83 protein-coding genes and 3 tRNA genes (1 of these 86 running past the window's edge) are annotated in these 115,343 nt (G+C 36.5%); 44 read left to right on the top strand and 42 right to left on the bottom strand.

Annotated features, from left to right (window positions below):
* Positions 1–603 carry the 5' portion of a hypothetical protein gene (locus QM491_RS03375; RefSeq protein WP_283325831.1) on the bottom strand. The gene continues 102 nt to the left of window position 1, outside the view, so the window shows 603 of its 705 coding nt (coding positions 1–603); its start codon is at positions 601–603; the stop codon falls past the left edge of the window.
* Positions 604–757: 154 nt separating this feature from the next.
* Here QM491_RS03375 and QM491_RS03370 point away from each other — a divergent pair, with 154 nt between their 5' ends.
* From QM491_RS03370 to QM491_RS03330, 9 genes are all read left to right on the top strand, one after another.
* Complete coding sequence (locus tag QM491_RS03370; RefSeq protein WP_283325830.1) at positions 758–2,251, top strand: glycine--tRNA ligase; 1,494 nt, start codon at positions 758–760, stop codon at positions 2,249–2,251.
* A 194-nt stretch (positions 2,252–2,445) separates the two neighbouring features.
* On the top strand, positions 2,446–2,616 hold the full coding sequence (locus tag QM491_RS03365) for a hypothetical protein (RefSeq protein WP_283325829.1): 171 nt from the start codon (positions 2,446–2,448) through the stop codon (positions 2,614–2,616).
* A gap of 32 nt (positions 2,617–2,648) precedes the next feature.
* Positions 2,649–3,773 carry a DmpA family aminopeptidase gene (locus tag QM491_RS03360; RefSeq protein ID WP_283325828.1) on the top strand — a complete coding sequence of 375 codons (1,125 nt, stop codon included), beginning with the start codon at positions 2,649–2,651 and terminating at the stop codon, positions 3,771–3,773.
* Positions 3,774–3,875: 102 nt separating this feature from the next.
* A complete protein-coding gene (locus QM491_RS03355; RefSeq protein ID WP_283325827.1) occupies positions 3,876–4,487 on the top strand; it encodes a M949_RS01915 family surface polysaccharide biosynthesis protein in 612 nt (203 codons plus the stop codon).
* Positions 4,488–4,708: 221 nt separating this feature from the next.
* Entirely contained in the window at positions 4,709–6,106 is a 1,398-nt protein-coding gene (locus QM491_RS03350; protein ID WP_283325826.1) for a glycoside hydrolase family 30 protein, read from the top strand.
* A 205-nt stretch (positions 6,107–6,311) separates the two neighbouring features.
* Positions 6,312–6,857 carry a C40 family peptidase gene (locus QM491_RS03345; RefSeq protein WP_283325825.1) on the top strand — a complete coding sequence of 182 codons (546 nt, stop codon included), beginning with the start codon at positions 6,312–6,314 and terminating at the stop codon, positions 6,855–6,857.
* A gap of 135 nt (positions 6,858–6,992) precedes the next feature.
* Complete coding sequence (locus QM491_RS03340; protein ID WP_283325824.1) at positions 6,993–7,547, top strand: hypothetical protein; 555 nt, start codon at positions 6,993–6,995, stop codon at positions 7,545–7,547.
* Positions 7,490–8,752, top strand: coding sequence for a kynureninase (kynU, locus tag QM491_RS03335; protein WP_283325823.1), 1,263 nt, complete (start codon positions 7,490–7,492; stop codon positions 8,750–8,752). The genes QM491_RS03340 and kynU overlap by 58 nt, the downstream gene beginning before the upstream one ends.
* Positions 8,753–8,787: 35 nt before the next feature.
* Positions 8,788–10,821 (top strand): kojibiose hydrolase, encoded by a 2,034-nt coding sequence (locus QM491_RS03330; protein WP_510186157.1) that lies wholly within the window; start codon positions 8,788–8,790, stop codon positions 10,819–10,821.
* A 229-nt stretch (positions 10,822–11,050) separates the two neighbouring features.
* On the opposite strand, the gene QM491_RS03325 is transcribed toward QM491_RS03330, so the two are convergent.
* The 4 genes from QM491_RS03325 to QM491_RS03310 all read right to left on the bottom strand — a co-directional run bounded on the left by QM491_RS03325 (position 11,051) and on the right by QM491_RS03310 (position 17,370).
* Positions 11,051–12,019: an Rpn family recombination-promoting nuclease/putative transposase gene (locus QM491_RS03325; RefSeq protein ID WP_283325821.1), complete on the bottom strand. Its 969-nt coding sequence runs from the start codon at positions 12,017–12,019 to the stop codon at positions 11,051–11,053.
* 202 nt (positions 12,020–12,221) lie between these two features.
* Positions 12,222–14,369, bottom strand: a complete 2,148-nt coding sequence (locus QM491_RS03320; RefSeq protein WP_283325820.1) for a S9 family peptidase — start codon at positions 14,367–14,369, stop codon at positions 12,222–12,224.
* Between the two features lie 126 nt (positions 14,370–14,495).
* Entirely contained in the window at positions 14,496–15,479 is a 984-nt protein-coding gene (locus QM491_RS03315) for a septal ring lytic transglycosylase RlpA family protein (RefSeq protein WP_283325819.1), read from the bottom strand.
* 619 nt (positions 15,480–16,098) lie between these two features.
* On the bottom strand, positions 16,099–17,370 hold the full coding sequence (locus tag QM491_RS03310) for a citrate synthase (protein WP_283325818.1): 1,272 nt from the start codon (positions 17,368–17,370) through the stop codon (positions 16,099–16,101).
* Between the two features lie 372 nt (positions 17,371–17,742).
* Between QM491_RS03310 and pepT the strand changes: the two genes are divergently transcribed.
* Positions 17,743–18,990: a peptidase T gene (gene pepT, locus QM491_RS03305; RefSeq protein WP_283325817.1), complete on the top strand. Its 1,248-nt coding sequence runs from the start codon at positions 17,743–17,745 to the stop codon at positions 18,988–18,990.
* Between the two features lie 33 nt (positions 18,991–19,023).
* Here pepT and QM491_RS03300 read toward each other — a convergent pair whose 3' ends face one another.
* The gene (locus QM491_RS03300) at positions 19,024–19,524 is read right to left on the bottom strand and encodes a hypothetical protein (RefSeq protein ID WP_283325816.1); all 501 of its coding nucleotides are present in this window, start codon (positions 19,522–19,524) and stop codon (positions 19,024–19,026) included.
* Positions 19,525–19,561: 37 nt separating this feature from the next.
* Positions 19,562–20,764 carry an AAA family ATPase gene (locus QM491_RS03295; RefSeq protein ID WP_283325815.1) on the bottom strand — a complete coding sequence of 401 codons (1,203 nt, stop codon included), beginning with the start codon at positions 20,762–20,764 and terminating at the stop codon, positions 19,562–19,564.
* Positions 20,765–20,906: 142 nt separating this feature from the next.
* Here QM491_RS03295 and polA point away from each other — a divergent pair, with 142 nt between their 5' ends.
* The 3 genes from polA (at position 20,907) to QM491_RS03280 (ending at position 25,354) form a co-directional block, all read left to right on the top strand.
* Entirely contained in the window at positions 20,907–23,732 is a 2,826-nt protein-coding gene (gene polA, locus QM491_RS03290) for a DNA polymerase I (RefSeq protein ID WP_283325814.1), read from the top strand.
* A 123-nt stretch (positions 23,733–23,855) separates the two neighbouring features.
* Entirely contained in the window at positions 23,856–24,407 is a 552-nt protein-coding gene (locus QM491_RS03285; RefSeq protein ID WP_283325813.1) for an REP-associated tyrosine transposase, read from the top strand.
* Between the two features lie 326 nt (positions 24,408–24,733).
* Positions 24,734–25,354 (top strand): hypothetical protein, encoded by a 621-nt coding sequence (locus tag QM491_RS03280; protein ID WP_283325812.1) that lies wholly within the window; start codon positions 24,734–24,736, stop codon positions 25,352–25,354.
* Positions 25,355–25,391: 37 nt separating this feature from the next.
* Here QM491_RS03280 and QM491_RS03275 read toward each other — a convergent pair whose 3' ends face one another.
* Positions 25,392–26,765: a M20/M25/M40 family metallo-hydrolase gene (locus tag QM491_RS03275; protein ID WP_283325811.1), complete on the bottom strand. Its 1,374-nt coding sequence runs from the start codon at positions 26,763–26,765 to the stop codon at positions 25,392–25,394.
* 58 nt (positions 26,766–26,823) lie between these two features.
* Positions 26,824–27,651, bottom strand: a complete 828-nt coding sequence (locus QM491_RS03270; protein ID WP_283325810.1) for a polysaccharide deacetylase family protein — start codon at positions 27,649–27,651, stop codon at positions 26,824–26,826.
* Positions 27,652–27,723: 72 nt separating this feature from the next.
* On the opposite strand from QM491_RS03270, the gene pgeF reads away from it, so the two are divergent.
* Entirely contained in the window at positions 27,724–28,467 is a 744-nt protein-coding gene (gene pgeF / locus QM491_RS03265; protein WP_283325809.1) for a peptidoglycan editing factor PgeF, read from the top strand.
* 424 nt (positions 28,468–28,891) lie between these two features.
* Complete coding sequence (locus QM491_RS03260; RefSeq protein WP_283325808.1) at positions 28,892–29,068, top strand: hypothetical protein; 177 nt, start codon at positions 28,892–28,894, stop codon at positions 29,066–29,068.
* Between the two features lie 160 nt (positions 29,069–29,228).
* On the opposite strand, the gene QM491_RS03255 is transcribed toward QM491_RS03260, so the two are convergent.
* The 5 genes from QM491_RS03255 to QM491_RS03235 form a co-directional block, all read right to left on the bottom strand.
* On the bottom strand, positions 29,229–31,682 hold the full coding sequence (locus QM491_RS03255; RefSeq protein WP_283325807.1) for a TonB-dependent receptor: 2,454 nt from the start codon (positions 31,680–31,682) through the stop codon (positions 29,229–29,231).
* Between the two features lie 424 nt (positions 31,683–32,106).
* On the bottom strand, positions 32,107–32,865 hold the full coding sequence (locus QM491_RS03250; protein ID WP_283325806.1) for a type III pantothenate kinase: 759 nt from the start codon (positions 32,863–32,865) through the stop codon (positions 32,107–32,109).
* 161 nt (positions 32,866–33,026) lie between these two features.
* Positions 33,027–35,042, bottom strand: a complete 2,016-nt coding sequence (gene nadE / locus QM491_RS03245; RefSeq protein WP_283325805.1) for an NAD(+) synthase — start codon at positions 35,040–35,042, stop codon at positions 33,027–33,029.
* Between the two features lie 138 nt (positions 35,043–35,180).
* Positions 35,181–35,483: a hypothetical protein gene (locus QM491_RS03240; protein WP_283325804.1), complete on the bottom strand. Its 303-nt coding sequence runs from the start codon at positions 35,481–35,483 to the stop codon at positions 35,181–35,183.
* A gap of 201 nt (positions 35,484–35,684) precedes the next feature.
* Positions 35,685–36,656, bottom strand: a complete 972-nt coding sequence (locus tag QM491_RS03235) for a VOC family protein (protein ID WP_283325803.1) — start codon at positions 36,654–36,656, stop codon at positions 35,685–35,687.
* A gap of 975 nt (positions 36,657–37,631) precedes the next feature.
* Between QM491_RS03235 and QM491_RS03230 the strand changes: the two genes are divergently transcribed.
* Entirely contained in the window at positions 37,632–41,750 is a 4,119-nt protein-coding gene (locus QM491_RS03230) for a hybrid sensor histidine kinase/response regulator (RefSeq protein ID WP_283325802.1), read from the top strand.
* A gap of 55 nt (positions 41,751–41,805) precedes the next feature.
* Here QM491_RS03230 and QM491_RS03225 read toward each other — a convergent pair.
* Positions 41,806–41,878, bottom strand: a tRNA-Thr gene (locus tag QM491_RS03225).
* A gap of 555 nt (positions 41,879–42,433) precedes the next feature.
* Here QM491_RS03225 and QM491_RS03220 point away from each other — a divergent pair.
* Positions 42,434–44,125, top strand: coding sequence for an ATP-binding protein (locus tag QM491_RS03220; protein ID WP_283325801.1), 1,692 nt, complete (start codon positions 42,434–42,436; stop codon positions 44,123–44,125).
* Between the two features lie 76 nt (positions 44,126–44,201).
* On the opposite strand, the gene QM491_RS03215 is transcribed toward QM491_RS03220, so the two are convergent.
* Entirely contained in the window at positions 44,202–45,812 is a 1,611-nt protein-coding gene (locus tag QM491_RS03215; protein WP_283325800.1) for a beta-N-acetylhexosaminidase, read from the bottom strand.
* A gap of 151 nt (positions 45,813–45,963) precedes the next feature.
* On the opposite strand from QM491_RS03215, the gene QM491_RS03210 reads away from it, so the two are divergent.
* On the top strand, positions 45,964–46,326 hold the full coding sequence (locus QM491_RS03210) for a VanZ family protein (RefSeq protein ID WP_283325799.1): 363 nt from the start codon (positions 45,964–45,966) through the stop codon (positions 46,324–46,326).
* Positions 46,327–46,567: 241 nt separating this feature from the next.
* Here QM491_RS03210 and QM491_RS03205 read toward each other — a convergent pair whose 3' ends face one another.
* From QM491_RS03205 to thrA, 4 genes are all read right to left on the bottom strand, one after another.
* Complete coding sequence (locus QM491_RS03205; protein ID WP_283325798.1) at positions 46,568–47,503, bottom strand: homoserine kinase; 936 nt, start codon at positions 47,501–47,503, stop codon at positions 46,568–46,570.
* 50 nt (positions 47,504–47,553) lie between these two features.
* Positions 47,554–48,228 (bottom strand): DUF4276 family protein, encoded by a 675-nt coding sequence (locus QM491_RS03200; protein WP_283325797.1) that lies wholly within the window; start codon positions 48,226–48,228, stop codon positions 47,554–47,556.
* 3 nt (positions 48,229–48,231) lie between these two features.
* Positions 48,232–49,635 carry an AAA family ATPase gene (locus tag QM491_RS03195; protein ID WP_283325796.1) on the bottom strand — a complete coding sequence of 468 codons (1,404 nt, stop codon included), beginning with the start codon at positions 49,633–49,635 and terminating at the stop codon, positions 48,232–48,234.
* Positions 49,636–49,894: 259 nt separating this feature from the next.
* Positions 49,895–52,351, bottom strand: coding sequence for a bifunctional aspartate kinase/homoserine dehydrogenase I (gene thrA / locus QM491_RS03190; RefSeq protein WP_283325795.1), 2,457 nt, complete (start codon positions 52,349–52,351; stop codon positions 49,895–49,897).
* Positions 52,352–52,748: 397 nt separating this feature from the next.
* Between thrA and QM491_RS03185 the strand changes: the two genes are divergently transcribed.
* Entirely contained in the window at positions 52,749–53,867 is a 1,119-nt protein-coding gene (locus QM491_RS03185; protein WP_283325794.1) for a vWA domain-containing protein, read from the top strand.
* A gap of 231 nt (positions 53,868–54,098) precedes the next feature.
* Positions 54,099–55,622 (top strand): P-loop NTPase family protein, encoded by a 1,524-nt coding sequence (locus QM491_RS03180; protein WP_283325793.1) that lies wholly within the window; start codon positions 54,099–54,101, stop codon positions 55,620–55,622.
* A gap of 139 nt (positions 55,623–55,761) precedes the next feature.
* On the opposite strand, the gene QM491_RS03175 is transcribed toward QM491_RS03180, so the two are convergent.
* Entirely contained in the window at positions 55,762–56,649 is an 888-nt protein-coding gene (locus tag QM491_RS03175) for a tyrosine-type recombinase/integrase (protein ID WP_166551783.1), read from the bottom strand.
* A gap of 94 nt (positions 56,650–56,743) precedes the next feature.
* Positions 56,744–56,938, bottom strand: a complete 195-nt coding sequence (rpsU, locus tag QM491_RS03170; protein ID WP_095160389.1) for a 30S ribosomal protein S21 — start codon at positions 56,936–56,938, stop codon at positions 56,744–56,746.
* Positions 56,939–57,217: 279 nt separating this feature from the next.
* Here rpsU and QM491_RS03165 point away from each other — a divergent pair, with 279 nt between their 5' ends.
* The 3 genes from QM491_RS03165 to kduI all read left to right on the top strand — a co-directional run bounded on the left by QM491_RS03165 (position 57,218) and on the right by kduI (position 62,455).
* The gene (locus tag QM491_RS03165) at positions 57,218–58,855 is read left to right on the top strand and encodes an ABC-F family ATP-binding cassette domain-containing protein (protein WP_283325792.1); all 1,638 of its coding nucleotides are present in this window, start codon (positions 57,218–57,220) and stop codon (positions 58,853–58,855) included.
* A 222-nt stretch (positions 58,856–59,077) separates the two neighbouring features.
* The gene (metG, locus tag QM491_RS03160; protein ID WP_283325791.1) at positions 59,078–61,111 is read left to right on the top strand and encodes a methionine--tRNA ligase; all 2,034 of its coding nucleotides are present in this window, start codon (positions 59,078–59,080) and stop codon (positions 61,109–61,111) included.
* A gap of 513 nt (positions 61,112–61,624) precedes the next feature.
* Positions 61,625–62,455: a 5-dehydro-4-deoxy-D-glucuronate isomerase gene (gene kduI / locus QM491_RS03155; protein ID WP_283325790.1), complete on the top strand. Its 831-nt coding sequence runs from the start codon at positions 61,625–61,627 to the stop codon at positions 62,453–62,455.
* A gap of 1,264 nt (positions 62,456–63,719) precedes the next feature.
* On the opposite strand, the gene pth is transcribed toward kduI, so the two are convergent.
* The gene (pth, locus tag QM491_RS03150; protein ID WP_283325789.1) at positions 63,720–64,280 is read right to left on the bottom strand and encodes an aminoacyl-tRNA hydrolase; all 561 of its coding nucleotides are present in this window, start codon (positions 64,278–64,280) and stop codon (positions 63,720–63,722) included.
* Between the two features lie 408 nt (positions 64,281–64,688).
* On the opposite strand from pth, the gene QM491_RS03145 reads away from it, so the two are divergent.
* Complete coding sequence (locus QM491_RS03145; protein ID WP_283325788.1) at positions 64,689–68,924, top strand: OmpA family protein; 4,236 nt, start codon at positions 64,689–64,691, stop codon at positions 68,922–68,924.
* A gap of 30 nt (positions 68,925–68,954) precedes the next feature.
* Here the strand turns inward: QM491_RS03145 and QM491_RS03140 are convergent, their stop codons facing one another.
* A complete protein-coding gene (locus QM491_RS03140) occupies positions 68,955–69,722 on the bottom strand; it encodes an Abi family protein (protein ID WP_283325787.1) in 768 nt (255 codons plus the stop codon).
* A gap of 373 nt (positions 69,723–70,095) precedes the next feature.
* Between QM491_RS03140 and QM491_RS03135 the strand changes: the two genes are divergently transcribed.
* On the top strand, positions 70,096–70,851 hold the full coding sequence (locus QM491_RS03135) for an NIPSNAP family protein (protein ID WP_283325786.1): 756 nt from the start codon (positions 70,096–70,098) through the stop codon (positions 70,849–70,851).
* A 183-nt stretch (positions 70,852–71,034) separates the two neighbouring features.
* Positions 71,035–71,787, top strand: coding sequence for an SDR family NAD(P)-dependent oxidoreductase (locus QM491_RS03130; protein WP_283325785.1), 753 nt, complete (start codon positions 71,035–71,037; stop codon positions 71,785–71,787).
* Positions 71,788–72,277: 490 nt separating this feature from the next.
* Here the strand turns inward: QM491_RS03130 and rlmB are convergent, their stop codons facing one another.
* Positions 72,278–73,075 carry a 23S rRNA (guanosine(2251)-2'-O)-methyltransferase RlmB gene (gene rlmB / locus QM491_RS03125; protein ID WP_283325784.1) on the bottom strand — a complete coding sequence of 266 codons (798 nt, stop codon included), beginning with the start codon at positions 73,073–73,075 and terminating at the stop codon, positions 72,278–72,280.
* 360 nt (positions 73,076–73,435) lie between these two features.
* A complete protein-coding gene (locus QM491_RS03120; RefSeq protein ID WP_283325783.1) occupies positions 73,436–74,686 on the bottom strand; it encodes a GWxTD domain-containing protein in 1,251 nt (416 codons plus the stop codon).
* A gap of 290 nt (positions 74,687–74,976) precedes the next feature.
* On the opposite strand from QM491_RS03120, the gene QM491_RS03115 reads away from it, so the two are divergent.
* Entirely contained in the window at positions 74,977–75,747 is a 771-nt protein-coding gene (locus QM491_RS03115) for a class I SAM-dependent methyltransferase (RefSeq protein WP_283325782.1), read from the top strand.
* Between the two features lie 251 nt (positions 75,748–75,998).
* Positions 75,999–76,646, top strand: a complete 648-nt coding sequence (locus QM491_RS03110; RefSeq protein WP_283325781.1) for an O-methyltransferase — start codon at positions 75,999–76,001, stop codon at positions 76,644–76,646.
* A 340-nt stretch (positions 76,647–76,986) separates the two neighbouring features.
* Here QM491_RS03110 and QM491_RS03105 read toward each other — a convergent pair whose 3' ends face one another.
* Positions 76,987–79,338 carry a LysM peptidoglycan-binding domain-containing protein gene (locus QM491_RS03105; RefSeq protein WP_283325780.1) on the bottom strand — a complete coding sequence of 784 codons (2,352 nt, stop codon included), beginning with the start codon at positions 79,336–79,338 and terminating at the stop codon, positions 76,987–76,989.
* Between the two features lie 473 nt (positions 79,339–79,811).
* Between QM491_RS03105 and QM491_RS03100 the strand changes: the two genes are divergently transcribed.
* Positions 79,812–80,384 carry a DUF3109 family protein gene (locus QM491_RS03100; RefSeq protein WP_283325779.1) on the top strand — a complete coding sequence of 191 codons (573 nt, stop codon included), beginning with the start codon at positions 79,812–79,814 and terminating at the stop codon, positions 80,382–80,384.
* Positions 80,384–80,716, top strand: a complete 333-nt coding sequence (locus tag QM491_RS03095) for an MGMT family protein (protein WP_283325778.1) — start codon at positions 80,384–80,386, stop codon at positions 80,714–80,716. Before QM491_RS03100 ends, QM491_RS03095 begins: the two co-directional genes overlap by 1 nt.
* A 57-nt stretch (positions 80,717–80,773) precedes the next feature.
* Here the strand turns inward: QM491_RS03095 and QM491_RS03090 are convergent, their stop codons facing one another.
* The 3 genes from QM491_RS03090 to hemW all read right to left on the bottom strand — a co-directional run bounded on the left by QM491_RS03090 (position 80,774) and on the right by hemW (position 84,052).
* On the bottom strand, positions 80,774–81,364 hold the full coding sequence (locus tag QM491_RS03090) for a hypothetical protein (protein ID WP_283325777.1): 591 nt from the start codon (positions 81,362–81,364) through the stop codon (positions 80,774–80,776).
* A gap of 519 nt (positions 81,365–81,883) precedes the next feature.
* Positions 81,884–82,681, bottom strand: coding sequence for a monofunctional biosynthetic peptidoglycan transglycosylase (mtgA, locus tag QM491_RS03085; RefSeq protein WP_283325776.1), 798 nt, complete (start codon positions 82,679–82,681; stop codon positions 81,884–81,886).
* Positions 82,682–82,924: 243 nt separating this feature from the next.
* On the bottom strand, positions 82,925–84,052 hold the full coding sequence (hemW, locus tag QM491_RS03080; RefSeq protein WP_283325775.1) for a radical SAM family heme chaperone HemW: 1,128 nt from the start codon (positions 84,050–84,052) through the stop codon (positions 82,925–82,927).
* A gap of 235 nt (positions 84,053–84,287) precedes the next feature.
* On the opposite strand from hemW, the gene rfbC reads away from it, so the two are divergent.
* Complete coding sequence (gene rfbC / locus QM491_RS03075; RefSeq protein WP_283325774.1) at positions 84,288–84,818, top strand: dTDP-4-dehydrorhamnose 3,5-epimerase; 531 nt, start codon at positions 84,288–84,290, stop codon at positions 84,816–84,818.
* Positions 84,819–85,010: 192 nt separating this feature from the next.
* Here rfbC and QM491_RS03070 read toward each other — a convergent pair whose 3' ends face one another.
* The gene (locus tag QM491_RS03070) at positions 85,011–87,218 is read right to left on the bottom strand and encodes a carbohydrate binding family 9 domain-containing protein (protein ID WP_283325773.1); all 2,208 of its coding nucleotides are present in this window, start codon (positions 87,216–87,218) and stop codon (positions 85,011–85,013) included.
* A 173-nt stretch (positions 87,219–87,391) separates the two neighbouring features.
* Positions 87,392–88,261 (bottom strand): sugar phosphate isomerase/epimerase family protein, encoded by an 870-nt coding sequence (locus QM491_RS03065; RefSeq protein WP_283325772.1) that lies wholly within the window; start codon positions 88,259–88,261, stop codon positions 87,392–87,394.
* Between the two features lie 299 nt (positions 88,262–88,560).
* Here QM491_RS03065 and pyrR point away from each other — a divergent pair, with 299 nt between their 5' ends.
* Both pyrR and QM491_RS03055 read left to right on the top strand, forming a co-directional pair.
* Complete coding sequence (gene pyrR / locus QM491_RS03060) at positions 88,561–89,097, top strand: bifunctional pyr operon transcriptional regulator/uracil phosphoribosyltransferase PyrR (protein ID WP_095160414.1); 537 nt, start codon at positions 88,561–88,563, stop codon at positions 89,095–89,097.
* Between the two features lie 80 nt (positions 89,098–89,177).
* A complete protein-coding gene (locus tag QM491_RS03055) occupies positions 89,178–90,101 on the top strand; it encodes an aspartate carbamoyltransferase catalytic subunit (protein WP_095160614.1) in 924 nt (307 codons plus the stop codon).
* 181 nt (positions 90,102–90,282) lie between these two features.
* Here the strand turns inward: QM491_RS03055 and QM491_RS03050 are convergent, their stop codons facing one another.
* Positions 90,283–91,440: a glucosaminidase domain-containing protein gene (locus QM491_RS03050; protein WP_283325771.1), complete on the bottom strand. Its 1,158-nt coding sequence runs from the start codon at positions 91,438–91,440 to the stop codon at positions 90,283–90,285.
* A gap of 219 nt (positions 91,441–91,659) precedes the next feature.
* Positions 91,660–92,760 carry a glycosyltransferase family 4 protein gene (locus QM491_RS03045; protein ID WP_283325770.1) on the bottom strand — a complete coding sequence of 367 codons (1,101 nt, stop codon included), beginning with the start codon at positions 92,758–92,760 and terminating at the stop codon, positions 91,660–91,662.
* Between the two features lie 240 nt (positions 92,761–93,000).
* Here QM491_RS03045 and QM491_RS03040 point away from each other — a divergent pair, with 240 nt between their 5' ends.
* From QM491_RS03040 to QM491_RS03030, 3 genes are all read left to right on the top strand, one after another.
* Positions 93,001–94,236, top strand: coding sequence for a M16 family metallopeptidase (locus tag QM491_RS03040; RefSeq protein ID WP_283325769.1), 1,236 nt, complete (start codon positions 93,001–93,003; stop codon positions 94,234–94,236).
* A 320-nt stretch (positions 94,237–94,556) separates the two neighbouring features.
* Entirely contained in the window at positions 94,557–95,387 is an 831-nt protein-coding gene (pyrF, locus tag QM491_RS03035; RefSeq protein ID WP_283325768.1) for an orotidine-5'-phosphate decarboxylase, read from the top strand.
* Positions 95,388–95,607: 220 nt separating this feature from the next.
* Positions 95,608–96,240 (top strand): DUF1275 family protein, encoded by a 633-nt coding sequence (locus QM491_RS03030; RefSeq protein WP_283325767.1) that lies wholly within the window; start codon positions 95,608–95,610, stop codon positions 96,238–96,240.
* Between the two features lie 374 nt (positions 96,241–96,614).
* On the opposite strand, the gene QM491_RS03025 is transcribed toward QM491_RS03030, so the two are convergent.
* Together QM491_RS03025 and QM491_RS03020 are read right to left on the bottom strand one after the other, a co-directional pair.
* On the bottom strand, positions 96,615–96,848 hold the full coding sequence (locus QM491_RS03025; RefSeq protein ID WP_283325766.1) for a hypothetical protein: 234 nt from the start codon (positions 96,846–96,848) through the stop codon (positions 96,615–96,617).
* 9 nt (positions 96,849–96,857) lie between these two features.
* Positions 96,858–97,076 carry a hypothetical protein gene (locus QM491_RS03020; RefSeq protein ID WP_283325765.1) on the bottom strand — a complete coding sequence of 73 codons (219 nt, stop codon included), beginning with the start codon at positions 97,074–97,076 and terminating at the stop codon, positions 96,858–96,860.
* A gap of 1,026 nt (positions 97,077–98,102) precedes the next feature.
* Between QM491_RS03020 and QM491_RS03015 the strand changes: the two genes are divergently transcribed.
* Positions 98,103–99,713, top strand: coding sequence for an amidohydrolase (locus tag QM491_RS03015; protein ID WP_374761244.1), 1,611 nt, complete (start codon positions 98,103–98,105; stop codon positions 99,711–99,713).
* Positions 99,714–100,261: 548 nt separating this feature from the next.
* On the opposite strand, the gene glgB is transcribed toward QM491_RS03015, so the two are convergent.
* From glgB to QM491_RS03000, 3 genes are all read right to left on the bottom strand, one after another.
* On the bottom strand, positions 100,262–102,322 hold the full coding sequence (gene glgB, locus QM491_RS03010; protein WP_283325764.1) for a 1,4-alpha-glucan branching protein GlgB: 2,061 nt from the start codon (positions 102,320–102,322) through the stop codon (positions 100,262–100,264).
* A gap of 310 nt (positions 102,323–102,632) precedes the next feature.
* Positions 102,633–103,250: a trimeric intracellular cation channel family protein gene (locus tag QM491_RS03005; RefSeq protein WP_283325763.1), complete on the bottom strand. Its 618-nt coding sequence runs from the start codon at positions 103,248–103,250 to the stop codon at positions 102,633–102,635.
* Between the two features lie 112 nt (positions 103,251–103,362).
* Positions 103,363–103,824, bottom strand: coding sequence for an Lrp/AsnC family transcriptional regulator (locus QM491_RS03000; RefSeq protein WP_095160424.1), 462 nt, complete (start codon positions 103,822–103,824; stop codon positions 103,363–103,365).
* A gap of 203 nt (positions 103,825–104,027) precedes the next feature.
* On the opposite strand from QM491_RS03000, the gene QM491_RS02995 reads away from it, so the two are divergent.
* Complete coding sequence (locus QM491_RS02995) at positions 104,028–104,993, top strand: NAD-dependent epimerase/dehydratase family protein (protein ID WP_283325762.1); 966 nt, start codon at positions 104,028–104,030, stop codon at positions 104,991–104,993.
* A gap of 16 nt (positions 104,994–105,009) precedes the next feature.
* Positions 105,010–106,203 (top strand): glycine C-acetyltransferase, encoded by a 1,194-nt coding sequence (kbl, locus tag QM491_RS02990; protein WP_283325761.1) that lies wholly within the window; start codon positions 105,010–105,012, stop codon positions 106,201–106,203.
* 187 nt (positions 106,204–106,390) lie between these two features.
* Here the strand turns inward: kbl and QM491_RS02985 are convergent, their stop codons facing one another.
* The gene (locus QM491_RS02985; protein ID WP_283325760.1) at positions 106,391–107,974 is read right to left on the bottom strand and encodes a putative maltokinase; all 1,584 of its coding nucleotides are present in this window, start codon (positions 107,972–107,974) and stop codon (positions 106,391–106,393) included.
* 394 nt (positions 107,975–108,368) lie between these two features.
* On the opposite strand from QM491_RS02985, the gene QM491_RS02980 reads away from it, so the two are divergent.
* The 3 genes from QM491_RS02980 to QM491_RS02970 all read left to right on the top strand — a co-directional run bounded on the left by QM491_RS02980 (position 108,369) and on the right by QM491_RS02970 (position 110,103).
* Positions 108,369–108,440, top strand: a tRNA-Glu gene (locus QM491_RS02980).
* A gap of 61 nt (positions 108,441–108,501) precedes the next feature.
* Positions 108,502–108,573 (top strand) — tRNA-Glu (locus QM491_RS02975).
* Positions 108,574–108,882: 309 nt separating this feature from the next.
* Positions 108,883–110,103, top strand: coding sequence for a phage integrase SAM-like domain-containing protein (locus QM491_RS02970; RefSeq protein ID WP_283325759.1), 1,221 nt, complete (start codon positions 108,883–108,885; stop codon positions 110,101–110,103).
* A 717-nt stretch (positions 110,104–110,820) separates the two neighbouring features.
* Here QM491_RS02970 and QM491_RS02965 read toward each other — a convergent pair.
* Both QM491_RS02965 and QM491_RS02960 read right to left on the bottom strand, forming a co-directional pair.
* A complete protein-coding gene (locus QM491_RS02965; RefSeq protein WP_283325758.1) occupies positions 110,821–111,585 on the bottom strand; it encodes a hypothetical protein in 765 nt (254 codons plus the stop codon).
* Positions 111,582–112,409 (bottom strand): hypothetical protein, encoded by an 828-nt coding sequence (locus QM491_RS02960; protein WP_283325757.1) that lies wholly within the window; start codon positions 112,407–112,409, stop codon positions 111,582–111,584. Before QM491_RS02960 ends, QM491_RS02965 begins: the two co-directional genes overlap by 4 nt.
* Positions 112,410–113,312: 903 nt before the next feature.
* Here QM491_RS02960 and QM491_RS02955 point away from each other — a divergent pair.
* Positions 113,313–114,035, top strand: a complete 723-nt coding sequence (locus tag QM491_RS02955; RefSeq protein WP_283325756.1) for a LytR/AlgR family response regulator transcription factor — start codon at positions 113,313–113,315, stop codon at positions 114,033–114,035.
* A gap of 459 nt (positions 114,036–114,494) precedes the next feature.
* Positions 114,495–115,214, top strand: a complete 720-nt coding sequence (locus tag QM491_RS02950; RefSeq protein ID WP_283325755.1) for a LytR/AlgR family response regulator transcription factor — start codon at positions 114,495–114,497, stop codon at positions 115,212–115,214.
* Positions 115,215–115,343 lie beyond the last annotated feature (129 nt).

The raw sequence follows: 115,343 nt of genomic DNA, 5'->3' as shown, positions 1-115,343 counted from the left end.
AGAGTCGTCTTTAAACTCATATATATAAGACTGACCAGTCATAGTATCTTTTACTTTGTTGAGAACAATGAGGTCGAATGGTAGGATTTTTTCAATAAAATCACATTTCGGGAAAAAGTATTTGATATTAGGTAGTCCTGTTACAGTGCCATTAGCATTAAACTTTACAGGTTTGCCATTGAGCTGATAATTACCTTCAAATAACACTTCTTCGAGGCATATCATAGGGTCGGTCGATTTGATTTTTACAAATGACTCTTTTCCAACTTTAATTTTTTTGTCTTGTTCAATTACAGTTATTGCGCCAATTTTTTCTTTTGGCTCAGTACGCCATAATTCATAACCGTTGCCTACAGGTTTTAAGACTGTTTCTTCGCCTTCATGAAAGTTCCAGCCCAGCAACTGCCCGCCTTTAAGTTGTTTTGTAAACACAATATTACTTTGAAAGTAATTAGCAAATGCTTTCATGGGTGATTTGGTTTTCATGAGTGCATTGTAGTACTTTTCATTAATCCACTGTCCAGCAAAAGGGTTGGTTTGAGCAAAAAGGTTGGGCGTTAATCCTAGTAGAAAAACGAAGATTTTGAAATAACGAAAGGTCATTTTGAGAAAAAATTTAGGGTTCAGCGGAAGCAAGTTAATGAATTATTACAAAAGTCAGCAAGAAAAGGGATAACTTTACAGACCGAACGTAAACCTCTCAATTTATAAGGCTGAGGTTGGACGTCGATGATTGATTTTTGAAACCGAAAAAACAATGGCTGAACAGAAACAAGATACGGCATCTGCATTAAAAGACATTATTTCACATGCCAAAGAATATGGCTTTGTGTTTCCTTCTTCTGAGATTTATGACGGTCTACAAGCCGTATATGACTACGGTCAAAATGGTGTTGAGTTAAAAAACAACCTTAAAGCTTTGTGGTGGAAGGCAATGACTATGTTGAACGACAACGTAGTTGGTATTGATGCTTCCATCTTTATGCACCCTCTCACTTGGAAAGCTTCTGGGCACGTTGATTCTTTCAATGACCCAATGATTGATAACAAAGATTCTAAAAAACGCTACCGTGCCGACCAATTGTTGGAAGGTCGCGCTGAAGAATACGAAAAAGCAGGTACTCCAGAAAAAGGTAAAGCTTTATTAGAAGCTATGGCAAAAGCCATGACCGATGACGATATGTCGGGCTTACGTCAGTTGATTTTGGATGAAGAAATTAAATGCCCTATTTCAGGTACAGGCAACTGGACCGAAGTTCGTCAGTTCAACTTGATGTTTTCTACTCAAGTAGGTGCAGTTTCTGAAGATGCTTCATTGATTTACCTTCGTCCAGAAACGGCTCAGGGTATCTTTGTAAACTTCTTGAACGTACAAAAATCAGGTCGTATGAAAGTGCCATTTGGTATTGCCCAAATTGGTAAAGCTTTCCGTAACGAGATAGTAGCTCGTAACTTCATTTTCCGTATGCGTGAATTTGAACAAATGGAAATGCAATTTTTCTGTCGCCCTGGTACCGAAATGCAATGGTACAATGCTTGGAAAGAAACTCGCTTGAAATTCCACAAAGCAATTGGTTTACCAGCAGAAAAATTACGTTACCACGACCACGAGAAATTGGCTCACTATGCCAATGCCGCTGTGGATATCGAGTATGAATTCCCATTCGGTTTCAAAGAAATGGAAGGTATTCACTCTCGTACAGATTTTGACTTAAAATCGCACCAAGGACTTTCGAAGAAAAAACAACAATACTTCGATGCAGACTTGGACGAAAACGGTAAACCTTACGGAAACTATATTCCATACGTGGTAGAAACGTCAGTAGGAGCCGACCGTTTATTCTTAGCAGTACTTTGTAATGCTTATACTAACGAGGTAGTAGGCGAAGGCGAAGCTGCTAAAGAAAGAACATATTTGAAGTTTCACCCATCAGTTGCGCCAATCAAGGCAGCCGTGTTGCCTTTGGTGAAGAAAGATGGTTTAGCAGAAAAAGCACAAGATATTTATCATTCATTGAAGCGCTCGTTTAACGTAACGTATGATGATGGTGGTGCAATTGGTAAGCGTTATACTCGTCAAGACTTGGTAGGAACACCTTTCTGTATTGCTGTGGATTACCAAACAATGGAAGATAATACCGTTACGATTCGTCACCGTGACAGTATGGAGCAGGAGCGTGTAGCGATTGCTGACCTTCGTGAAAAAATCGGCTTTGCTGTTTCGATGGAGAGAGTTTTTGAACAATTGTAAAAGATTCTTTTTCAAAATATAAAAACGCCTAGTAAGTTCGCTTGCTAGGCGTTTTTGCTGAAATACCTTAGGAAACAATTCTGGTTTATGTTTTTAAAACCGACCCCCTTTTTTCCAGAGTTTTTCAAGGTAAAATATAACTCACAAAAAAATCTCAGTAACTTTATTTTATCAAACAATAAAACATTTGTAACATGATTACTATCAACAACGAAGGCGAATACGAAAAAGCTTCAGACCGTGCAGACGAAATTTATGGTGCAAAACCTGGCACACCCGAACACAAAGAATTACAAGAGCTATTGAAAGCTTTGAAAAAGTATGAAGATGATTTTGTGAAAATGTTAAAAGGTTTTAATTCCTAAATCTCTGTTGCGTTCGAATCACTTTTTCACAAATGAAACAAACTTATTTCTTTTTGATTTTTGTGTCGATGGCATTGAATATATCGGCACAAAAAAGACTACGTGATTATGGTGTCAAAATCGGTGTCATGAAAACAGGAACGCTCAATGCCATTACCGATGTCAAGGGTGTGAAGGTGGGTCATACCACTATTCAGCAGGGAGATACCATTAATACAGGAGTAACAGCCATTATTCCTGCCGAAGGGAATCTTTTTCAAAGTAAAGTACCAGCTGCAATATACATAGGCAATGGCTTTGGAAAACTCATGGGAATATCTCAGGTAAAAGAATTAGGCAATATAGAAACACCTATCGTATTGACCAATACCTTGTCGATTGCCACAGCAGCCGATGCCATCATTGACTATTCAGTATCCCAAAAAGAAAACCAAAATCTACGTTCTGTCAATGCAATTGTTGGAGAAACCAACGATAGTTATCTTAATGATATAGTGGGTCGTCATGTCAAAAAGCAACATGTACTAAAGGCAATTGAGAATGCCAAAAATGGTGTGGTGGCTGAAGGAAATGTAGGTGCTGGAACAGGAACAGTTTGTTTTGGTTTTAAGGGTGGTATTGGCACAGCCTCAAGAGTATTGCCCAAAGCGTCGGGAGGATATACTGTTGGTGTGCTTGTACAAACCAATTTTGGAGGCGTATTGCAAATCGATGGAGTGCCCGTAGGCGTGGCGTTGAACCAATATTTCTTAAATAACCAGCTCAATGACCCTGCCGATGGCTCGTGCATGATTGTCGTAATTACTGATGCACCAGTTACGTCCAGAAACCTCGAACGAATCGCTAAAAGAGCCATGATGGGATTAGCCAAAACGGGTGGTATTGCTTCCAATGGAAGTGGTGATTATGTCATTGCTATATCCAATGCAGAAGGTCTACGTGTTGCTCACGATTCTAAAGAAAAACTACAAACCGTACAAGAACTACGAAATGACGAAGTTTCGCCTTTATTTTTAGCAACCATTGAAGCCACAGAGGAGGCTATTCTCAATTCACTTTTTGCTGCCAAAACCCTTAAAGGTAAAAACGGAACTATTCAAGCGTTACCTATTGATAAAACAATAGGGTTGCTGAGAGAGTATAAGAAAATCAATTGAGTGAACAGTGGCAAAGGCACAAAGTAATCCAGTGTTTAAAATTGAATAATCACTTTGTCCCTATGTGCCTCTGTTCCTGTTCCCTTCATTTAATAATTTCTCATGAAAAAACTAACCCTTCTTCTTTGCTTGGCAGTTGGCGCCAAAGCACAAGTCAAAACACTTCCTTTTGACAAAAAAGTCCCTACAGGTGTATCTGTAAAAGGCAAGGTCTCAGATGCTATCAAGTGGCAAGATCAGACGGGCGAAAATATTGTTTTTCTAAGTGTTGAAAGAAAACAGGTTACTGGGGTAGATACACCCTCTGGAGATGCCCAAACTGCCAAAGTGCACGCATATCAGTACAATAAGCAAGGAGATAAATACCAACTTGTTTGGGAATTGAAAGATGGCGTAGACGAATGCCCATTAGATGTTGCTGCTACATTTATTCCTAAGTCGCTACAGGTCTGTGACATTGATGCAAATCAAAAAGGTGAAGTGTCTTTTTTGTACAAAACAGCTTGCCGTGGCGATGTGAGTCCAGCAGCATTGAAATTATTGGTCTATGAACAAAAAAACAAATATATTCTCCGTGGCGAAACCTATGTCAAAATGGTGAAAGAGGGCGGTAAGTTTACTGTCGACAAAAGTTTTACCACAGCGCCAAAGGGCTTTTTAGATTTTGCTAAAAAACAATGGAATAAATTCAAAGTGGAAGAAAGTTTTGAATAGAAATAGTGAGTGACAATTTCGGATATCGGATTGCAGATGATTAGCATATTTACTGCCTTTGTTGGATTTTTCTCCAACAAAGGCAGTAAGCAATAAAGGAACCTCCTTGTTACTTAACTTTAGCTAGCTGCTGACGCTCTTCTCGAAATTTACATTCACAATTCATCATTCAAAACTCATCATTCATAACTAATACATCTCCCTTCATTTAAAATTATTTTATGAAAAAAACAATCTCAACAATGTTACTGGCCACGCTAGTAAGCTGGCAAGTAACTCATGCCCAAGGACCACGAACTGCCGAGGTATGGCTGACTCATGCAGATCAATCAAAACTGTTTGAGAAGCAGTCAGAAACCTTTACGTTCAGTCCTCAATCAAGTACACTTCCTACGATTTTTGTAGATGAAAAACAAAAGTTTCAATCTATGGATGGCTTTGGATTTACCTTGACAGGAGGAAGTGCAACTTTGTTATGGCAAATGGATGCCAATAAGCGTAAGGCGCTTTTGAAAGAACTGTTTGCTTTCGATGGTAAAAACATTGGTATTAGCTATTTACGTGTTAGTATTGGCGCTTCTGATTTGAGCGATCACGTATTTACCTACAATGATTTACCGACAGGTCAAACTGATGAAAAGATTCAAAAGTTTGATTTATCTGAAGAAAAAAAGGCACTGATTCCTGTTTTGAAGGAGATTTTGACAATTAATCCAGCAATCAAAATACTTGGGTCGCCTTGGACACCGCCCGTGTGGATGAAGACCAATGGTAACTCGAAAGGAGGAAGTCTTTTGCCAAAATATTACGATGCTTACGCTTTATACTTTGTCAAATATATCCAAAGTATGAAAAAAGAAGGTATCAATATTGATGCTATCACCATTCAGAACGAGCCACTTCATCCAGGCAATAACCCTAGCTTGTTGATGCAACCCGAAGAACAGGGAGCCTTTATCAAACAAAGTTTAGGGAAGGCGTTCAAATCTGCAAAAATCACAACAAAAATCTGGCTTTATGACCACAATGCTGACAGACCAGATTATCCAATTGCTATACTTAATGACCCAGAAGTCCGACAATATGTCGATGGCTCGGCGTTTCATTTGTATGGAGGAAGCGTAGAAAGCATTGGACAAGTCCATGAAGCACATCCAGACAAACATGTATATTTTACGGAACAATGGATAGGCTCCCCAGGTAATTTTGCTGGTGATTTGGCATGGCATACAAAAACGCTCATTATTGGTGCAGTACGCAACTGGTGCAAAACTGTACTGGAATGGAACCTTGCCGCAGACCCTCAGCAAAATCCACATACGGAAGGAGGTTGTACAGAATGTTTGGGAGCATTGACGATTGATAAAAATGAAATTAAACGTAATCCAGCTTATTATATCGTAGCACATGCTTCGAAATTTGTACGTCCTAACGCCCAAAGAATTGCCTCAAATACAACTATAGGATTACAAAATATTGCATTCAAAACAGCAGAAGGACGTATAGTTCTGATTGTTTTAAACGAAAGCAACAAACCTTCTACTTTTATGATTAGTCATCAAAACAAGAAAATCCAACAGACTTTATCTGCTGGAACGGTGGCTACTTATGTTTGGTAAATGACAATATCTATCATGAAAAAAGGCAATAAATTACCAATGATTTATTGTTGTACGGATTAGTGATAAACGACTAAAAAATATTTTTTCTGAAAAAAAGTATAATTAAAAGACGAAAAAATACGTTGCAATTAGTACAGAATCTTTTAATTATGAAGATTTTGTACTAATTTGCATAGAGTTATCTTTAAGAAGCCTTAATATTATGCTAAAAAAAATATTTCTAACCTGCATTCTCATTACTTCTGGTATAGCCTCCAAAGCTCAACATATTCGGAAAGATAGTACCGAAACTAGGTCTAGCTATCACCCCTTGTCGATTGTTAATAATCTTCTTGGTTTTGCTCATGATCACTTACATTTTAGGTATCGTTCTGGAGGAAGTTCAACAAGTGGATTTGATTGTTCGGGCTTTGTGCGTTATTGTTTCCGAAACTTTGGCATGATGCTACCTCATGGTAGTGCTGCTCAATCTTTAATCGGAGATGAAATAGCAAAAGCTGAGGCTCTTCCTGGAGATCTAATTTTTTTCAAAGGGCATAATTCTGGTAGTAGCCGTATAGGTCATGTGGGCATTATTACCGAAGTTGGAGATACCTATATTAAGTTTATACACTCAGCTTGGAACGGTGGTGTACGTTATGATTATCTAGAGTCAGACTATTATCGTAGAAGATTTATCAGTATCAAACGTGTAGTAGGATTGCTCGATATGGTGCCTCAGCGCAAGGCAAATTCGTCTAAGAAATAAAATATTTTGTATAAAACGCTATTGTAATTAAATCAATTCTCGTTCTTTCGCTTGTTTGTAGGGAAGAACCCTATTACTTGTCTACCACGTTTTGACCTGATTTTAATCGTTTAGACACCAGAAATCTATACCACAATGAATACCGTCATTCATTTACTAATCATCCTACTTAATATTTATACAATTGTTTTTTTGTTTTTACTGATACAGAAAATATTTCCAACAAAAAAAACTACCCTACACTTACTATTCACCCTAACGACTATTTTTATATGTTTTACTATCTCTTCGATTAATACCACCACCCTAAATATCCCTAATCTTTCGGCTAAATCCGCAAATCGTAACTATTCAATTGACCCACTTTGTGAAGTGGAGCTTTCTTTTACGACCAGTTTGCAAGCTCGTGATACTAGTGTTTATGTAGCTTCGAAGCTAAAAGGACTTTTGGCAGGATTGCAGTGGCAGCAAGACTCCGTCGTAAAAACAACCAAGCTTTCGTATATTCATTATCAGGTTATGGGTAGGATAAAGTATTTGATTTTAGGATTCCCCGTACTTAGTAGCAACCAAGTTTTCTCAGGAATGATTAAATTTGATGAACTAAGACATCATCAGGAATCATCAATCAAATGGAATACTTCAATCAACAACAATTTGCCCAACAGCTGGATACAGAAGATGTATTAAAAAACTTTCGCTCACAATTTCATATTCCTGCTCATAAAGGTCAGGAGCAGATTTATTTTTGTGGAAATTCATTGGGGCTTCAACCCAAAAATACTTCAGTTTATTTAGATCAAGAACTCGAGAAGTGGCGTAATCTTGCCGTAGAAGGCTGGTTTACGGGCGACGATAATTGGATTAATTATCTGCAATATCTTAAAACACCTTTGTCTAAAATAGTAGGAGCAAAACCTTCTGAAGTTACAGTGATGAATAACCTTACCGTTAATCTTCATTTGATGCTGACGACTTTTTATCAGCCAACTGCTACTCGATTCAAAATCTTAACTGAAGCTGGAGCTTTTCCTTCAGATCAATATGCTTTGGAGACACATCTCAAAACTAGAGGTATCAATCCCGAAACCGCTATTATTGAAGTTACTACAAGAGAAAATGAGCATATATTTTACACAGAAGATATCCTTCAATTGATTCATGAAAATCAAGATAGCTTAGCTATGGTAATGCTCGGCGGAATCAATTATTATAATGGACAAGTCCTAGATATGTCTCTAATTACCCAGACTGCCCAAGCTTATGGAATCATTGTGGGTTTTGATTTGGCTCATTGTGTAGGTAATATTCCGCTCGAATTACATAACTGGCAGGTAGATTTTGCCGTTTGGTGCTCTTACAAATACCTCAATTCAGGTATGGGAGGTGTTTCGGGTGTATTTATACATGAAAAACATCATGTGTCTAACCTGCCAAGGTTAGCAGGTTGGTGGGGATACGACCAAGCTACACGTTTTAAGATGGAAAAAGGCTTTGTTCCTATGCAAGGTGCAGATGGCTGGCAACTAAGTACCCCAACAATTTTGGCAATGGCCTGTCATCGTGCTGCTTTAGAAATAACCGATGCCGCAGGAATAAATGCCCTACGAGCCAAAAGTATTAAATTAACAGGTTTTTTACGTTTCATTATTGAAAAGTTTAATGAACAAAATAATCATATCCTAAGAATTATAACCCCTGTAGATACTCAACAAAATGGCTGTCAGATTTCTATTTTAGCAGAAAAAAATGGGAAAGAGCTTTTCAATCGATTAGTAGAAAACCAAATTATTGGTGATTGGCGTGAACCTAACGTAATCAGATTGTCGCCTGTCCCTTTGTATAATACTTTTACAGAGGTTTATAAAGTAGGTGTAGCTTTAGGAGTATCGTAGGGTATTGCCCATTTTATAAACAATCTATTAAAATTATGAAGAAACTCACTTTTATATTGAGCCTTTGTCTAGTAAGCATAAAGCTTATGGCACAAGATCCTTGGGTAGTAAAAGCCGATAAAATTGACTCAAAAGGATATTATGGTGTTACTGTTGCCAACGGAATGATTGGTATTGTGTCATCGCCCGAGCCACTTCGGGTAAAAGACGTTGTACTCAATGGAGCCTTTGATACCTATGGGCGAGGACGTGTTTCTAATATTCTCAAAACTTTTGATTTTGCGAATATGGATCTAGAAGTAGATGGAAAAAAAATTACTAAAAATGATATTTCTGACTATCAGCAATCCCTCGACATGCGTAATGCTATTCTTATGACTAGTTTTGACTACCAAGGAAAAGTACTAGTTAAATCATCTATGATGGCATTACGGCATTTGCCTCACTCTATGATGATTGATATTGAAATAACAGCTCAAAAAGCATGTGAGATAACGCCTTATAGTTTGATGTCAGCACCAGATATTTTACGAGATGTCAAAAATACGTTTCATTTGATAGACCGTCCTCATGCGCAAATTCCATTGTTGACGTCGGTAGCCAAATCGCCAACAGGAAAACATACTTTAGCGGCATCTAATTCATTTATTTTTGAAGAGCCAAGGGGTACTGAGCCGAAGGTAATTCACGAAGAATGGGACTATGGTTTGCACCGATTGAAATTTACTAAAAAAATTGAAGCAGGTCAAACCTACCGTTTTAGTGTTGTAGGTTCTACCATTTCAACAGAGCAAAATATTGACCCACTCAATGAGGCCGAACGCCTTACTATTTATGCAGCCCTCGAAAAGCATGATCGATTATTAGCTCGGCACAAAGCTGCTTGGGATGAGCTCTGGCAATCAGATATTTTGATAGAAGGAGATGACGAAGTCCAACGAGCAGCACATTTTTCCCTGTATCATTTGTATTCTTTTTGTCGAGAAGGGCAAGCGTATAGTCTATCGCCAATGGGATTGTCGGGCTTGGGGTATAATGGGCATGTATTTTGGGATACAGAAATATGGATGTTCCCCCCAATATTGTTACTACATCCCGAAATAGCAAAATCCTTACTAGAGTATCGATTTCAACGGATGGAGGCTGCTCGCAACAATGCTAAAGTGCATGGCTATAAAGGCGTGATGTTTCCGTGGGAGTCGGACGATAAAGGTCAAGAATCTACACCTGTATGGGCATTGACAGGTCCTTTTCAGCATCATATCACGGCAGATATCGGTTGGGCATTTTGGAAATATTATCAAGTAACTAAAGATAAAGAGTGGCTCAAAACTCGTGGTTATCCAATGCTAAAAGAAGTTGCTGATTTTTGGGTGAGCCGTGCCGAAAAAGGATCTGATGGTAAATATCATATCATAAATGTAGTTTGTGCTGATGAATGGGCAGAAAATGTGGATGATAATGCTTATACCAACGGAATAACTAAAGAAGTACTTGAGTTTGCGATAGATGCTGCAGACGAGTTACATCTCGATGCTAATCCTATGTGGGAAGAGGTGATGAAAAATCTAGTAATTCTGAAAGATGCCAATGGTGTTACAATGGAACACGCTACTTATAAGGGTGAAATAATCAAACAAGCTGATGTAAATCTGCTGTCGTATCCTATGCACCAAGTAAATACCTCAGAGGATATTAAGCGTGATTTAAACTACTATGAAGCAAAAATGTCTCCTGATGGACCTGCTATGTCTTGGGCTATATTATCGATTCTATACTCACGCTTGGGAGAAGCTGAGAAGGCTTATGAGCTAATGGCAAAAAGTTATCAACCCAATGAAGTGCCTCCATTTAAGGTATTAGCAGAAATGGCTGGAGGAGATAATCCCTATTTTGCTACAGGTGCTGGAGGTTTTTTACAAACGCTAATCAATGGCTTTGGTGGACTAGAAATTGAAGAGAATGGGGTAGAACAATTAAAGTCTACTAAGTTACCAAAGCAATGGAAATCACTGACGATAAAAGGTGTTGGTGTTCATAAAAAGACATATACTGTAAATAACAAGTAAGGGTAAAAAACAAGCATTAGTCACCTCTAATTTAGAGATTGAATGAAGGAGTAATTATGTTAAAATTTGTATTCTTGCAGTAGAGGTGCAATGATTTCGTCTAGAGCCGAGTCATATCTAGCATGGTAGTATCAAAAAAGCGGTCGGAAAATATTTTCCGACCGCTTTTTTGATGAAAAATTGGAGACTAACCCTAATACTAAAATTGGAAATGCCTCATGTCTAAATTTTATAAGTTTTCAATTTCCTCTAAAGAAAGCCCTGTTAATCGTTGAATACTAGAAGTATCAAGTCCCATCATCTTAGCTTGTCGAGCAATATTTCGTTGCACTTCTTTTTTTCCTTCTAATTTTCCTTCTAGTTTCCCTTCTTGTTTTCCTTGTAGTCTACCTTCCTGCCTGCCTTCTTCTCTACCTTCTTCTCTGCCTGCTTGTTTGCCTACCATCATACCCTCTAGGAGTCCTTCTTCTCGGGCAGTTTCCACGGCATAGTCGTATGTGGCTTTGTTATCTCTGAATACTTTGAGACTGTATTCGTACCTTTCCCAATCCTCCCTATCCATTTTGGCTAGTTCGGCTATCTGAAAAGCATGGGTAAACACTTCGTCTTTGAACAACTCTGGAATGTTCTGAAAGTCTTCCAGGTTTTTGATAAAATACAACCACTTATCTAGTCTGGTAGCCAATTCATGTTCTTCTTTTTTGAAATTAGGCATTTCAAGATAAATGTAGGTTAGCTTATCATAAAATACCTTTCCATGCTGATTTTTGAGATTGATAGTATGCACAACCTCTGATTTTTCAGGTTCAGATTCGTAATCATCGAAGGTAAAATCTAGTACTCCAATGCAGTACACAGCTTTGAGATTGTAATTCCAGATACCTTTTTCGGCTTGTTCCCGAATCGGAAAAGTCGAGTAGTAAATAGTCCTTTCTCTGAAATAATTCTGTTTGGCTTTTTGTAATTCTACGATAAACTTTTCACCATTTTGATTTTCGCAATAGATGTCATAGATGGCCTTACGATCGTATGGCGTAAAGCCTAATTGTTCATTGTTTTTGAAGGTGAGTTCTACGATTTGGTCTCTTTCGGGCAAAAGGGAGTTTAGGAAGTCAATAAGTTGTGGCTTACTGGCTTCTTCACCAAAGATTTTCTTGAACCCGAAGTCCGTAAATGGATTAAGATATTTTGCTTTCATGCTTATAAAGGAGTAGTTCTAAAATCCAAAGTTAGGCAATTTTTACGACTTACTTCTATACTGTCTAAATGTTTGATTTATAGTTTCTTGTAAAAGGAAAAGTTGACTATTTTCTATTTATAGGTAAATAATAAAAAGTAGATTAAAGTAAAAGCCAGCCTGAAAATGTCAAGCTGGCTTTTGCTATCGAAATGTATTGCTGTTATTTTTTTCCAACATATCTCTCAAAAAACTCGTAGATACGCAACATGCGGTCTATGCGCTGGCGAATATTTCCACTTCTTGATAACTCATGAGTGCCACCTGGCATACGCACATATTCTACTTCTTTACCCATGATTTTCATAGATTTGAACATCATTTCGCTTTGAATTACCCCTGTTCTTAAATCATTTTCACCATGTTTGATCAACAATGGCGTTTTGATTTTGTCGATGTAAGTATATGGGGATTCTCTTTCTAAAATTGGTTTGATCTTCTCTTCCCATGGATATCCTCCAAAGTAGTTTGGTACCAATCTCCAAGCATTTCCTTCACCCATAAAGGTTGTGAGGTCGTAGACGCCACGTTGTGCAAAGGCAGCTTTAAAACGATGGTCGTGTCCTACAATCCATGCAGTAAGGTAACCTGCATAAGAACCTCCTGTCAGTACTTGCTTCGAGGTATCAACCCATGCTTCTTTGGCAGCATCCGAAGCTGCTGCGAGTACATCTTCTGCGGGTCCTGTACCCCAATCTTGATAGTTGGCAAATTGAAAATCTTTTCCATATCCACCCGAACCTCTAGGGTTGGCATATACAACGCCATAACCTTGCGAGCAAAAATATTGGAACTCATGCCACATCGAACTTTCGCCAGGTCCCCACATCGCAGTTGGCCCTCCGTGCATATTGAGTAGGAGAGGATATTTTTTACCATTTTCCATATTGGCAGGCTTCATAATCCAATATTCTACGATTAAGCCTTTTGAGTTTTTATAAGTGCGTTTTTCTGGAAAACTAACGGCTTTTGTACTAAGCCATTCATCATTCAATGAAGTGATTTTTACTGGATTTTTTACCAATAAGTCCGTAACGTATAGCTCTGATGGATTTTTAACTTCAGTTTTAGCAAAGGCAATTTTATCTTTAGCAATATCGAATGCCGTAATACCTGTATTAAAATCTGTTAGTTTTTCAATTTTTTTGCTCGCAATATCTAATTTATAAATTGGAGTTCCACCATTTGAAGGAGCTGTCAGATATAAAGCTTTTGAATCATCTGTCCATTCCAAATTTCCTGATGCTCTATCAAATACGATAGGCGTAATATTACTTCCATCGGCATTTGCAATTAATAGCTGATTGAAGCCTAACCAACTCACTTCCGATTGAGTAAAGGCAATCAATTTACCATCTGGTGATGGAGTAGGATTGCTGTAACTAACCCCTTTTTTGGCAACAATATATTTCAAATCACTACCATCTGCATTCATGCTTACGATAGCAGAATTTTGTTCTCTGTCTGGGTGCAAAGTCGTATCTCTACCGCAAGAAGCAAAGATTTTTTTGCCATCTGCCGACCATGATGCTCCGTTGTACGACCAGTAGCCATGCGTAATTTGTTTGGCTTTTGCTCCTTCTTTTACCTCTATAACAAAAAGTAGATTGAACCGTATTTCTGGATCGGTATTGGCCTCTCCTTGGAAATTTAAACGGCTGAAAACTTTAGCTTTTTTATCTTCAACATCTTTGTCTAAATAAGCTCTAATTTCTGCTAATGAGCCATCTGGATTTGGTTTTACTTTTTTGTCAGCTTTAAGAAAGGTATTGTCCTTGAAGCCAGCTTTTTCAAATGACCAAGAAGGTAATGCTTTTGAAGGATTCAATAAGGTATCTCTCAACATTTCGTTTACTGTTGTACCTACAGAGAAAAGGATTTTAGTTCCATCTGGAGACCATGATGGATTGGAAGCACCTTGTTTGAGGTCGGTCAACTGAAAAGCCTCACCGCCATCCAATGGCATAATAAAGATTTGGGATTTACCTTTTACACCACGAGCAAAAGCAATCTGCTTTCCATCGGGCGACCAAATAGCACTGCCTACGCTTTCTAAACCACGAGTAAGCTGTTTGTTAGTCTGAAGATCTGACACCCAAATATGCGAACGATAATCAAACTCAAGTTTGTTTTCTTCGCTAGGTTCATTGGAACGAACAGAATAGATAACTTTTTTGCCATCGGGAGATAAATTGACTGAACCAACTGATTTGATTTTGTTCATGTCTGTAACCAAAACTTTGTCTTTGCCATTTTGCGCAAACAAGCTATTGGATACCACTAGCAGGATAATGGATAAGCGTTTTATCATGTTAATGAAGTAAGATTTGTGAAAAGTAAATTGTGCTTTAACAAATCTAATAAAAAAGCTAGTCTCTCGGAAGAAACTAGCTTTTTTATCGCTCTAACACGGATAGTCAACTCTAAACAACTAACCTTAGTTGTTAGAACTTCTAGTTTCTACTCTAACACGCCCATCAGCATCTTTTACTACTTGCAAATAGGAATGTTTGGATGAGTTATCTTTTGACACTTCCTTCGGTTTTTCAACTGGCTTGTTCTCGGATGCAACAACCTGAGTAGGAGCGTCAGATTTTTTCAATTCTTTTGCATTAGCACTTGCTTTTCCAATCGATTCATTTTTCGTGTTTCTAACACGAATACGACCTTCCTCATCTGTGTACACATTCAGGTAATCATGACCAGAAGTGTTGGTGGGATTGGATGAAGCATTGACAACAGCTGTACTTACTTCTAGAGGTTGCTGTTTGGGAGGAGCAATAAGAGCCGTTTCGGTAGTACCAGAAGAGTCTAGTTTGTAGTTGCCGTTGCCATCTTTGACAACTCTAATGTATTTATGAGTAGCATTGGCCGACTGATTGCTTGTAATAACATTAGGTGCGGCTACGGTACTAACAGGAGCTTTGTAGGCAGTGTCTAATACCATTCTGCCATCTTTCATCTCAAATTTGATGGGTAAGTGTTGTCGGAACTCTTTGTTAAAATCCCCCCTCTCACCAGGCTCAAAACTTGGTAAGATATAAGCAGGATTGTCCATAGAAAGGATTTTCATTTGGATTTCGGCTTCGCCATTTGCAAGAAGTTCTAGTTCTTTAGCAGCGGCAAAAGAAAGGTCTAACACACGGCTGTAAGCAAAAGGACCTCGGTCGTTTACTTTTACAATCACCTTTTTGTTATTGATGGTGTTGGTTACCTCTAAGATGGTATTGAAAGGAAGATTGCGATGGGCGCAAGTGTATTCGTCTCGGCTGTAGTACTCTCCACTAGAAGTCATTCGTCCGTGGAATTTGTCGGCATAATAGGACGCTCGTCCGTAATATTTTTCGCCAACTTGTGCTTTTGTTAAAAACTGTTGCCAGAAGAAAACGCAAAAAAGTACTATATGCTTGATAATCCTCATAGAATTAGGTTTTAAATTTATTTAGTAAAAGAGGCTAAAAATTGGCTTTTTAACGACCAAAAACCCTTAAACCAAAGATAAATGAAGTACCACTTTGGGTAGGAAATCTGTACATGAATAGTATGCTCTATGTCTGGAGAACATCCTACAAAGGTAGTGAAAAAAAATATATATCTGACTATCAAAAAATTAGCTTTTGGATTTTTTTTTATTTCAGAAGAAACTTTCGAGAAATAACGCAAAAAGCAAATTTTTATTGGATACGCTTTCTAAGTTTGATTCCTTGGTTTGGAAGTTATAAGACAAGTTTTGTGAAAAGAATAACGTATATAGCGGTTCTTAGAAAAGTGAAAAATGATTTTTCTCAATCCTTTTAAAGTAGATAGAACTTCTGAAAATTAAGAAGTTAAATACACATAAACTAGCAGCCTTATTAAGCAAGGAAAGTAAAGGTAAAGAGCTATTCGAGTCTTGGATTTTTTAGTAATTTATTCCTAATAAAGTAGGAATAATGGAGGATTGTACCTCTTTCAATATCTTCTAAAAAGTTGTTGGTAGGACAAAAAAAAGAGACTCCTCTTTCGAGGAATCTCTACAAGTTAAATAGTCTGGTAAGAAATTATCTTTGTTCCATTGCTACATACTCACGTGGAGTAGCGCCAACATATACTTGACGTGGACGACCGATAGGTTCTTTATTAGCCTTCATTTCTTTCCATTGTGCGATCCAACCTGGAAGACGACCAATAGCAAACATTACAGTAAACATATCAGTAGGGATACCTAATGCACGGTAAATAATTCCTGAGTAGAAGTCAACGTTTGGATATAATTTGCGAGCTACAAAGTATTCATCACTCAATGCAGCAGCTTCTAATTCAGAAGCGATTTTCAACACTGGATCGTTAATACCCAAAGCTGCTAATACATCGTCTGCTGCTTTTTTGATGATTCTTGCACGAGGGTCAAAGTTTTTGTAAACACGGTGTCCAAAGCCCATTAAGCGGAAACCAGAATTTTTATCTTTGGCCATTGCGATATACTTAGCAGTATCACCACCATCAGCTTTGATTGCTTCCAACATTTCAATTACTTCTTGGTTTGCACCACCATGTAATGGACCAGAAAGAGCATTGATACCTGCTGAGATAGAAGCATATAAACTTGCATGAGAAGAACCAACCAAACGAACTGTCGAAGTAGAGCAGTTTTGCTCGTGGTCTGCATGAAGAATCAATAATTTATTTAAAGCCGCCGAAACTACTGGATCAACTTGGTAAGGAGCTACTGGCAAAGCAAACATCATATTCAAGAAGTTTGAGCAGTAATCCAATGAGTTGTTAGGGTAGTTTACAGGATGACCTTGAGATTTTTTGTATGACCAAGTTGCCATTGATGGCATTTTTGCCATTAAACGAATAATATTTAACTCGTCAGATCCAGATTTATCGCCTGTATAGAAAGCAGACATAGCACAAACCATCGCCGATAAAACGCCCATAGGGTGAGCATTTACTGGGAAGCCTTCAAAAATCTTACGCATATCTTCGTTCACGATAGTATGCATTTTGATTGCGTTTTCGAATGCTGCGTATTGTTCTGCAGTAGGCAACTCACCGTAGATCAACAAGTAAGCTACTTCTAAGAATGAAGCTTTTTCAGCTAACTCTTCGATTGAATATCCTCTGTAACGGAGAATTCCTAACTCACCATCGAGGAATGTAATCGCACTTTTCGTAGCACCTGTGTTTTTGTAACCCGAGTCAATTGTAATATAACCTGTCTCATCACGGAGCTTGGCAATATCAATTGCTTTTTCATCTTCAGTTCCAGTAATAACAGGTAACTGAATGCGTTTGTCACCTAATGATAGTTCTGCAAAATCTGACATAACCTATATATTATTTGGCTTAACCTTTTGAAATTTTGTTTTTATTTTGACGAAGCGAATTTACTGAAAATTGCCTTTTGCAAGGCAATCATTGTCGGATTCTTTGGTAAATTTAGATACATATAGAAATTGTACAATTCTATGGCTGTTCATAATATTTCCCTCAAGAATGTTTCTGCAAGATAATCACGAAATTTGAAACCTTCATTACCTTTGTTGAAACTTGTTTAATAAATAATTTTAACCATAAAAATTCTTTAAATAATTAAATAAATCAATCTGATACAATAAATATATTAGAATTTTATTAGACCATTTTGATTGGTTTTATTATAGTTTTTGTTCAAAATACCATACTCATTACTCAAAATTATGCTTAAATCATATAAAAATACCGTAACCGAGCGATTTTTACGCTATGTTCAGATTGATACTCAATCAGATCCAGATTCATCGGCACAGCCTTCTACCGAAAAGCAAAAAGATTTGAGTCGTGTATTGGTCGACGAACTTTTTGCAATGGGTATCTCAGACGCCGAGCTAGACGAGTACGGTTATGTATGTGCCACAATACCAGCTACTTCTGAGAAAATAGTACCTGTGATATGCTTCTGTTCGCACGTAGACACATCTCCAGATTGTTCAGGGAAAGAGGTAAAACCAATTATTCATAATAACTATCAAGGACAGGATTTGGTTTTGCCAGATGATCATTCTCAGGTAATTCGTTGTGCCGAACACCCTGATTTGCCTGCTCAAATCGGTAACGATATAATTACCGCAAGTGGCAAAACTTTATTGGGTGCCGACAACAAAGCAGGTGTTGCCGAAATTATGGATGCTGCCTATTACTTAATGACTCATCCTGAGATTAAACATGGGAAGGTTAGAATCTTGTTTACGCCAGATGAAGAAATCGGTAGAGGAACAACTAAGGTAGATCTTGAAAAACTAGGTGCTGATTTTGGATATACAATCGATGGCGAAACATTAGGTTCGTTGGAAGATGAAACATTCTCGGCTGATGGTGTTGTAATTAAAATTACAGGTGTGAGTCAACATCCTGGTTTTGCCAAGGGTAAAATGGAAAGTGCCTTAAAAATTGCCGCCGAAATTGTGGCAAATCTGCCCAAAGAGACTCTTTCTCCAGAGACTACCGAGGGTAAAGAAGGCTTTATTCATCCTGTTGGCATTTCAGGTGCGGTAGAAGAGGCATCTGTTAGTTTTATCATTCGTGATTTTACAGAGGAAAAACTCCATGAGCATGAGACGTTTTTGAAAAGCATAATGGAAAAAGTGTTGGAAAACTATCCCAATTCGAAGGCGATTTTTGAGGTGCATGAGCAATATCGCAATATGAAAGAGATTCTGGATCAATATCCTCATGTAACGGCTTATGCGCTAGAAGCTATTGAGCGTGCAGGTATTCCTGCCAAGCAAATGAGTATCCGTGGTGGTACAGATGGTTCTAGACTTTCATTTATGGGCTTGCCATGCCCAAATATATTTGCAGGCGAACACGCTTTTCACGGGAAGCACGAATGGGTGTCAGTTCAGGATATGGAAAAAGCAGTGGAGACCATTGTGAATTTATGTTGTATTTGGGAGGAAAAAGCGTAAATATCGGAGTTCTAACCCTGATACAAAACAGGGTTAGAATTCTATAGTATTATTTTCGTAAAGCGTTACATTAAATTCATCTTCAAACTCTTTTGCGTCATTTTGTCTATTAGAGTTTTGTCGTGGGTAGATTTTTTTTGCTCTTAAACTTACTTGCGCTTCAACCTGAAAACCCGTAAAATTGACTTTTTTCTGGAAAAGTTGAATTGTTGATTTTAGCTGTTTAATAGCATCTTTTCTTTCTTTTGACCTTTGCCCCAAGGTAGATTTTTTACTTTCAACAAAGCAAAAACGGGTATCATCAAATACCGCAAAGTCGCATCTTGCGGGATGTTCTTTTAAATCAAGAAATAAACCTTTGTCAATTGCTAAGAAATTGACTTCTTTGTGGTTAGGGTTAAAAATTTTGAATGGCTGGTCTTCTATTAATACGTCGAATTCTGTAATTACATACGACTTCCCTCTCGGTTTTTGAGGGTTTATGTCTTCAAGGTACTCGTCTACCCAAAAAGTATGATTAGTGTAGATTTCCATACATATCCCTGTGAAACAAGGAAATACGGCATTGATTTTATCTCTCACGGTTACGCATTTTATAAATTTGCATGATTGAGTCAAAGTCATCTCCAAGGCTATCAGAGATTTCATCTAATTCATTTTCACTAATCAAGCCTGTTTTTTCATTAAAGATGGATTTTACGCCACCCTTATTCCCTTCATTATCTTCACCCACATAGTAAGCTGAAAAGTCTTTTGGATTAATCCACTGTGATTTTGGAATGATGCTTGCTAACTCCTCTTCTTTATCGGGTATAGCTTGTGCTGTCTGGTAGGCAAACAACAAGTTATTGATTGTACTTAGTACGTAAGGACTATGTGTTGTAATGACTAAGCGATTATTGTCTCCACATTTTTCAATTAAGAATTGAATTAAATTTTTCTGAGTTATTGGGAATAAATTCAATTCAGGTTCTTCCACAATAAATAGATTATCGCCTTCCTTTGAAAAATGTTCTATGGTTACGTGGAGTGGAATTGAAGATTGATGCCCGCTAGCACTTGCTGAAAGAGGTACAGAGTCTTGTTCGTTGTAATAAATAAGATTTCGACCATTCTCATATTTATATGCAATGTTGAGATATTTAATGGGTAGATTAGAAACATGAGTTCTAGCTATCTCAAAATAGTTACCAAACTCAATGGTACTTTTTTGAAGAGCAATATTTGCTGTGAGTAGACCAAGTATTGAGTCTGATATGGATGAAATAAAAATCCTATCAGTTGGAAGATACTTTGTTTGATGTGTTAGAGTAGTAATATTTTTTAGTAGGCTTGGTAATACAACTGAAGTTAAAATAGTATTCTTATTTGTTGTGCCTCGTTGTACTCGTTCGTTATATCTAACCCATTCATTTTTTAAGGATTCAAAAGATGAGAAATACGGTGTAACTGAAGTTTCCAGAAGCTCAGCTTCGTTAGCTACTTGAAGCGAAAAATCATTATCCTTGAATTTTGCCTGAAAATTATTTGAACTGTACTCGAAAGAACTAGATGATTTTAAAAAATACTGAATTTGAAATCGAGAAAAATAATCTTCTATCTTTTTCCCGATGTAAGCATCTACTAAGAAATTGGGGTTATTGAAAATAGCCAACAATTTTGCTAAAGTAGATTTTCCACTACCTTGTGGCCCGATAAAAACGGTTATTTTTTTTATATCTAAAGTTGCTGAACTAATAGGTCCAAAATCTTTAACTATCAGTTTTTCTCCCATAATATTTTACATCATTTTTACAAAATAACTATCTTTTCCTTCATCTTAAAAGAGAAGCGAGTCTTTTTTGGTATTTTTGAATAATCAATAAAATCTCATTCTGAAGTGTGCTTGACCGATTGGAAGGCTACAGACTAAAATAATGAAAAAATTATTCCTACTCGACGCAATGGCATTGATTTATCGTGCTCACTTTGCGTTTCAAAAAACACCTCGTATTAGTTCAAAAGGACTAAATACTAGTGCTGTTTTTGGTTTTGCTAATACCTTACTTGAAATTTTAGCCAAAGAAAAACCTACCCATTTGGGTGTAGCCTTTGATACGCCAACGCCTACGTTTCGCCATGTGCAGTTTGAGGCATATAAGGCACAACGTCAAGAGCAACCTGAAGATATTACTGTTGCAATCCCTTATGTAAAGCGCTTGTTAGAAGCCATGAACATTCCTATTTTATTGATGGAAGGCTATGAGGCTGATGACGTCATTGGTACATTGGTCAAGAAGGCTGTTCGTGAACATGAGGATATGGAAATTTATATGATGACTCCCGACAAAGACTACGGTCAGTTGGTAGAGGAGCGCATCAAAATGTACAAACCTGCCTTTATGGGTAAGGGTGTCGAAATTCTAGGGCCACAAGAGGTTTGTGACAAATGGGGAATCGAAAGTGTATCTCAGGTCATCGATATATTAGGTTTGATGGGTGATGCTGTAGATAATATCCCTGGCATTCCTGGTATTGGTGAAAAAACAGCGCAAAAGCTTATTGCCGAGTTTGGAAGTGTAGAAAACTTGATTGCCAATGCAGATAAATTAAAAGGCAAGCAGAAGGAAAATGTGGTCAATTTTGCGCAACAAGGCTTATTGTCAAAAGAGTTAGCCACGATTCTGTGTGAAGTACCTATCGAGTTTCATGAGGAGTCACTGAGGCTTTCAGAAGTAAATAAAGAAGCTCTTTCTCCACTTTTGGATGAATTAGAGTTTAGAACTTTACGCAAACGCTTGTTAGGCGAGGAATCTGAATCTGTAGCGAAAGAAGAAACTATTTCTGCAAAAGCTTCTAAAGCTGCTGCCGCAGGTCAGATGGATTTATTTGGAGGGTTGGTTTCCGAAAAACCTCTTGCTGTCACCGAAACAACGCTTGAATCTAAACAAAATATCTTCTCTACCATTCACCAATATCATGCGGTAGATACCCCAGAGCTTCGTCAAAATTTAGTACACTTCTTGAGTTTACAAGAGGCTATTTGTTTTGATACAGAAACAACAAGCGTCGATGCCGTCGAGGCAGAATTGGTGGGATTGGCGTTTGCCTATCGTAAAGGGGAAGCATTTTATGTGCCTGTACCAGCCGATCAAGCACAGGCGCAAGCGATTGTCGATGAATTTCGTCCTGTTTTGGAAAATGAAAACATCGAAAAAATTGCCCAAAATATCAAATATGACTTGATGGTTTTGCAAAGATATGGTTTGACTGTAAAAGGTAAATTGTACGATACCATGTTAGCGCATTATCTAATCGAGCCAGAAAAACGTCACAACATGGATATTTTGGCGGAAGATTATTTGAACTACACCCCTGTTTCGATTGAGGAATTGATTGGGAAAAAAGGAGCGAAGCAGGGCAATATGCGTGATGTAGAACTGGAAAAAATCAAAGAATATGCAGCAGAAGATGCCGATATTACTTTGCAACTCAAGTATAGACTACATCCGATTTTGGCTGAAAATTCAGGAGCGGTCAAATTGTTTGAAGAGGTAGAAATGCCTTTAACACAAGTTTTGGCTGATATCGAAATGGAAGGCGTGCGCATCGATACCGAGTTTTTGGGCAATATGTCCAAGGAACTAGAAACTGATATGCGCATTGTGCAAGACAGAGTTTTCGAATTGGCAGGGGTAGAATTTAATATTGGTTCACCGAAACAATTAGGAGAAATTCTTTTCGAAAAACTCAAGCTTGACCCTAAGGCTAAAAAGACCAAAACAGGTCAATATATGACAGGGGAGGAGATTTTGTCTAAACTAGAATCTGAACATGAGATTGCGAAAAAAATTCTGGATTTTAGAGAGTTACAAAAACTAAAGTCCACTTATGTCGATGCTTTACCACAGCTAGTTTCTCCAAGTACTGGTCGTATTCATACGTCATTTAATCAGGCCGTGGCGGTTACGGGTCGTTTATCAAGTACTAATCCAAACTTGCAGAATATTCCAATTCGTACGCCTCGTGGTCGTGAGATTCGAAAAGCATTTATTCCTAGAAATGAAGAGTTTTTGATTTTATCTGCCGATTATTCTCAGATAGAGTTACGCATTATGGCTGCTTTTGCACAAGATGAATCTATGATTGAAGCCTTTAATCAAGGCAGAGATATTCACGCAACAACAGCGGCTAAGGTATTTAATGTAAGCTTGGATGAGGTAACTTCAGATATGCGTCGAAAGGCAAAAACTGTCAACTTTGGTATTATCTATGGTGTATCTGCATTTGGTTTATCACAACAAATTGCGATTTCGAGAACTGAAGCTAAAGAAATTATTGATAGTTACTGGAGAGAGTTTCCTGCCATAAAACAATACATGGACTCAGCTGTAATCAAGGCTAGGGATACAGGTTATTGTGAGACGATTCTTGGACGTAGAAGATATTTGAGAGATATCAATGCTCAGAATATGGTCGAAAGAGGTTTCGCAGAACGAAACGCCATCAATGCGCCAATCCAAGGATCGGCAGCAGATATGATTAAGGTGGCAATGATTAAGGTCAATGATTTTATCAAGAAAGAAAAACTTCGTTCTCGTATGATTTTGACAGTGCATGACGAATTAGTATTCGATGCTCATCGCGATGAGTTAGATTTACTAAAAGAGCGAGTAAATGACTTGATGATTCATGCCATAGATTTTCCTGTAAAAATGGAAACAGGCATGGGCGTTGGTCAAAACTGGCTAGAGGCGCATTAATGAATATGTTTTCCAACTAAATAAAACAGGTGCTGGTGCTGGATTCCTATCCAGCACCTACTTTTTCTTAGGATTCTAATCCTAAAACCATAAAATAGTTTTACAACAAAATTAAAAAGTTCTATGTCCAGAAAATACAAGTTTATAGACCAATCGAGTCTATATTTTATCAGCACTGCAACAGTTTATTGGGTAGATGTATTTACAAGAGAGGAGTATAATAATATCCTCATAGAAAACCTATCTTTCTGTGTTAAGGAAAAAGACCTTGATATTTATGCCTATTGCTTGATGACCAATCATTTTCATGCCATCATCGGAACGAGAGGAAGACCGATGGATAAAATTTTACGTGAACTAAAACAGTTTACCGCAAAACGTATTATAGCCGCGATTGAAACCAATCCGTTTGAATCAAGAAAAAAATGGATGTTAAGGCTTTTTGAGTGGTCTGGTAGACGAACAGCAGGGAATGAGAAATACCAGTTTTGGCAACATGATAATCATCCAATATGGCTAAATTCTTATGATGTGATAATGCAGAAATTGGACTATATTCATCAAAATCCTGTGAAAGCTGGTTTGGTAGATAAGCCCGAAGATTGGCGATATAGCTCGGCAAAGAACTATTATACCAAAGAGCAAACAGCATTAGAGGTAATTTTATTAGAGTAATGAAGGATTGGAATCCTTTGAAAGATTGGGTGCTGGATAGGAATCCAGCACCAGCGTAGGTAGATAAGCCCGAAGATTGGCGATATAGTTTGGCAAAGAATTATTATACTAAAGAGCAAACAGCGTTAGAGGTAATTTTATTGGAGTAATAAAGGATTGGAATCCTTAGAAAGATTGGGTGCTTGATATGAATCCAGCACCAGCGTATAATCCAGTACCAGTACATGAAATGCCAGTTTTGTAATAATCTTATCTTCAAACATTTTCCTCTCTTCTTTTTAATATCTTCGTAAGAACATATTAAGGATTTCTTTCCATTAAAACACATGAAAAAATTGCTACTCTATGCTCTACTGAGCATACTCTCTTGCTATGAGATATATTCTCAAACGACGACAAGTCCGTCACAAGCACCAGCAGAAGATTCTTTGAAGTTAGGACTCAAATGGAAAAATGCTCCTATATATGTTCGAAGTATGCCTTTTGCTATCTATACTGGCGCTGGTAAGTTGTCTGATCGTGTGGCTCAGAATATAGAAATAGGAAAGTCTTTTAATATCGTAGATTTAGGAATTGCTTACGGAAGAAACTCTTTGCGCCCAGATACTACTTCTTTTTTGGAAGCAAGAGTAACAATGGATGTTTGTAATATGGGAATATTTGCCAATGAAATGACAATAGGAGCGGGAAAACTCTTTGATTCCCAAGGAAGTTTGATGTTAGAACTGACCTATAGCATTTTTGCACAAATATCTTCCAAATGGGGAATTGGCTTGGTAACAGGATATTATGATTTTAGTAATGAATATTATGACTCATCGAAATCTTTTTATGGATTTTTGATAAGATATGGACTGCAACGGACAGACAGCGGCGGACTTTTTGGCTTAGGAAGAGGGCATGGACGCCCTGGAAGACCAGGCAGAAGCCATGGACATGGAAGATAAAAAGAGGTGCTAGTGACTTTCACTAGCACCTCTTTTCTTACAAACCGTATTTATCTAACAAATAAACTAATGAAGCCATAGAAGCTGCACCGAGTTCTAATTCACGTTGATTTACGGTATCAAATTTGTCATTCGAAGCATGATGATATTCAAAATAACGTTGAGAATCTGGTTTGAAGCCAATCAACACTGTTCCTTGTGGACCCAATGGACCGATGTCGACACCGCCGCCACCACGCTCGATTTCGTGTAAACCGTATGGAGCAAACAACGATTTATATCCTTGGATTTTTTCAAAAACAGAGGCAGCAGCACCCTGAATACCAAATCCTTTTGGGGTAAAACCACCACTATCTGATTCTAAAGCGAAGATATGTTTTTCGTTATTCTGCTTCGCTAACTCTGCATATTTGATACCACCACGGTTACCATTTTCTTCATTCATGAAAAGAACAATACGGATTGTGCGCTTAGGTCTGATACCTAGTTCTTTGAACAATCGTAGCACTTCCATCGACTGAGCAATACCTGTACCATCGTCATGTGCGCCTTGAGCAACATCCCAAGAATCCAAGTGACCACCCACTACAATATATTCATCTGGTTTTTCCGAACCTTTAATTTCAGCCACTACATTGTGTGAAGGAGCGTCATCTAAGGTCTCACAGTTTTGTTTGAAGAAGAACTGCGTTTTAGGATTTTCTTTAAGTGTTTTACTTAAAAGTTCTGCGGCATTGGTTGAAATAGCTCCAGCAGGAATCAAAGGAACACCTGTGGCATATTGCATCGAGCCTGTGTGAGGATAATCGTTGAGCGTATTACTCAATGAACGTATAATCACACCGATAGCGCCTACTTTACTGGCCTCGTTCGCACCGCTACGACGTTGGTCGCCTGCACCACCATAAGCTTCAAACGTGTTGATTTTAGTCGGATCCATCGGACGGTTGAAGAAAATGATTTTTCCTTCACACTTTTCTTTTCCTAGGGCACGTAATTCTTGGAAGTTTTGAACCTCGATTACTTCTGCTTGAATACCTTTTTTAGGAGTTGCAATTGAGCCACCTAATGCTAATAAAGGGACAGTGATTTTTTGTTTGCCAACAACAATATAGGCTTCTTCTTTTGCGCCACGTTCCCAGTGAGGAACCATCACATCTTGTAGGAATACTCGGTCAGCACCAGCTTGCTCAAGTACATTTTTTCCCCATTGTACAGCTTTAGCAGCATTGGCTGAACCTGCCAAACGACCACCGATTTGGGTAGTTAGTTGACGAAGCCATTCATAAGACTGTCCGTGCGAAAGAGTAGCATCATATAATTTTTTAACGACCACCGAGTCGGCAGTTTGCGCTTGACTGAGCGTTGCCGACAGCAATAGTGTTGTGATGAAGGAGTATTTTTTTTTCATGAATAAAGGTAATGTTTGCGTGTAAGACGAAGCCAAACACTTGTGAATTAAATGAAAATTATGGTTTGTTGAATTGGCTTAATTCAGCCATTGTATAGGTTATCAGACCTAATTTAGCACTTTCTGATAAAATATACGTTAAAAATTCGACTTCAAATCCATATTCCTGTCCTGTTTTTGCAGATTGAAACAAAGGTTTATGTCCAAAAAGCATAACAGCACTTTGAGTATTTCTAGCCTTTATTAGCACTTTTGTTATCTCTTTTTCTGATAATTCATTACCAATATCAATCATTAAGGCACTAACGCTTTTTGATTGATTTGGTCTAAAATAGATTTCGTTAATTTCATTAATATTTCGCTCAAATACCCAATTCCCTAGCTTTCTTTTCTTGAGAGAAACATCTCTTAATAGGTCAAAGTATTGATAAAGCTTTTGATCAAGCCACCAAAATTGAGAACCACCAGGATGTGCAAAAGTATGGGGAATATACCCATGTGATTGCATTGTTTTGAGAGCTTGATGTATTTCTATGTCAAGGTACTCTTGTATTGAATTTCGCCATACAAAAGGAATTGATTGTGTATGGATTGCACCATGACAACCAATCTCATGCCCATCTTGGGCTAATATCCTCAACATATTCCATTCTTCTGTGCTAAGGCTGTCAGGTTGAGTGAGATAGAACGTTACATGAGCATTATATTTCTTAAATAAGGGACGAAGTTGGTACCATTCTTTGATATATCGGTCATCAAAGGAAAGTGCGATTCCTGCTTTAGGCATATTTTCTAGAAATATATAGCCTCTAAAAACATATAAACTGCTTAGTATTAGCGCCACTAATATTGCAATTATCCCTCTTTTTTGTCTTATAAATATCATTTATTGAAAGGTTGAAATGTACACTCGATATTCTTATAACTTTGTAGCGGGAAAAATTTAAACTTATAAAACATGTTCAGACGACCTGAAATTTTTGGGCAATTTACAAATTTAGTTGCTGCCGAAACCACCCGGCATGGTGGTGTAAGCGAAAAACCTTATACATCGCTCAATTTGGGCTTGTATAGCGGTGATAAAAAAGAAACTATCATACAAAACCGTAGAATCTTGTATGATGCCTTAGGAATAGGCGAACGTAGAGTAGCTCATTCTCGGCAAACCCATAGCGATGAGGTAGTTGTGGTGACAAGAGGCAAAACATTTCAAGGGCATGATGCCTTGGTTTCAAATCGCAAAGGTGTTTTTTTGAGTGTGACAGTGGCAGACTGTACCCCCATTTTGATTTATGATCCTGTTAAGCAAGCTGTTGGTGCTGTGCATGCAGGTTGGCGAGGGACAGTCAAACAAATCACAGCAAAGGCGCTTCAGAAAATGCAAGAAGAGTTTGGTACAAGACCTGAAAATTGTTTTGCTTATGTAGGTACTTGTATCGACGAAAAAAACTTTGAAGTAGGAATTGAAGTTGCTGATGAGTTTAAGCCTGATTTTAAAAGGTTTGATGAAGAACGACAGAAGTACCTTATCGACCTAAAAAAGGCTAATTTCGCACAACTTTTAGACTGTGGTGTTCCTTTCGAACATATTCAAGTCTCGAAGTATTCTACCATTTTAAATAACGATGATTATTATTCTTTTCGAAAGGAAAAAGGTAATACTGGTCGGTTTACTACAATTATAGGCATTCAGCCTGAATAATTAATCTCTTGATAAATACCTAACGAATTTGAAGCCCAAGGCTAACTATTATTGATTAAACTGCTTTATAGACATTCTATTTCTGAAATTTATACAGATGGCTATCGAATCTTATTTCGATAGCCATTTTTGATATTGTGGAAATAAAGGATTTTATTGACTTATTTGAAGGGTGTTTTCTTGATAAAATTCAATAAAATTGTAGTAATTAAAGAACTTGTATTTGAAAAGTTATATATTTTAGGTTCTTTGAAACTTAATGACTTAACTTTGCGTCATAATACAAAATGAGGTAACACTGGTTTAGTTTTAGAGTGTTAAATGTTGCGTAATTTTTTGATTAATAGAAAATTACATTCGTGTTATCTCTCGCAACCTTCCGATTTTGTAAGCGGAGGACACTCTTCACTCAAATACACTTCAAATGAAATACAATTTGTTATTAGCAGACTTAATTGTGAAGGAATCACAAGCTGCAAGTAAAGCCAAAACTACTCAGAGTAGTGCAAAATCAGAAAAAAGTAATCGTAAATCATTCTGGAAAGCAATTTTAGCTTTCATGCTTAGCAACCAGAGTATAACGATGTACCGTGTAAGCTAGTAGTGTAATGTATCTATGAAAAAATCAAATCAGCTTGGCAACCTCTTGATAAGCAAAAGACTTGAGAACGGAAAGTAACCTCTCCAATCTCAAGTCTTTTTTGTTTATTGACTAATTTATAGTTTCACTCGAAACACCTTATCCAAAATTCCGCACTTTATTAGTTTCCGCCATTCTTCACACGACTTTTTTCTTCATCCAAGCCTGTTGAGCGGTTACGAGCAGCAGATACTTTTGAGTTACCAAAACGATAACTAAATGTCAAACGTACCTGACGACTATCCCACGTATTGCTTGAAATAATATCAACTGAGCCATATTGTGTTGTTGCCGTAGCTTTGTTGGTAAAGAAAATATCTTGAACGTTTAATTTCAAAGTCGCTTTCTTGTCAAGTAAAGTTTTCTGGATACCGAAGTTTACGGCACCTTGTGAATTGATTTTGAAAATACTCCACAAACCACCAGAAACATACCAACCACCCAATTCAAGTTTGTAATCTTTGCCTAAGCTAAACGTATTATTCGAGTTGAAATAATAGTTGGTTGCTGACGGAACTACATTAATATTTTGAATTGCGCCTTGTACTTTGGTATAATTCAAATTAAACTCGTTTACACTCATCCACCATTTTGTAATTGGTACTGGAGCCGAAATTGTCACGCCAAAGTTATCTTGTTGAGCTAAGTTGTCTACCGTTTGGTAAGTAGCTCTTGTTGCATCATTTTGTTTCAAGATTTCAGACATAAAATCAGACGTGTGACTGTAGTTAACCGTTGTAGAAATGATGCCTTTGTACGAGTGCGTTAATTCAAATGAATTGGTCAATTGTGGTCGTAAATATGGATTACCAACTTGATAAGTATATGGGTCTAAGAAAAAGACAAATGGATTTAATTGGTCATAACCTGGGCGGTCGATACGACGACTGTAAGTTACGCCTAATGTATGATTCTTATTGGCTTCGTATTGAACAAATGCACTTGGGAACAATTTCAAGTAGTCACGTGTAAAAGTTGAATCTTTTAGTGTTTCATAGCTTGTCGACTTACCATCTGCAATAGTCCATTCGGCACGTAACCCAACTTGCGCACTGAATTTTTTCCATTTAGTTTGATAGTTTAAATAAGCAGCGTTGATGTTTTCTTTATAAACAAACTGGTTACTGTTCCTTTTTAATAAATTCAAACCGTTGCCCTCTTGTTTTTCGAAGAATTTCAAATCGTTGTCAGTAACAACATAACTTGCTTTTACACCCATTCCCCATTTGGTAACTTTTGAAACAGGTAAGGTATAATCTACTTTTAACGAATATTGATTGATGCCAGAAAGACTTTTGTTTACCAAAGTAGAATCCGAACGAAATTTGCTCGTTAAATCATTCCCATTGAAATATTGAGTAATATAGTCATTGCTCGAACGGTTGTCATAATAAGCATAATCCAAATCGACTGTCAACTCACGACCCGTTGAATCGTATGTATGCTTTAAATTCAAGTTAGTCGAGATGTTTTTCCAAGGTTGCGATACATTATTTGCCGTTGGAATAGTCTGGGTAAGTTTGTTGTTCACATATTTGGTTGTTACTGTCAAAGCTGAGTCTGCGCCCCAACTTCCTGATGAACCATTGACCAAGACACCAATTGTTGTTTTATCAGAAATGAAATAATCTACACCCGCTTTTACAGAGTGATTGTAGTTAAAACTCATACGTCTACCATCGGCATGATACATTTCGTTTTGTGCTCTGAAGTAACGGTAAATATCATTGGTATTTTCCTGACGACGTTCATTCCAGCTATAATTACCATACGCATTTACTTTGCCATTGCGATAGTTGAGGTTTATCCCAGCATTTTCACGCAAATATTTACCATGTCCAATACCTACGTTAGCAGAACCGTTCAAACCCATATTAACGTTTTTCTTCAACTTGATATTGATTATTCCTGCTGTACCTGCTGCGTCGTATTTAGAGGAAGGATTGGTCATAATCTCAATTTGAGATAACTGTTCTGCCGAAAGATTACGCAAAAAGTTTGCTAAATCCTGACCCGACAAATATGAAATTTTACCATCAATCATGACACGTACGCCCTGTTTGCCTTTCAAGCTGATGTTTCCATCTTTGTCAATCATCACATTTGGTGAGCGTTCTAATACCTCTAATGCAGTAGAACCTGCCGCCATAATGCTGTTTTCGACATTGACAACAGTTTTATCAACCTGACGTTCGATGAATGGCTTTTGTGCAGATACTGTAACCTCGCTAAGCTGTTTACTTTCTTCTACTAATACAATGCTTGCTAAGTTGACATTTGTATTTCCCTCTGCAATGATGATTTTTGGCGTAAAGTACTTTTTATATCCCATTTGAGTTACACTCACAAGGTATTCACCAGCATTTATTGATTCAAATTCAAAGTGACCGTTGGCATCGCCCAAAGCACCTTTTACCAAGGTACTATCTTTTGCTTTGAGAAGTGTTGCAGTTGGGAATTCTACAATTTTATGTTGGTTGTCGCTAACCGAGCCTGAAATTTTTCCTTTTACTTGTGCCATTCCCGCATAGCTCAATCCACAAGTAATGATTGTCGAAAGTATAAATCGTTTCATCTTTTTGAAGTGTTTTATCATTGTATCGTGTCTCAAATAGGTTTAGAGGCACTTGAGGTAATGTGAATGTTATATCTCCCTTTGAGATTTGATTCAAAGTTACTTGCGAAACAAGCTACTTTGCAATGCAAACTACCTGATTGGTTTCTCCAAATGATAAATGGTAAATTGAGCCAAGAAAGCATTTGGAATGAAAAATGACTTGTGAGAGAATTTGTAGATAGGATGCAGAAGTCCAATGAAAGGTTGCAGATGATGTTGTAAAAATTGTAAAAAAAGTTTACCTGTACAGATGAATTATGATAAGTGGTTGATTATGAGGAGTAAGTGAGAGGTGTTTTTGAAGAAAAAAAGTATGTCGACTTGTAAATTGTAGAAAATTTTGCTTCAGGATGCGATTAGGGGTGCATCCTGAAGCAATGTATTATAGAGAAGCAATAATCTTTAAACCTTTTAGTGTAAGGGTTTTATCTACTTCATCAAACTCTGAACGAAGAGGAGTAAGGATAGACGAAAGTCCACCAGTAGCCAGCACTTTACATTCTTTTCCAACTTCTAGTTTGATTTGATGAATCATTTCTTTTACCATACCTACGTATCCCCACAAGATTCCTGCTTGAATCGCATGGACAGTATTTTTTCCAATTGCTGATTCAGGCATAGATAAGGGTACTTCAGGTAATTGTGCAGTATTAGAAAACAAGGATTTTACGGCTGTTTTAAGCCCAGGGGCAATCGAAACACCCAAGATTTTGCCTTCTCCCGATACTACAGTAAAGGTAAGGGCTGTGCCAAAATCTACAATCAAACAAGTTTGGTGATAGGTATAATAGGCATACGTCGCATTACAAACCAAATCGGTACCAATTTCGTAAGGGCTCAAAATTTCCATGTTGAGTTTATCGTACATTTCTGGTCCTACCATGATGGGCTGAATACCAAACATGGTAATCGACATATCTTTGATTACGGCTCGTAAATCAGGTACTACACAGCTAATAATGATATGATGAATATCGCTAAGCTTGAGCGAGTTTTCTAAAAAAAGCAAACGAAGTTGCGCCTCATAATCTTGAGAACGTTGCGAAAAAGAGGAGCTTATGCGAAACTGTTGAATCCATTGCTGGTCATCGTTTACACCAAAAACAATATCTGTATTGCCTATATCAATTGCTAAAAGCATAAAATATATGACAGAAACTTTCTGCCAAAAAGCTTAATGAATAATTTGAAAAGGGTTAAAATCTTTTTCAAAAGTACATATTATTTTAAGGATTTTATGTATCTCAAAAAGATACAATCCGTGGAGGGTTTCTTGAAAAGGTCTCCACGGATTAAAAATCACTAGAAACCTATACGACCTTTTCTTTGTTTGCCCTTCGAATCGTTGGCATAGTCGTGCATATCGGCTAATTCTTTGTCAAAGCCACCCGACAAAATAGGGAATCTCAACCAACTGCGTGGGTCGAGGTTGTGGTCATCTACGTGAAAACTTGGTGCATAACGCTCACGTTTCCATTGGTTTCGACTCCACAAGCGGAAGAATCGCTCGATACTTATAACTAATTTTTCTCTACTATAAATATCTTCAAACTCTAATTCCATTAATTCAAGGCAATCTTTGGGTGATTTCTTATCACGAAAAGCAGCGGTCTCTATCGCATTCAGAAGATCATAAGGCATCAAATCTTCTTCGTCAATTTGTTTTGCTTCCAATGGGCGAAGTTCTGCGGTTGGTTGCAAATTGTTCATTGCCTTCAAACCTGAAAGTCTTAGTTGTCCATCTAGCCCTGTATTTTCCAACCAGCGTAGCCAGTGACGTAAGAAATGCTTGTCAATACCTGCAATTGGTGAAATAGAACCAGAAGTATCGCCATCCATAGTTGCATACCCAACGGCAGCTTCCGAGCGGTTTGAGGTAGCCAGCAACAAGGCATTATTAATATTAGCCAATAGCCACGCACTTGGGGCACGAACCCTCGCTTGTATGTTTTGAAGAGCCAAATCATCGGTTTCCCAAGAAAGGTTTCTTCCAATAGCTCCCTGAATTAAATCTTTGTAGGTTTCTACCAAACCATTGATATTAATATGGTAAAAGGTCGTATTGAGAGATTCTGCCAGTGAGCTTGCCGAATAGCGTGTATCATCCGAGCTATTTTCAGTTCCTTGATAGATATTGGTAATCAAGGCCTTCGATAATTCTTGAACACTTTGGCAGTCTTGGATTTTCTTGATATATCCCAATTTTTGTTTGAAACCCTCTAGTCCTAGTTCTGCAACTCCAAGCTCAATCGCCAAATAACACAGACCTGTAATAGCCGAAGAGTCAGCTCCACCCGAAAGCGATATTACCCAACCCGACGAACGAGATTTTCGGAGATAATCAAATAGGGCAAGGGCAATTGCTCGTGCAAATTCTTCTTCTTTTTGAAAACCTTTTGCCTCCCAATGTTCTAATTCAAAACGTTGCTTGATGGGCTTGATAGGAGGGAAGTCGTATAGGAAAGGTACTTTCTGAGAAGTACCTGAAAAAGTTAAGCGATTTTGAACTTGTTCCAAACGTACTTTATCAATATCTATCACGGCAGGTGTCAAATAAAAATCACGATAGCTAAAGCGTGTGCCCGAAACCAACATTTCGCCTGCTTGCGCTATCATTGCATCGCCATCGAATATTGCACGACCCGCTTCGTTTCCTAATAAATTTGCATAGATATAAGCTACACCAAAGGCTCTAGAGCCATCCTGAACAAGGCGCTCGCGTGTTTGAGTTTTGAAAAATGCAAAATGCGAAGCCGTTGGATTCAAGATAATATCGACGCCTTGCAGATACAGAGAACGACCCGGACGATTTGCAATCCATGCGTCTTCGCATATCTCAAAACCTATTTTGATACCTCCTGCGTCAAAGATTAAATCACCAACGGGGTAACTAAACTCACCTATTGTTAGCTCAGTTCGCTGATTGTCTGGCCAAGGTTGAAACCAGCGAGTTTCATAATGAAGACCATTATTAGCTAAATTCTTTTTACATGCAAAACCACGAATTTGTTTATTAGCAATCAAACATGCTACATTATAAACACGGTTATTAATTCGGATTGGCAAGCCTACCGAAACAATAATGCCTGAGGTAACTTCAACGATGTCTTGGAGTATTTCTAGAGCAGTCTCGCATGTGCTAGTAGCATAAAACATATCTTCACAGCCATAGCCAGTAATACACAATTCGGGCAGACATAAGATAGATATTTCTTGATTTTTAGCTTCTTCGATACAGTCAATAATATTTCTTTTATTACCTTCCCATGCCAGGGGTGTTTGATTGACCACACCGGCAGCAACTTTTATTAAATTCATAGAATTTTCGGATAATTAATAGTGTAAGCACTGAGCCAATAAGACCATGCTTGGCATTGGTTATAAGAGGATATGCTTTTTGACAAAACAAAAAACTTGCTAAATCGAGTTCCTTGACTTGGTGGTCAGTGATATGCACTAATTTTTTTTGTCAAAATCAACCCTTTCACCTGGCAATAGATACTTGAATTTCTTTTTTCCTGTCTTTTTATCCTTTTTACCATTATATTTTTTTCCCTCGCCTAATCTACTCCATGGCCAATGTTTTTTGGTAGTCACCCAAGAAAATGCAGCACGTGGACGAAAATTACCACCCTCATGACGGTGTTCTGTATTGACTCTACAAGTTTTTTCAGGACATCTTCTTGCCCAAATACAGCCTGTTAGCAATTGACAAGCTCCAGCGAGTAACAAAAACAAAATGTATGCTCTTAGTTTCATATAGTTGACACAAGATGATTTAATTAAAGTTTACAAAATTAGTATTCTCTGTTGAATCTAAACTTTACCTGCACAAAATAGCAAATAAAAAGGTAGCCCTCGATGGAAGACTACCTTAAATTTTAACGATTACAAAATAGATATATTTAAAAATAAGTAAGGAATATAATGTTGTATATAATAAATTTCGAGAGACGAATATTATTGTCTTGAGTATCTGCTAACGGTCATATCGCCTAAATCAATCACTAAGCCATCAGGGCTTAAAATTTGACCATTTGAAAAATGACTGTGTTTGTTGTCACGATATTGTGGTTGTGGGGAATTCTTAAAATAGTATCCTTTGCCGTTAATAGCATATATGCCTTGCTCAAAGTCATTGAATAAAAACCCAAAATGTTCTTTAATTACACTAGCCTCGTTGGTTGTACCATTGTTAAACTGAGATGGTTCTAACAATAAACCTTCTGGCTCGGCAAGGATAAAATTTTGTCCACCAATTTGAACTTTAGCACATACGTCACTTACATACTCTATGTCAGAAGCACCCATTGTATCAGAATAAAAACCAATTGATTTTTTTAAATTCTCAACAACTAAATGGATGTTTTCGATTTTGCAAGTTGAAGTACTAACGTTTTCACGTTGAACAAACAAAAACAATTGATTATTGAAAGGGGAAGTAATTAAGACCTCTGTTGTTGGCTCGTCAGGAAGCATTGATTTGCTGTATTTGACTGGATACCCAGCAGCTTTCAATTCTTTGGCTGTTCTTTTCAAATCTGAAGTAGCAACAACAATCCATGCCAAACCATAGTTGTTGATACATGAGCCCCAGTTTTCAACACTTTTGTTGTAGTTACAAGTAGCGTTTGGTTCTGGTTTTTCTTTTTTGAATACTCTGATTACTGGCGAGTTAGGTAATTCAAATTCATAAATGTTTTGATCATTGTTTGTCAATAGATTTGCCCCCAAAACTTCTTGAAAGAAGAACATCGCTTTAGGTTTTTCGTCTTGGTTAGCGAGAGCTAAACTAAAATAATCAAGTTTTACACTTTCAGACTGGGCAGAAACACTATTTGACAAAAGAGCAAGTGCTCCAAAAGCCATCAATACGTTGCTAACCAACATTTTAGCAACAGATTTTTTTAACAAAGTAAGGAAATTGTTCATAATTATAATCTTTTAATGTGTTGCGATAAATATAGTGTGGAAATAATATTAATAATGATTGCGGTATTTTGCTTATCGATTAACTAGAAAATACGTGTTTGTCATTGATTATTTGATCACTAGGCAAATAATAACCTTCATCGATATCTGATTGGGATATATACGACTATGAGTTGGAAAAAGATTAATTTTTCGTAAAAAAAGGGAATTTGGAAAAGACGAGATAATTAAAGGTAGTACTCTATGTTGCTCATTTTAAAGTATTACTTAATTATGCTTTAATGATGCATTTTCCAAATATCATAGAACACTGTAATACTTAACTAAAAAGACGGTTTATCTAGTGACTAGGTATTACAAGTTTACTTGTTTTATAAAATTGTGACTACTTGAAGCTGGCTTGAACAAATATAGTAGCAATAAATGAACAATGCAAGAAAAAAATAAAAGAAATTTCCTGAAATAAGGGGAAAATTTATGATATACGTAGAATATCCTGTTGCTAAAATAATTTATTAATAAATCTGTATAACTAAATATTTCTGTTTTTGTACAATTTATTTTATCGTAATATGTTGAAATTCAATATTTTAAATAAATGCTATTATATGTTGTGTTATATATTTGTTATAGTTTGATAAGTGTCGTACATTTTTGATAAAAGTAGAAAGTGTTGTTTTAAAATTTTATATTTATCTCTGTAACTCAAAAAAAATAGAGTATGTTTTAAGAATCCCTATTTTTTTTTAACTTTGAATTAGAAAATTATATATATTTAATTATCCTGCCTAAGAAGTCTTACAAAAAGAAAATTATTTTGAATTGTATTTAATATAATTGAATCTCTAAAGCCTTATTCATTAATATAGAATTCATGTTAGAAAATCATAAAAGGCTGTAAATGAACATGCCAAAATAAACCGTCAATCTAATTTTGAGGTTAGCTTTGCTATAGCTTTCCTGTCCTATTCAACTATGATTCGTGTAATTTGTTTGTTGGTCTTGTGGCTGCAATTGTGCAATGATTCATTTGCACAAGCACTCAAACCTTTCTTTATTCATTATGGTACCAATCAAGGGCTTTCTCAAAGTCAGGTTGGGGCTATTTTGAAAGACAAACAAGGCTTTATGTGGTTTGCCACACAAGAAGGTCTCAACAAATTTGATGGATATACTTTTACCATTTACAAACATTACCCAAACGATGTTAATTCGCTTTCTGACAACAATATTTTTGATATTGTAGAGGATTTAAAAGGAGATATCTGGATTGCCACAGGCAGAGGCCTTGACAAATTTGATAAGACTACAGACGTTTTTACCCATTATACTACACAGCTTCCTGATATAAAAATTAGAGACCTTTTTATCGACTCCCGACAACGCCTCTGGCTTGGAACTGCCAATGGACTTTATTTATTTAATGGACTCAAAAATAGTTTTAGTGTTTTTAAACATCTTGACAATAACGCCAATTCGTTAGCAGATAGTTACATATATCGAATGAGCGAAGATGCCAAAGGGAATATATGGATTGGGTGTAAAAATGGATTGTCTGTTTTTAATCCTAATACCAAGCGTTTTCGTAACTATTTTCACGATAATAGTAATCAATCCTCATTGTCTAACAATTGGGTTACAAGTGTTTTGAAGGATAGCCATAATCGTATGTGGATTGGAACCAGAGGAGGAGGGTTAAATCTCTATAATGAGTCGTCGGATAGCTTTCAGATATTTCAACACAAAATCAACGACCCTAATAGTTTGGCACACAATGATCTTCTTTGCCTTCAAGAAGATGAAAAAAATAATATTTGGATTGGAACAGAAAATGGTGGGTTAAGTGTGCTAAATCTCCAAAGTTTCAAATTTATTACTTATAAGTTTGATGCTAATGACCCAAATAGCCTTAGCAATAACTCTGTATATAGTATCTATCGTGATGATATTGGTAATATTTGGGTAGGGACATGGTCGGGAGGTGTAAACTTCTTACCAAAATTTGGACGGAAATTTAAAAGTTATAAAAATCAAATTGGAAGTAATAGCTTGAACAACAATTTTGTTTTGTCTATTACTGGAGATGGAAAAAATCAAATATGGATTGGCACAGACGGAGGAGGTATCAACTATTTCAATCGCAAAACTCAGATTTTTGATTTTATCAAAAATAATCCTACTAACCCCAATAGTCCTAAAACAGATTTTGTGATTGCAGTTGATTATTTTAATCCAGCTATGTTGGCATTGGGATATCACCGAGGAGGTTTTGGCTTGTATAATATCCTGACCAAAACTTTTGAAAATTATTCTTTAGATACACCAGACCCCAAGGCTCGCATTAGCTCTTGGAGTGTAAATTCCGTTGTTAGAGACCATCAACAGAATTTTTGGATTGGGACTTGGAATGGAGGCTTATGCTTTATGAATGCACAGACTCATGACGTTACGACTTTCAAATACGATTCTCATGATCCTAATTCCATTCCCAATAATAATGTAAATACAGTTTTTGCGGATAACGCTGGACGAATATGGGTAGGAACCGAAACAGGTGTAGCTAGGTATATTCCTAGCACAAAGTCATTTGTGCGTTATATTCATCAAGTTACCGACCCGCAAAGTATTTCAAATGACTATATCACTTGTTTTGCAGATGGACCTCAAGGGTACCTTTGGATTGGTACGAGTGGAGGCTTGAATTTACTGAATATAAAAACTGGAAAGTTTAAAAGATTCTCAGAAATTGATGGCCTTGCCAATAATGCGATTAAAAGTATAGTGATTGATAAAAAGCAAAACCTTTGGATTAGCTCCAATAAAGGTTTGACAAAGTTTAACTTCAACAGGAATTACATTAGAAACTATTCATTAGCTGATGGTCTACAAAGTAATGAATTTAAAGCTCGTGCTTCCTTTATGACCGAAGATGGAGAAATTTATTTTGGTGGCCCCAACGGATTCAATAGTTTTTACCCCGATAGTATTAAAGATAATACATTTGTACCTCCTATATATATAACTAATCTTTCGATTTTTAATACCCCTATCAAAACAGGATTTTCAAACCCTAATTTTCCAACTCATATAAATGCTTCTAAAAAAATTGTACTCAATTATGACCAATCGGTATTTACTTTAGAGTTTGCTGCTTTAAATTTTACCCTTTCCGAAAAAAATCAATATGCTTATAAACTTGAAGGTTTTGATAAGCAATGGAATCATGTTGGGAGTAATCGAAGTGCAACCTATACCAATTTAAACCCAGGTACATATTGGTTTAAAGTAAAGGCATCTAATAATGATGGGATTTGGAACTCTGATGGTATAATGCTCGAAATCGTGATATTACCACCGTTTTGGATGACGTGGTGGTTCAAAGTATTCGTGCTTATGTTGGGATTAGGTGTAATTTTATTGGCATATTGGTTGCGAGTACGTACGATTCATAAACAAAATGAACGCCTAGAAAAGGAAGTTATAGAAAGAACGATTCAGTTACAAAAAGCCACCGATGAAGAGCATAAGGCTCGTTTGGAAGCTGAAAAAGCCAATAAAGCCAAAAGTATTTTCTTGGCAACGATGAGTCATGAAATTCGTACTCCAATGAATGGAGTAATCGGAATGACAGGATTACTCAACGAAACAGATCTTTCCGAAGAACAGGTGAGCTATGTAAGAACAATTAAGCAGTGTGGTGAAGATTTGCTGGCAGTAATAAATGATATCTTAGATTTTTCTAAAATTGAATCGGGTAATGTTGAACTAGAAGAGCGAATTTTTGATGTGCGTGCTTGTGTAGAAGAAATGCTTGATGTGTTTGCTTCCAAAGCCTCCGAAGCCCGTTTGGACTTAATGTACGAAATTGGCTATAATGTACCTCAACAAATTGTAGGCGACGAGCAACGACTGCGTCAAGTACTACTCAACTTGGTTGGAAATGCCATTAAATTTACTACAAAGGGCGAAATATTGGTAAGAGTACAGCTTCAAAATCAACATGAAGAACATGTAGATTTATTGTTTGAGGTAATAGATACAGGTATCGGTATCCCAAATGATAAACTTTCACGCTTGTTCCGTGCTTTTTCGCAAGTAGACTCATCAACAACACGTAAATATGGTGGAACAGGCTTGGGACTTGTCATTAGCGAAAAGCTTATCCGACTAATGGGTGGTGCTATTGGGGTAGAAAGTAAAGAAGGGGAAGGAAGTAATTTTTATTTTACAATTCACTCAAAAATTAGTAAAGAACCTATTCAGTCGTATCGCTTGCTTAATGAAGTAAGTTTTGACAATAAACGAATATTGGTCATAGATGATAATCAAACAAATCTGAAAATTCTCAAGCAACAATTGAGCTCATGGGGATTAGAGGTAGTTTTGGTTGAAAGAGCTGACCAAGCATTGGCTTTATTGACAGATGAATCCTTACTTTTTGATGCTATTATAACTGACCGCCAGATGCCTGGAATGGATGGCATTGCGCTTGCCAAAAATATTCGTGAACAAAGAAAAAACCTGCCTATTATCTTGTTGACCTCAGTGACGGATGATTCGCATAAAAACCATAAGGAGCTGTTTGCTGCGGTACTCACCAAACCTGTAAAGCAACATTTGTTGAGTAAAACCCTTTTGATGATATTAAAAAAGACGGAGAAAACAAATGAAGGGGTCAATATAACTCATCAGAGAAAGCTCTTTTTGGATTTTGCTCAGCAGTATCCATTAGAAATACTCGTAGCTGAAGACAATCCTATGAATCAGTACCTAATTGGTAAAGTCTTGAATAAATTAGGGTATCAACCTCTAATGGTCAATAATGGACTTGAGGCTTTATTAGTTACTCAAGAAAGAAGCTTCGATTTAATTTTTATGGATGTACAAATGCCAGAAATGGATGGGTACGAAGCATCTGTAGAAATTAGAAAGTTACATTCAAAACAGCCTATTATTATTGCCATGACAGCTAATACGATAGATGAATGTCAAAAAGAAATTGAAGGAGCAGGTATGAACGACTATTTGAGCAAACCTTTTAGTTTAGATACGATTGTTAATACTCTGCAAAAATGGGCTATAGAACGTTCCTAAATAAAAAGGTAAACAGAATATAAAACAAAAAAGCTCGACATTTGTCGAGCTTTTGAGCCTTCTATCGGGATCGAACCAATGACCTACTGATTACAAGTCAGTTGCTCTACCAGCTGAGCTAAGAAGGCTTTTTTCAACGTTATTGATTTGTTTGTCGTTTAACGTGGTGCAAAATTAGTATTTTCATCTATATCATGCAACTATTTTACAAAATATTTTTCAAAAAATATTTTGTAAAATAGTTAAGTTTTTCATTTTTAATAGTTTAGCTATAAATAAAAATAGGATTTGAATGCTTCAATCAAAAGAAATTTTATTTTTAGGACAGACTCTGTATAAACTCTAATTTATACTAAAAGGTACAAGCATCTAGTTATTTGAAATAAATCGTAACCTACAGTTTTTCACTTTGGCGCTTTTTTGCTTACTATATGTAGATTTATTTGGTTAAATAGTCAATATCTTTTTACGTATTTTGAAATGATATACTAAAATAGCACTCGTTTTGTTGTATATTTATTAAAAAAACTCTCTTAAGCTAATTTGTTATATTTAATTAAACTCATTGTTTTAGGCTTCATGTGCTCCTAAGTATCCACGATTTTATAAACCATTTGTAGTTTCGACAGTTCTATTCATCCTATCATTTATATAAACCTTACTTAATCTGGTTGGTTAAAGTTATGATTGTTCCAGCAATACTAGAAAACGAAAAAGAAAGACTAAATACCGTAAAGGCGTATAGAATATTAGATACCCTTCCTGAAAAGGATTTTGACGATATTGTTCAAATTGCTTCTCAAATTTGCCAAACTCCCATTTCTACTATTACCATTATCGATGAAAATCGACAGTGGTTTAAAGCTAAAAATGGGCTAGATGGAAATGGAGGTCCGCGTGAGCTATCTTTTTGTGCTCATGCGATTGTACAACCAGATCGTCCTTTTATTATAGAAGATGCACGACAAGACAAACGCTTTTCGGATAATCCGCTGACCGTAGGTTCGCCTTATGTGGTTTTTTATGCAGGAATTCCACTAATAGCCGAAAATGGTCACGCTCTAGGAACTTTATGTGTTATTGATAGTAGCCCAAAAGTCTTAGAAGAAGAGCAGATTGTTGCATTGAAGGCTTTGGCATCTCAAGCTATGGGGCAGTTGGAACTTCGTAAAAAAACCTTTGAACTGACTGAAACGAAGGACAGACTTGAGCAAAAAAATTATGCTTTAACAGAAGCCAAAGAAAATCTGGAAATAGCATTAAAGGCAAAATCTACCTTTTTGTCTATGATGAGCCATGAAATACGCTCACCATTGCATGCAATTTTAGGTAATATCGACCTCCTTTTAGAAGAGTCTCCTCGACCCGACCAAGAGGACTCTCTCAATGTTTTAAGGTTTACTGGAGAAACTCTACTATCGATTATCAATGATATCTTAGACTTTAGTAAGCTAGAAGCAGGAAAAGTTCAGCTCGAAAATATTAGCTTCAATGTTCGAGATTTGGTAAAAAACATTGCTAGTATAAACTTGCATCGAGCCCAAGAACAAGGTAATAAAATACTGATTGAGATTGCTGAAAATGTCCCGAATTATGTAGGAGGAGACCCCATAAGACTAGTACAGGTCATTAATAACCTTGTATCTAATGCAGTAAAATTTACTAAGAATGGTACCATTACAATAAAAATTAATCTAAAAGAACAACTTAAAACAGATAATATTCTTACAATAGAGGTCATAGACACAGGTATTGGTATTCCGCAAGAATCTATTAGTCAGATTTTTGAAGAGTTTGTCCAAGCCTCTAGTCGTACCACACGGCAGTTTGGAGGGACTGGTTTGGGATTGGCTATTATTCGTAAAATTCTAGAATTGTTCGGCACTCGCATATTGGTAACAAGCGAGGTTGGTAAAGGATCTAATTTCTTTTTTGATTTAAAAGTTGCTCAAGTACAGCAAGAAGTAGTTAAAAAAGATGCTGTTGCTAATTTTAATTTTGAGGGCTTTAATGTTATGGCGATTGATGACAATGAAATAAATTTAATCATCATTAATAGAAGCTTACAGAAGAAAGGAATTTCAGTCAAAACTTTCAACAATGCGATAGATGCACTAGCATCCTTGAATGCTGGAATACATTACGATTTAATTATTGTCGATTTACAAATGCCAGAAATGAGTGGATTTGAGTTTGCGGAAGAGGTACGGAAGTTTTCAGATATTCCTATTATTGCCAGTTCAGCTGATAATAATACCGAAACCATCGAACTAGCTTTGAGTACAGGAATGAATGATTATTTATTGAAACCTCACACGCCACAAGATTTGTATATATTGCTTGCTCAGCATTTAAGATATGTAACTGAAGAATAAAAAATAGGTCAGCGAGGAATATCCTGCTGACCTTTATTATTTATAAGAAAATTGGGAGTTACTGGTTTGTTTAGGCTTATTTCAAAAAGCCTTTGAAAAAGTTTACATGCAATTTCTCTAAGCGATCTGCATGAACTTTCATGCGCTCAGAGAATTTACTATAATCTTTCAATTCCTTTTTCGTCCATGCTACTTCAGATAATGCCGATGCACGTGGAAAAACCATGTATTCAACGTAATCGCTTGTTTGCATATATTCAGTCCAAACGTTTGCTTGTACACCAATAATATGCTTTTGTTGTTCAGGCGAAAGTTCAGTTGGAGTAGGCTCATAAGAATAGATTTTTTCTAAAGTTGTAAATCCACCAATTGCCAAAGGCTCAGTTTTAGGGTCAGCTTGGTAATGATCCAAATACACATAACCACCAGGTGTCATAATGGCATCATGGTTTTCTTTGGCTGCCGCAATACCACCTTCTGTTCCTCTCCAAGACATTACAATTGCATTTGGTGAAAGTCCACCTTCCAATATTTCATCCCAACCAATCATTTTACGACCTTTTGAAGTAATAAATTTATCAATACGACGGATAAAATAACTTTGCAAGCCATGCTCATCACCTAGGTTTTCACGTTTGATGATTTCTTGACAAAAACGGCTTTCTTTCCATTGTTTCTTAGGGCATTCGTCCCCACCGATATGAATATATTCACTTGGGAAAAGCTCCATTACTTCCGTCAAAACATTCTCTAAAAACTGAAACGTTTCTTCTCTTGGGCAAAGAACATCTTCATATACACCCCAGTCAGTAGCAGTTTGATAGATTTTATCAGGATTACAACCAAATTCTGGATATGCTGCCAAAACTGCTTGTGAGTGCCCTGGCATTTCAATCTCTGGAATTACATTTACAAACTTCGCTTTAGCATACGCAACTACTTCTTTTACTTCGTCTTGTGTATAATATCCACCATAAGGTTTGCCATCAAATTTCTTAGAGTAAGCTCTACCCACTACAGTTTGTGCACGTTTTGATGCGATTTCTGCCAATTTAGGATAGCGCTTAATTTCAATTCTCCAGCCTTGGTCTTCTGTCAAGTGCCAGTGAAAATTGTTCAATTTGTGTAAAGCAATCAAATCAATATATTTTTTGATAAAGCTCACAGGGAAGAAATGACGACCCACATCCAAGTGCAAACCTCTGTACGAATAGCGAGGAGCATCTGCAATAGAACAATTAGGTACTGACCATGTTACACCAGTAGATTTTTCTTTACTGAAAATTTGATTTGGAAGTAATTGTAACAAACTTTGTAGAGCATAAAAAGCTCCTTTTCCTGTACTAGCTGCAATACTCACTTGTTTGCTACTAACATTGAGCGTATATCCTTCTTCTGCTAGTTGGTCATTTTTTACAAACTGAATACTATTGCTTACAGCCTTGCTATTTGAGATTACTACCTTTGGGGTAGTCCCTGTTGCGGCGCCCAATTGGTCGGCCAACATAGAAGCTACTTGCTTGAAAGTTGGGTCGTTGGTACTCACAACAATACTCGTATTTCCTTTTACCACGAATTGTCCTTTTTGAGGAGTCACCATTTGAGGTAAAGGGACGATATTATATTGATTTTGTGCAGAACTCATAAAGACTACACAAGCACAAATAAGAGTTAATAGTTTTTTCATAAAAAATTGGTTTGATAAAGACGATTCAAAGTTAGGTAAAAAAACTCCAAAGTGTATAAGTAAAAATGAATATTTTTAAATTATTTTAATAAATAGGTAATATATTTCTTATTTATTTTAATATAATATATGAAACCTTAATTTTTACAATATGATACTGATTGATAAACTGTTAAAGCAAAAAATTTGGTCTTGGTTATGTGGAGGACTAATCATTGTACTTTGTGCTATTCCTTCAAAGGAAATACCTCATTCTCTTAACTTTTATGATAAAACACAACATTTTATAGCATTTGGCGCATGGGCATTTTTAACAATGTATGCTTATTCGTCGTTTATTGGAGTTGCAGTGGGAGGAGCCTTGTTTGGCTATGGTATTGAAATAATGCAATACTTATTGCCAGCATCTTTTCATCGAGCCTACGATTTAGCAGATGTTCTTGCAGATTTTATTGGGGTATTACTCGGAATATCGTTAGCCATTCTATTTTCCAAGATATTCAAACAAGGATAAAAGGGTTTTGTCGGAAATATATTACTGTTTATAGCCGAATAAAAATGAACTATTCTGATTTTGGAAATTAATATAACTTGATAACGATTCATCAAAAAAAGCGGTCGAAAAACAATTTCCGACCGCTTTTTTGATACTATAGTGCTCGTTATAAGATGCAAATCATTGCGCCTCTACAGCAAGAATGCAAATTTTTATATAATCACTCATGCACTCAATCACAATTCACTCAATTATTAATCTAGCCTATCACAACTGGTCCCGCTTGGTTGATTCCAGAAACATAACAATCCGAATCGATACCTACTTTTGCAAAACCTTCTTGCATAGCTCTGCCAACTTTTTGAGCCGTGTCAAAATCTTTTGACAAAGCAAACATCGAAGGGCCAGAGCCAGAGATAGAGCAGCCAAGTGCTCCATTTTCAAGTGCAGCATTTTTGACAACGTCAAACTGAGGTATCAAAATCGCACGAACAGGCTCAATGATTACGTCAACTAGCGAGCGAGAAATCAAATCATAATCAGGAAGCATCAAACCCGCTACCAAGCCAGCCACATTGCCCATTTGTGTAATCGTCTTTTTCAATGATATTTCACGCTTCAAGATATTACGTGCATCCTTGGTATTTACCTCTATATGTGGGTGTACAATGGTGGCATACAATTCTTTGGGCGTACGAAGTTGAATAATATCCAGTGGGTCATAACTACGAATTACCGTAAATCCGCCCATCAAACTTGGTCCGACATTGTCGGCGTGTGCCGAGCCACAAGCAATAAATTCACCTTCCATCGCAAAAGGTAATAAGTCTTTTTGTGCCAAAGGACGACCCAATAACTCATTTGCTGCAAATACCCCAGCCACTGAAGAAGCTGCCGAGGAGCCTAATCCAGAACCTAGTGGCATCAATTTTTTCAAGTCCATTTCAAAACCCTGCGATTCAGCACCGATGGCTTCTAAGAACTTGATGATGGCAATACCAGCCGTATTCTTGCTTGCTTCCAAAGGCAAACGACCTTCGTCACCCTCAATTTTATTGATTTTTACGCCTTTTGCATTGGTTTTGCGCAGCACTAGCTCATCGCCAGGATTGTCTACTGCAAAGCCAAATATATCAAAACCACAAGCCACATTGGCAACCGTAGCTGGGGCGAATACTTTTATTGAATTTGTCATTAACTCGTTTTTTCCACAGAAAATTAAATTATCAACACTGCGTATATCAACTAGTGCAAAAAGCCTAATTCTCTGAATGCACTTTTTAAGTTTTCTTTAAATTGACGGAAAGAATCTAGGTTTTCTAATTTGCTCAAATCTATCTTCTGACCTATAATTTGATACAATTCAGAAATATCTAATCCTCTATTCCTTTTTCTTCTCGTTAAATCACTTTGAGCAATCCGAATAGCATTATTTATAGTTCCTTTAGGATCAGCAATACTTTCTGGCGCTGAATGAATTCCTAAATCAACGTTAGTTTTTTGCGTACCAATTTCACTTTTCAATAACTCTTTATCTGCTAACATCCATGCTTCTGTCATGTGGACAGGGATAACAGATACTAGTATTTTACAAAATTCTGCTTCATTTGTTTCATTTAAACTAGTAATAGCTGGACGAATTTTAGCTTCCATTACATTTGAGTCATCGGAATCATCAGCATCAGTATGTACACAAAGGAGCATTATCCCAAAATCGTTAAGTCCTTTTTGAGAAGCTTCTAGTACTTGGTCAACAAAGCCAAGACCTGTTTTATTTATCTCAATAGCTTTTACTTCTGTTTCAATTTGTCCTTGGCATTCAAACGCTACGTCCTCTAAAGTTTTTATAACTACACTCTCCAAAAAACGAATATCAGTTGAACCTTCAGCAAAGAGTCCAGCAACAATTAGGTTAGACATAAATTAGAGCGTATTAATTGTGTTTTCAAAATCAGCAGTTTGTAGATAATCTTTAACTGTAGATAAGGTCAACTTTCTCTCTTTTTCTGCAAATTCTAAAGTAGTTTGACCATTTTCAAGCCTAATGACACGGTTTATTTTAGTAATATTCATTTTGAGTCTTTCTCCGTTGACATCTGAAATACTGGTTCTCATTTGAGCATACCATATACTGACGTTAGGGTTATTTTCCCACTCGAACATATTTCCTACTAAAACAGGAGAGTGAGTGTTTACTATTACTTGTCGTAATGGTAAATCAATATCATTAAAATCAATACTTAAATCTTTCAAAAGATTAGTCATTGCCTTAATACGAAAGGGATGAATTCCATTTTCAGGTTCTTCAAAACAAAGTAGTCCTGTGTGCCTATCATCAAATTCTAAAATGCATAAAGCTAATATCCTTAAGGTTCCCTCTGAAAGTACCCTTGAAGAAAACTCTTTTTTATCGACATCCTTTAATTTAATTAAATATTGCTTGTTTTCATTATCATCAATAACATCAACCTCTGTAAAATTAGGTAGAAATGTATTAAGTTTTCTTGAAATTTCTTTGAGTGAATACTCATCTATTTGTTTAATTCTGAACAGAGCCGCAGCTAAATTTTTACCACTTGTTGTTATACTGTCCCCTCCTCTGTTTTTACTCGTCGCTTGTCTTAAATCTTCAGGGTTGAGCTGTAGAAACTTCCAACTTCTCATTTCTTCTTTTGCTGCTAGAACATGAGGGAAATCAATAGTATCAAAACTACTTAAAACAGTTCTTGTAGCATTTTTTAAAGGAAACCGTCTTTTATTTCCTCCTTGTGACCCATCTTGAGGAACCAGAACTGTAGGAATAGCGTCTTCATACACAGTATCTATATATGGAATGCCTCTTTTCCCTGTTCCAACTTTAGGTCTCCAGTATTCCAATTTTACTCTTGGGATAAGTTTAATCCAATCATCTTCTTGGTGATTGAGTTTTAATAGTTTTTCATAATTAACCTCTAATTCTTCAATACCAGTTTGGCTTTTAAATCTTCTGATATTTAACTCATATCTAAGTCGCGTATATTTTAACTCTGTTTCATTACCCCAAGCGTCTTTGACATTTCTATTTACTAACATTTCAGCTACGAACTGAATTTCAGAAGCATACTTGTCATCTCCATATTGAGTAAACATTTCAATAAATTCACCTCTTTGCTCACTAAAAGCACGCTTTAAATTATCTGTTTCGGCTAATCGAGATAACAATGTTAAAGCATCAAAGAGATTACTTTTTCCAGAAGCATTCGCTCCTGCAATCACAGTAAAGGGTGTAAATTCCATTTCAAAGTTTTGAAAGGATTTAAAGCCATCTATCTTTATATATGTTATCATTGCTCTTTTAAGTACAATTGCTGTGAATATTGAAAATCGAAACTAGCAGAAGATAAAGAAATAATTGAACGTAAGGTCTTTAGTTATATTCAATATATTCAACGGCTAATTTATCTGCTAACTTACTTTTATAAAATTAGAAAGAATAAAATTATTTAGTCTTATACTGAGGAATTTTTAGAAGACTCACTTTTGTTAACTCTTTCGATTTTTAATAGTTTCAATATCATGTTACAAGCATTTAGGGTTAAAGGAAACTTTACGCCAAATAGCTTCCTATTGCAACAATATCGGCAAATACCCCCGAAGCGGTTACTTCTGCACCTGCGCCTGGTCCTTTGATGACCAATGGGCGGTCGTGGTAACGTTTGGTGGTAAATGAAATTACGTTGTCGGCGCCATCCATCATATAGAATGGATGCGTTTTGCCGATGCTTTTTACCCCAATCGTAATTTTATTGTCTTCGAGTGTTGCGATAAAACGAAGTACTTCGCCTTTGGCTTCGGCTTCGTCAACCATTGTTTCAAAATAACTATTGGATACTTCCAGTTCGTTGAAAAAGTCTTCTACAGTTGGGGCTTTTTCACAGTTTTCTGGTAATAATTTTAAAATGGTTACGTCTTCTGGTTCTAATCTTAGTCCGATTTCACGACCTAAAATCAAAATCTTACGAGCTACATCCATACCACTCAAATCTTCGCGTGGATCTGGCTCGGTGTAACCTTTTACTTTGGCTTCACGAACGATGTCAGCAAATTTGACACCTTTTTTGAAGTTATTAAAGATATATGAAAGCGTACCCGAAAGTACTCCTTCGATTTTCTCGAATCTATCGCCCGAAGCAATCAAACCTTGCAAAGTGTTGATGACTGGCAAACCTGCACCTACGTTGGTTTCGTATAAAAATTTAACACCTTTTTTCAACACGGTTCTGTGTAATAAGGCGTAGTCTTCATATCGTCCAGAGTTGGCTACTTTGTTTGGTGTAACTACCGAAATATTTGATTCAAACAAACCAAGGTAATAATTATGGATATTCTTATCGGCTGTACAATCTGCAAATACGGAGTTTGGTAAATTCAGGCGTTTAGCTTCTTCTACAAAAGCCCAAAGTTCTGCGGGCTTACCCATAGCGTCCAAGGTCTCTTGCCACGAATCCATCGAAATGCCATCGCTTGTTACGAGCATCTTTCTGGAATTCATTACACCGACTAAATTTACTTTCAAACCACGGTATTTTGATAGGTAATTAGCTTGTCCTTTCAATTGGTTTAAAAGCGCTTTTCCTATCAGACCTGTACCAACCAAGAATAAGTTGAGTGTTTTGACTTGCGAGAAGAAGAAAGTGTCATGGATAACATTGAGTGCTTTGGAAATATCTTTTTTCTCAATAACTACCGATATATTCAGCTCAGAAGAACCTTGTGCTGTAGCTACGATGTTGATACCATTTTTACCCAATACCGAGAAAAGTTTACCACTCACCCCTGTATGATGACGCATACCTTCACCGACAACAGCGATTACCGAAAGGCTTTCTTGGATGTCTACTCCTTCAATATCTCCAATGGCAATTTCACTCGCAAATTCTGTTTCCAGAATTTGACGTACTTGTTGCGAATATTGTGGGTCGATGGCAAAACAAATTGAGTGCTCAGATGAAGCCTGAGAAATCAATACCACTGATATTTTATGTTTTGCTAGAATCGTAAACAGCTTTCCAGAAACCCCTGCAACACCAATCATCCCTGAACCTTGAAGATTTACCAAAGCAAGGTTATCAATCGAACTAATACCTGTAATAATATACTCGCTTGGCTCGGCTTGGCGACTTACAACTGTGCCAACAAAGCTAGGATTGAAAGTGTTGAGTACTCGAATCGGAATATTTTTGGCAAAAGCTGGTTGCAACGAAGGCGGATAAATCACTTTAGCACCAAAGTGCGTCAATTCCATTGCCTCCGAATAGGTAATTGTAGGAATCGTAAAAGCATTTTTTACTTTACGAGGGTCAGCGGTCATCATGCCATCTACATCTGTCCAAATTTCGATTTCCTCAGAGTTGAGGGCTGCACCAAATATTGAACCTGTATAGTCAGAACCACCACGTCCTAAAGTTGTAGTTTCGCCTTTGTCTGTCGAACCAATAAAGCCTGTAATTAACTGTAGTGATTTGGTTTTGGCAAAATGTTCTTGAATCAAACGATTTGTTGTATCAAAATCTACCTCAGCCATACCAAAAGTATCGTTGGTACGAATCACTTTGCGGGCGTCCAAAAACTGACAATCTACGCCTTGTGCATGTAGGATTTCGTAAATGAGAGTAGTCGAAAGACGTTCACCGAAACTCACGATGAGGTCGGCTGTTCGAGAAGAAATCTCACGAATCAACGATACTCCTTTCAATAAATCCTCGAGCTCGTTGATAATCGTTCGGATATTGGCAAATACTTTAGATTGGGCTTTTACATCAATAAGCGCTCTAACTACATTAAAGTGACGCTCTTCGATAGCCTTTACAAGGTCAAAATAACTTAAATCACTTACAGAAGCTCTTTTGCCTGTTTCGATAAGTTGATTGGTTACTCCACCCATTGCCGAGAATACTACGGCGATTTTTTCTCCTTTTTCAAGGTTTCCCTTGATGATGCTTAGAACTGATTGAATACTATCAATGGTTCCACAAGACGTTCCTCCGAATTTTAATACTTTCATATTTTGGTAAAGATGCTGCTTGATAAGTTGGTGTAAAAGCCTCTTAAAAAGCACGCTTCTGCTTTACAACAGCAGTTTAAATGTTTATAATGGAGTACAAATATAGATAAAGCCTTGATATGATTTGACCTTTCGGAAAGCTTTTCCAAGAATAATCTTTGGGGATTTTAGGGGGCAAATAGAATATTTTTCCTGCTAAATAGTAAAATAACGGTATAAATAAATGATTAAATCTTATGCCTAACTAAAATATTTTGCTTTATGCCTATTTCAGAAGTTAAATTCTGGAAACCTCAACGCTCAAAAATTTGTTTCATAAGTATAAAATTTTGAATCGCCCTGAGTTAGGACATTCGGAATTACCTTTATCAAACCTTCAACTAGCTCTAAAACACGCATGCTCGGATACCGCTTTTCTGAATTTGTTCCGCAAGAACAAGAAGAAGGGAAAAAAGCTAAGTTCGACCAATTGTTAGATATTTTCAATCAATTGGTCACCATGACCTCGGGCGATGTCTCGGAGGCACTGGCTTGGCTTACCCAACTCGACAAACAATACAACCTTACAGATGACTCTTACGGTATTGCCGATTTTATTGAAGACCTCAAAGAAAAAGGATACATCCGTGAGGAAAAAGACGAAAATGGACAACAGTCGCAAATCCTTTCGGCTAAAGGCGAACAGAGTATTCGAAAACAATCATTAGATGAAATTTTTGGGAAACTCAAAAAAACTGGTAACTCAGGCAATCACCGCACGCCTTACCAAGGTACTGGCGACGAAATGAATACCGACCGTCGGGAATTTCAATTTGGCGATTCTTTAGAACAAATCGCCATGACGGAGTCTATTCGAAATGCGCAAATCAACAATGGTTTTGAGAACTTTATGTTGACCGAGAATGACCTCGAAATCATGGATAAGGAATACAAAGCTCAAACCTCTACGGTGTTGATGATTGATATTTCGCACTCGATGATTTTGTATGGTGAAGATAGAATTACACCTGCCAAAAAGGTCGCTATGGCGCTTTCGGAGCTTATTATGACCAAATATCCCAAAGATACCCTCGACGTAATCGTATTCGGAAATGACGCTTGGCAGATTCAGGTAAAGGATTTACCTTATCTGGAAGTGGGGCCTTATCACACCAATACCGTAGCTGGCTTAGAATTAGCGATGGATTTGTTGCGTAGAAGAAAAAACAAAAACAAACAGATTTTTATGATTACCGATGGCAAACCTACTTGTTTAAAAGAAGGCATTCGTTATTATAAAAATAGTTTTGGTTTGGATAAAAAGATTTTGAACAAAACCCTCACGCTCGCTGCTCAGTGCCGTCGTTTGAAAATTCCAGTAACAACTTTTATGATTGCACGTGACCAGTATCTCAAAGAGTTTGTACAAGAGTTTACTAAAACCAACAATGGTCGTGCCTATTATTCTTCTTTGAAGGGTTTGGGTGAATTTATCTTTGAAGATTATCAGCGAAACCGCCGAAAAGACGTAAGATAAAAAGCCCCTACTCGAAAGTAGAGGCTTGCTAGGTTGAGATTAAGCAGAAAGGAGCTTCATTTTGAATTTTAGATAAAGAGGTTAATACCTTTCAAAATTACCGAATGTTAAGTATCGCCGCACTCAAATGTATGTGAACGGCAGAATTAGATAAATAAGTGGTCGAATTATGGCGGAATACTTTGGAAATCGATTGAAAATTCGCCTATATCCCAAAATCAAAAATAATTTATGTCTTACAAAAATCTTTCAGCAACACAATTGCTCGCTATCAAAACCCTTGGTGAACTAAAAAAAGCAGGCTATCAGGTAAAATCTATCAAGCAAGAGTTGCGTGATAACTTGATTCAAAAAATAAAAAATAAAGAAAAAGTATTCGATGGAATATGGGGCTATGAAGATACAGTAATTCCTGATATTGAACGTGCGATTCTTTCTCAACATCATATTAACCTATTAGGTTTGCGTGGACAAGCCAAAACTCGTATTGCTCGCTTGATGGTCAATCTTTTGGACGAATATGTGCCAGTCGTAGAAGGTTCAGAACTCAATGACGACCCATTACAACCGCTGTCACGCTTTGCCAAAGATTTGATTGATGAAATAGGCGATGCTACACCTATCTCATGGTTGCATCGTGACGACCGCTATACCGAAAAATTAGCGACACCAGATGTATCTGTTGCCGATCTTATTGGCGATGCCGACCCGATTAAAGCAGCAACGCTGAAATTGCCTTATTCTGACGAGCGTGTAATTCACTTTGGTTTGATTCCTCGTTCGCATCGTGGAATTTTTGTAATCAACGAATTGCCTGATTTACAGGCTCGTATTCAAGTTTCTTTGTTTAATATTTTGCAAGAAGGTGATATTCAAATTCGTGGATTCAAATTGCGTTTGCCTTTGGATATCCAGTTTGTATTTACTGCCAACCCTGAGGATTATACCAACCGTGGCTCAATTGTAACACCACTTAAAGACCGTATTGATTCTCAGATTGTTACGCATTACCCAAAGACTTTAGAAATCGGTAAGCGTATTACTTTGCAGGAAGCTAATATCAAACCTGAGCAAGAACAATTAGTGACAACCAATGCTTTAGTGGAGGATTTGATTGAACAAATTGCTTTCGAAGCTCGTCAATCAGAGTACGTAGATGCCAAATCTGGGGTATCGGCAAGAATGACTATTTCGGCTTATGAAAACCTTATTTCTGCCGCTGAGCGTCGTGCGTTATTGAGTGGAGAAGAAAAAACCTATGTACGTGTTGCCGATTTAGTAGGAGTAATTCCTGCGGTTTGTGGCAAAGTAGAATTAGTGTATGAAGGCGAAGTAGAAGGACCTGTAATCGTGGCACAAAACTTAGTAGGTAAGGCCATTCGTGCGCAGTTTTTGAACTTCTTCCCAGATCCTGAGAAAATCAAAAAATTAGCGAAAGACAAAGCTGGTAAAAATCCATACAAACCAATTATCGACTGGTTTATGGATGGTAATATCATCGATATTTTCAATGATAGTTCAGATGCTGACTATTCATCAAGATTGAGAACTATTGATGGCTTGGATGAACTGGTAGAAAAAATTTATCCAACATTCGAAGGTCGTGAAAAATTATTTATGATGGAATTCGTATTGCACGGACTTTCAGAATTCTCTATGATTTCGAAGAAAACGCTTGATCAAGGTCTACAATTCAAAGACTTGACTGATTCGTTGTTCGATTTGGATAACTTCAAATTTGAAGATGAAGAATAGTATTGAGTGATTTGTGATTGAGTGCATGAGTGATTGTTTTAACATTCATTATATCAGTAGAGACGCAATCATTGCGTCTCTACTGCCAGAATACAAATTTTAAATTAATCACTCATACACTCAATTACAACCCACTAAATTAGGCTTTCGGATGCGCCTGCTCATATATCTTTTTTAGCTTTTCCATCGAGTTATGAGTATATACTTGCGTGGCTGCTAAGGAAGTATGTCCCATCAAATCTTTGATAGCTGTTAAGTCAGCGCCATTATTCAACAAATGCGTAGCATAAGAGTGACGCAATACGTGAGGGGATTTTTTGGTTAAGCTCGTGACCAAAGACAGATATTTTTTGACAATTCGTTGAATCATCACAGGATAACCTTGTTCGCCTTTATTGCTTACAATCAACAAATGATGTTGAAAACCTTCTCTATCTCTTATTTCAATATATTCTTTTATCTGTGCTGAGAGATTGGCGTGAATAGGCACAATCCTTTCTTTATTTCTTTTTCCTAAAACCTTAATTGTGTGTTGGTAAAAATCAATGTCTTTTACTTCCAACTCAATAAGTTCTGATAGACGAATACCCGAACCGTAGAGCAATTCCATGATGAGTTTGTCACGAACACCCTCAAAGTCTTCTGGAAACTCGACTTGGTCCAATAGCATTTCCATCTCGCTTTCTCGCACAAACGTAGGAATATTCTTAGCTGTTTTCATAGCCACAACCTTACGCATAGGGTCTTGGTCGATGATTTTCTTGAAAAGTAAAAATTTATAAAAGCTGCGAAGCGTAGCCACTTTTCGATTAATCGAACGACTGTCGAGTTTGGCTTCCGAAAGAGATACCACCCATGAACGAATCATTTGGTGGTCGGCAAGTTGAGGATGATGAAAATCGTAAGTGTTGGCAAGGTAATGACTAAACTGCGACATATCATTGCGATAAGCCGTAGTGGTGTGATCGCTACAACGTTTTTCGTGTTGTATGTAGGCTAAAAAAAAATTGACTATCTCTGAATTCATGATTCTAAGATAGTCAATTTTTTATGAATGCTGAACGGTTATCGGCTTAATTCGCGATTAAATGATAACATTATGAAATGAAATCAAACGTTAATTAAGACTCTAAGTTACCGTACATTTTTTGCTTGTATGAAGCACGAATTACTTCAGTACGACGCTCTACAGATGGCTTTTCGAATGCCATACGTCTGCGAAGTTCTTTAACTACACCAGTTTTTTCGAATTTCTTCTTGAATCTTTTAAGAGCTTTGTCGATTGACTCGTTTTCTTTTACGTTGATAATCAGCATATTGTTTGTTTGTTTATTGCCTATATTATAATTGAGGTGCAAAGATAAGTATTTTCAATTTTATTGTCAAGGGTTTTTATCAAACAAACCTGAGCTTTTTCAAGACCTTTACATTGTATGGGTTTAAATATGCTGTCAAAAGAATACTTTCAATTCGGAAGTCTTTTCTCCCGAAGAATTCATAAATCAACCTTATCTTTGTATGCTAGAATTTTCTCGATACACATAACAACTTCAAAAGGCAATAGCCAAAAATGTAAAATAGGCTATTTTTTATATATGATTTCTGTAGATAACGTAACAGTAGAGTTTGGCGGTCGTGCGCTATTTGGTGATGTAACATTCAACGTCAACGAAAAAGATAAAATCGCCTTGATGGGCAAAAACGGAGCAGGTAAATCCACTTTGTTGAAAATTATTGCAGGTGTAGACAAGCCAACACGTGGTAAAATCTCGAAGCCAGCTGATGCTGTTATCGCTTATTTGCCTCAACATTTGTTGACAGAAGACAACTCAACGGTATTTGAAGAAACCTCAAAGGCATTTTCAAATGTTTTGAGTATGAAAGCCGAAATCGATGAGTTAAATCACCAACTCGAAACTCGTACTGATTACGAATCTGACGAATACATGGCGATTATCGAGCGCGTTTCTGAGGTTAGTGAAAAATATTACTCTATCGAAGAAATCAATTATGATGCGGAGGTTGAAAAAATCTTGTTGGGCTTAGGATTCCTGCGTTCAGATTTTCAACGCCAAACTAGTGAATTTAGTGGTGGCTGGCGTATGCGTATTGAGTTGGCAAAAATTTTACTCCAAAATCCTGATTTGATTTTGCTAGATGAGCCAACCAACCACATGGACATCGAGTCGATTCAATGGCTTGAGGACTTTTTGTTGAATAGTGCCAAAGCTGTTATCGTAATTTCTCACGATAGAGCGTTTGTCGATAATATCACCAACCGAACCATTGAGTTGACAATGGGTAAAATTTATGACTATAAAGTAAATTATACGCAATACCAACAACTGCGTAAAGAGCGTTTGGAGCAACAACAAAAAGCATTTAGCGAACAGCAAAAAATGATTGCTGAAACGACAGAGTTTATCGAGCGTTTTAAAGGTACTTATTCAAAAACTTTGCAGGTGCAGTCACGTGTGAAGATGTTGGAGAAATTGGATATTGTTCAGGTTGACGAAGTAGATACATCTGCGTTGAACCTAAAATTTCCACCAGCACCACGTTCTGGTAACTATCCTGTAATTGCAGAGGGTGTTGCGAAAAGCTATGACGACTATTTGGTATTCAAAGATGTTTCAATGACCATCGAAAGAGGCGAAAAAGTAGCTTTTGTAGGGAAAAATGGGGAAGGTAAATCAACTTTCGTCAAAGCAATTATGAACGAAATCGAACACGAAGGTGATTTGAAAATCGGTCATAACTCGATGATTGGTTATTTTGCTCAGAATCAAGCGGCTTTATTGGATGGAGAATTATCAGTGTTTCAAACGATTGATAATATTGCAGTAGGAGAGATTCGTACCAAAATCAAGGATATCCTCGGTGCATTTATGTTTAGTGGCGACGCTATCGAGAAGAAAGTAAAAGTACTTTCAGGAGGAGAAAGAACTCGTTTGGCTATGATTAAGTTGTTATTGGAGCCAGTAAACTTGTTGATTCTGGATGAACCTACCAACCACCTTGACCTTAAAACCAAGGATATTTTGAAAGAAGCTCTCAAGGCATTTGAGGGTACAATTATCTTGATTTCTCACGACCGTGATTTCTTGGATGGCTTGGCTACCAAAGTTTTCGAATTTGGTAACAAACGAGTTAAAGAGCATTTGGAGGATATTAATGGTTTCTTGAGAAATAAGAAAATGGAGAACTTAAGAGACATTGAAAGAAAGGCGTAAATATGAGTGCATAACATATTAGGCAGTCGGCTTCCAGCTATCGGCATTCAGTAATATTAATCTGTGGTTATCTAAAAACTATTTGCCTAATGCCTATTGCCAGACCACTTAAATCTTATTTTGCCTAACGCCTACGGCCTATAGCGTGTAAATTATTCGTAATTTTGCCCTAAATTTTTGACCTAAAACTTAAGAAGAGAAAACTACTCTTCCGTTTATATAATGACAAAGCAATTTAAAAGAACAACCGTAACAGCTGCCTTGATTTATGCCAATGGTCCTATCCATATTGGGCATATTGCAGGCTGTTATTTGCCAGCAGATATTTATGTTAGATACCTACGTTCAATGGGTCACGATGTAAAATTCGTTTCTGGAACCGACGAGCATGGTGTACCTATTACAATCAAAGCGAAGAAAGAGGGTATTACACCACAAGAGGTTGTAGATAAGTATTATAAAATCATCAAAGACTCTTTTGAGGAGTTTGGGATTTCTTTTGATATCTATTCTCGTACTTCAAATAAAGTGCATCATGAGACTTCTCAAGAAATGTTCAAAAATTTGTACGACAAAGGTCAATTTGTTGAAGAAGTTACTGAACAGTATTTTGATGAAAAAGCTCAAACCTTTTTGGCTGACCGCTATATCATAGGTACTTGTCCAAAATGTAGCAACGAAAATGCCTATGGCGATCAGTGCGAAAAATGTGGTTCAACACTATCTCCAACTGAGTTGATTAATCCTCGCTCAGCTTTGAGTGGTGAAAAACCTGTGATGAAACCAACCAAAAACTGGTATTTACCATTAGACAAAATGCAACCAGCTTTGGAGGAATATATCGCTAGTCATCCAGAATGGAAAACCAATGTATTAGGTCAAGTAAAATCTTGGTTAAACGACGGTCTGCGTCCTCGCGCTATGACTCGTGACTTGGATTGGGGCGTAAAAGTACCACTTCCTGATACAGACGGTAAAGTGCTATATGTATGGTTTGACGCGCCGATTGGTTATATCTCAATGACCAAAGAATTGACAGACGAATGGCAAAAATATTGGCAAGACCCTGAAACTCGCTTGGTAAACTTTATTGGTAAAGACAATATCGTTTTCCACTGCTTGATTTTCCCTGCCATGTGTATGGCTGATGGTCGCTTTATTTTGGCTGATAACGTACCAGCTAACGAGTTTATGAACCTAGAAGGTGATAAAATCTCAACTTCACGTAACTGGGCGGTATGGTTGCATGAGTACCTTCGTGAGTTTGAAGGCAAGCAAGACGTATTGCGATATGCCTTGGCGGCTTCTGCTCCTGAAACAAAAGATTCAGACTTTACTTGGGGAGATTTCCAAACACGTAATAACTCTGAATTGGTAGGTATTCTTGGAAACTTTGTTAACCGTGCCTTTGTGTTGACGCAAAAGAATTTTGATTCAAAAATCCCTGCACGTGGCGAGTTGACTGATTTTGACCGTCAGACATTAGATACTTTGGCTGAGTTGCCAAATAAAATTGGTGATGCTATCGCAAACTACAAATTCCGTGAGGCTTTGGCTTTAGTGATGGATGTGGCACGTTTGGGTAACAAATACTTAGCAGATACCGAGCCTTGGAAGGTAATCAAAAATGATGTTGAACGCACAGGTACAATTTTGAATATCGGTTTGCAAATTGCTGCAACTTTATCAATCGTTTCTGAGCCGTTTATGCCTTTTACGGCGGCTAAATTAAGCACTGGCTTAGGATTATCTGGATTGAACTGGTCAGATGCAGGAAATGCGGATTTATTAACAGCAGGAAGTCCAATTGAGTCAATTGGTTTGTTGTTCGATAAAATTGAGGACACAACTGTTCAAGCACAGATTCAAAAATTACAAGACGCTAAAAAAATGAATGAATTAGCTGGAAAAGAAGTTTCGGCTATCAAAGATACAATTCAGTACGATGACTTTGCAAAAATGGATTTGCGTATCGGTACAATCGAAGCCGCAGAGAAAGTAGCAAAATCGAAGAAACTATTGAAGTTGACAGTGAACGATGGGCTTAAGCAACGCACCATTTTGAGTGGTATTGCAGAGCATTTCTCTCCAGAGGATGTGATTGGAAAGCAAGTAACTTTCTTGGCTAACCTAGCGCCTCGCCCAATGATGGGAATGGTATCTGAAGGGATGATTTTGATGGCGGAAGACAAAGATGGTTCTTTGGCTTTCTTACATCCTTCAAAAGACGTTTGGAGTGGAGCTTCTATCAACTAGAAGATTCTTACCAATAGCTAATCATACAAAAGGGTTATCTCTCTACAGAGGTAACCCTTTTGTATGAAAAAGGGTGATTATTGTCAGTTGTTATGGGACGATAAATGGTACTTATTTGAGATTGTAACCAAACTATGATATCCATTTAGAAAAGAACATTGCTTGCCTAATAACTGAATCGATAGGAGAATAGAATAGGGGTGGAGTATGCTAAAAATAGGATGCAGGTTTGACTTGATAACGTTTACGGTAACGATTGCACAAAAAAACTCTTTCAGATACTAAGAGAAAGTTTGAAAACCTTTTAGATTCGTTTCACAATCAGTCCTAATATACCTTATATTGAATGAATACTCTTCAATAAACTGATTTCTTAAAATTGTACTTTTTAAATAAAATGATTGTACGGAGTTTTTCTTTCAAAATAATCTTTTAGCCTTTCTAAGTAGATTTAGAAGGCAAGATTCTTTTTGAGGAAGGATTCTCTTAGTCTATTAAAACCAAATAAGTAATATGCAAATTCTTCATGCCATCAGCCCAAATGAGGCAAAGGGCTTCGATACGCAAGCGTTAAGAAACAATTTTTTAGTAGAGAAAAACTTCGTTGCTGATACTATTCAGCTCGTTTATACGCACTACGACCGTGTGATTATTGGGGGAGCAATGCCTGTAGAACAAGCATTGGAATTACCAACGTATGATAACCTAAAATCGACTTACTTTTTTGAAAGAAGAGAAGCTGGTATCATCAACGTAGGTGGTGATGGTTCAATCGAAGTGGACGGTCAGGTATTTGCATTGTCAAAATTGGATTGCTTATACATTGGTAAAGGCTCTCAGAAGGTAACCTTCAAAAGTGCAGATGCTACTGCTCCTGCCAATTTCTTTATTTTGTCGGCTCCAGCACATCAAGTATATCCTACAAGTAAACTATCAAAAGAGGAGGCTTCTCCAGTAGCTTTAGGTAGCTTAGAAACTTCAAACGAGCGTACGATTTATAAGTATATCCACAAAGATGGTTTACAGAGCTGCCAGGTCGTAATGGGGCTTACTGTATTGAACAAAGGTAGCGTTTGGAATACTATGCCGTCGCACGTACATGATCGTCGTATGGAAGCGTATTTGTACTTTGATGTACCACAAGAGCACCGTGTTTTCCATTTTATGGGACAACCACAGGAAACACGTCACATGCTAGTAGCCAATCATCAAGCAATTGTATCGCCACCTTGGTCTATCCACTCAGGAGCAGGTACTACCAACTACTCATTTATTTGGGGTATGGCTGGCGAAAACCTTGATTTTACAGACATGGATTTTGCTGCTATCGCTGATTTGCGATAATAGCGAAAAATTACTTCAAAATCTGCTGCGAAAGTAGCAGATTTTTTTTTGCCTATACCTAATGGGTTATGATAATCAGGAGTTTATCTTATTGTTTGTTGAGCTAAGAATCTATCAAAATAGCAAGATTTGCAGGTACTTTTGCAAATTGTGAAAGGGATAAAAATATAAAAAAAAATAAGGACAGGAGAAGCTCCCGCCCTTATCTGTTTAACCTCTAAACCTATTTAACTATGAAAATTGATACAAATATATACCTAACGATTGGGATTTACTAAGAATTGTACAAATTTTTTTTATTGTTTCGATTTGATACAAAGGGGGTGTTTTTGATGAGTTTTGAAAAATTAATGTATATACATATTTTTTGGGTATGAAGTCATAATTTTTGCGAATAAGTGGAGTAAAACTAAAGGGAATATAAACAAAAAAAGGACGAAGCTAATAGCTATGTCCTTTCAAATCTTACCTCTAAACCTATTTAACTATGAAAAATAACTGCACCTTTTTACAAAATCAAAAACTCTTTATCGCAACCATCTGCCTATTCGCTACTACCTAATCGATTGTGAGTATAAATGTTTTTAAAAAGTGGCGTCTTCATTGAAGACGCCCTTTCCCGTCTTACCTCTAAACCTATTTAACTATGAAAAAAACGGTGGCTTTTAGCCAAAATCTTTGAATAGCTTTTTGAGGAGAATTAAAAAGTGGCGTCTCCATTGAAAACGCCCTTTCTCGTCTTACCTCTAAACCTATTTAACTATGAAAAAAATATTTTTGAGTCTATAATCGACTTATGAATCACTTGTATCTAAATATTACAAAAACCTTTCCAAAAATAGTTTTTTGAGACATAACAACCAGTTTTGTTTTCAGTATTTTTACTTATAAGATTAACGAAAAATGATGCCATTTGGTTTTATTTTTCTATTAATAATTTATATACTGATTTTTTGACGCCTGTAACTTTTTTATGTCACATTTCGCATTGTTAATAATTTGTTTAATCGTTGATTTGTACAAATTATTTCGCTGTTGTTTGATGATGCAAATTTCTGCAAAGTTTTTTAATTCTCCAAATGTTTTTTTTCAATTTATGAAGCTAACTATCTCATAACTATTTCAAAATCAGTGAATAGTTGGATATAAGATGTAATTGTCGGTAAGCATACCAAAATAATATTTTGTTAATTGTGCAAATTACTATTGGAATATTCTGATTGTATCTTTTTGAGAAAATAGAAAAATTCTTTAAAAAGTACAATTACTGATTGTATTTGTTCATCGTTTGATTAACTCCTTGAGTACAAAATGAAAGCACTATTTCACTTGCTCTATCAAGATGCTCTGGTAAAAAGCTTGTTTCTTCATCAGTAAAATTACCTAATACATAATCCGCTTGCCTTCCTTTTGAAAAATCACTCCCAACTCCAATGCGCAAACGACTGTAGATTTGTGTGTTTAGAATTTCTTCTATATTCCTCAAGCCATTGTGTCCGCCGTGAGAGCCTTTAGTTTTTAAACGCATTTTACCATAAGGCAAAGCGATGTCATCCGTAATAACTAAAAGATTCTCAGGTTCTATTTTTAAGTCCTTTAGCCAATAGTTTACAGCTTTTCCACTTAGGTTCATATAAGTAGTAGGCTTCAATAAATGAATTTGTTTACCTTTATGTCTAAATTCGGTATGGTAAGCAAGTCGACTCATATCATATTTTACTTCATGAGTATTGGCTAGTTTGTCGATAACCATAAAGCCAATATTGTGACGTGTTAATAAGTATTCTGGGCCGATGTTTCCTAAGCCAACAATTAAATATTTCATTTTAATGATACTGTTGTATGTTTTTTATCCTTCCTAAATCCAATTTTTGCGGGTAAACGCCTCAGGGTAAATCAGGATACGAAACTGTGTTATTTATAGATTAAATACAATTTTTATGAGATGATTTTTTAGTGAGCATACCAAATAAAAATAAATCCATTAAAAATGCCACTTGAATGCCTAATTCTGCAAAAAAAATCTGCGAACCCTGTATCTTTTGGATTCAAAATCTTGATATGATTGCTTTTGAAACAATCCGAAGTGAAAACTTTTCAAATTCTTGCAAATCATGAATCCTCAGATTATGCGTTATGAAGAAAAGAAAGCTACTCAATACTTCATCTAAGAATGTAAAGCAAGGTACGCAATTGGCAAAATTAACTAATTTTGCAAAGTAATAAATTGCCCATGAAAAACGTAACACGAAATATTAAGTTTATACTTTTGGGAATAATTGGCTCTTTGAGTTCGCAGCATATAGTAGCGCAAGGAAAAAAAGCCCTCAACCCACCTGTTAATACTGCTAAATTTATAGAAACAGCTCCGACAGTTAGTGCAGATGGACGTACCATGATTTTCGAGTCAAATCGTCAGGGAGATTGGAAGTTGTTTGAAACCAAAAGGAAAGGAAATGTTTGGTCTGTACCTACTCCAATACCTAAAATCAGCGCTACTTTTTATGAAAATCAACCACTCGGAGCTCCTTGTTTAAGCTACGATGGAAATATTTTGTATTTTTCAGCAGAAAGCAAAGAATCTTCTGGACACGAAGATATTTTTGTCTCCGTAAAAGAATCCACAGGATGGTCGTTACCATCTCGTTTGCCTAATACCATCAACACCACAGATTACGAAGGATATCCTTCTTTGTCGCCTGATGGACAAAAGCTGTATTTTGCTCGTGCCAAATACAATGAAAAAAATACGCAAGATGCTCAATCTTGTTACAGAATCATGGTGTCTGAAAAAGCACCTGATGGCTCATGGAAAACGCCTGTAGAGCTACCAAGTCCTATCAATTTGCTTTGCGAAAAAGCCCCTCGAATTATGCCTGATGGTAAAACCTTAGTTTTTGCCTCAGTAAGAAAAGAAGGAAAGGGTAATTTTGATCTGTATTATTCTACTCTTCAAGCGAATAATTCATGGTCGCCAGCAAAACCTTTAAATGAAATAAACACTCCACAGGCAGATTTGTTTGCGGCAATACCTGCTTGTGGGCAAGAGTTATTCTTTGTAGAAAATAACGATATATATACCACTTCGGTTTCCTTATTTGCTAATCAGACCATTATTGGGACTATTACTGACTCGCTTACCAATAAGCCTGTGGCAACTAGAATCAATATTTTTGATAAAAACAAAGGCAATACTCTAATAGCTTCATTCTTGTCAAATGCCGAAGGAAATTATACCGCTATTGTACCAGCCAAAGGAAACTATTCTTTTGAAATTAGAGAAGCTGGCTATTATGAGAAAAGATTAGGACTGGATCTTACCAATCAATCAAGCTGTGAAGCAAGTGTAGAGCCTATCAAGTTGGTGATGCTCGCTAATCAGACAACAGCAAAGGTCGAGCCTGTTCCAGCCAAAATTCCAGCCAATGTGCCTCAACTTAAATTGGTTTTCCAAGTTGTTGACTCACAAACTCGTTTTCTAGTACCTGCACAAGTTGAGATTTTAGAAAAGGGGAGTGGAAAAGCTATTGCAACCCAACAGCAAGGTGTAACAGGACAAATTGCGAGCGCAGTTGCTTTGGGACAGGAGTATGAGTTAGTAGTAAATGCCAAAGGATATAATGCGGTGAGGCAGCCTCTCAAATATGATAACCAGAAAGATGCAAAGCCGCTAACACAAATTGCTTTAGAAGCTACAACAACCAATCTTACTATAAAGGCATTGGATGCTAGTACCAATCAGCCTGCGCCAAACTGGAAAGTAATTTTGACTGAGGGCGGAACTGGAACAATCGCGCAATTTGCACCAGAAACAGGCATGAATTCTGTAAAACTCCATATTCCTGAAAATCGTCAAGTCAAAGTGTCTATTCAATCTGATTATTTTGAGGATAATGATCTCAATATCACAACGCAATCGACTAATGATTTGACAGTAAAGTTGATTCCAAGGAAGGTGACACTCATACGTTTGAAGGCAGTAGATGATATTACACAAGGACTTTTGTATGCTTCATTCAAAGTGAAAATGAAGAAAAAAGGAGAGACTTTAGAAGGTAAAACCAACAAGGATTCTGAATATTTTGAGATAAAACTATTAAAAAATGATGTGTTGGATATTGTGGCAGAAGCTGATGGTTATTTGCCTTTTGAAAAAACGCTTGAATTCCCAGATTTTAAATTAGGTGAAAAGAAAGTAGAGCTGATAGCCATGCAAAATGACCGTTATCCAATGACAGTAAAAATTGTAGATGGCGATACTAAGCAAATTATTAAAACTTCGAAAGTGAAAATTGCAGATATGCTCACTGGTGAAGTAAACCCTACCACTCAGGGTTCTGCTGGTGAATTTAAAGCCATGATGAAGCGTAAAGGTTCTTTTGAAGTGATAGCAAGTGCCGATGGTTATCGTCCTTTATCCCAAAAAATAGAGGATATCCCTGTCGGGTCAACGCTTACTTTTACTTTGTATAGAAACAAATCTGTACCTGTCAGTTTTACCGTTTTGGATGCTAAAACCAATAAGCCTGTAGAAGCAAATTTGACTGTAAAACTCGAAAAGTCAAATCGTGTCGAAACCTTTCAAAGTAAATCTGAAGTAGAAATAAGAATTTCGGAAAAAGAAGTATTTACGGTCGAAACTTCAGCGCCAACATTCAAGCACAAGCAAAGTACCTTTAATATGGCGGACTTGCTCGAAAATAAGAAGTATAACTATATCATTCGTCTCGAAAAAGAATATGTACAAGTTGCTGTCAAAGTAGTTGACAATGCAACAGGAGCCAAAATCGATGTACAGAAATATGCACTATATGATTTGTCAGATAAAAATGCCAAGCCCGAGGTAATTATTGCAAATGATGGTTCGCCTAGTATTTCGATTTTACCAGAAAACAAATACCGTATAGAATTGATATCGAGCGGATTTGAGCGTTTTTCACAAGAAATAAGTAATTTTTCAGGTACTGAGTTAATATGCCGAATGACACGAGTGGCGTCGGATATGACAGTAACTTTGGCTGCCAAAGATTCGATTTCACAAAAGCCCTTAGAGGCTATATTTAAAGTAACCAAAGCAGATGGAAGCGTAGTAAGTCAAGGTTTGACCATATCGGGCAAAATGGAGTTTAAGTTTGTCATTCCTGCTTTTGGCTCATATTATGTTGAGACCGTAGTAAAAGGATATTCTGTTAAAAAAGAGAAAATTACAATTGCAGATCTTTCTGCGAGTAGAAGTTTTAATGTCTATTTCTCAAGAGATTTTTCAGTACTAACCGCTCGGCCAGTTCATGCCGAAACACGTGATTTGTTGAAAGATGCCTTGGTGATTATGACAGACATCCAGACTAACAAAATAGTATCGGCAATAGTGACTTTACCCAATGGAGAAGTAAGTGCTAATTTAACGCCTGGGCATACTTACACAATGAAAGCAAAAGCAGCAGGCTTTGAAGAATACGAAACTCAAATACAGGCTACTAGCGACGATCAGCGCAAGGATTTGGAATTACAACCCTTCAAAAAGTATTTTATTCAGTTGTATGCTATTGATGCAGTCAAAAAGTCAAGAGTGTCCGCAAGCATAAAAATTAGCGCCCCAGGAGGAGGCACGATTGCCGAAGGAAGTACCGATATTCGTAATGAATATGTATTAGCTTCATTGATGGATAAGGTAAATTATACCATCGAGGTAAAAGCAGAAGGTTACAAGTTATACGATGGTCGCTTCACACTCGACGAGAGTATGAAGAAAGATAAGGGTAAAACAGCTATTTGGCTCGAAAAAGAAACCATCTTGTCTTTCTCTGTAATCGATGCCAAGTATAAAAATATCGTGAGTAATGTTACAGCGCATTTGACCGACTTAAAGTCTTCGCAAGAGTTGGCTTTAAATCTAAAAAACGATACTTATAGTGCAGAGTTAAGTCCTGTTGCTTCATATCAGCTAGATATTCAGGCAGAGGGGTATATGCCTTATTCTGCTAAAATAGAGCCATCATCGGCAGACAAAAAGAAAGAAATATTGCTGACTCGTGCCAAAGAGAATACGCAAGCGCCACCAGCAGTGGCTAAAACAGAAGCACCTGCTGCTAAAAATGCTCCAGAAACGGTACAGAAGATTGAAAAAGGAAAGTCTTTTGTGCTAAACAATGTGTATTTTGAACAAGGAAGTTTTATTCTTCAGAAAGAGTCCTATCCTGAATTAGATAAGGTAGTGACCATGTTGAAGCAAAACCCACAAACTAAAATCGAAATTGCAGGACATACCGACAACGTTGGTGATCCAAGGTTAAATAAAGCCTTGTCCGAAAACCGCGCTAGAGTCATTCTAAATTATTTTGTGAGTAAAGGTATAGACGATAAACGCTTGACATTTAAAGGCTATGGGGGGGCTCAACCAGTAGCTCCAAACGATAACGAAGATAGTAAGAAAAGAAACCGAAGAGTTGAGATTGTAGGGATTCAGTAGGGGAGACATACTTCCTTATCAATGGTATTTTCAACGGATCTTTTGTATCTTTTCCCAATCTTTTTTGGGAGATTCGAGACCTGATAATATTTGCATAGAGGGGTAACCGAGCCATTCTAATAACTCCAAAATATCCTGAAAGTGCCTTTGTGAATATAGGATAGAGGGTTTGTTGTTAACATCAAAGCAGATGGGTTCATGATGAGCAATTCTGTTACGTAAATTATTAATATCTGTAAGTTTTTGGTAAATATTTTTTTGATTTATCCCTTTGGGACGATTAGGAAATATTCGTAATAACGTGTTCCCAAATACCTTAAATTGAATACCAGAAAACATAAATCGCCAAAATCCCAAACTTAAACCTGCTACAAGCTTATCATGAGAGTAGTGCTTTCTTAATGCGATTATGGTTGAGTTAACTTTTTCAGCTTGTTCAAAACGTCCTGCATGATTTCTTAATGAAGGGTCATTGAATAAGCCTGATGGCTGACTACTATGCTTAAGCCAATCCGGTTGGTTTAATTGCTGTTGATAATGCTTGTCAATGGCATTTCGTAATGCAATTTCAAGCATTGAAATTGTTCCAAAAAGCGACTGAGATAGCCTTAAATTATATTTATACAATCTAACTGCCTGAGATTTATTACCTTGTGTAGCTGTTAGAAAACGCCCTAAACGAGGTTTTGAAAGTAACTTTTCGTGAAGTTGATACTGCGTAGACAATTCGTTGCTATTGTTTTTGTGGATAAAAGTACTTATTTTACAACGTATTCCCCGAAACCGCTGGCTTGCCATGTGTCGGGGTTTTTGTTTTTATTTGGGATAGCTTATTCCCCAAGATTAGATTTTATCTTGTACAGATACTCAGTCATTCACCATTCAACAGATGAATTGAAATGTGAAAACGAATTTCGCTAAAATGAGAAGGGTCGATTTTAATAGATAGGTCTGGAGCTGAACTAATCTAAAAGCAACTTTGAAGTGATATATTCATTGTCTTATTTATATGTAGGTACGACTATTTATTTACTAAACAAATGTAAAAATATTTTTCTAAAATAGATTATTTTCTAGTCATAAACCCTCATTTTAAGGAAAGGATTCAAAAGAGTTCTTTCCTTTTTTTATATATTCAAAATCTATTACATTTTTCAACAAATCTATCACCATGAAAGCTTCTCGACTGATAATTGTTTTTTTGTTTTTTGTGAAAATAACCACACTTCAGGCGAAAGCCCCACAAGAGCGCTTGTACGAATTACGAACCTATTATGCCACCGAGGGGAAATTAGACGTTTTACTAGATCGTTTTAAAAATCATACGCTAAAACTTTTCAAAAAACATCACATAAAAGTTGAAGGTTTTTGGGTACCCCTTGATAATACAGATAGTAAGCTCGTTTATTTGTTGTCATTCCCTAATAAATCTGCAAAAGAAGCTTATTCCAAAGCTTTTGTAGAGGATAAAGCGTTGAAAAAAGTTGTGTCAGAAACCACCAAAGACGGAGAAATCGTCGCTAAAATGGAGAGTGTGGATTTAAAGACGACTAACTTTTCACCTTATGATTGGAAAAATGTGGGCAATCGTGTATTTGAACTAAGAGTTTATAAAGCTACACCCAATAATCTCGGCAATTTGCTCGACCGCTTTAAAAATCATACCATTGATTTACTCGAAAAACATGGTATTCATAATTTGATTTATTGGACACCTACCGAGACCAGCCAAGGAGCAGAGGATATGTTATACTATTTTGTGGTACATAAAGACAAAGCTTCTGGTTTGGCATCGTTTAAGGAATTTGATGCTGATCCAGCATGGAAAAAGGTCAAAGCCGAAACAGAAGCTACAGCAGGAGGATTGCTCACCGTATATTTGAAATCAGAATATCTGATACCGACCGATTTTTCACCCATTAAATAATATAAATCAAGACGGCTTAATAAGACTAAAACGATGTGTATTTATCTATTTATGGGCACAATCATTTCTCTTTTTTAGTTAACTTGAGAAACAATTTATATACAGCTACGAGTTGTATAAAAAAGCTTTAACAAAATACACAAAAGATAAGGGTCGATTTTCATCAACACCCTCAAAACGATTATGTCAAAATTAGCGATTATTACAGGAGCTACCTCTGGGATTGGTAGAGCAACGGCAGTAGCATTTGCCAATTTAGGAATTGACTTAGTAATCTGTGGACGCCGTATCGAACGTCTCAACGAGTTGAAAGAAGAATTATCATCTAAAGTAAAAGTATATACCCTAACTTTTGATGTACGTGACCGTGAGGCTGTAGAAACAGCATTGAATGGTCTTCCAGAAGAATTAAAACAAGTGGATATTTTGCTCAACAATGCAGGAAATGCCCACGGACTTGGAACTATTCAAGATGGTGACGTAGCCGACTGGGATGCGATGATTGATGGCAATGTGAAAGGTTTGCTCTATGTTTCGAAGGTTGTAATGCCTTGGATGATAGCGCGCCAGAAAGGACATATTGTCAATATTAGCTCGATAGCAGGTAAACAAACGTATCCTAATGGCAATGTATATTGTGCTTCAAAGGCAGCAGTAGAGGCTATTTCAGAAGGTATGCGCTTTGATTTGAACCCTCATAACATCAAAGTAACCAATATTGCTCCAGGTGCTGTAGAAACAGAGTTTTCGATGGTAAGATTTAAAGGAGATGCTCAGAAATCAGATGCTGTATATCAAGGATTCCAACCTTTGGTAGCAGAGGATATTGCTGATATTATTGCTTTCACAGTAACACGTCCTGCACATGTAGTGTTGGCTGATATTTTGGTGTATCCTACAGCACAGGCTTCTCCAGCTGTGATAAAAAGACAGTAGGTATATACTACATCAACAAGAAAGCCCAATACCATTGGTATTGAGCTTTTCATATTCCGAACTTATTTATGGTAACTAATTATTTCTAAACTCAAATGTGTTCAATTCTAAAACGAATTGCTCACTAAAATGTTATTATATTAATAACAGAGTATGCAAAAAACTGCGTAAAAATTGATTTTTGGTAAATGAGAGGCAATTTGTCAAATTAGCAGCAGGTAATTAGGAAAAAGAACTCTAACTAAAAACGAACAAACTCAACTTTGCATTCTGATTTGTAATCAAAATTATAAATACTTCCTTGAATATGTGGAATATAACTCTGATTATTGAGTGAACGGCACATTCGGGGTGAAATCAAAAAATGGGGTTAATTACTGGCTGAGTAGAAGTAGTAGCATACGGAGTCTTATTTGAAAGGATTGTCGATAGGGAGAAAAATTTGCAGAAACTATCATGATAGTGCTAGTTTCTGCAAACTACAAGCTTATTATAAACTAAGGCGCTGACGTACTGCTTCGTACAATACAACACCATTGGCTACAGACACATTGAGTGAGCCCACACGACCAGCCATCGGAATACTTGCTAGTTCATCGGCCGCTTTTAATAATTCGTCTGAAATACCATCCTCTTCAGAGCCCATGATAATGGCTGTCGGAATAGTCATGTCTACTTCATATAAGTTTTTTGAAACTTTTTCTGTACACCCCACCACCTGAATACCTGATTCTTGTAGATATTTTACAGTTTGGGCTAAACTTTCTTCGCGACAAACTGGTAAAAAGTTTAACGCCCCAGAAGACGTTTTCATGGCATCAGCATTGATTTGTGCAGCTCCTTTTGTAGGAAGCACGATAGCATGAACACCTGTACACTCGGCAGTACGAGCAATCGCACCAAAGTTGCGTACATCAGTTACTCTATCCAAAATTAAAAGGAGAGGAGTTTCACCTTTTTCGTAAATACCTGCTACTACGTTATCTAATTTTGCATAGTTGATTGCTGATACAAAAGCAATTACACCTTGGTGGTTTTTGCGAGTAACACGATCTAATTTTTCTGTAGGAACTTTTTGAACAGGAATACCACGAAGACGAGCAAACTCTAAAACTTCAATAGAACCTAATTCTCTTTGGACTAAAATCTTGTCGATTTCTTTTCCTGAGCGCAGTGTCTCTAATACCGATTGAACCCCAAAAACAATATCTTTATTGTCGGGTCTTGGTGCATGATTAAAATATTTGAAGGGTTTTTTAGGCCCATCAGATTTTTGTTCGAATGACATTTTTTATGAATGTAAATTTAGCACAAGGCTATGTTTGGTATTAACAATCAGATAGATACCTATTTAGGGTTCTCTCGTTTTGTTAATGAAAAATTTTAACAAAGTTCGTAAAGTTTTTGGCAGTAACCAAAAACTACCTCATTCTTATCTGAAAGCTCCTTAAAAATGATAGAATTCTATTGACTGTTAAATGCTATTTTGGGAGTTTTATATTTAGCTGCAAGCAAAAAAACAGGCTTTATATAAAATATCATTTTATATAAAGCCTAAAATATACTTTTTGTTCAAGATTTTTATGGAGTAAAATACCTTTGTCTATGATAGTTTTTGCCATAAAAAACTACCTTGATGAGCATCTAATTATTTCACTACAACGTCTCCGTTACGCCATTGGTCAACCGTTGGATACCAAATGGACTGATATTCGGCGTAGCGTTGTAATTCATAATGGTCTTCTGTAAATTGGTTAGCTCGTCTGTTAAAAGTAAAATTTACCTCCGAATACTGGCTATTACGAGTATATGTCCAAATTTCTTTATCCTTAGTACGTACTATCTTTGATGGGTCTCCCATGATTATCCAAACCATTCCCTTGTCTGTTTTCCAACCTTCTTTGTAGGTACTAAACATTTTGTTGGCTTGCTCTACTCGTTGATAAAATGCCTTAATCGTGCGTTTAGCATTATTTTGATTACCTTGAGTCACATTCAACCAATAGTTATCGAGCGCTTTTTTGGGTTCTCTCGAACCATAAAGATCGGCCGTTTCAGTAGTGGTACTCATATAAATGAGTGGGCGAGCCAGCTTTTCAGGGCGTGTCAATTTGGGATAACGCTTATCTACAACCATTAATCCGATACCGAAAGCTTCGGATGTATCCTTGGTCATGTAATACAAAGATTCTGTATCAAATTTGATGATTTTATTCGACTGAAGTGTGTAAACAGAGTCAGTGTATAAGCTTTTTTGAGGTACGCGCTGACCTGTAGCCATTGGTGAAAGGGCTGGGTCAAACTCGTATTTATAGCGCATCGTTTTGAATGCCGTCATTTTGCTATCTAAGCTTTTTAGGATTACTGAATCGCCAGCAGTTACGAAGCTTTGTAGGATAGGTACAGTTCCTGTTTTATCAAAAAACATATAGTAATCTCCTACTTTGCCAGACTGGAACCTCACAAAACAGTCATTGATTGTTTTATTATTGCTACGATTGTCTCTGATTTCGGTCAAAACAACGCCTGTGTACAAATCTTTGGGCTTCGGAACATCAAATGAAGCAATATACCACCCTTTATCTTCAAGCAATGTATTTATCGAAAAATTGACATTACCACTAACCAAGGCTTGTTTTGTGCTATTGTATTCAGCAAATAACTGATAATTTACCACCACTTCACGACTTACCTCTGCAAGGGTAGTGGGGCGGTCTAAAAAGAATGTTACATATACTCTGATGTTATTACCATTGTCCAAAAACTTACTTTTGGTAAGAATTCGTTGTAAAGGAACTCTATTCTCTTGGTTATTGGCAGTTGATTTTACAGATGGATTGGTAGCAGTACATCCACTCAATAAAACTAATACGGCGAATAGGTAAAATAATTGTTTCATAGTAATTCTAAATGAGTAAGCTCGTTTTTCAACCTACAATTTGTAGGAAATGTTCAAAAAATCAGTGTAAAAAAGCTTGACGAGTAAAAACGATAATATCATTTTGAATGATAATTGCTCAGAATTTTACCAAACCGAAACTTATTTCAGATAAATAACGAACCAATTTAAGGAGTATTTTTCTGATGTCAAGCAAAAGCGGTAATTTTGAAAAAAAATACAAAGACTCCAAGTGCCAAAGCGTGGGAACACACACTTTATTGACAAATTGGATTTTACTCAAGAATACAATGTATAAAACTACAGAAATCGCTTCCTCTGAAATTGTATCAGACAATCCTGTTCATCAGCGTTTGTTATTCCCCTATATCGAAGCCGCTAAAATGGTCTCAGGCGACTTGTTAGAAATCGGTTGTGGAACTGGCCGTGGAGTGGCAGTATTAGCTCCTTCGGTAACAAACTACACGGGTGTCGACAAAAACGAACCTTTGATGACTAAGCTAACGGCCGAATATCCGAGCTTCAAATTCATCGATATGTTTTTGCCTCCACTCAAAGGTATTGCTGATAATACATTTGATTATATTGTGACTTTTCAAGTAATCGAGCATATCGAAGACGATTTGGCGTTTATCAAAGAAGCACATCGTGTACTAAAACCAGGAGGAAAGTTGATTTTGACCACGGTAAACCGTAAGTATTCATTGAGTCGTAATCCTTGGCACGTAAGAGAATACCTTGCAGATGAATTGAAAAACTTAATCTTGAAAGTATTCCCTACTATCCAAACCAGAGGTATTCATGGCAATCCTAAGGTAATGGCTTATTATGAAGAAAATAAACGCTCTGTTGAGAAAATTACAAGATTCGATATTTTCAACCTACAATATCGCTTACCAAGATGGATGTTGCAAATACCTTATGATATTGCCAACCGTATGAGCCGTGATATTATTCAGAAAAGTGACGGTAAATTAGTGTCAGATATTACTTGGCAAGACTACTTTATCAATGACGATGCAGAAAACTGTTTCGACTTTTTCTATATCGCCACAAAATAAGTAGGAGTGCTAAATTATGATTTAGTGGAGTACGAAGGATTTCCAACAATTTCAGATTTGGGATTTCTGATTTCGGAAATAAAGCAAAATGCCTTTATTTTTACAAAATATAGAAGCTTACACTTCCGAAATCCAGCATCCGATATCCGAAATGGATGGGTATTACGTTCCTTCTTATACTACTAATTCTCAACTCATAATTCAGCACTAGTGCTCACGTACCTTCATCATGAAGTTAAATTTAGTTTAGAATGGATTTTCTTCCTCAAAATATTAATGACTATTCAGAACAGCATACTTCGCCAGAAAGTGATTTGTTGAAAAAACTGAATAGAGATACACACGTCAAAATCTTACAACCTCGTATGCTCTCTGGGCATTTGCAAGGACGCTATTTAGCGGAGGTAAGTTATATGATGCGCCCACGTCGTATCCTTGAAATCGGTACTTATACAGGCTATTCGGCACTTTGTTTGGCGGAGGGTTTGGCAGATGATGGCAAAATTATTACCATCGATGTAAATGAAGAGTTAGAAACATTTACTCGTAGTTTTTTTGACGAATCTCCTTATGCTGATAAAATTGATTATCGTATTGGTGATGCAGGTGAAATTATTCCAACCCTCGACGAAGTGTTTGACTTGGTATTTATTGATGCCGATAAAATGAACTATACCAAATACTATAATTTAGTTTTTGATAAAGTTCGTAAAGGTGGATATATTCTCTCTGACAATGTTTTGTGGAGTGGAAAAGTTGCCAATGTGGAAGAAGGAAAGAAGATAGATAAGGATACAAAAAACTTATTGGATTTCAACAAGATGTGTCAAGATGATCCAAGAACAGAAAATATCTTATTACCATTGAGAGACGGTATTATGATTTCTAGAAAATTGTAACTCATAAAATTATCATCATAAACATGAGTCATCCCTAATTTAGCGATTGAATGAATGAGTGATTAATTTAAAATTTGTATTGTGGCAGTAGAGACGCAATGATTGCGTCTTAAGCTGAGTAAAATCTAGCATAGTAGCATCAAAAAAAGCGGTCGGAAAATATTTTCCGACCGCTTTTTGATGAAAACTTAGAGAATAACCCCAATCTTAAAATTCGGGATGACTCATGTTTATGATTTAAGCCATAAGTGAAAATGTTTTCATTTTTTCATAAGAAACACATCTAGACTTTTAGTCTACGGCATAAAACTCAATGCCTAAAGTGGGTGAGCCCACTTATTTATTTGACTTTCAATTTTTGCCCCGCGGATATAGATGGACTTGATAAACCATTCATCTTCAAAAATTGAGGAACCGACAAACCATACATTTGTGAAATACGGAAAGCCGTTTCTCCTGCTTTTACAGTATGATATTTTGTTTCAGATTGAGGGTTATCATTCTGATAGCGAACAGGTTCATTATTCACAGTAGAAGTATAAGTACTGCTTCCTGCACCTTCACTTGGTAAATGCGCAAATTCTCCTGGAATAGAAAGCTCTTGTCCTACTTCAACGTTGTTTGATGGTAGGCTATTCCAGTTACGAAGGTTTTCGGCACTAACATTATAGAATTGAGCAATACGAAAAAGTGTTTCTCCTTTTTGTACAGTATGAACAATTTTAAAAATGGGCTTATTGGTTGATCTTGAAAATATCGAGTTGTTGCTATTTTCTGGAGTTTTTGTCTGAGAATTAACTTTTTCTGGATTATTGCTATTAGACTCATCAATCATTGATGGTTTAGGCTTTTTGTTATCGTTTGGAATAACATTTTCTTTGTTGCCAATCAAAGCATCAGAACCGCCATTTTTATATACTTTCAAATCTTGCCCAACACGCAAAGTTACACTCGCATCTATATCATTTAATTGATACAAATCTGCTACAGACATGTTATACAAACGAGCTATACTATAATAAGTCTGTTTAGCTTCAACACGGTGCGAGCTAATACTCAAGTTTTTCTTTGAGTCATTTACATCACTAGGAACGCTAGGAGGCGTTGGATTCGTAGGTTTTGTATTTGTTGTTGGATACACAGGATCCAAAGGGTCATTTGGCTCTTTCTTACTATTATTGGGTGGTGTTACGGGAACATCAGCTGGTTTTGTGGAATTTCCTGGGTTTACAAGAATAGGAGGAGGCATTTTGTCTACACCACTGTTACTGCTGTTATCTGGTTTTGTGGTTTCTTTAGGAGGTGTAGGTATCGTATTTTTATTTGAATCTTTAGGAGGTTGAGGTTGTTCTCCTTCAGTGCTAATCTGAATATCATCTCTTTCAGAACGGGTATCAATCAGATACAATAATCGTCCTTTCTGTAATCTTTGAATTGTTGTAATACGATTTTTTTCTTTTAGGTCGTCAAGATTGATACCATACATTTGCGAAATTTGCCAAAGTGATTCATTGCCACGAACTGTATGGAATGCCACTTGTGCTTTGCGGTCTTTTTTACGCAAGTAATACACCTGATTAGGAATAATACGCTCATTATCTTCCAAATCATTATATTTCAAAAATTTCTTTAAACTAATATCTCCGCGCTCAGCTATTTTTTCGGGAGTATCTCCCTCCAATGCTAAAATTCCTTTTTTACCATTGATTTCATAATAAATAGGCTCATTGGGATTAGTGTTTGCTGGCGAAAGTCTTTTTAGTACTGGAAAACCAACATCTGGAGTAGTATCTGGACCATTAGTATTGCTATTAGTATGGCTACTCGACGAGTTATTGTTATCGCTATCTACAATAGTGGTTAATTCCTGATACTTCATGGGATCTACTATCAAATAAAGAGTATAGTCTTTGTCGTCAGGAATAGATTTTGATGTAAGCCAAGAGTTAGAAAGCTCTAATTCTTGTGTGCTTACTTTCAGATAAGTAGCTATTTCGTAAAGACTTTTACCTTTTGTCTTGCTATATTCAAACAGTACAGGATTGCTAGTAGGAGGGTTTTGTTTGGCTTTGTTGTACTCTTGGTCAAGCACAAGTTTATGTGCCAAAAAGCGAATGATATACCAATCGGTTTCACCCGTAACGGTAATTTCAGATTTATTGGCCCACTCCATTTCTTTGGCTTTTCTAAAACTTGTATAACCGAGGCGGTACGACAGGATACTTGCTACCCAGTTACCCAATAAATCTTTATGTTTTTTGAAATAACTACAAGCTGCTTTGGTCGAAGCCATCAAGTGCTTACGTTCGTCAACTACAGCATCTACTCGTAGATTAAAATCTCTGGCAGTTTCTTTCTTGAATTGCCAGTAGCCAATTGCATCCGAAGTAGAACGTGCATCAGGACTCAAGAAACTTTCTTGAACACATAGATATTTTATTTCGTCAGGAACCCTTTCTTCTTGTAAAATGCGCTCAATCGCAGGCAAATAAGTAAGCATTCGACTGACCATTCTATTCAAATAGTTGGGACTAATCGTAAGAGGGCTAATCTCATTTTGAATTTTGGTTCGTGCATCATCAGTAATTTTTACGTTAACTGAGCCAATGAGCATACTTGACGGAACATCTTGAGCCATTAACAGACTCGGAAAGAAAACTACAAGTAATGTTAGGTAGCGATATAATTTCATGAACTTTTAAAGAAAAGTAAGATATATTTTGTGCAACAATTTTTAATTCTACTACGGTACTTTAGTGCAAATGTCAGGGCCAAGCGATTTCTATAAAGTTTTGTTTCTTAGACTTTCAACAGTCTTTATGTACAGATATACTTTGAATGACTCAAACTGAAGGTGAAAATACTTACTTACTAAACACCTTTTAAGGAAAATGATAACGAGTCAAATGATGATAGGTCTATTACTCAATTTATCTAGAAGTAGTCCATTTGTAGGTGAGTTTCACCATTCTGATATAGCCTAAATCAAAACAAATTGTACAGGTGCAAATAAGAAAGTAATTTTTTATATCTCAAAAAGCAAACTCAATTAGAGTGCCAAATTGTAAAAGTATTTAAAAATTACTTTAATTTCGCTAGATTTTTATTGAGTAGCGCATTTTATTTGGTGCACTTCCCCAAATTTAACGAATATACTATAGGATTATGATTTTAATTGAGAATACGGTCATTAGTGACGATATAGCCGAAAAATTTTTTGTGTGTGACCTACTCAAATGTAGAGGTGCGTGTTGTGTAGAAGGTGACTTAGGTGCACCACTTGAAGATGACGAACTGCCTATTATGGACGAAATATTGGAATCAGTAAAACCCTATTTATCTCCAGAAGGATTAGCCGTTATCGAAAAAGAAGGTACTTATGTAAAAGATTGGGAGGGTGATTTTTCAACGCCCGTAATCGAAGGACGCGAATGTGCCTTTGCTTTGTATGATGATAAAGGAATTTTGAAATGTGGTATTGAACAGGCATATTTCGACGGTAAAATTTCATGGAGAAAACCTATCTCTTGCCATTTGTATCCTATTCGTATTTCTAAATACGACCAATATGATGCCTTAAATTATGACCGTTGGCATATTTGCTCAGATGCTTGCTCACATGGCGAACAATTGGGAGTGGAGCTTTATAAATTTTTGAAAGAACCCCTGATTCGTAAATATGGCGAGGCTTGGTATCAGGAATTGTTAGAAGAAATCAAAGACCGTCAGGAAGAATAATGGCTACCGATAAGGCAAGTATATTTGAGGATGTGTATGCTGTAGTGCGTCTAATTCCTCAGGGCCGAGTGACTAGCTACGGTGCCATTGCTAATTTTTTAGGAAAAAAGAGTGGGGCTAGGCTAGTAGGTTGGGCTATGAATGCTTGTCATGCCGACCCTTCCATTCCTGCGCACCGTGTAGTCAATAGCACAGGTATGCTCACAGGCAAAGGTTTTTTTGGAGGCAATCGTATGCAAGAATTATTGGAGGCAGAAGGCCTTGTAATAAAGAATGATAAGATTGTTGATTTTAAAAAATATTTGTGGATTCCTTCAGAAGAGTTATTATAGTACAACAAGTACAGAAGAGATACAAAAAAGGCTAACCCGATGGTTAGCCTTTTTTGATTAGCCTCTAGGGCTCATTTGATAAGTAATACTAATGTTTTGTGTATTTTCATCAACAATGCCGGCGAAAAAACCTGCGAATACTGCGGCGGTCGGAATATCAATCTCATCGAGTTTTTGAATATCCCAATTTACTTTGCGGGCGTTTACACTCAAATGGAGCACCAAAGTTTTAGTATCGGTTTTCAAAATATCCCAAAATACTTCTTTGTTATCTTCCAACACCATCTTCAATTTAGTGTTGTTGTCCACGAGTTTCCACTTTCCTTCGTGTTGGTCGCCTCCTTCATCTGTATGAACTACAGTTCCGTTTGGCGATAACTTGAAACTTTCTTTCGAATAGTCACGCAAATTTGCTACTTCTCCTCTTTGGTAAAGCATATCCTTTTTGGAATCTGCTTGATAGTTTACCTTGTTGATTGTCCAAGTCTTAGACAATTGATGGGTCAATTCATCTCCTTCTAATAGTTCCGAAATGAGAGATTGACTGTCCTGAGAAGAAAGGTCGTGTTGTTTCTGTTTGACTTTACAAGCAGAAACAAGCATGCTAATCATAGCGAAAAACATGCAGAGTAAAAGCGTCTTTCTCATACAATATATGGTTGTTTAAGTAGAGCAAAAAGCCTCTTTCGGCCTGATGCGAGACTACTGCACCTTCCCGTATTCAAGTAGTAGTCATTCTTGAATATTCATTGTGCTTAAAATATAAGATAGCACAAAAAACAGTCATTCGAGTCCAAGCTTATGCGGAGTCTTGGCGAATGAAAGCGAATACCTTAATTGTGATTAGGTTTTGGATTATTTTGTGAAAATGTTCGTATCCGAATAAGCTGGATAAATGATGTGTATTTAAGTAAGAAGCTGTTTTACAGTTGTTTAAATTTGACGTGTGAAATTTAGATTCAAAGAACGTTTTTGGACATTTTCACAAGAGTGTATGCAAAGGTAATACATTTTTTATCACTTTTCCAAACCGTTTAATAAAGTCAGTATTTAGCCAAGAGGACAAAGCAATAGCATTTAAGATAAGCTAAAAAATAGAAAAACGGGTAAAAATGTTTTTTTAAAACACCCATTACCCGTTTTAAGTTTGATAATATTTGGTCTTCCCTAAAGATTCGAGATATATTGTTTGCCGCCCAATCCTCGCATTTGTCTTACAATAAAATTGGTTCTTCGTTGAACATAACTCGAAGGTCTTTTGATAGAAAAACGATTCGGACTAGGCAGTACTGCCGCTATACGTGCAGCTTCGGCACGTGTAAGCGCCTTGGCCGAATGCCCATAATATTTGAGCGAAGCCGCTTCAACACCAAAAGTCATTTTGCCTGTTTCGGCAACATTTAGATATACTTCGAGGATACGCTCTTTGCCCCAAATTAGTTCGATTAATAGCGTAAAATATGCCTCCAATGCTTTACGTACATAGCTACGACCTTGCCATAAAAATACATTTTTGGCTACTTGCTGCGAAATAGTACTGGCACCTTTGATTTTTTTACCCTTAAAATTATGACGAAAAGCGCCCCACATGGCATCAAAATCAAAGCCATGATGTTCAGGAAAAAGCTGGTCTTCGGATGCTACAACGGCCAAGGCTACTTCCTTCGAGATATTTTCGTAAGGTTCCCAATCAGAATATATTTCTGAGTCACGCCCATCTGCAATAGCTTCAATTTTGCGATCTAGCATAGTAGGAGTAAACCAAACTGGTACAAATTTGAAAATCAGTACCAATCCCAACGATATACCTAAAAAGTAAAGTATAGCTTTTAAGAAAAGACGTTGTAGGTATTGTGCAAAAGTATGTTCTTCTCTAAATGCTTTATAACGTTGCCACCAGCTAAGTTTGGGCGTGGTTTCTTCCATTGGTTCTTGCTCAGTGATTTTGAATGTATTTTTTCCCATAAAGCAATCTGTATATCAAATGAGGAGTTGATTTGTACGAGTAGATTAGGTTTTTGACATAAGCTGAGAAATACAAATTTACTCAAAAATATCATTGGGTTTGTTATGATTTTAGGAAGTATTTCTAGAAAAAATACAAAATATTGATTTTGAATGATAAAGCGTTTTGTAGCATTTAGCCTAACAATAGTCAGTTAAAAAGATTCTAACAAAATTACGGTCTCGGAGAAATGATATTTTGCTTTATTCTTCCACAAATAAATCTGATGCAATACGGTCGGCAAAAAGTTTTCCTGCCTGCGTGAGTTTGAGCGTATGTTGGTCAATTTCGAGATGACCAGCTTGCAAAATTGGTTGAAGATATATTTCTTGTAAATCTAAAAAAGAGCTACCAAGAATACTATCCAAATAATCAATTTTACATCCCCAAATGGTTCTTAGTCCTGTAAGCAAATATTCATTGATTTGGTCTTCTTTTGAAAGTACCTCTAGCGTTGCAGGAATAAGCCCTGCTTCAATCTGCTTTACGTATTTGGTGTTATTGGCAATGTTGTATTGGCGACTAAATCCGTTAAAACTATGAGCCGATGGACCAATTCCTAGATATTCTTCTTGTTTCCAATAGCTAGTATTATGCTTTGAATAGTGCTGATTTCGGGCAAAATTAGAGATTTCGTATTGTTCATAGCCCATCCTCTCTAGACTTTCGGTCAAAATACTGAACTGTTCTGCCGAAAAATCATCGTCAATATTGGGCATTTTACCTTGTTTAGTCCATTTGCCAAAAACCGTTTGTGGTTCGATTGTAAGACAGTAAGCAGATACGTGCTGTAGGTTGAGTGCTTCAACTTTGGCCAAATCTGAGTATAAAATCTGATGATTTGGCGCTGGAATCGCATAAATCAAGTCAATCGTAATATTATCAATCCCTGTATCTTGTGCTAGTTTGACACAATTTTCGGCTTCCTGCGCATTATGAGCACGGTTCATTTGTTTGAGATGTGGCTCATGAAAAGACTGAATACCAATACTGAGTCGATTAATGCCAAATTTTTTGAAAATAGCTAATTTTTCTACACTAATATCATCAGGATTAGCTTCTAACGTAATTTCTGCTTTTGGTAAAATAGTAAAGGTTTGGTGTAAAGTAGAAAAAATAGCTTCCAAAGACGATTCATCTAAAATAGAAGGCGTGCCTCCACCAAAATACACAGTAGAAATGTTTGAATCTTTGAGGTAGTTTTTTTGTAAACGAATCTCTTGGCAAATCGCTTCAACTACTGTTTCCTTTTGGGATAAAAAAGTACTAAAATGAAAGTCACAATAGTAACAAGCTTGTTTACAAAAAGGAATATGAAGATATATGTGCATATACGTTTGGGAGCAATGTTAAAGCCAATACCGTTGGCGCAAATAAATTACAAAGGTAGGGAGTTTATTCGATAAAGTTTTTGAACTTTTCTAATAGACAAAAGGATAAACTTCTACATAATCGCTATTAAATAAGTAGATTCCTTCAAAATAATTTTAGGTTTCGTTATGAAAAAACTAACTTTGAAGAATCTCAAAACAAATTAATTAATCAGTCTATTCAATTTCGTTAATAATGCAGTTTAAGACAACAACCTTAGAAGGAGTTATCGAATGCTATCCCACTAAATTCGAGGACGAAAGAGGTTTTTTTTTCGAATCATACAATCAAAAACTTTTTGAAGCAAATGGTGTTCCAGGGAATTTTGTTCAAGACAACCACTCTTGGTCAAAGCCCGGTGTAGTTCGTGGTTTGCATTTCCAATATGATCCCTTTGCTCAAGGAAAATTGGTGCGTGTAATTACGGGAAAAGTTATTGATGTTGTGGTCGATATTCGCCGTAATTCTCCTACTTTTGGACAACATGCCAAATTTGAATTGGATTCAAATGTGGGCAATATGTTATTTGTCCCTGCTGGATTCGCACATGGTTTTGTAGCCTTAGAGGAGACGGTATTTTTGTACAAATGTACTGAGTACTGGCACAAAGCTTCTGAATCGGGTATTATTTACAATGATCCTGACCTTGGTATTGATTGGGGCGTCGAAAACCCAATAGTATCTTCAAAAGATTTGGTTTTACCAAGCTTCAAGGATTTGAAATAGTCAAAAAGAAAGTTTTATATAGTGCTTTCTTGCTATTATCTTAAAATTATTCAAAACAAACCCCTCCAATACTATTCGATAGAGTTGGAGGGGTTTGTTTTGAATTGCATAAAATGTTAGGACTATATTATGTATGCAAATTGCTAAATCCAAATTGGTTTTATGAAGTAGCTATGATTCTTCTCCCTTTTACTAAAACTGCTTCAAGTAGCTAATTTTGGCAATGGCGTGATTTTCGACACGTACTCTTTCCATGTATGGATTAAAAGATTGTTGATTGAATACCAGATAGATATATGATAATGGTTGGTATTCCCATGAAAATCTGATATTGTAATTCTGAGAGCTGTTTTCAGAGTTTCTTTGGTAAAATCCAATCAATTGTAACCTTGGATTGAGTGCAAATCTTCCCTCAATCGAGTATAAATCGACATTGGTCGTAGTCTGTTTTTCTCCTACTTTAGAGAAATGGTTTCTGTTAAATCTACCAGATAATGATACGTGAGGCATTGGAGCAAATTGTAATGTTGCATCTGCACCGTCCAAATAACCATTAAAATATGAGCCTCCCGAATAACTTACTTGTAAATTGAGGACTCTTGATGGGTCAGTGCTAGCATATACCTGATGGCGAACATAATTGTACTCGCCCGCACCAATTTTTACACCAAGTGGCTCAAATGACTCTGTTAAATATTGATAAGTTGGGTTGATGCTATATCCCAAATAAGCACCACTCTGTAAATTCAGCCAAATAGGGTAGATTGTCCATACCCTTTCAATCAATTTTCCTGTAGAGGCTTGATGGTAGAACTCTGGAAAAATACTCGGTTCCCAAGCTCGTAGCCATTTTTTGAATGGTAAACGTTTGCCTCTGTACCACCAAAAAATCCCTGGCGTAGTAGCTACTACATCATTACGTGATACAAAGCCCAATTCGGGGTCATAGTCTTTGGTAACTATAGATTGTGTCCACCAAATTTTGAATTGATTATTGACAAAAAAGTATTGCGCATAGGCTGTCATCCCATTTTTTCCTGTAATACTCGACGACGATTGTGATACCAAGGTATTTAAAGAGTGAGTATCCGAAAGTCTAAAAAAAGCATCTACTGTACTTACTAAATTGGTTCCATCTGGGCGATTTTTGAGAGTTAATAACCCACCAACACGGTTTTGTTTACCAAAATTTTCAGAAAAACGGCCTACAAAGAAGTTGGTAGCAGGCGAATCACCAAGTTCTTTTTGACGCATCAAAATAGCTCCAAAATTTCGTTTATCGGAGCGATATACGAGTCTACTTCCAATTTCAATAGGTATAGGGTTTCCTTTATCGTCCAAACCTATACGGCGGCTAAAAAATGGTTGAATACGCATGTTTCCTCCCGATTCGTCAGGGTTTCGGCTAATGCCTACCCCAAAAAGAGAAGCATTTTCAAGAAAAAACTGGCGTCTTTCTGGAAAAAATACCGAAAATCGGCTCACATTATTTACCTGACGGTCGGCATCTGCCTGAGCAAAGTCGGTATTGATAGTTAAGTCAAAAATGGTATTGGTATTGATAGCCCACTTCATTTCGCCACCTACTTTAAAATTAGTTTCTTCGGGTTTCACAGAGGCATCATAGCCCGAATAATGGTCATACGAAGTCAAGAAATAAGGTTGAAAACGAATATTCGAGGTTGGGGGAGGAGGTTTTAGGTTGGTCAATTTTCCCGCATAGTTCATGCGCATAGCCGTAAACGAGCGAGGAAATGCCGATAATGCCGAAACTTCATTGGTTAACCTACGATTTCTGTAAATATTGACCCCCCAGTTTTGAATTGAGTCTGCCGTTTTGGGATAGCGCAAGGTTTGCCAAGGAATAGCTATTTCGGCTACCCAACCCGAATCGCTTCGGCTTGTACGCACACGCCACAATCCGTCCCAGTCCATATCGTAGTACAAATCATCAAAAGATAATAAATCTCTTTGGACACCATAGGCATTAGTCCCTAGCGAAATAGCGTTGCGCTGGTCATTAAAACCATCAAATGACAACATAATCAAATCATGTTGCAAGGCATTAAAATCTCGTTTAAAATCGGTGGCTCTGATGGCCTTTTTCCCTAAAGAATCTTTTGAAATAATGCCAAAATACAAAAAATGGTTGTTGTACAACACTTTTACTTCGGTGTGATGGTTGGGTTGATTACCCTGAAAGGGTTCTATTTGCGTAAAATGAGGTGAACTTGGTGCTAACTTCCATTCTTCGTCATTGAGTACGCCATCGACTTTAAGTTTATGGTGTATCTGAATAGCTTTGAGCTCTTTTTTGATGGAATCTGGTTTGAAAACTTCTGCATCTTGCGCAGTTACCCCAGTCCAAACTAACAAAAGTGGTAGGAGAAATCTTTTCATTAATTATTTAGGATAGTATGTGAGTTGAGATTATACGTTGTAAGAGAGGAATAGAGATTTTTTTATAAATCGCAGATAGTCAATTGATTGTAGGTGTGGTGTTGGCTATGTAATAGGGTTAGACAAAGAGATAGCAATACTTATATCTTCTTTGGCTAACCCTTCAAATAAATCTAAATCGAAAGTTTTTTCATGTATTCAGCGTCATATTTTAAGCTAATCAATGACGATTCAGGATATTCTTCTTGCTCAACCATGAAGTACTTCATACCATTGTCAAGTGCGACTCTAAGCGTTTTTTGCATGTCTACACTACCTTTTCCAAGGTCGTTTTGAACAGGCTTACCATTTTCTTTTTTGTAATCTTTTACATGACAAAGCTCATAGCGCTTTCCATATTTTTTTAAGTGTTCTGCCGTATTTACACCCGCTACATCAATCCAGCACAAATCTAATTCGAACATTACTTTTGAAGGGTCAGTGTTTTCCAATAAATACTCTTGAGGCATTTTGCCATCTAGCAAATGGAAAGAGTAGTCGTGGTTATGATACCCAAATTTCAAGCCAGCTTTATTAACTTGCTCGCCCACTTCGTTAAATTTATCGGCAATGCGCTTCCAATCGTCCCATGTTTTTTGTGCACCTAAGTAAGGACAAAGAATGTATTTCAAGCCAGCTTCTGCTGCCAAATCAATACTTTTTTTCAACTCTTCAGGTTTTTTGATTTCACCTGTATAATTGAAGTGAGTGCTTACCATTTTTACACCAATATCGCCCAAAAATGTTTTGATTTCCTTAGGTGTCATACCCCAAAGAAAACCTTTTGCACCACCATAGCTTTCAAATTGTTTATAGCCCATTTGTGCCAATTGAGTCATGACGCCTTTAGGGTCTTTTGGCAATACATCACGAACGCTGTATAATTGTACACCAAAAGTTTTGATGATTTTGCTATTCGAATTGGCGAATAAGTCTGATGAATTTAGCGCAAATGCTCCAGCGGCAAGTAGGCCAGATTGCTTAAGAAAATTTCTTCTTTGCATGAGTTTGAATATAGTTTAAACGTAAAACAAAACCCCTTCGTGGGGTTTGGGGATAGTCATTTACAAAGTTAGTGACTACAATCTGATTCTTGTCAGTTATTATTGGGGTAACAGCGATTTGTGATGACTGAAGCTCGTATAATTAATATATCTTTAAAAATAATTGTACAAAAACTTAGAACAGAAATCTACAATCTATCAGGGTTTTATTGCTCAAAAACTAAACAAACCTGTAATTTTGTTACTGTAAATGTGTCTTGACACGAACAATTCATAATTTAATATTATCTTTGCATCCAATGCAACGGAAACTTATTCTTTCAAGCCCCCTTTTAGAGATTACTATCAGCCGTCTCTGTCAAGAATTGATCGAGAATCACCAAGATTTTACTGATAGTGTCATCATTGGTTTACAACCAAGAGGTATCTTCTTTGCTAAACGTATTCAAGAAGAATTGTTAAGCATTACAGGCAAAAATATCCCATTAGGACAATTAGATGCGACTTTCTATCGTGACGACTTTCGTCGCCGTGAGCCCCTTAAGCCCAACGCTACTAAAGTACCTTTTTTGATTGAAAATAAGAAAGTTATTTTGGTCGATGACGTGCTAGCTACGGGACGTATGGTGCGTGCAGCTCTGGACGCTATGACTGCGTTTGGTCGCCCCGATAAAGTGGAGCTTTGTGTTTTGATTGACCGTATTTACAACCGTGATTTACCTGTAAAACCTGATTATGTAGGCAAAAAGGTAAACACTATTGATACTGAAAAAGTATTGGTTGAATGGAAAGAACAAGGCCATGAAGCCGATAGAATTTGGTTGATTACAAAATAATCTGATGGCACGATTCCTTTTGAGTCGTGTATTTTTTTGACTTATTTCATCGCATACTGCGTTTTGAGCTATAAATTACCATGCAAAAATTAAGCACTCGCCATCTTTTGGGTATCAAAGACCTAACTCCTGAAGATATCGAACTCATCATGGCCACTGCCACCGAGTTTAAAGAAGTTATCAATCGTCCAATCAAAAAAGTGCCTTCGCTTCGTGATGTGACAATTGCTAATGTATTTTTCGAAAACTCAACTCGTACACGTCTCTCTTTCGAATTAGCAGAAAAACGTCTTTCGGCTGATACTCTCAGTTTTTCGGCAGCAGGTAGTTCTGTAAAAAAAGGAGAAACACTTTTGGATACGGTCAATAATATTTTGGCTATGAAAGTAGACATGATAGTGATGCGTCACGCAAGTCCAGGAGCTCCCCATTATTTGTCTAAGCATATCAGTGCCAATATTGTCAATGCAGGCGATGGTACGCACGAGCACCCAACTCAAGCATTATTAGATTCTTTTTCGATGCGTGAAAAATTGGGTGATTTAGCTGGAAAGAAAATCGCTATTATCGGAGATATTTTACACTCACGTGTGGCATTGTCCAATATTTTTGCCTTAAAAAAACAAGGTGCAGAAGTAATGCTTTGTGGACCTTCTACCTTGATTCCACGACATATTACTGAACTAGGTGTAACAGTTTGCCACGATGTTAAAAAAGCTTTGGCATGGTGCGATGTAGCCAACGTATTGCGTATTCAATTGGAACGCCAACAAATCAAATATTTCCCGTCCTTGCGCGAGTATTCGTTGTACTATGGTATCAACAAAAAAATGTTGGATGAGCTAGATAAAGAAATCGTATTGATGCACCCAGGTCCAATCAACCGTGGGGTCGAACTTACCTCAGATGCCGCTGATTCTCATCATTCTATTATTCTAGATCAAGTAGAAAATGGTGTGGCAGTGCGTATGGCGGTATTGTATTTGTTAGCAGCACAGAACTAAGAAATATTGCTGAATTGTGATTGTAAATTTTAAATAATCAATATCTCAGCAAAAATCCCCCATCAATAACAATTGGTGGGGGATTTTCATTTAGCTTTAGTTTGTCGTGGGTAATTAAAAAAATCAAATTACTGAGATTATGATCACAAAGTATGGAAACATCTTTTATTTACACAATAATTTAGTCAAAACTGAGTAAATTATATTTTTCGATAATCTTAATAGTTCTATCGGCATAATATCTGCCTCCCAAATGATTGTAGCCTTTTGCTCCCAACTGAAATGCAAATTGATAGGCAGCATCATATTTCGAAAATCCCCTATCCAGACGACTATGATAGTCTCGTACAGCTCCTGAATAGTCTCTTTTCCACTGTCCTGTTTTGTGCAAAAAAACTTCTTCTACCAAAAATCTAATACATTCAGAACGTGATTTAAAGGAGCGATACCAATTATCTTTTCTTCTGGCTTCATCATAAATATATTGACCTTGTCCCGCCTGTCCAAGCACTTTTACTTTACCATTGTGTTCGTCTGCTTGTCCTTTAAGTTGAAACCCATCTGCTGAAGGTTTCCACTGTTTGATGCCAAAATAATTATTGGCTATGGTTGCCGTTTTGCTATAACCATAACCACTTTCCAGTGCAGCCATAGCCATAATGACACTAGCAGGCACCCGATATTTGTGTGCAAGAGGGATAACTTCGTTTTGAATGCTGCTAAAAAACGCCCATGCTACTTCGTTGGTTGGCTGCTCGTAAGGATATACATTGGCTAATACTTTATTGTTTTCATCAAAAGGCTCTGAAAAAGAAGGTGTATTAGGATTTGGATACACTACATTAGCTCCTGAAAGTGCTGTAGTAACGCTTCCACTATTAGAACTATAGCTTTTATCTGTTGTACTAGGTGGCAAACCAGCGTTTGTGTATTCATACTTTATTGCTTGAGAAAATGGGTTTTTTCCACCAATTGTTATTTCTCCTTGGATTTCACTTAGAGTATTATTATCAGAAGAAAAACCGACAAACTTCAGTTTCTTGATACTTGCATACACAAATTTGAATCTGAATTCAGCGTGGTTGTTTGAAACGTAAGTAGAACCAAGGCTACTTCCATTGACAAAAACACGAATTCGATGAATATTCAAGCGTGTAGCAAAACTGAAAGACACTTCTTGACCTGTTTTTGCGTATCTAGGATAATACACACTAAAACCCATCGAAGTATCATTAGATTTTGCAGAGATTGAAAGTAAATGAAATATTAGTAAGGACAAATACATTAAGCCCTTGCAACTACTTAATGGCATAAGTAGAAAAAGACTATTTTTTTTCATAACTCGATTAATACTTAGGAAATTGTATCACAAGGCGGTAGCGATTTACTCATCTACAAGTCAATGTGTTACAAATTTTTTCAAAAACCGTGCCTATTGTATTAAATCAAATTGTGAATATTTGATTATTTTTTATTGATATTTGGGCATGAGGGGTTGCAGAAGTTACCAAATGTTCGTTTGTGAGTTCTGAGAATAGATTTTACCATTTACTCATTCTTAAATTTTATGGTAAATTTTTTCTAAATCTTTGGCGATTTCTTCAGACGAAAACTTCTTGATATAAAGCTTTCCTTTGCTAACCAATTCCTTTTGTAGCGAATAATCTTCTAATATTCTCTTTATTTGTTTTGCCAAATCCTGAATGTCGTAAGGATTTACATAAATTGCGCCATTGCCACCAGCTTCCTCGAGACAAGAACCCGTTGCCGCTATTACTGGTACTCCCGAGTGCAAGGCCTCTACAATAGGAATTCCAAAGCCTTCAAAAATAGATGGATAAACTGTCAAAGTTGCATTTTGATATAAAGCTGGTAAATCTGCAAAGGGCACACCATTGATGATACGAACTCCCTTAAGATTTTTTTGTTGAATATACGCTTCAATTTGATTCTGATAAGCACTTTTTCCTCCTACAAGTACCAATTCCACATCTGTATTTTGGAGTTCTTCAAAAGCTTTTACCAACGTAAGTTGATTTTTACGGTCGGCAATAGTGGCAACACATAGGATATAGGGCTTAGATAAATGGTATTTTTGTGTAATAGTAGAAAGTAACTCTGATGACAACTTATTGCTAAAAGCAACATCACAATCTTGATATACCACTTCTATTTTAGAAGGATTGATATGTAGCATATCAACAATATCATTTTTGGTTTGCTGACTGATGGCAACCACACAATCAGCTTTCTCACAAGCGGATTTAAACTTTTGCTTATAAATCCAGCGGTCAATCGTGGGATATAACTCTGGATAGCGGATAAAAATTAAATCATGGATGGTCACCACAGTTTTGATACCTGTATTTTGGATTTGCCAAGGTAATTCATTGCTCAAACCATGAAAGATATCAATGTTGTCTTTTTGGAGTTGTTGGTTAATACCCCAACTTCTCCATAGTGGTTTTGGCATAGAAGTTTGTGGTAACTCAATATGCAAACGTTCATTAAATTGCACTTTGCTATTAAGTTTTGGGGTGTAGGCAAAATATTCATGTTGCGAATGAGATGCTAACAAAGATTGAATAATAAATCGGCTATAGTTTCCTAATCCTGTAAAATTTTGGAAAGCTCGTTTTGCATCAAATCCTATACGCATACTCTTTGGGGCTAATGGGGAATACTGTTAAAAAACAAAATTACCTAAACTTTCTGGCTACGAGAATGTATTTTTTCAAAAATGTGTTATAGCAATCAGGCATCTTATTTTCATAAGTAGTTTTACGAACCATATCAATCGCTTCAAAATTGTGTAACTTTGTAGTTCGATAAAAAAGTGCTTTAGAAATTAGTAAATAACTTGTCTGAGAACCACCATCAAACAAGGAAATTCATTAGAATGGACGGAATTCAAGAATATACATTACCAAACGGTATTCGAATTGTACATCGCCAAGTAACGCATACAGCGATTTCACACATGGGTTTGATGCTCGATATGGGTAGCCGTGACGAAAAACCTCATCAACAAGGCTTGGCACACTTCTGGGAGCACATGGCTTTTAAAGGAACAGACAAGCGTTCGTCATTACAAATTATCAATCGCCTTGAGGTAGTCGGAGGGGAGTTGAATGCTTATACTACCAAAGAAAAAATCTGTTTTCATGCTTCAGTACTAACTCCTCATTACGAGCGAGCATTAGAACTTTTATCAGATATTACTTTTCATTCTGTATTTCCTGACAAGCAGGTAGAGCGTGAGCGTGGTGTAATCCTCGAAGAAATGTCGATGTATTACGATTCTCCAGAAGATGCCATTCAGGATGATTTTGATGATATTATCTTTTATAATCATCAACTAGGACGTAACATTTTAGGGACACAAGAAAGTGTGAACGGTTTTGCCCGTCAAGACTTACTTGATTTTATTGCTGAAAATCTGGACACAAGTCGTATTATTTTCTCATCGGTGGGTAATATGCCTTTCAAAAAAGTAGTGGCTTTGGTAGAGAAATATTTGAAAAATATTCCTGCCAAGAGCTCTAGCTTGGTACGCACTCCTCCAGCTATTTATATGCCCAAAAATGTCGACCACAAACGTAGTATTACGCAAGCACACGTAGCGATTGGTCGTACTGCTTATGAAATTACTCATGCGCAACGGTTGCCTTTTTTTATGCTTATAAACCTATTGGGTGGACCAGGGATGAATTCACGTTTGAATTTGGCGGTAAGAGAAAAGAATGGCTTGGTATATTCGATTGATGCAGGCTATACGCCATTTATTGATACAGGCTATTGGGGAATTTATTTTGCAACAGAACCAAAGCATTTGAAAAAAGCCAATGCTTTAATTTTAAAAGAACTAAAAACGCTTCGCGAGGTACCTTTAACCAAAACACAATTGCACAATACCAAAGAGCAATTAATGGGTCAGATGGCGATGTCTGAAGAAGGAAATATGAGCTTTATGCTTATGATGGCCAAAAGTCTGTTGGATATTAATCGTATCGATACATTAGAAGAGCTTTTTGCTCAGATTCGAACTGTTTCGGCTACACAGCTACAGGATTTAGCCAATGAGCTTTGTAGAGAGGAAGATTTAAGTTATTTGACCTTCCTTCCTGAGAATTAGAATTTACCATTTTTTAAGTTACTTATAATGAGCGATTTATGGTTTGATGTGTTTTTCTGAAATCCTATTGTTTGAGCCGCAGGCGAGTTTAGGATTTCTTGACTTTCTTTTGTTACTTTTCTTGTGTCAAGACAAGAAAAGTAAGGTGTGGCGAAGGGGAATTTTGTTTTTTTCGACAAATACCAAATGAAATTATTAAATATGCTTTCAAAAGGAAAGAACATTGTCCATAGCACAAATCTCAATCTTACGAAGGTGGCACCTCTTCTAATAGTTACAACAGTAGCTATATTTCATGTAATTCACAGTTGAACATAACAATGACAAAACAAGAACTTTTCGGACAAATTTTGTCCAAAAAATCCTATTTATGCGTTGGTCTTGATACCGACATCCAAAAACTTCCAAAGCATTTGTTGGATACAGAAGATCCCATTTTTGAATTCAACAAGCAAATTATTGATGCTACCAAACAATATACAGTAGCTTACAAACCTAATATTGCTTTTTATGAGGCTTTTGGCGCAAAAGGATGGGAGAGTCTTCAAAAAACATTAGCCTATATTCCCAAAGAATGTTTTACTATTGCTGATGCTAAAAGAGGCGATATTGGTAATACCTCAGGATTGTATGCAAGAGCCTTTTTTGACCCAAAATCTTCAGGGCTTGATTTTGATTCGGTAACTGTAGCGCCTTACATGGGAGAAGACTCTGTGACTCCTTTTTTGACTTTCCCTAACAAATGGGTTATTCTTTTGGCGTTGACCTCGAATGGCGGTAGCAAAGATTTTCAAACGCTTTCTGTAGGAAACAAAGCCTTGTTTGAAGAAGTGTTAACCAAATCACAAGAATGGGGCACCGACGAGCAACTGATGTATGTGGTTGGGGCTACCAAAGCAGATATGCTTGCACAAGTACGTGCACTTGCTCCTGAACACTTCTTGTTAGTACCTGGCGTTGGTGCGCAAGGTGGAAGCTTAGAGGAGGTTTCTAAATACGGTATGAATAGCACTTGTGGCTTATTAGTAAACTCTTCTCGTGCAATTATATACGCTTCTTCGGGCGAAGACTTTGCACAAAAAGCTGCCGAAGAAGCACAAAAAGTACAAGCCGAAATGGCTCAGTATTTGGATTTGTATTTGAAGAAATAAAAAATACTTCAATAGTGGGATCGGCAACTAATCTAAGATTTTATTCTTAGATTAGTTGCCGATTTTTTTATCCCAATTATCGAAATATATTAACTATATGAAAAAATGTTAATATATTTGTTTGTTGATATATAGACTTAAAATATAAGAATAAGACTTCATTTGTATTTTACGAAATCATGAATGAGATTCTATTATAAAAACCACTTGGTTATTGAACATGAAGCTTGAAAGACTCATAACAATTGCGATTCCATTCTCGATTATATCGGGGATTATGAATATTTTGGGGATAAAATTATTCGGTGTCGTTACCACCAATGTCACAGGTTTGTTTAGTCTGGGTGTACAATGGTGGAGTGACAACGGACATCAGTTTCCCTTAGCTCTTACAATATATATATTGAGTTATCTTTTTGGATCATTTTTTAGTTCATGGTGGTATCATAGTTATCAGTTAGTCCCCAAAATGTGGAAAAAACTCATCACACCAAGTGTGAACTTGTCAATAGTGCTTTTCGCTTATTTCATGAAAGAGCCCTTTATTCCCAGTTTGGTATTTGCTATGAGTAATCATAATGCTTTCGCTTCCAATTTTACTTGTGCCAAAGTAAAACCTTCTCAACTCACAGGTTTAGTGATGGATTTGGGAGTAGAATTATCAAAACTAAAATTCACTAGTTCCGAATCGAGAAGATGCCTTTGGGATAGCATACTAACACGACTTACCATCATTGTATTTTTTACGGTAGGAGCACTAATAGCGGTAACAAATCAAACCATGGGTCTTATGCTAGTTGTAGTAATATTTTATCTGGGGGTTATAGCGAGTGTAGTGCTACGAAAGTTTTAACCAAAGCCAGCTTTTTTCTGGTTATCGAATTAAAAAGAGATATAAAACGAGTGTTGTTGGAAAATTTAAAAGGTAAGTCTAAAATTTTCTAATGTTACCGAGATACAAACATGAGTCATCCCTAATTTATCAATTTAGTGATTATTTTTAATCTACATTTTACTAGTAGAGACGCTAAGCTTTGCGTCTGAAGAGGTGTCATGTTAAAATATAGTATCAAAAAAGGCGTTCGAAATGAGTTTTTCGAACGCCTTTTTGATAAACTGTCAAGATAATTCTATCATCTAGTCTAAATCTTGAAGCCTGATAAACAGAAATAGAACACGTTTTCTAAAATTCGGGTGACTCATGTTTCTGTTTATAATTTTTTAATATCAGTAAGGAATAAAATCAAGAACACTATCGTCGGTCAGGATTTGATGCCTTGTTACCCAGTCTTTTAAATCTTTGACATGTTCATGTTTGACAATTACTTGAACCTTTTCACGGTTCTCTTTTAAAATCAGGAATGCCGTGCTCAAGAATTTTGAATAAGTTACATAAAAAACATCTTCAGGACGGTATGGCATAGAAAAGGGTTTATTAATTTGGCGAGATCTCATATTCATATATTAATGTTAAGTTTTGGTTTTACTCATCCTTGTGTGATACGCAATAGTTTTACAATTGTCAATCGAACCATCAATCCACCATTCTGGCGGTATTGTAATATCTCTGATAATCCCTCTTTCAGTAAGCTTTACGCAAGCAACTTTATATTTGTGTAGGTTAATAATGTCTTTATTTGTGATAATTCTGCCAGAATCCTTATCACGGTAAATAAACTTATAATTCATCGGTTAGTATTAATTCATGGGTTGCTATTGAATTTCAAGAAAAAGAAGGTTTATTGATGAAATTTCTTTAGTAATAGGTAAAATGACCTTGTTTTTGAACTGGTGCAATACTAATATCAAAAAAAGCAAAAAACAAGAAAAAAAGCTTAATTTATTACTTGTGTATATTTTTCGTCGTAAATCATTATATATTCAACAATTATCATTGTTGGGGTTCTTGATTGAAAAGTAGCGAAATTGTAGTTGAAATTGAGGGAAAAAAGGAAAATAAGTTGGTGTTAAAAATTTGTGCTTTAAAAGGTTTTTTCTGCGCCAATAAGATATAGGGCTAAAATATTGGCATGAAACTTGTCTTTATAGATATAACGCCAATAGATAGTAAAATTGCAAGTAGAAGTGTCAGTTCATGAGGTAATTTTAGTATTTGTTAGATTTTTTGAAAAAATTTTCAAAAAAAAGTCTTATAAAATTTGTTTGGCACGCTTATTGTTAATACATTTGTAATGTAGATCAAGAACAACAAAATGAAGATTTACAAAGTGAGCTAATTAGGCTTAAAATTTAGATTAGAACTAGAAATTGAAGAACGTTTCAATTTAAAAATATTCAGGTTAAATATTGACCCCTTTTTCAACGTGGTGCCGCACACACTACTAGAATGGCGATTGAGCCGCTACTCAATCGCCAAAAAAAGATTCAAGATTGGTTACATAAATCAATCGAGTTAGTAAAGTCTTGTGACTCGAAAGCAAAAAACTTTAGAGCTTTGGCTCAAGGGTGGATTACCCAAAAGATAACTACTTAGGCGGATTGCGTAAAGGCTCGGAGCATTGCTGCGGGTCTTTATTATTTTATACCCATCCCAAAATTCCTCAATTAAGTATTTCCTGTTATTTTTTAGCTTTCCCAATCTTTTTCCTTTTATCTCATCCACAAATCTTTAATTTTAATATATTTTTTCTAATCCAATAGTGTTGGTGCTTTTGGGATAGATAAAATCTTACTTCAAACTAAAACTAAATTACCATGAAGCAATTTTTCCGAAATCTTCCAACACTCATGTTGGTCGCAAGTGCATTTTTGACTCAACCAATCTTTGCTCAAAAGCTTTCTCCACAAAAAATCAAAGCGCTCCAAAAAGAAATTATCGAGGAAGTTGATAAAAGAAAAGAATTTTCTGCGCAGGTCAATGATATGATTTTCAGTTTTGCCGAATTAGGTTTTCAAGAAACTGAAACCTCGCAGTATTTGATTAATCTTTTAGAAAAAGAAGGCTTTACGATTCAAAAGGGTATTTCTGGTGTCCCAACGGCATGGATTGCTACTTGGGGAACAGGTAAACCTGTCATTGCCATCGGATCGGACGTCGATTGTATTCCAAAAGCTTCACAAAAACCTGGTGTGGCCTATCACGATCCAATTGTGGATGGTGCCCCTGGGCACGGAGAAGGTCATAATTCTGGGCAAGCACTGAATATTACTTCGGCGTTGGTTCTCAAAAAAATCATGGAGCGAGAAAAACTCTCAGGAACCTTGATGCTTTGGCCTGGAGTTGCAGAGGAATTGGTTGGGACAAAAGCTTTTTATATTCGTGATGGTTACTTTAAGGATGTTGATGCTTGTATTTTTACCCACGTCAACAGCAATTTGAGTGTAAAGCACGGCGATGCTGGTAATAATGGGTTGGTTTCGGTAAAATTCAACTTTGAAGGAGAAGCTGCTCACGCTGCGGCCAATCCTTGGCGTGGCAAAAGTGCCCTCGATGCCGTAGAATTGATGAATGTAGGTTGGAATTACAAAAGAGAACACCTTTTGCCAACTCAGCGCTCACATTATGTGGTGGTAAATGGTGGGGATCAACCCAATGTAGTTCCCTCTAAAGCATCAGTTTGGTATTATTTCAGAGAGCGTACTTATCCTAAAATCAAAGAACTATATGATTTTGGAAAGAAAATAGCCCAAGGAGCCGCTATGATGACCGATACTAAAGTCTCGTGGGAGGTACTAGGAAGTGCATGGCCTGGACATTTTAACAAACCTATTGCCGAAAGAGCTTTTTCACATATCAAACGTGTAGGCTTACCAACATGGTCAGATGCCGATCAACAGTTAGCGAAGGGGATTCAGCAGGAGCTAAGCTCGCCTGAACAAAAAGGACTTCGTGCCGAAATAGATACCGTACTTGAGGTTGTAGGTTCAATGGGTGGAGGTTCAGACGATATTGCTGATATATCTTGGTCATTACCAACAATTGTATTGGGTTATCCTTCGAATATTCCAGGTTTGCCGGGGCACCACTGGGCTAATGCCATATCGATGGCTACACCTATTGCTCACAAAGGAATCACAGCAGGAGCAAAGGTGGAGGCGCTTACAATTTTGGACTTGTTAAACGAACCAAAGTTGATTGAAAGCGCATGGGATTATTATAAAAATGTACAAACCAAAGATGTTAAATACGAACCATTGATTGCGCCTACAGATAAGCCAGCAATTGCTATTAATGCTAATATCATGGAAATTTACCGTCCCAAACTCAAGCAATATTACTTTGATCCTACTAAATACAAAACTTATTTAGATCAACTAGGTATTCAGTACCCTACTGTTCGAAAAGTAGAACAAAAGAAAGACTAAGTTTTTTAAAATAGCGCAATATTGCCTCCTAGTGACTTCTATTGCGCTATTTTTCAAATGAATGAAATTTCATTATTAACGTTGAATTAGCTTATATTAACGTTGAGAGTAGGAAATAAGATTGTACCTTGAATCAAATTTTAAGAGTTAGTCATAAAAAATCCATCTTTTATGTAAATCTTAGAAAAATACTAAACAATTCCATTGTAGATAAAATTAATTCTACTAACTTTGAATTGTCAGAGGTTCACAATTGTGGCGGCAAGCGTGAATATTAAGACAAATTTTAATTTATGTTAATAATAAAAATAAAATAACTGTGGCGGCAGTGATGTTTATTGGAATTATTAAACGACAATAGCCTAAGTAATCTTAAAGTAATCCTCTAAAATAGGATAACTAAAAAAAACAAGAAAACCCTTGGAGTGGCGGCTTCGAGGGTTTCGTTTTTTATAAGGTTTAAGTAAGCTTTTCCTTTGAAAAAAAAACAAAAGTACTTTTTAGACATAAAAAAATCGACTCCCATTTCTGAGAGTCGATTTTCTTTTTTATTTTACTTTCAAGACTAATCCACCCAGTGGAGGAAGATTAATCGGAATTGAATACGCTTTTCCTTGCCAAGAAACTTCTTCTGCAAAGATTGGTTCAGGATTAGTTTTTCCACTTCCTCCAAACTTAGCATCGTCAGAGTTTAATATCTCCTGCCAAACACCTTGCATTGGTACCCCAATACGATAATTATTATGAGGAATTGGTGTGAGATTCAAGACCACAATGAGCTGCTCTTTGTGCGAATCCCCTTTTCTGGCATAAACTACTACCGAGTTGTTGCGATCTGATGTATCAATCCATTCAAAGCCTTCTGGAGCAAATTGCTTATCAAACATTGCATGTTCGTTACGATAAAGAAGATTTAGCTCTTTGACCAAATTTTGAACTCCTTGATGATACCCATGGTCTAACAACCACCATTCAAGACTTTTTGAGAAATTCCATTCTGATGTTTGTCCAAATTCTCCACCCATGAATAATAATTTTGTACCTGGGTGGGTAAACATGTAGGTAAACAACAAACGCAAATTGGCAAATCGTTGCCATTCGTCACCTGGCATTTTACCTACCAATGATTGTTTGCCATATACTACCTCATCATGAGATAGAGGCAACATAAAGTTTTCGGTAAACGCATATACGGTCGAGAATGTCAGTTGGTCTTGGTGATATTTGCGATACATTGGGTCTTTTTCGAAATATTTCAAAGTATCATTCATCCAGCCCATCATCCATTTTTGACCAAAACCTAAGCCTCCTGTATATACTGGGCGAGATACACCAGTAAAGGAAGTTGATTCTTCAGCAATGGTTTGTACATCTGGGAATTCGGCATAAAGAATTTCGTTGAGCTCACGGAACAACGAAATAGCTTCAAGGTGATGATTGCCACCAAAAATATTTGGTTCCCATTCGCCATGATTCCGTGAATAATCCAAATAAAGCATCGATGCCACAGCGTCTACACGTAAGCCATCGGCATGGAAACGCTCTAGCCAATAAATAGCGTTTGAAATCAAGAAACTACGAACTTCATTGCGACCATAATTGAAGATATACGATTTCCAATCAGGGTGATAGCCTTTGCGCATATCTGGATGCTCAAAAAGGTGCGAGCCATCATACTCATATAGTCCATGGGCATCGCCAGGGAAGTGTGAAGGTACCCAGTCGAGTATGACACCAATATCATTTTTGTGACATTGTTCTACCAAATACATAAAGTCTTGTGGTGTGCCAAAACGCGAAGAAGGAGCAAAGTATCCTAATACTTGATAACCCCACGATGGTTCGTATGGGTGTTCCATTACTGGCATAAACTCGATGTGCGTAAATGCCATTTCTTTTACGTAAGAAACTAACTGGTCAGCTAGCTCAACATAAGAGAGTTTGTCTTCCTCACCTTTACGACGCCATGAGCCAATATGTACCTCATAAACAGACATTGGAGCCGAAAGCGAGTTTTTATTTTTACGAGTCGCCATCCAATCGGAGTCTGTCCACTCATACCAGTTATCCCATATAATCGAAGCCGTTTTAGGAGGTATTTCGAAGTAATGTGCATAAGGGTCGATTTTTTCGAGTTTACGACCGTCATTTGCTTCGATACAATATTTGTAAGCTTCACCTTTACCAATATAAGGGATGAATCCTTCCCAAATGCCAGATTCGTCCCAGCGGACAAAAAGATGGTGAGAGTCTTTATTCCAATAGTTAAAATTACCAATTACCGATACGCTTTTTGCTGAGGGAGCCCAAACAGCAAAATAAGTACCCTTTACGCCCTGATATTCAGTGATATGAGAACCCAGTTTTTCGAATAATCTGAAATGCTTTCCAGATTTAAACAAAGAAATATCAAAATCCGAGAAACGAGTAAACGTTTCTACATTCTTTAATTCAACTGAAGGAGTAGCGGGTGTTTCATCAACAACCACAATCGTTTCTACGACTGGTGTCTCTTCAGTAGTTTTTTTTGAGACTCTTTTTTTTGCGGGAGCTTTGGTTACAGCTTTTTCTTCTTCAGATTGAGTTTTTGCCTTGGTGGTCTTAGCCATATTTTCTGAAATGGTTAATGGATTAAATTTCAAAAGGAACTAGATAGACTTTGGTAAAGATAGAGGTTGTCATAGTACAATCATTCAGAATAGGGGAAAATTTGACATTTACATTGATTTCGTACTGCATTTTTAAATTTTCGACTACTCTTTTTAGAGGTGATAGTTTGATATATCATGCAAAATTCTGAAGGAAATAAATAAATTGGCTTTGGGCTTTGAGCTATCTGCCATCGAATTAGTCACAATCAATAATCTATTGATTTGTTATTACTGCTAAAGTAATATTTTTTAAAAGTTTTTCACAATTTCAGTTCGATTTATTCGTATTTGCTTGAGGCAATGACAGCCCAAATTTCCATGAAAGAATACGAACTACAAAAATGACAAATATGGTAATTTGGTTTGAATATGACTCGATACTTGATATTTTTTTGACTTGGTAAAATGTAAAAAAGCCTATTAAACAAGCGGTTGCATATATTTCTTTTCGAAATAATACAGGGATTTCATTGAGCAATACATCCCGAATCACACCTCCAGCACAGGCAGTGCAGGTACCTAATAAAAAACTACTCAATACTTCATTATTTTCAGAAATACCTCTTTGGTAGCCCAATACATAAAAACATCCTAAACCCAGTGCGTCAAAAATCTGTAGCGGAATATCTACTTTGGGAATCCACGTTGCAAAAAGAATAGCAATAATGGCACTGACTAAAATAATAAAAATTAGAGCCTCGTCATGAATCCAACGTACAGGCTTGCCTAAAAATACGTCACGAAGGGTACCACCACCTACGGCGGTTACAAAAGCGATAACGATGACTCCAAACCAATCCAAACGTTTTTGAATACCAGCATAAGCTCCCGATATACTAAAAGCTACAGTGCCTAATATACTGATGATTTTATAGAGGTTCTCCATAATAGTTATTGAGTGATTTCTGAATGAGTGAGTTAGTGATTGATGAATTCTTGTTGAGTAACTTATGGTTCTAAATAATGAATAAATCACTCAATCACCCACTCACTCAATATTAAAAACTATACGAATACGTGTGTTTTATTTCTTTCAAAACGAATGTAGTGTTGAGGACACCAATGTTTTCGAGTTTTGAAAGTTTGTATTTAACAAAGTCATGATATTCGTCGAGACTTTTGATATAAATCTTTAGTAAAAAATCTACTTGGCCTGCCATGTGATAGCATTCGTGGATTTCTTCTAATTGCTGAACGGCCTGTTCAAATTTCTCAATGAACTCTTCATTGTGATAGCGCATAGATACCTGACAGATACACATAATAGGGTTATCGAGCAAGGTTTTATCAACAATTGCTACATATTGCTTGATATATCCAACGCTTTCGAGGCGACGAATTCGCTCATAAACTGGCGAGATTGTTAGTCCCAATTGATTGGCAATTTCTTTGGTTGTGACTTTAGCATCTTGTTGTAAAATCCTTAGGATTTTTTTGTCTATTTCGTCTATTGCTTCCATAAAAGTAATTTTTTCTACCCAAATAATATTTTGTCTTCTTGGAAAAGTAAAAATTATGGTAAAAATATTATAATAAAGTAATTTTTATTGAAATTGTCTGCTTTGTTTGATAAATATAACTGATAATATAAATTTGTGCCAATATAATTACTGTAAAAGTTATTCTTGTCAGTAATATTTTTGAATTACACTCATCAACTACTATGGCAAAAGACAAAATTTTAGTAATTGGCGCCAATGGTCAAATTGGTACGGTATTGCTCGAGCAATTACGTAACATACATGGTACCGACCAAGTAATTGGTTCGGATATAGTAGCCCCTCGTGATGACAATGGTCTGTTTGTGGTATTGGATGCCACCAACGTTTTGGCTTTGGTCGAAACCGTTCACCGTTATGGTATCACTCAAATTTACCATTTAGCAGCAGTGCTTTCTGCCAAGGGTGAGCTTGACCCACTTCGTGCTTGGGAACTTAATATGCGTACCCTCTTCAATGTTTTTGAAGTAGCTCGTGAAGTAAAGCTCGATAAAGTATTTTTTCCTAGTTCAATCGCCGCATTTGGCGATAGCGCTCCACAGTACGATACACCGCAAGCTACTTATTTGGACCCATCAACGGTGTATGGTATCAGTAAAGTAGCTGGCGAAAACTGGGCTGGTTATTATCATAAACGTTATGGTGTAGATATTCGCTCTTTGCGTTATCCTGGCGTAATTAGTTATCAATCAATGCCTGGTGGAGGCACTACAGATTATGCTGTCGAAATATTCCACGAAGCAGTTCAACATAAGCCATATACCTGCTTTTTGCATGAAGACACGCTTTTGCCGATGATTTATATGGACGATGCGATTCGTGCGACGCTCGAATTAATGGAAGCGCCAGTTGAAAATATTCGTGTTCGTAGTTCATATAATTTGGCTGGTGTAAGTTTTACTCCTGCGCAAGTAACTGCCGAAATAAAAAGGTATTATCCTGATTTTGAGGTACAATACCAACCAGATTTTAGACAAATGATTGCTGATTCATGGCCCAAAAGTGTGGATGATACTGCTGCTTATCAGGATTGGGGATGGAAACCACAATTCGACTTGGCACGTATGACACAGGTCATGATTGAAAAATTATCTGAAAAATACCAACAAAAACTCTTAATTACTCAATAATAACCAAGTATTATTTATGTACGGAAGTGTAAAAGAGGCTCTTCAACAAGAGTTAGATAGCATTAAAGAGGCTGGACTATACAAATCAGAGCGTATTATTGTGAGTCCTCAAGCTGCTAACATTCAAATCAATACAGGTAAGGAAGTACTCAATTTTTGTGCTAACAACTACCTAGGGCTATCGTCTCATCCAGAGGCGATTAAAGCGGCACATGAGGCAATTGATACTCATGGATTTGGTATGTCTTCGGTACGCTTTATTTGTGGAACACAAGATATTCACAAAGAATTAGAGCAAAAAACTGCTGAGTTTTTGGGTATGGAAGATTGTATTCTTTATGCCGCAGCATTTGATGCCAACGGAGGTGTATTTGAGCCATTATTGAACGAGCAAGATGCCATTATTTCTGATGAACTAAACCACGCTTCAATCATCGACGGTATTCGTTTGTGCAAAGCAAAACGCTTTAGATATAAACACAATAATATGGATGACCTAGAAGAGCAATTAAAAGCAGCTCAAGGATGTCGCCGTATTTTGGTGGTAACAGACGGTGTGTTTTCGATGGATGGTACAATCGCTCAGTTAGATAAAATCTGTGATTTGGTTGAGCAGTATGGTGCCATGATTATGATTGATGAATGTCACTCATCGGGCTTCATGGGTAAGACTGGTCGTGGTACACATGAATTTAAAAATGTAATGGGTCGTATCGATATCATTACTGGGACTTATGGTAAAGCCCTTGGTGGTGCATCAGGTGGATTTACGGCAGCTCGTAAAGAAATCGTAGAGATTTTACGCCAACGTTCTCGCCCATATTTGTTTTCAAATACGCTTGCTCCTGCTATTGTTGGTGCTTCTATCAAAGTATTAGAGGTATTAAGTAGTTCGACTGCATTGCGTGATAAATTAGAGGCTAATACAAAATATTTTCGCCAAGCTATGACCCAAGCAGGCTTTGATATTTTGCCAGGCGAGCACCCGATTGTACCGATTATGTTGTACGAAGCCAAACTTGCGCAAGAATTTGCTGCACGTTTATTAGAAGAAGGTATCTATGTGATAGGGTTCTTTTATCCAGTTGTGCCACAAGGAAAAGCACGTATTCGTGTACAAATTTCGGCAGGCCATGATATGGAACATCTTGAAAAAGCAGTGGCAGCTTTTACCAAGGTAGGTAAGGAGCTTGGAGTTTTGAAGGCTTGATAAGGCGTTTGTGATTATTTTATAAAAAATAGTAAAAAACATTTAGTGATTTGACATGAATCACAAGTGTTTACATAGTTTTAATAAGAGGCATTTATTAACTTTGTGTCTCATAAACAACAATTTATTATTTATTCGGGATAGGTAGTAAAAAATCCCCCTTGCCATTTGGTAAGGGGGATTTTTGTTACATTTTCATTTTCTCAATTTCTCTAATAACATTAACAATCCCTTTTAGAGGAATTTTGACCCAGTCGGGTCGGTAACTAATTTCATAACCTAATTCATAAACTGCTTTTTCTAGCAAATAAATCAGGAGTAAAAAGTTAATTTCATTATTGTTTTTAAATAGCGGATGCGGATGTCCAAAAGTTTCTAGATATTTTTCTAGATAAGTTTGCATAATTAAACGATACCAGCGATCGGCAGCCGTTTGTACTCTAAAAGCATCCATATCTGCTGTTTCCTGAGTATTGAGCATCTTTGCCGAAATGGCATAATGATAACTACGAATCATACCTGCTACATCCTTGAGTGGCGAGTGCATGATTTTCCTATCAGTGATAGAACTTTCGGGTTCGCCCTCAAAGTCGATAATAATATAGTCATTGGCAGTAGCCAAGACTTGTCCTAAGTGATAATCTCCATGAATACGAATCCGAAGAGAATCCAAATCCTTGGTTAGAATTTGGTCAGCAAATTCATCAATTAATTCTTTTGCCTCCATAAAATCCCAAGCCAATTTGCGGGTAACAGGATCTGTAATACTGGTATATTTTTCTATCAATAGATTATATCGACGATCCAATAAATCACATAAGCGTTTATGGATAAATTGGCGATAAGTATCATCAAACTTTTGGGTAGCAAACATCTGATCAGCATCTGGCGCATATAAGGCTAAGTGCATTTCGGCGGTACGTTGTGCCAATAATTCTACCTGATTAAAAACATCTTCTTTAATGGCAAAAGTTTTATCCACAAAAGCAGATACAAAAGCACTGAGTTGATTACCTGTCATTTCCCAAGTATCGGCCTGATTGTCTACCATTCGTTGCATCATGCCTAGGGTAATTTCGCTTTCACCCTCTTGTTGCCACGTGATGCTACCAGCAAAGGCTGGAATAAAAGCAAAGTCAGAATGCTCAGTCAAAAACTCGATCATTTCTACTTCAGGATTTGTCTCCTTAAATAGTTTTCGATAAAGTTTGAGAAAATATTTTTCTCCAAAAACCATCGCCGAATTAGAAGAAGATAAGGTTAGGGCCTTTGAAGTAATAGGAGCGTTGATATCTTCGCCCGACAACCCTTTTCCACGAACAAAATCCACCTTCCCTTCTTGTTGATAGATAGATTCGGCATGAGAGATTTGATAAAAAAGTGCTTGTTGAAAACGTTCATCATACAAGGCATCAATCACAAAACCACGTTTTTCGTTGATATATGCCAAGCTAATAATGCCCACAGGAGCAATAGCCTTTGATTGTGAGGCTTCGATAAATGATACAGGAAGTAAATAACGCTCAATCTCCAGATTGTCATAACCTACTTCTACAATGCAAAGCAAAGCAATAGAGTCTTTGATAGGAATTTCGAGTGCTGAAGCAATTTTAAAATACTGCTGAATTCGAGCTTTACCTGCAAACCATCGACAGCTATTCATATAAGAGGGGAGAATTTCGGTCTCGAATTTTGAAAATAGCGCCTTGTCATTTTTGATATCCTCCCAAGCCTTTAAAGAGCTGAGATTTGCCGAGGTGATTTCATTCATAGTTACTTGTTTACAAAAATGGTATTTTAATGGCTTAAATTTAGAATATATTTAGGTGAAAAAAAAGCATTATCATTAGTCCAACATAGCGATTTAAGAATAGAAAAATACTAATTGTTGTGAAACCTAAAGCTATTTTTCGAGAGATAAAAAATGTTTGGGTTGGGATACAAAAAGTAACTCAGCAAAAAAAGAAATAGATAATTTGTGATTTATGGCTAGATATAAAAATGAAACCTAAAGTTTTTTGAAAAATAATTATTTCATAATCAGTCTATTATGAAATAGTTTTACATTTTTTGTGAAAAACATTTGGAGTGAATGACTTAAAGCCGTAATTTTGCACCACGAAAAACGACAAGGAAACACATTCCAAGCGTTTTTAACCTCATTAGGTCCGTTCGTCTAGGGGTTAGGACACGTCCCTTTCACGGATGAAACACGGGTTCGATTCCCGTACGGACTACAAATATTAACAAGAAGGCGTTAATATTTTATTAGTATTTTTTAGTTTAAGTTAGTCATTAGGTCCGTTCGTCTAGGGGTTAGGACACGTCCCTTTCACGGATGAAACACGGGTTCGATTCCCGTACGGACTACAAGTAAGTATTTCTTATATCAAAATTACCAAATTAGTACCTTTCGTAAAAGAGGGGTACTTTTTTTTTGAGTATACACCTAAGTATTCTGATAAATAGATGATTAAATGGAGCATAATTCATGTTTTAGGACATGATTTTTTTCTATTCTCCATTATGCACTTATTTATTCTCCAGCGACCCCCTCCATTCTCCAAATTTGTTTTTTCATGTGTTTTCATGAATTATGCTGTCTATGTCTCATCACTCTAAATTTTTCAGTGAGACAAATACATCTAAAACATGAATCTACACTATAACTTTCTAGTTATGGAAATTCGCTTTTGCGAAGACGGCAAACAGCCAAATTCAAAAGGATTGGTTAACCTAAAAGTGGGGATTGCACTTGAAGGCTATAAAACACAATGGACTGCATCTGGAATTCAGGTGCCCAGTAATACCTTTGATACCCATTTTCAGGTATGCACCAGTAAAAATGCACAAATAGATAAATCTAGTCTTGAGTTTTACAACAATCGCTTAATTAATCTTAGAAAGAAGTTTGAAGCTATAAAAATGAGCTTTGAATATGAGAGAATAGCCTATTCTCCAGATGATATTATTCGACAGTTCAGAAATCCAGTACTTAAACCGATTACCTTTTTAGCTCTAATTGAAAAGACTCTCGCTGAATACACAATTCATTTAACCCACAATACAATCAAAAGTCATAAATCAACTGCTGAGAATGTTAAGGAGTATATTACATACTCTAATCAATCAACTATTCTCGCCAGTCAGGTAAATACAGATTTTCTAAGAAAACTTGAAATTTATTTCAAAACTATCCATGTGCCTAAATCGCATTCACATGGATCAAAAATGAAATCCACCTCCATCAAAAAAATAATCACATTTATAAAAAAGATCATAAGTTTTGGAGTAGAAACAGAAGTTCTTAATGCTAAGGCGCTTAAGTACAAGGTTAATACCAACGACGTTTCTCAGGATTACTCGCACCTTACTCAAGAAGAGGTACAATCACTTGAAAAGCTTTCTCCCTTTGTTTCTAAAAAATATCAAAAGGTAATTGATAGCTTTCTTTGGATGTGCTATACTGACCAGAGCCATGTAGATACAAGTGGTTTGAGTGAGGCACAGATTCAAAAGTTAGACAGTGATTTAAGCGACTTAACAATGTTGGGAGGGAAGAGGTCAAAGACTAAGATTGACTATTCCGTAGTAGTTAATGACAAAGCTCTGATTTTAATCGAAAAATATGGCAGTATTGAGAATGTACCTGTTCTACATTTAACGACTATAAACGAGGAACTCAAGATTGTAGGTAAATTATTGGGGTTCAAGATAAGCCTATCGACCAAAATTGCAAGAAGGACTTTTGGTCAGTATTGGTATAAGAAAACAGACATAGCAGATAAGTTCGTATCCAGAATGTTGGGACATAACAAAGCTGATACTAAAAAGTATTATGTAAACCTAGACATGGAGGATGTTGCCCATACTGTAAAAACTGCGAAAGTGCTTAATTAATTTGGATTATATCAATTACTTTTGCTATCTAAAATTCAAACACCGTTATAAATGAAAAAATTAATGTATCTACTACCATTACTATATTTAACCCCCTATTGCATCTCAGATACGTGAAAGCTCTATACTATTTCACATTACAAATTATTATTAAACGTTCATTCCTAATTTTATTCAAAATGAGATTTTTTAGCCTATTAATTAGTGCGGTACTATTGTTCACATCATGTTCAAACGAAGAACCTGTAATTGCAGACTTTGAGTTTGTTGAAAAAGAAAAAGGTTTAGTTCTATTTACCAATAAATCTTCAGGAGCCGAGACCTATGAATAGGATTTCGGCAATGGGCAACGGTCAAGCGAAAAGAACCCAAGTTTTCAGTATGATACGAATAAGTAGTATGTTGTCAATTTAACTGCCAAAGGCGCTGGAGGTCAGAATACAAAGCCTAAGTCTATCAAAATATCATCGATACCAGCTCCTGTGATGATTAGTTTTGATTATGTCGAAAAGGATAATGGTTTTGTAACTTTTACAAACAAATCAATTTGATGACAATAAGGAGTTTTCTGTAAAACTTACTGGAAAGGGTGCTGGAGGGACTGCCAGTGACACCAAAACAATTAAGGTATCAAAGGTTATAGAACCAAGTGACTTGCTAATTGGTAGCTACTCTGGAAGTCTTAATTTTACTTGCTGTTATCTATCCACGGTTAACTCACGATCTGCAAAGCTTAAAGTTGTTAAAGTAGATAAGAATACAGTTAGTGCAGAACTTATACAGTATGAAACTTATTTTAATGGTAGGTACTACATATGCCTGAATTAAATTACCTGTTACGATATAACGAATGCTTCTATTTTTTGAGTTATTCGATATAGCCGTCTCCCATTTAGGTAAAAGCTCTCTTACGAAAGAGTAATTTTGAGGCATTTTTTGCGAAGTTCCTTTGATAGAAAAAATCCTTTCCGAATTACTTCCTGAGATGGACGGGAATGAGAGTAATCTTCTTGAGGAAGCTATTGCAATACGAAGCCCTATATTGGATGGCGAAAAAGGTTTATCTTTTGTTGGATTAATTCTGAATTCTAAGCAGGTGGCTAATACTCTAGTTACGCTTCCATTTTCGTAATTATTTTCTGGAAATAGTAGAGGCATTCCAACTTGGAAGAAACTTACAATTTCTTTAACGTAAGATAATTCATTTGCCGATTTTCTTTTACAATCATTGATGGATGACTCCTCAGACTCTTCTAGCTCAACTAACCTTCCCTGAACATAGGACTCTAAAGCAGCAGGAAGTCCTTTTTCTGCTTTTTCTTGAGCTTCTTGAATGATTTGGTTTTCTCTATCCTCAAGGTCTTTTTTCGTGACATTCTTGCTGATAAGCTTCAAAAAGACATAGACTCCCAACAGTGAACCTAAACCAATTGCAATCACCAGAATACAAAAGGCAAAAAAGTAGAATCCAAAGTTTTTCATAAATCAATTATTTGGTCTTGTAACAGAAGGTATTCGTTCCCACTTTCATCCGTGGCTAGAAAGTATCCATTGTCCTCTTTGAAACTTAGGTTTTCGTTTGGTAGAAGTATCCTATAAGCCAAGTTCATTTTATTGGGAAATGTCCTTTCTTTATTTTCTAAAGTGACCTCTTTTTGAGCTTGTATGTACAAATCACGTGGGTAAATATCATCTGAAAACTTCTGTTCATTAGACTGCTTGACAATTGCTCTTGGGAAATACTGCCAAAACGAGGGTGGTACGTACTTGTATTGATGATAGATAAGAAACACATCATTACAATTGATTCTATTGTACGCCAAGAGGTCAATATACTGCGGAAAATTTCTTACGTTCCCAGTTATACGAGAGCCCACATCGTCTAGTATGGTGATGGCATTCTTCAAGGTAAGAGCCTCCTGACAAAAGTCCTGAACCCTGTTACCTCTATCTCTTACCACTGCCCAGCAGTAATAATCCTCCTTACTAGCACCATAGCTTTGAATTTCATCGACTGTAATGACCTTGTAATTTGGGAGTACAAAGTTGGGGTTGATGAAACCAATCGCTTTTTTAATACCTGCGGGCTCAAAAGACTCATGCCACATAGGGTCAAAAATCAATACCTTTTTGATAAGTTTCTTCTGCATGGCCATTGCTTGAATGATATAGGCAAGCTGAAGCACTGTTGTGGTCTTAGCTGTTTTTTGAGCACCCACAACAAGCCAGTTAAAGGCTTGTTGCTCAGCATTAGGAGGACTATTGGACAAAGCTTCTTGAATGCGCTTGTACAAATGATAATCCATAGAGGGGGACTCCGCACAACGCTCCCATCATTTTTTACGAGAGAAACACTTTTTATGGAGAGGAAATAGTGATATTGGAGAGGGTGTTTAGTGCGAAGCTGGGGTGAGGTTATATAGTAGAGTGGTTTAGAAGTTAGTTTTTTGCGTGAATTTTAACTTTTAAACCTTACTATTTTGGGAGAACCTTACAGAGTTACTTTTAGACGATTAAATAATAAAACGTGAAAAAGTCAAATAAATTTAAAAAATGCAATTTTTTCTTTAAAAATGGCATGATTATTGGTTAGTTAGTATGGTATATAACCATATATTATATTAATTACTATTCCTTGCTTTCAGAATGTTTGAATTGTATCATTGGTAATGTTGCATTTTATTTTAATGATTTTTTAAATGTTAAAATTAAGATGAAAACTCAAATTAACATTTCTTGGAAAGTCGCTCCTCTCAATTCAAGTTCCAATAGATAATATTTGTGGAATACCTATCTAATAAATTATGCTATCAAAACACCAATTTCATAAAAATTGTGTTTATCAAATTATATTAAACCTATAACAAAAACTCAAATAAAATAATATTTACATACGTAAAACTCCTTTACCATGAATTTGATTAATGAGAGTATCATCTCTTCCCTAGTCTGAAAACATCATTTGGAAGTACGATATTTTCGTTTCTGAAATTTCTGTTTTAGAAATGATGACTAATTGTGATTGATAGAAAATTTGACAAAATATATGAAAGGTTAATCCAAGAAATGCCACTTGACTTTTGCTTTATTAGAAGTTCGAATTAAGTGAATGTGCTGAGTGAATACTTTCTATCAAATCAAATGTGTGATTTTTATAACTAAGATATAATTCCGCTAATTTTTAAAGAGTAAGTATATTTCGCCTTAATATGAAAATAATACAGAGAAGTCAGCAACGTGCTAAAATCATGATTGTTGAAGATGAATTAATGTGCTCTAAGTATATTAATTCAGTAATAACCGCTGAAAATTTTGAAAATATTGGTACAGCCCAAACCTTAAGGGACGTTGAGATTCTTTTTGACCTCCATCAGCCAGACTTAATAATTTCAGCTATATGTTTAGCTGATAATACTATTTTTGAAATAATACTTCAAGATAAATATCTTAAAGTACCAATTCTTTTTATCACTGGGATATTAGAAGATGATAATATAAGTAAATGTAGTAAACATCAGAAAAGTATTCTTCTTTCAAAGCCATTACACAAGTATAGTTTGTTGTCTTCCATACAACTATTGCTGAATGTATTTCCACCCGAACATCAACATTACATAGAAGTTATTCATAGTAATCATCAGGTAATAAAAATTATGATTAATGAAATTCTTTTTGTTGAGGCTGAAGGTAACTATACTTCAATTCATACAGTAAATAATAAGGTTTATACTAGAAAAATCACACTTAAAACTGTCCAGAAAGAATTGAGTAATACATTCATTCAAATAAATAAGTCGCATATAGTAAATACTTCTTTTATCAAAAGACTTGAATTAGGTAAAGGGAATTTATTTCTTATTAATCAAAAAGTAATTAAAATAGGTAGAAAATATCGTAAACAGCTCGATCAGTTTATTCTTAGAGAGTCATGATTATTAATTCGGGTATATCGAAAACCTCATCATTTGTAGGAATTATTTATGGATTGAAATTTATTACTTCTTGTTGATTATATCATTACCTAATAAAATAACTCTTCAATTAGTTACAAGTGATTAATTGAAGAGTTATTTTTAATTAATACATATACGTAATATGATCAGTGTATAGCCAAGATTTATACACTAACTATATTACGTATATACATTGCAGTTTGTCACCAATTATATGTATTTTATCACCATTTTACATATATATGTCTTCCATAGTTTTGTTTCTTATTGGGTACTTTTAAGTGAAAACATAGATACCATTATTCTCTCATACTTGGCATTTTAACTCTTCACTATTGCATTTTGTCACCATTGAATGCTTGTTATCATCTTTTTTGAGACCAATGGTGGGTTGTCTCAGTATTAATAGTGTGATTACCAAAGCCACATATTAAAGCTATGCAAAAAGAAAATAAAGGTATATATCTCGTAAAAACGTTGATTATTACAAGTAGTGACACTGAGTTTCTTCACATAAAATCATTCTTAAGTGATGAGAAATTTGAAGCTTTAAACATAGTATCAGATGTATACAAATTAAATACATACAAAAATGAAGCATTACCAGATTTAATCATTTGTGATTTTCAAATTTTAGACAAATCAATTATTGAAATATTATCAAATAATTTTTTTTTAGAGGTTCCTATTTTATTTATTTCAGGGGAAGCTGTTGAGGATAAGGTTTTTGAGCTTGTCAAAATGCATCCCAGAAATTTGTTTTTAATTAAACCTTTACATGAACTTACATTTAAAACTTCATTAAATCTACTATTGAATGCATATCCGCCTCGGAGTCGAAATTATGTAGAGGTTATCAATCGAAACCATCAAATATTAAAAATTCGCTATGAGGAAATTCTTTATATTAAAGCTGAAGGTAATTATACGTTTATTAATACCATAGATCGTAAGGTTTTTGCTAGAAAGAAGCCTCTTAAAATGCTTAAAGAAGAGTTAGGAAATACTTTTATTCAGATTAATAAGTCTCATATCATTAACATGACTTTTATCAAGCGTGTTGAACTGGGACGAGGTATTCTTTTGGTTGATGACAAAGAGGTTAAAATAGGGCGTGCATTTAGACGAAAATTAAACCAGTTTTTAAAAAAGCCCTAAAAATAACGAAGAAGTCATCTTGACTTTTGGTAGAATTGCTTAAAAATAAAAAAGGTTGTTGATATTTGTTTTGCGAACCATACCAAAGCAACCTTTTTATGTACTACGTACTCAGCAAAGATATAATAG

Origin of the sequence: Flectobacillus longus, from assembly GCF_030056705.1 — a bacterium.
Classification (GTDB): Bacteria; Bacteroidota; Bacteroidia; order Cytophagales; family Spirosomataceae; genus Flectobacillus; species Flectobacillus longus.
Note: the sequence above shows the minus strand (reverse complement) of the source record. Positions and strands in the feature narration are given on the sequence as shown.

What these genes read in the sequence shown, in the direction of transcription:
- QM491_RS03370 (WP_283325830.1), top strand. Translation starts at nt 758, where the DNA reads ATGGCTGAACAGAAACAAGATACGGCATCTGCATTAAAAGACATTATT.
- QM491_RS03365 (WP_283325829.1), top strand. Translation starts at nt 2,446, where the DNA reads ATGATTACTATCAACAACGAAGGCGAATACGAAAAAGCTTCAGACCGT.
- QM491_RS03360 (WP_283325828.1), top strand. Translation starts at nt 2,649, where the DNA reads ATGAAACAAACTTATTTCTTTTTGATTTTTGTGTCGATGGCATTGAAT.
- QM491_RS03355 (WP_283325827.1), top strand. Translation starts at nt 3,876, where the DNA reads ATGAAAAAACTAACCCTTCTTCTTTGCTTGGCAGTTGGCGCCAAAGCA.
- QM491_RS03350 (WP_283325826.1), top strand. Translation starts at nt 4,709, where the DNA reads ATGAAAAAAACAATCTCAACAATGTTACTGGCCACGCTAGTAAGCTGG.
- QM491_RS03345 (WP_283325825.1), top strand. Translation starts at nt 6,312, where the DNA reads ATGCTAAAAAAAATATTTCTAACCTGCATTCTCATTACTTCTGGTATA.
- QM491_RS03340 (WP_283325824.1), top strand. Translation starts at nt 6,993, where the DNA reads ATGAATACCGTCATTCATTTACTAATCATCCTACTTAATATTTATACA.
- kynU (WP_283325823.1), top strand. Translation starts at nt 7,490, where the DNA reads ATGGAATACTTCAATCAACAACAATTTGCCCAACAGCTGGATACAGAA.
- QM491_RS03330 (WP_510186157.1), top strand. Translation starts at nt 8,788, where the DNA reads ATGAAGAAACTCACTTTTATATTGAGCCTTTGTCTAGTAAGCATAAAG.
- QM491_RS03325 (WP_283325821.1), bottom strand. Translation starts at nt 12,019, where the DNA reads ATGAAAGCAAAATATCTTAATCCATTTACGGACTTCGGGTTCAAGAAA.
- QM491_RS03320 (WP_283325820.1), bottom strand. Translation starts at nt 14,369, where the DNA reads ATGATAAAACGCTTATCCATTATCCTGCTAGTGGTATCCAATAGCTTG.
- QM491_RS03315 (WP_283325819.1), bottom strand. Translation starts at nt 15,479, where the DNA reads ATGAGGATTATCAAGCATATAGTACTTTTTTGCGTTTTCTTCTGGCAA.
- QM491_RS03310 (WP_283325818.1), bottom strand. Translation starts at nt 17,370, where the DNA reads ATGTCAGATTTTGCAGAACTATCATTAGGTGACAAACGCATTCAGTTA.
- pepT (WP_283325817.1), top strand. Translation starts at nt 17,743, where the DNA reads ATGCTTAAATCATATAAAAATACCGTAACCGAGCGATTTTTACGCTAT.
- QM491_RS03300 (WP_283325816.1), bottom strand. Translation starts at nt 19,524, where the DNA reads ATGGAAATCTACACTAATCATACTTTTTGGGTAGACGAGTACCTTGAA.
- QM491_RS03295 (WP_283325815.1), bottom strand. Translation starts at nt 20,764, where the DNA reads ATGGGAGAAAAACTGATAGTTAAAGATTTTGGACCTATTAGTTCAGCA.
- polA (WP_283325814.1), top strand. Translation starts at nt 20,907, where the DNA reads ATGAAAAAATTATTCCTACTCGACGCAATGGCATTGATTTATCGTGCT.
- QM491_RS03285 (WP_283325813.1), top strand. Translation starts at nt 23,856, where the DNA reads ATGTCCAGAAAATACAAGTTTATAGACCAATCGAGTCTATATTTTATC.
- QM491_RS03280 (WP_283325812.1), top strand. Translation starts at nt 24,734, where the DNA reads ATGAAAAAATTGCTACTCTATGCTCTACTGAGCATACTCTCTTGCTAT.
- QM491_RS03275 (WP_283325811.1), bottom strand. Translation starts at nt 26,765, where the DNA reads ATGAAAAAAAAATACTCCTTCATCACAACACTATTGCTGTCGGCAACG.
- QM491_RS03270 (WP_283325810.1), bottom strand. Translation starts at nt 27,651, where the DNA reads ATGATATTTATAAGACAAAAAAGAGGGATAATTGCAATATTAGTGGCG.
- pgeF (WP_283325809.1), top strand. Translation starts at nt 27,724, where the DNA reads ATGTTCAGACGACCTGAAATTTTTGGGCAATTTACAAATTTAGTTGCT.
- QM491_RS03260 (WP_283325808.1), top strand. Translation starts at nt 28,892, where the DNA reads ATGAAATACAATTTGTTATTAGCAGACTTAATTGTGAAGGAATCACAA.
- QM491_RS03255 (WP_283325807.1), bottom strand. Translation starts at nt 31,682, where the DNA reads ATGAAACGATTTATACTTTCGACAATCATTACTTGTGGATTGAGCTAT.
- QM491_RS03250 (WP_283325806.1), bottom strand. Translation starts at nt 32,865, where the DNA reads ATGCTTTTAGCAATTGATATAGGCAATACAGATATTGTTTTTGGTGTA.
- nadE (WP_283325805.1), bottom strand. Translation starts at nt 35,042, where the DNA reads ATGAATTTAATAAAAGTTGCTGCCGGTGTGGTCAATCAAACACCCCTG.
- QM491_RS03240 (WP_283325804.1), bottom strand. Translation starts at nt 35,483, where the DNA reads ATGAAACTAAGAGCATACATTTTGTTTTTGTTACTCGCTGGAGCTTGT.
- QM491_RS03235 (WP_283325803.1), bottom strand. Translation starts at nt 36,656, where the DNA reads ATGAACAATTTCCTTACTTTGTTAAAAAAATCTGTTGCTAAAATGTTG.
- QM491_RS03230 (WP_283325802.1), top strand. Translation starts at nt 37,632, where the DNA reads ATGATTCGTGTAATTTGTTTGTTGGTCTTGTGGCTGCAATTGTGCAAT.
- QM491_RS03220 (WP_283325801.1), top strand. Translation starts at nt 42,434, where the DNA reads ATGATTGTTCCAGCAATACTAGAAAACGAAAAAGAAAGACTAAATACC.
- QM491_RS03215 (WP_283325800.1), bottom strand. Translation starts at nt 45,812, where the DNA reads ATGAAAAAACTATTAACTCTTATTTGTGCTTGTGTAGTCTTTATGAGT.
- QM491_RS03210 (WP_283325799.1), top strand. Translation starts at nt 45,964, where the DNA reads ATGATACTGATTGATAAACTGTTAAAGCAAAAAATTTGGTCTTGGTTA.
- QM491_RS03205 (WP_283325798.1), bottom strand. Translation starts at nt 47,503, where the DNA reads ATGACAAATTCAATAAAAGTATTCGCCCCAGCTACGGTTGCCAATGTG.
- QM491_RS03200 (WP_283325797.1), bottom strand. Translation starts at nt 48,228, where the DNA reads ATGTCTAACCTAATTGTTGCTGGACTCTTTGCTGAAGGTTCAACTGAT.
- QM491_RS03195 (WP_283325796.1), bottom strand. Translation starts at nt 49,635, where the DNA reads ATGATAACATATATAAAGATAGATGGCTTTAAATCCTTTCAAAACTTT.
- thrA (WP_283325795.1), bottom strand. Translation starts at nt 52,351, where the DNA reads ATGAAAGTATTAAAATTCGGAGGAACGTCTTGTGGAACCATTGATAGT.
- QM491_RS03185 (WP_283325794.1), top strand. Translation starts at nt 52,749, where the DNA reads ATGCTCGGATACCGCTTTTCTGAATTTGTTCCGCAAGAACAAGAAGAA.
- QM491_RS03180 (WP_283325793.1), top strand. Translation starts at nt 54,099, where the DNA reads ATGTCTTACAAAAATCTTTCAGCAACACAATTGCTCGCTATCAAAACC.
- QM491_RS03175 (WP_166551783.1), bottom strand. Translation starts at nt 56,649, where the DNA reads ATGAATTCAGAGATAGTCAATTTTTTTTTAGCCTACATACAACACGAA.
- rpsU (WP_095160389.1), bottom strand. Translation starts at nt 56,938, where the DNA reads ATGCTGATTATCAACGTAAAAGAAAACGAGTCAATCGACAAAGCTCTT.
- QM491_RS03165 (WP_283325792.1), top strand. Translation starts at nt 57,218, where the DNA reads ATGATTTCTGTAGATAACGTAACAGTAGAGTTTGGCGGTCGTGCGCTA.
- metG (WP_283325791.1), top strand. Translation starts at nt 59,078, where the DNA reads ATGACAAAGCAATTTAAAAGAACAACCGTAACAGCTGCCTTGATTTAT.
- kduI (WP_283325790.1), top strand. Translation starts at nt 61,625, where the DNA reads ATGCAAATTCTTCATGCCATCAGCCCAAATGAGGCAAAGGGCTTCGAT.
- pth (WP_283325789.1), bottom strand. Translation starts at nt 64,280, where the DNA reads ATGAAATATTTAATTGTTGGCTTAGGAAACATCGGCCCAGAATACTTA.
- QM491_RS03145 (WP_283325788.1), top strand. Translation starts at nt 64,689, where the DNA reads ATGAAAAACGTAACACGAAATATTAAGTTTATACTTTTGGGAATAATT.
- QM491_RS03140 (WP_283325787.1), bottom strand. Translation starts at nt 69,722, where the DNA reads ATGGCAAGCCAGCGGTTTCGGGGAATACGTTGTAAAATAAGTACTTTT.
- QM491_RS03135 (WP_283325786.1), top strand. Translation starts at nt 70,096, where the DNA reads ATGAAAGCTTCTCGACTGATAATTGTTTTTTTGTTTTTTGTGAAAATA.
- QM491_RS03130 (WP_283325785.1), top strand. Translation starts at nt 71,035, where the DNA reads ATGTCAAAATTAGCGATTATTACAGGAGCTACCTCTGGGATTGGTAGA.
- rlmB (WP_283325784.1), bottom strand. Translation starts at nt 73,075, where the DNA reads ATGTCATTCGAACAAAAATCTGATGGGCCTAAAAAACCCTTCAAATAT.
- QM491_RS03120 (WP_283325783.1), bottom strand. Translation starts at nt 74,686, where the DNA reads ATGAAACAATTATTTTACCTATTCGCCGTATTAGTTTTATTGAGTGGA.
- QM491_RS03115 (WP_283325782.1), top strand. Translation starts at nt 74,977, where the DNA reads ATGTATAAAACTACAGAAATCGCTTCCTCTGAAATTGTATCAGACAAT.
- QM491_RS03110 (WP_283325781.1), top strand. Translation starts at nt 75,999, where the DNA reads ATGGATTTTCTTCCTCAAAATATTAATGACTATTCAGAACAGCATACT.
- QM491_RS03105 (WP_283325780.1), bottom strand. Translation starts at nt 79,338, where the DNA reads ATGAAATTATATCGCTACCTAACATTACTTGTAGTTTTCTTTCCGAGT.
- QM491_RS03100 (WP_283325779.1), top strand. Translation starts at nt 79,812, where the DNA reads ATGATTTTAATTGAGAATACGGTCATTAGTGACGATATAGCCGAAAAA.
- QM491_RS03095 (WP_283325778.1), top strand. Translation starts at nt 80,384, where the DNA reads ATGGCTACCGATAAGGCAAGTATATTTGAGGATGTGTATGCTGTAGTG.
- QM491_RS03090 (WP_283325777.1), bottom strand. Translation starts at nt 81,364, where the DNA reads ATGAGAAAGACGCTTTTACTCTGCATGTTTTTCGCTATGATTAGCATG.
- mtgA (WP_283325776.1), bottom strand. Translation starts at nt 82,681, where the DNA reads ATGGGAAAAAATACATTCAAAATCACTGAGCAAGAACCAATGGAAGAA.
- hemW (WP_283325775.1), bottom strand. Translation starts at nt 84,052, where the DNA reads ATGCACATATATCTTCATATTCCTTTTTGTAAACAAGCTTGTTACTAT.
- rfbC (WP_283325774.1), top strand. Translation starts at nt 84,288, where the DNA reads ATGCAGTTTAAGACAACAACCTTAGAAGGAGTTATCGAATGCTATCCC.
- QM491_RS03070 (WP_283325773.1), bottom strand. Translation starts at nt 87,218, where the DNA reads ATGAAAAGATTTCTCCTACCACTTTTGTTAGTTTGGACTGGGGTAACT.
- QM491_RS03065 (WP_283325772.1), bottom strand. Translation starts at nt 88,261, where the DNA reads ATGCAAAGAAGAAATTTTCTTAAGCAATCTGGCCTACTTGCCGCTGGA.
- pyrR (WP_095160414.1), top strand. Translation starts at nt 88,561, where the DNA reads ATGCAACGGAAACTTATTCTTTCAAGCCCCCTTTTAGAGATTACTATC.
- QM491_RS03055 (WP_095160614.1), top strand. Translation starts at nt 89,178, where the DNA reads ATGCAAAAATTAAGCACTCGCCATCTTTTGGGTATCAAAGACCTAACT.
- QM491_RS03050 (WP_283325771.1), bottom strand. Translation starts at nt 91,440, where the DNA reads ATGAAAAAAAATAGTCTTTTTCTACTTATGCCATTAAGTAGTTGCAAG.
- QM491_RS03045 (WP_283325770.1), bottom strand. Translation starts at nt 92,760, where the DNA reads ATGCGTATAGGATTTGATGCAAAACGAGCTTTCCAAAATTTTACAGGA.
- QM491_RS03040 (WP_283325769.1), top strand. Translation starts at nt 93,001, where the DNA reads ATGGACGGAATTCAAGAATATACATTACCAAACGGTATTCGAATTGTA.
- pyrF (WP_283325768.1), top strand. Translation starts at nt 94,557, where the DNA reads ATGACAAAACAAGAACTTTTCGGACAAATTTTGTCCAAAAAATCCTAT.
- QM491_RS03030 (WP_283325767.1), top strand. Translation starts at nt 95,608, where the DNA reads ATGAAGCTTGAAAGACTCATAACAATTGCGATTCCATTCTCGATTATA.
- QM491_RS03025 (WP_283325766.1), bottom strand. Translation starts at nt 96,848, where the DNA reads ATGAATATGAGATCTCGCCAAATTAATAAACCCTTTTCTATGCCATAC.
- QM491_RS03020 (WP_283325765.1), bottom strand. Translation starts at nt 97,076, where the DNA reads ATGAATTATAAGTTTATTTACCGTGATAAGGATTCTGGCAGAATTATC.
- QM491_RS03015 (WP_374761244.1), top strand. Translation starts at nt 98,103, where the DNA reads ATGAAGCAATTTTTCCGAAATCTTCCAACACTCATGTTGGTCGCAAGT.
- glgB (WP_283325764.1), bottom strand. Translation starts at nt 102,322, where the DNA reads ATGGCTAAGACCACCAAGGCAAAAACTCAATCTGAAGAAGAAAAAGCT.
- QM491_RS03005 (WP_283325763.1), bottom strand. Translation starts at nt 103,250, where the DNA reads ATGGAGAACCTCTATAAAATCATCAGTATATTAGGCACTGTAGCTTTT.
- QM491_RS03000 (WP_095160424.1), bottom strand. Translation starts at nt 103,824, where the DNA reads ATGGAAGCAATAGACGAAATAGACAAAAAAATCCTAAGGATTTTACAA.
- QM491_RS02995 (WP_283325762.1), top strand. Translation starts at nt 104,028, where the DNA reads ATGGCAAAAGACAAAATTTTAGTAATTGGCGCCAATGGTCAAATTGGT.
- kbl (WP_283325761.1), top strand. Translation starts at nt 105,010, where the DNA reads ATGTACGGAAGTGTAAAAGAGGCTCTTCAACAAGAGTTAGATAGCATT.
- QM491_RS02985 (WP_283325760.1), bottom strand. Translation starts at nt 107,974, where the DNA reads ATGAATGAAATCACCTCGGCAAATCTCAGCTCTTTAAAGGCTTGGGAG.
- QM491_RS02970 (WP_283325759.1), top strand. Translation starts at nt 108,883, where the DNA reads ATGGAAATTCGCTTTTGCGAAGACGGCAAACAGCCAAATTCAAAAGGA.
- QM491_RS02965 (WP_283325758.1), bottom strand. Translation starts at nt 111,585, where the DNA reads ATGAAAAACTTTGGATTCTACTTTTTTGCCTTTTGTATTCTGGTGATT.
- QM491_RS02960 (WP_283325757.1), bottom strand. Translation starts at nt 112,409, where the DNA reads ATGGATTATCATTTGTACAAGCGCATTCAAGAAGCTTTGTCCAATAGT.
- QM491_RS02955 (WP_283325756.1), top strand. Translation starts at nt 113,313, where the DNA reads ATGAAAATAATACAGAGAAGTCAGCAACGTGCTAAAATCATGATTGTT.
- QM491_RS02950 (WP_283325755.1), top strand. Translation starts at nt 114,495, where the DNA reads ATGCAAAAAGAAAATAAAGGTATATATCTCGTAAAAACGTTGATTATT.